Genomic DNA, 114,206 nt, shown 5'->3' on the forward strand with positions numbered 1-114,206 from the left:
CGCCCAGGACCGCGACTTGTGATCGCGGGCTGGAGGTGGATACGGGATTCGAACCCGTGTAGACGGCTTTGCAGGCCGTTGCCTCGCCTCTCGGCCAATCCACCGTGTTCAGTCAAACGTGTACACCCAAAGAAAATCGGCCTCTCGGCCGATTCACTTCGAGCGGATGACGAGATTCGAACTCGCGACCCTCACCTTGGCAAGGTGATGCGCTACCACTGCGCCACATCCGCAACTGCGCGCATTTCTGCGTGCTTGGAAGACTCTACTCGATCCTGGAGACGCCGTGTGCACATGACGCGCCGACGGGCTCCTGTGGCACCGCGAATTACCCGTTGTGCCCCGTAATCCCGGGGCAAAACAAAAAACCCCCGGGTTTACCGGGGGTTTCTAATCCTGCGCTGCTCTTACTTATCTGTGGGCGATACTGGGATCGAACCAGTGACCTCTTCCGTGTCAGGGAAGCGCGCTACCGCTGCGCCAATCGCCCAGATCCTGCAAAGCACATGAAAACTATACTTCTCAGGCTGGAGGTGGATACGGGATTCGAACCCGTGTATACGGCTTTGCAGGCCGCTGCCTCGCCTCTCGGCCAATCCACCGTGCTTGTTTCGCCGTACTTGTACCAAAGAGAATCGGCCTCTCGGCCGATTCAATTCGAGCGGATGACGAGATTCGAACTCGCGACCCTCACCTTGGCAAGGTGATGCGCTACCACTGCGCCACATCCGCAACTGCTCGCATTTCTGCGTGCGTTGAAGACTCTAGCCGATAGTGCGGCGCATATTCAAACCGAGCGAATGCAGCGTGTCGCGGCCTCTCGATGTGCGCTGGACGCCCGGTCTGGTCTAGTATCAAATGTCGCAGTCGAGAGGTTTTCGAGTGTGGTTCGGGCGATTGGCGCAGTTGGTAGCGCGCTTCCTTCACACGGAAGAGGTCGTGGGTTCGAGTCCCGCATCGCCCACCGAGAAAGCCCCCGGTCACCCGGGGGCTTTTGCCGTTTCCGGCCCGGGAATCGGCCGCACCGTTGTCCCCGAGTTCGACGGCGCGGCCCGGTGCTACCGCACGGGCGTCGATGCGAACAACACTCGGTCGCTCGCCACCAGGTCGTCGAGTGTGAGCACCCGGGCCAGATCGTGGCCGGCGGCCAGTGCCAGCCGCACCTGGTCATCGCCCTGAGGTGCGAGCCTGCCCTCCATGAAGCCGTTCAATGCGCGAATCGCGCACGCCGTGAGCACACCCTCGGGAGTACCGCCGATGCCCATGGCCAGGTCGATGTCCCCGCCCGGCGTGGCTGCGGCAATGGCCGTGGAGACGTCACCCTCCCCGGCCAGTTGCACTCGTGCGCCGGCTGCCCGCAATTCGGCCACCAGGCCAGCATGCCGGGGCTTGTCGAGTACGGCTACGGTGATGTCCGCCACCGGCTTGCCCAGCGCGTCCGCCAGCCGTCGCACGTTGTCGGTCGGGGTGGCCAGCAGGTCGAGCACCCCACGGCCCGCGGACGACGAGATCAGCTTGTCCATGTAGAAAACGTCGGTGGGGTCGAACAGGGTGCCGCGCGGGGCGAGAGCGATGACGCAGACCGAGCCAGCCAGGCCCTCTTGCACAAGCCGGGTTCCGTCCAACGGGTCCACGGCGATGTCGCAGGCCGGACCGTGACCAGAGCCGAGCCGTTCACCATTGGCAAGCATGGGCGCTTCATCCTTCTCCCCCTCTCCGATCACGACCACGCCGGCGAACGGGGCCGGCACCAGCACGGCGCGCATGGCGGCCACTGCCGCGGCATCCGCCGCGTTCTTGTCACCGCGGCCGAACCAACCGCCGGCAGCAAGCGCTGCCTCGACCGTCGCCGCACGCACAGCATCGACCAGTTCGGGGGAAAAGTGCTCGGCGCCGATCACCGTGCTGATGCTCGCGCTGGGCGTGAGGGGGCTGGGCGTGAGAGGGCCGGCCGTGGTGTTGCTGCTCATGGGAGTCGATGGTACTCGCCGGGTTCGTCGGACACGGCGGGATAAGGTCGACAGGTGATCAGAGAACACGCCATCCTCCCCGTCGTTCCCGGCCAAGAGGATGCTTTCCTCGTCGCCTTCCAGCACGCTCGCCCCCTCATCGAGGCCATGGCCGGCTTCCGCGGACTCAGCCTGTCCCGGTCCGTCGAGGCACCGTCGTCCTTCCTGCTGCTCGTGGACTGGGACCGTCTCGAAGACCACACCGAGGGGTTCAGGGGCTCCCCCGAATATGCCCGGTGGAAGGCGTTGCTGCACCCGTTCTACGACCCGTTCCCCGATGTACAGCACTTCGTTTCCGTAAGCTGATCCGCGCCGGGCCCTCCTCCACAAGCGGCCAATTCCACGACCTTTCCACACCCCCTATTTCCGGGGTTGGAGTGTCGGTGGTGGGTGCGATTATCAACGCATGAGCAGCCCAGCAGAGCAGTTCCCGCCCGATCCGGATGACCCGGATCACGACGCCCGCGGCCCGGACGCCGGTGCCCACGAACACGCCCACCGACGACGCCGCACCCTGCAGGAACAGGCCCGGACAACCCTGGCCAGGAAGGTCGCGAAGGCCCAGAAAGCCCACCGGGGCATCGCGAAAGCGAACGCGAAACGGGCCCGCGTGCTCGCCGACCTGCAGCAGTGGAGCAGCGACCCGGTGAACGCGAAACTGCTCAACCCCGACTACGCCCTGGAAGGCGTTCGCGGCCCGGTCCTGACCGACGCGCAGGCGAGTCCGCGGACGATCGCCGCGTGGGAAGACCAGGAGATCGCCCGCCGCACCGTGATCAGCGAGGTCGCGTGCGCCCTGCATGTGGCCGATCGCACCGCGGAGAACCTGATCGGCGAATCCGCGTTGTTCGCCGGGCCGATGAAGGCGACCCTGACGGCGATGAGCCAGGGTGAGATCAGCTACCGGCACGGTCAGGTGCTCATGGAGCAACTCAGCTTCATCCCGCTCGAGGAAGCCGCCGAGCTGGAAGCAGAGCTGTTGCCCGCGGCCAAGGACCTCACCGTGGGCAAGCTGAAGGTGAAGGCCCGACGGTTGCGGGAGCACCGGCACCCGGAAACCCTCACCGTCCGCGCCACAGCCGCCGTGGCCGAGCGCGGGGTGTGGTGGGAGGGCCGACCCGATGGCATGGGCACTCTCACCTGGTACGGCACCGCCGAGCAAACTCAGGCCGCGCACGACCGACTCACCCGCATCGCCCAATCCACCCAGGACGCCGAACGCCAGGACGACAACATCCCGGAAGACCAGCGCCGCACCATCAGCCAGATCTGCGCCGACGCGCTGGCGGACCTGACCCTGGACGGCGTCACCCCGACCGGCACCGGCGGCGGCATCCACGGCCAAGTCATGGTCACCGTCCCGGTGCTCACCCTGCTGGGCCGCACCGAGGAGCCCGGTTTCCTCGAAGGATACGGGCCGATCCCCGCCGACGTCGCCCGGGAAATCACCGGCGGAGCGCCCAGTCTCACCCGACTGCTCACCCACCCGGAAACCGGTGCCGTGCTCTCCGTCGGGAAGAAGTGCTACACCGTCCCCGCCGACCTCCGCCGCTGGCTCAGACTACGAGACGGCACCTGCCGGTTCCCCGGCTGCACTAGACCTGCCTCCCGCAGCGAGATCGACCACACCACAGCGTGGGAGCACGGCGGACCCACCGACTACGACAACCTCGCCCACCTCTGCGGCCCCCACCACCGGCTCAAACACCAGACCCTATGGTCGGTCGTGCAGGAACCCGGCGGAATCCTGGTCTGGACCTCCCCGGCCGGGGCCGCCCACCGCACCTACCCCGAAACCACCCTCGGACCACCACCCACACTGCCCCCAAAGCACGCCCCATCCGCGACCCCGACTCCCGAAAGACCGACGCCGCCATCCGGGCCCACGGCAGGCGATCTACCCGGAGAACCACCGTTCTAGACGGCGCCTCCCCGACAACCAGCTTGCTGTTCCGGCAACCATATTTGTCAACACGCGCCACCGCGATCACCATGGTGACATGACCAGCCAGAGCACGCCAGCACCCGTTAGCCAGAGTCCCGACGCCGACTACGACGTCATCATTGTCGGCGGAGGTGCGGCGGGACTCAGCGCCGCAGTTGTCCTCGGGCGCGCCCGCCGCTCCGTGCTCGTGATCGACGGGGGCGAGCCCCGCAACGCGCCGGCCGAGGGAGTGCACGGCTTCCTCACCCGCGACGGCCTCAGCCCGGCCGAGTTGGTGCGCATCGGCCAGGCTGAGGCCCGCTCGTACGGCGCCGTGATCCGGTCCGGCCGGGCAGTCGACACCCGGCGCACACCGGCCGGTTTCGCGGTGACCGTCGATGACGGCACGACGGCCACCGGCCGCAGACTGCTGGTCGCGACCGGTCTCGTCGACGAACTTCCCGCTGTTCCCGGCCTCGCCGAGAGGTGGGGCCGGGACGTGCTGCACTGCCCGTACTGCCACGGCTGGGAAGTACGCGACCAGGCCATCGGCATCCTCGGCACTGGCCCGAAGTCGGTGCATCAGGCCCTGCTCTTCCGGCAGTGGAGCGCGAACGTCACCCTATTCCTGCACCGGGAGATGCTCGACTCCACCGGTGCGGCCTCCGGAGAGCACGGTCCGACCGAGTCGGAGTGGGAGCAACTCGCCGCCCGCGGAATCAGCGTCGTCATCGGCCCGGTCGAGGCGCTCGACGTGCAGGCTGATGCCCTGGCGGGCGTTCGCCTGGCCAGCGGCCACCTGATTCCGCTGCAGGCCCTCGTCGTGGCCCCGAGATTCACAGCGCGCACGGCGTTCCTGGCCGGGCTGGGTATCGCCTCGATGCCGCATCCGTTGGGCGTCGGCACATACCTGGATACCGACGAGATGGGCCGGGTGCTGCACGACGGTGTGGTGGTCGCCGGTGTGTGGGCGGCAGGGAACGCCGCCAACCTGATGGCACAAGTGGTCGTCTCGGCCGCCGCCGGGCTCAGCGTGGCCACGAATATCAATTCCGACTTCATCCTCGACGAGGTCCAGTCCGCCGTGGCGGAGTACCGTCGACCGTTCTCTGCCGCTGCCGAAGCCCGCACTACCCAAGCCGTCCTGGGTGAGCGCCGTCACGGGATTACACCGCTCGCCGCCCCGTGACGGCGGCCGGCCCAGCCCGGCGGAGCTGGCGTCCGTTCCGTGCCAGGGAACCGAGCTGTCTACCCGCGCGTGCCGAACCAGGTGGTCACGCCCGGTGAATACAGCACGGAATCGGGAGCTCTAGTCCCGGCGAGTCCAGGAAAACCCGCAGTGGCGAGGAGGGTGTCGTCGAGCGTGAGCACCTCGGCGCCGAACAACGCCCACGGTTCATGGTGGTTGCGCAGATGGATCGTGCGCCCCCGCACCCGGGTGAACAGCGCCCATCGAGCGGTGAGGAAGTCCGCCAGCATGTCGTTCACGACCGGACGCCCGGTCGGCCGCACCACGATGTCGGTATGCGCCGACGCCGCGAAGTGCCGAGCGGAGCTGTACCGGTACTCCCCCGCCGCCACCTCAAGCCGGGTGCGCGACCACATGTACGGGATCGAGAACAGCGCCCGGGCAGCGAGCACCGCGGCCAGCCTGGACGCCTCGAGCGAGACGAAGACCACACCGCGGCGTCCGCGCGAGTCGACGGCGTAGAGGCGAACGTTCACCTCCACGAAACTGCCGAAGTACGGCACGGGCGGGCTGCCGAACACCGTGGCGCGGTCGAGGACGAACGGGATCAACCCCACCCAACTGGAACCGTCGAAGACGTCCGGCCGCAGGCCATCCGGCAGCAACGGTGCCACCAGGCCCGGATCCACCCGCCAGTGCAGGAACGCCAGGTGCGACCACCGCTGGCTTGCCGTCGCCCGGCCCGCCAGCGGCGGGGCGACGGCCGTGATCGGCCAGACCTCAGACACGGCTACGACTAGACCTGGTCGCTGGGCACGGTGTCGCTGGGCACGGAACTTCCGGGTACCGCGGCCACGTAGCCGTCGGCCGACCGGGCCAGCGCGGCGCCGGCGGCAGTGCCGCCGATGAGACCGCCGAGCAGGTCCTTGATGCCGACACCCATTGTCGAGGTGAGCACGGCGTCGACCTCGGTGAAGCCCGAGGCGACATTCTTGCTCAGCTGGCTCGCCCCGTCGGTGGAGATCACCGTGAGCTGGTCGATGTTGCCCATGGGCGCCGCGAGCTCGTGCGCGATCTTGGGCAGCATCTCCACCAGGCGCAACTGGATGAGCGCCTCGGACTGCTCGGCGACGGCCTGGGCGCTGAGGCGGGTCGCCTCGGCCTCGGCCGAACCGCGGGCGAGGATCGCGTCGGCGTTGGCCTGGCCCTCGGCGCGGATGGCCTCAGCCGATGCCACACGGCTATCACGGTCGGCATTGGCCGCCGCGACGCGTGCTTCGGCGGCGGCGATGGCCGACACCCGCACCCTGTACGCGTCGGCGTCGGCAACAGCATTGACCTCGGAGTCGAGCTCGGCCTTGCGCAGGCTCGCGCGACGCTTGGCGGTCAGCTCCTGCTCCTGCACGATGTTTTGCTGGGCCTTGGCCTCGGCGAGCGGCTTGGCGGCGGCGGCTTCGGCCGCGGCCTTGTCGGTGTCGAGCTGCAGTGCAGCCTTGCGCAGAGCGAGGGTGTTCTGGGCTTCGGCGACGGCCTGCTCGGCGATGATCGACGCCTCCTGGGCCTCCCGGTTGGCCTGGTGCTCGGCCACCTCGGCCTGTCGGCGTACCTTGGCCTGCTCGGCACGGCCGAGGTCGCGGATGTAGTCGTTCTCGTCGGTGATTCCCTTGATTTCGAAGGAGTCGACATCCACACCCTGGTTGGCGAGGGACTCCCGCGCCGTCGCCAGCACGGAGGAACCGAGTTCATCGCGCTTCTGGATGATCGTCATGACGTCGGTGGCGCCGATGGACGACCGCAGCGATCCGCTGAGGACCTCCTGGGCGAAGTTGTCGATGTTCTTGTCCTGGCCGAGGAACCGCTGCGCTGCGGCACGGATCGCGGTGGGGTCGTCGCCGACCTTCACGATGGCCACGGCCTCGACGGTGAGGGTGATGCCGTTGCGGTCCTGCGCGACGGCCGTGATTTCGATGGCCCGGCTGCGCAGGCTGATCTTGAACGCCTTCTGGAAGAACGGGGTGATGAACACGCCCTGGCCGTGTACGACACGCTGGCCGGACTCCTCGAGCGTGGCCCCGTCGACGATGGTCTTCTTCGACTTCTTGCCGGTGATGACGAGGGCCTCGTCCGGTCCCGCGTTCTTGTAGATCGTGCGGGCGTACACGAGCACGACGACCGCCACGACGATGACAAGAATGACTACGCCGACGATGGGGATGCTGAGGAGTTCAAACATGTGTTCCTTCCGGTTCGCGCCAAGCGAACGTGACGTCGCGCAGCCAGAAGGGCCCCGCTCCCTCCACGTAGGCTAGCGGTCCCGCACCCCGGTGTGGGACGTCGGAAAGAATCGATTGTCTCCTCAGGCCAGCAATTTTGTTTTCGCGGCCGTGAACTCCTCATCGCTGAGCACGCCGGCATTATGCAGTTGGGACAGTTGGTTGAGCTGGTCAAGCAGCGGCGACCCCGCGGACGCCGGCGGCGCCGCGGCCTGCTGAGCGGCCTCGTACTGGTTCTGTTGGGCCTGCTGGTCGTATTGGGCCTGCTGGGCCTCGGCGTCTGCCTGCTGCTGGGCATCCTGGGCCTTGGCCTGCTGTCGCCGCTGCACATTCCCGCTCACAGCGGTGGCGGTACCGGCGACGACGGCCGTTCGCGCGGCCATTCCGAGCAATCCGGGGCGTCCCATTCGACGTGGTGACATGAGGTGATCCTTACTGTGGTGGGCGGCTGGGGCGGGCGGCTGGGGCGGGCGGCTGGGGAGGGCGGCTGTGGCCGATGGTCACCGTGCGGCTTCGAGCACGGCGTTGACGACGGGAGCTGGGATGCGCTCCTGGTAGAGCACTGAGCCTCCCGACGCAGCGAGGACCGACGCGAAATGCCTGGCCCAGGTCAGTTCCACAACGAGGATTGCCGCCGAGGCGCCGGGCTCCAGGCGCACGGCCAGCTCCTCGACGTCGTCGAGGCCGGCAAGACCGAGTTCGCGCAGATCGAGGTCCGGCAGCTGGGCCTTGTCGGGCAGGTCGTCCACCTCGATGGTGCGGAGGTCGCCGTCCAGATTCCGGGAGACGAAAATCAGGTCGAGCAGAGTGATGGTCTTCTCCTCGATCAGGTCGCGCAGCGCCCCGCTCAGGGCAGGGCCAGGACGATCCCCGTCGAAGGTGAGAAGCAAGACCTCCACCGGACCGTATGCGAATTCCACCATGATCGTCGTCTCCTTAACGTGCCTGTCTGCAGTGCAGGTCTGGCCGGGTCTCGCCCGACCAGGGTCAGTGTCGCCGCGCCCTCAACTCGTCGATTCACCCGGATCGGGTGATTCTGGTCAGAGCAGTCCTCGATCCTGCGCAATGACAACGGCCTCGGCGCGATTCGTGGCTTCGAGCTTCTGGTAGATGTTCCTGAGATGGGTTTTCACGGTGTTCGGACTCACATTCCGTTTGCGGGCGATGTCGGCGACGGACTGGTGGAACGGCAGTTCGCGCAACAGTTCGCGTTCGCGCTGGGTGAGCACCGATCCACCCTGTGATCGCTCGGGCGCCGGCACGCGTTCGGCAGGTCGGAGCCTGTCCGCCCGGCGGAGCACGTGCCTGGCGAAGTCGTCGAGGTCGCCCAGCCGGCCGAGTCGCGCGCGGATGAGGCTTGCGCCCTGGCCGCCCACGGCGATGAGTGCCCGTTCGGCGCCCAACTGATCGGCGAGCCGCAACGCGCGCAGCAGGCGCGCATCGCACTCCACATGGCGTCCGGAGATGTCGGCGACAGCGGCCAGCGCCACCCAGGCGCTCACGATGGTGGCACCACGCCAGCAGGTGCGTTCTTCGACGGCGGCTGCACGCAGTCGTTCCTCAGCCGGGTGTCCGGCCCTGGTGGGTGGCACGAGGAGGAACCTCAGGAGCAGGGCCTCCAGGGACTCCTCGCCCAGGACCCGCTCGACGAGCCTGACAAACAGTTGCGCCTCCGCCCGGCCGTCGAGCGCGCCGCTCAGGGCGATCAGGGGCACGCAGCACAGACTCAAGGCTCTGGGGTGCTCCGAACCGACTTCCCGCATCAGGAGGGTCAGGTGGTCCAGGCTCTGGCGGGGATGCGATGCCTCATCGAGCTGCACCAGAAGTTGCAGGGCCCTCGCCGGCACGCTCACCCCTGAGTCGAGCCAGGGTCCCGCCGAGACGGCCAGTGCGGCGAGCACACCGGCATCGACGGGTTCGCATCTCTCGTACCGCCGCACCAGGCCGTAGAGCATGGCGCGCCCGCCGACGACATCGACGGGCCAGGCGTTCCCCGGCGCCGCGGCGGTCAACTGGTCTTCCAGCATCGCGACGTGCCGCCAGTTGCCTCCGTGAGCCGCCGCCGTCGCCGCCAGGTCGCTGGCCAGGAGGAAGAGCCAGTCGTAGCCGGCGGCCTTGGCCGATTCCGCGGCGTCGCGGAGGGTCGCCTCTGCGGCGGCGGGGTGCCCGAGTTCGTCGAGACAGCGACCCTCCGCTGTAGCCGCCAACAGGTCGACGGCCAGATCGACCGGGCGCGCGTCTGCCGGATCGGCGCTGTGCAGCCCGTTCAGACGCACCTCGATGTCGGCGCGCTCGGTGGCCGCGAAGGCGTGCAGGGCCGCGACGACGGCCGACCACCGTTCCCGTCGACCTGGCCCGGCAGCTGAGACCGGCCCGGTGGCATCAACCTCGTCTGCGGAAACGGCCCCGGATATGGACGCGTCCGCCGCGAGCAGAAGCTGGTGGGCTCGGCGCCTGGCCGGAAAATAGGGTGCCTCCAGCAGCAAACGCAGGGCCAGGGTCGCGGTGGACGCGACAACACCGTGGATGCGGCGCAAGGCGCGGCCGACCCGTTCGGTGGACCCGGTCAACGCCAGTTCGAGGCCGAAACGTTCGAGCGTCTCACCGATTCGCCCCGGCTCCCGCGCCAGGAGTGATTGCTCGAGAGCCGCCGCGCCGTCGGCACGGTCCGAGTACCACCGGCAGGCCAGGAGATGCCTGGCCGTGGCGTCCGCGGCGTCGCGGCGTCGCCCTTCGGCCTGGAGGTAGGCGAGCAGGATCGGGTGGAACCTGTAGGCGTCACTCCCCGAGGCATCCGTTTCGCGACCGACCAGGGTGTTGTGCCGGGCGATCCTGGCGAGCACGTCGCCGGCATCGGTGCGGTGGGTCAGGGCGACACTGAGTTCGAGCGGAACAAGCTCGCTCACCGCCGAGTGCATCAGGACCTCACGGTCGCCGTCGTCGAGATCGATGACGACCTCAGCGGCAAGGTAGTCCGCCACCGCGCGGTTGTCGCCGTTGAAGCGCCTGAGCCCGGTGGAGTCGCCCTCCGTCGCCCGCAACGTGAGGGCGAGGGCGAGGCCGGTGGCCCACCCCCCGGTGTGTCGCCACAAGACGGCGGCGTCTTCGACAGGCAGGGTGATGCCGTGCTGGAGCGCGAGCAGGGCGATCTCTGCCGGGGTGAAGGCCAGCGTGTCGTCTGGACACTCGATGAGGACACCGGCGGCCTCCAACGGCGCGGTCCCCGAGAACGGCCGATACCGGGCTGCCAGGACGAACCGTGTGCCTCGGGCGCTCTGGCCGAACTGTGCGAGCAGACCGGCCAGTGTGACAGGGTCGAGCAGGTGCACGTCATCGACGAACACGACAAGCTCACCGGGCGGGACGGACGAGGCTGCCGGCGTCACCAGCCGGCTCAGGACATCCGCGGGCCCGACCGTGTCTACGAGGTCCTGTGCGGCGAACCAGGCCACCTCATGACCCATGGTGTGAAGCCGACGCGCCCACGCCGCCATGAGCGTGGTCTTGCCAGATCCCGCGGCGTCCCAGAGCCCGAGGATCTTCGCTTCCTCGCCCTGCAGCCGTTCCAGCAACGCGTCGAGTCGTGGTCTGTGCAGGTACCACGATGGTTCCTGTGCGATCGCCGCCGGCAGGGAGGCGCCCGCACCGGTGACTCCGGCCGGAGCCGTAACGTCGTCTGGTGCCGGAAGGTAAGCGCTGACCATCGGGAGAACGTCCTCGATCCGCAGACTGTCTGGCTCCAGACTGGACCGAATGACTCCAGGCTGGCTGTCCCTGTCAGAGGCTGTCCCTGTCACAGGCTGGCCCCGTCACAGGTCTGGTGCTCCGTCAAGGCCCCGGCTGACCGGGACCTTGACGGAGCTTCTGGCGGCGTTCGGGTCACCGCCAGTGACGTGATCCTGCCGCGACGCCCGCCCGCGGTCAAGGGGGCGAACGGGAAGTGCTGAGGGCAGAACGACGGGCGGTGAGGACGACCCCGGTGTGTGAACTCCAGGACCGCCTCACCGCCCGTCGATGCAGTGCGGATGTCTCAACGCGCCGTCGGCGCGAGGCGACGACTAGACGTTGGCGAGGGCGTAACCCTCTTCGCCGTGCACCGAGGTGTCGATGCCCGCAACTTCGTCTTCGTTCTTGACGCGGAAACCGATCGTCTTCTCGATGGCGAGTCCCAGCAGATAGGCGACGATGAACGAATAGATGAGCACCGAGAAGGCGGCGATCGCCTGCACGGCCAGCTGGCCGAGGTCGCCACCGACGAAGAGGCCGGTGCCGATCGCGAAGAAGCCCAGGTAGAGGGTGCCGATGACACCACCGACGAGGTGGATGCCCACGACGTCGAGTGAGTCATCGAAGCCGAACTTGAACTTCATTTCGATGGCCATGGCGCAGACCGCTCCGGCGACGGCGCCGAGCAGCAGGGCCCAACCGGGTTCGAGGTTCGCGCAGGCGGGGGTGATTGCCACGAGGCCGGCGACGGCACCGGAGGCGGCGCCCACCGAGGTGGCCTTGCCGTCCTTGATCTTCTCCACGATCAGCCAGCCGAGGATGGCGGCCGCGGTCGCGCCGAGGGTGTTGACCATGATCAGGCCGACGTTGGCGAGGCCGTTCAGCCACTCGGCGCCGGCGTTGAAGCCGAACCAGCCGAACCAGAGGATGGAGGCGCCGAGCAGCACCAGGGGCACGTTGTGCGGCTTGGTGATGCCCTTCTGGAAACCGATGCGCTTGCCGAGGACGAGCGCGAGGGCCAGCGCCGCAGCACCGGCGTTGATGTGCACGGCAGTACCACCCGCGTAGTCGATCACACCGGGGAGGCCGAGAGTGTCGCCGAGGCTCATGATCCAGCCACCGCCCCAGACCCAGGCAGCGACCGGGAAGTACACCAGGGTGGCCCAGATACCGGCGAAGATCATCCAGGAACCGAACTTGGCACGGTCAGCGACAGCACCGGAGATCAGGGCGACGGTGATGATCGCGAAGGTGGCTCCGTAGGTGGCGCCGAGGAGGTCGGTGCTGCCGGTTTCGCCCGTGGCGAGGGCGCCGAGGCCGAAGTCGGAGAACGGGTTACCCGCGAACTCCGTGGGTCCGCCGACTGCGCTCATGTTGAATCCGTACAGGATCCACAGCACCGAGATCAGTCCGAGGGCTCCGAAGCTCATCATCATCATGCTGACGACGCTCTTGGCCTTGACCAAACCGCCGTAGAAGAACGCGACTCCCGGAGTCATGAACAGCACCAGTGCGGTTGCCGTCAACCCCCATGCAATGCTTCCCGTGTCCATAGATTGTCCTCACACCTCTCGAGTTAGCTGGGTGTACCTCGAAGCCGCGCGATCAGAGTGCGGGGGCAGTTCCCGGGTACGCCCCTCAGTCTCCGACCAAGACGTTTCAAGAGCCGTTCTTCCGTGTTTCCGGCATGTTACGCAACCGGTATGAAAGTTAAGAACGTGTTTCGCGTTCAACGCTCACTCGGCGTGCGGCGGCAGCTCTCCGGTGCTCAGGGCCACCATTCTGGACTGGGACCTCTGGTACTTCTTGCGGTAGCCGCCGCCCATCATCTCGGCGTCGAAGACGTCATGCAGGGGCATGCCGCTGGCGAGGATGGGGATCTCGGCGTCGTAGACCCTGTCGATGAAGGCGACCAGCCGCAGGGCATCCGTTTGGTCGGTCAGAAGGTAGACGTTCCGGAGGGCGATGACGTCCAGCCCGGCGATCATCTTGATGTACTTGGACGGATGCACCGTGCTCAAGTGCGCCATGAGCGCGCCGAAGTCGTCGAGGGTGACACTCGAACCGCGGGCCACGAGAGCCTCCGTCATGACGGTGAGCTCCTCCGGCGCCACGGTGGCAGCGTGACCCGAGGCGTCCCGGCGGCGGTAGTCCAGGCCGTCGATGCGCACGGTCTCGAAGTTCGCCGACATGGCCTGGATCTCGCGGAGGAAATCGGCCGCCGCGAAACGCCCCTCGCCCAAGGAATTCGGCGGGGTGTTGGATGTGGCGGCGACGCGGGTGCCTGACCCGATGAGTTCGCCGAGAAGGCGGGTCATCAGCATGGTGTCGCCCGGGTCGTCGAGCTCGAACTCGTCGATGCAGATGAGCTGCGCACCCGTGAGCTGCTTCACCGTCTCCGCATAGCCGAGAGCGCCGACCAGGGCGGTGTACTCGATGAAGGTGCCGAAGTATTTGCGCCCGGGAGCGCCGTGCCACAGGGCGGCCAAGAGGTGGGTCTTGCCCACACCAAAACCACCGTCGAGGTAGATACCGGGAAGCTCGGCCTTGGACCGGCGTGCACGGGCGAAGAATCCGCCCGGGCGGGCACGCCAGGCCGCGAATCCGTTCAGGCGTTCGACGGCGCCCTGCTGCGACGGATAGTCGAGGTCAGGTCGGTAGGACTCGAAGGAGGCGTGCTCGAACTGCGGCGGCGGCACGAGCTCTGCCACGATCTCGGCTCCGGTGATCGACGGCGACCTGTCGACGAGTCTGAGGGGAAGCTGGCGGGTCGTCTTGACCGTGTCTGACATCCGGTTCCTGTCTGTGCGCCGGCATCCTGGCGGAATATCGGTGGTGGCTTCATCCTTGCAAACCTTGAGAAGATCTCCACCAGCCTAAATGCACAGATACCGAAAGCCGGGCCATGAGAGTCCGTCGCCCCACCAGGAGGAAACCATGACCGTCGGAACAGATCCGTCCCCCACCTTCGCCGGATACGCGCACCCGGAGCGACTCGTGTCCACCGAGTGGTTGCAGGAGCACCTCGGAACCCCCGGCCTGGTCGTGGTCGAATCCGACGAGGACGTGATCCTCTACGAGACCGGCCACATCCCCACCGCGGTGAAGATCGACTGGCACACCGACCTCAACGACCCCGTCGAGCGCGACTACATCGACGGGACCGCCTTCGCGGCCCTGCTCGGCCGCAAGGGCATCAGCCGCGACAGCACTGTGGTCATCTACGGCGACAAGAGCAACTGGTGGGCGGCGTACGCCCTCTGGGTCTTCACCCTGTTCGGGCACTCCGATGTGCGCCTGCTCGACGGCGGTCGGCAGAAGTGGATCGCCGAGGGTCGGGCCATCACCACGGAGCGCGAATCCGCGGAACCGGCAGAGTACCCGGTGGTGGAACGACACGATGCCCCCATCCGCGCGTACAAGGAGGACGTACTCGCCCACTTCGGCCATCCGCTCATCGACGTGCGTTCGCCAGAGGAGTACAGCGGTGAGCGCACCACGGCTCCCGCCTACCCGGAGGAAGGTGCGTTGCGGGCCGGGCACATCCCGTCGGCCGTATCCGTGCCCTGGGCGAGGGCAGCGGCGGATGACGCCACTTTCCGGTCCCGCGCCGAGCTCGACGCCATCTACCTGGACGAGGTCGGCCTCACCGGAGACGAACCGGTGATCGCCTATTGCCGCATCGGCGAACGCTCCAGCCACACCTGGTTCGTGCTGAGCCACCTGCTGGGCATCGAGAACGTGCGCAACTACGACGGCTCCTGGACCGAATGGGGCAGCGCCGTCCGCGTGCCGATCGTGCAGGGTTCCGCGGCCGGCACAGCACCGGTCCCGACAGAGTCCCTTCCCCGCTGAGTATGGGAGAATTGACCCGATGACCACACCTGACCTGCCTGACCAGCTCGCCGACATTCGCGAGGATTTCCTGGCGCTGGAGCAGCCGGACCGCCTGCAACTGCTGCTCGAATTCTCGAACGAGTTGCCGGCACTGCCGGAGCGCTACCAGGACCATCCCGACCTCTTCGAGCGGGTCGTGGAGTGCCAGTCCCCCGTGTTCATCGTCGTCGAGATCGATCAGGACGGCCTGGTGCACCTCTTCGCCACGGCGCCGGCGGAGTCACCCACCACGCGTGGCTTCGCCTCGATTCTGGCCCAGGGCCTGGACGGGCTGACTGTGGATGCTGTGTTGGCCGTTCCCGATGACTTCCCGCAGACGATCGGGCTCACCCAGGCCGTGTCCCCGCTGCGCCTGCGCGGCATGACCGCCATGCTCGGCCGCGCCAAGCGGCAGCTGCGTGAACGCTCGGCAGCCCTGGCCTGACCGGTCCTGTTCTGGCCTGACCGATCCTGTTCTGGCCTGGCCTTGCCTGACCGGTCCTGTTCTGGCCTGGCCGATTTAGGATTCGGCGGACTCGATGGCGGGCAGCGCTGAATCGATCCTGTTCAGCCAGGCCAGGATCGCCCCGTTCCAGCGCTGCGGGTCGTAGTTCCACAGCTTGGTGTGCCTGGCTACCGAAAACGGCACCAGAGTGACGATGTCCGGGCGACGTTCGGCCAGCCGTCTGGATGGCGCCGACGGCACGAAGCCGTCGTCGTCGCTGTGCAGGATGAGGATCGGCAGGCTCAGGTCATCGGCCCTGGACACGAAATCCAGCCGGGGAAAGTCGATCGGCAGGTGCAGACCTGTCACGAGCCGCCCCCACCGACGGCCCATGACCACTAGGGCCCCGCGGACCACAGCGGTCGGCAGGTGCAGCGTCTCTGCCTGATAGGCCACCACATCCGCCCAATCGATCACGGGGGAATCGAGCACGATGCCGATGAGGCGGCCGTCGTGCACGGCCCGGGTCGCGGCCTGCAGGGAGATAGCGCCACCCATCGACCAGCCCATCAGCACGATCGCGGTGGCGCCGTTTCCTACGGCATAGTCGATGGCGGCCTCCACGTCCCGCCACTCGGTGTCGCCCAGACCGAAGCGGCCATCGGCGCTGGGCGGTGCCTCGCCGTCGTTCCGGTAGGAGATGAGCAGCGACGTGAAGCCGGCGGCGTGGAAGACGGGCACGGCCCGCAGCGTCTCGTGGCGGCGCACCCCCCGGCCGTGTACCTGGATCACCCATCGCCCGCTCGGCTGTTCCGTGGGGAGCTGGGTCTCCGGGATGGGTGTGTCCGGAAGCTGTGTGCTCGGAAGCTGTGCGCCCGGGATGAGCCAGGCCGGGGCTTCGCCGCGGTCGGTGCTCACGGTCACATTGGTGTAGTCGAGGCCCAGGTCCCACGGCCCCAGGAACGAGTAGCCGCCGAGACGGCCCGAGACGACGGTGCTCAGGTCGCCGAAGTCCACGTGCAGGATGCGCCGCGTGACGCTCGTGCTCGTGCTGCGCTCGATCGCACCCAACCTGGCATGGCCGGAGTCCCCCGCGAACCAGAAACTGTAGTCGCCGGGCAGCACGGCATCCGCAGTGGCTTCGAGGGTGATCAGTCCCGCGTCGAGGTCGACGGCGAAGACCCTGATGTCGTCGGCACGCTTCGTCGGGGGTGTGACGATGCGACGCGCCATCACCCCGGCCAGCACTCCGATCGCGACGGATGCGGCTGCCGCAACGGCGGCCACACCACCGAGGACGACCAGTCCCGCGGAGGTCACAGAGGTGACACCTCCAGGTCGTGCCTGAATCCCGGCCATGCCTACCTCCGCACTGTTCGGCGTGCCTCGCACCAGCACACGGAAAAAACTCTAGTCTGCAGACGTGCCCGATACAGAGGATGAGCCCCGCCGCCCCGCGCAGTTTGCCGCGGCGCTCGACGCCATCCGCCATGCCACGCCCCGACCAGAGCTGGTCGTCACCGAGATTTCAGCCCCCGGCAACCTCGCGCCGTACGCCGTAGCCCTCTCCGCCGATGTCACGCCGGTTCGTCACGGCAGCGACTCCGACTTCGGCACCGGACGCTTCATCCTGCTCTACGACCCCGATGAACCCGACAGCTGGGGCGGCCCGTTCCGGGTCGTCTGCTTCGCCCAGGCACCGCTCGAGACCGATATCGGCATCGATCCGTTCCTCGCCGAAGTCGCCTGGGCCTGGCTCGTCGACGCGCTCGACACCCGCGGCGCCGAGTACACCGCGGCATCCGGCACCGCCACCAAGATCCTGTCGTCGGGGTTCGGCGAGCTCGCCCGTCAGGGCGACGGCGCCCAGATCGAACTCCGCGCTTCCTGGAGCCCGCTCAACAACGACCTCGCCGCACACGTCGAAGGCTGGGGCGAACTGCTCTGCATGCTCGCAGGTCTGCCCCCGGCCGGGGAGATGCCCGCGCCGGCCAGGCACACCCACTCCGCTCATCCGTCCAGTCATCCGTCCAGGCCGGACGCGCCCGCTCACCGCCGTCAGGATCCGTCCGACGGAATCAGCCTCGGCCCGCTCGACCCGATCGGCCCCTCGTCCGATGGAATGAGGCGAAGCGGACCCGGACTGCATACGCTGGGAGTGGTCGCCGCCGGCCTCGACTCCGGTGGCATGGAAACGGTCGGTGTCGATGTCACCGGCCTCGATACGCTCGGCGCCGACGGTGCCGGCAGGGAGACCGTGGGAATGAACGCCAGGGCAGCACGCACCGCCGGAGCCGGATCAGCAGGTGCCGGATCAACCGGAGCCGGCACCATCGACAACTCCAGCGCTCTCCCCGTTGGCCTGGGGATGTCGCCGGGTGCTCTCACAGCCCCCGCGGCCTCCGTCATGGCTGTCGCAGACCTCTCGGCGCACCGTGCAGCCCGTGGCTGATCGAGCCGTGGTCGAGCACCAGGTCATCGACACCAGGGCCGGCTTCCTCGCGGCCGTCGCGGAGCTCTCCGACGGTTCAGGTCCGATCGGCATCGATGCTGAACGCGCGTCGGGCTTCACCTACTCCCAGCGTGCCTATCTGATCCAGGTGTACCGTCGCGAATCCGGCACCTTCTTGTTCGACCCTCCCGCCATCGGCGACTTCAGCGAACTCAACACCGCGCTCGCCGACGAGGAATGGATCCTGCACGCCGCCAGCCAGGACCTTGCCTGCCTCAGGGAGGTGGGCCTGGACCCGAGCCGGATTTTCGACACCGAACTGGCCGCCCGCCTGCTCGGCCTGCCCAGGGTCGGGCTCGGCACCGTCGTGGAAGAACTTCTGGGCATCCATCTGGCCAAGGAGCACTCTGCGGCCAACTGGTCGACCCGACCGCTGCCGGAGAGCTGGCTGGTCTACGCCGCCCTCGACGTCGAATTGCTGCCGGACCTGCGCGACAGCATGGTCGCCATGCTCGTCGACTCCGACAAGACCGACATCGCCGACCAGGAGTTCGCCGCCGTTCTTGCCAAGGAGGCCAAGCCCGCCCGCGCGGAGCCCTGGCGCCGCCTGTCCGGCCTGCATGCGGTGCGAGGCCAGCGCAATCTGGCCGTGGCCCGCGAACTCTGGCTGGCCAGGGACGCCCTCGCGCAGGAGCTGGATGTCTCACCGGGCCGGTTGGTGCCCGACGCCTCCCTCGTGGCCGCAGCGCGCCTGCTCCCCACCACCCGGAACGCCCTCGCCGAGTTGCGCGAGTTCAACGGTCGCGCCAGCAGGACAGAACTCGACAGGTGGTGGCGGGCCATCCAGCAGGGCCTGGCCAGCGCCGACCTGCCGTCCGTGAAGGCCAACGGTGACACCCTCCCGCCGCCCCGCGCCTGGGCCGACCGCAATCCCGATGCCGACCTGCGGTTCAAGTCCGCCAGGGCGGCGCTGACGACCGTCTCGGAAGAACGCGCCGTGCCCCTCGAGAATCTGCTCACCCCCGAGCACCTGCGCCGGGTCTCCTGGCAGCCGCCCGAGCCCGCTGACGCCGAGAACGTGGCTGACGCGCTCGCCCTGCTCGGCGCGCGCCCCTGGCAGATTGAGGCGACCGCACAACTAATAGCGGATGCCTTTGTGGAAGTCCACCAAAGCGCCGACGTGCCTCCGGACGCCCTTTCGTAGGAACAGTCAAAGGATTCCCTCCGGTTAATCCGTCACCCTAGGATCGTGCGATACCTGTTTTGAGTGATGGAGGCAAAGTGGCCGAGAGAACTGAAGTCGTCTTCGTGGACGGGGTCCGCACCCCGTTCGGTCGGGCCGGCGAGAAGGGTATGTACTGGAATACCCGCGCCGACGACCTCGTCGTCAAGGCGATCACCGGACTGATGGAACGCAACCCGACCGTGCCGGGCGAACGGATCGACGATGTCGCCATCGCCGCGACCACCCAGGCCGGCGACCAGGGCCTGACCCTGGGCCGCACAGCGGCCCTCCTGGCCGGGCTGCCGGTCTCCGTGCCGGGTTTCGCGATCGACCGTATGTGCGCGGGGGCGATGACCTCCGTGACCACCATGGGTGCGGCGATCGGCTTCGGTGCATACGACCTGGCCATCGCCGGCGGTGTCGAGCACATGGGCAGGCACCCGATGGGCTCCGGGGTCGACCCGAACCCGCGTTTTCTCAGTGAACGGCTGGTCAGCGAGGATGCCTTGAACATGGGATCGACCGCCGAGCGCATCCACGACAGGTTCCCCGCGTACACCAAGGAGCGCTCCGACCGGTACGCGCTGCGCAGCCAGCAGAAGGTGGCCGCCGCGTACGCGGCCGGCAACATCCAGCCGGACCTCGTCTCCGTGGCCACCCGCAGCGAGGCCGGCTGGGGCCTGGCCACCAGGGACGAGGCGCCCAGGCCCGAAACGACCCTCGCGGGCCTCGCCGCCCTGAAGACGCCGTTCCGGCCGCACGGCCGCATCACGGCCGGAAACGCCTCCGGCCTCAACGACGGCGCCACCGCGTGCCTGCTCGCCAGCGGAGCCACGGCCAAGGAACTCGGCCTCAGCGTCAAGATGAAACTCGTGAGCTTCGCCTTCGCCGGGGTGGAGCCGGAGGTGATGGGCCTTGGACCCGTGCCGTCCACAGAGAAGGCGCTGCGGAAAGCGGGTCTCTCGATCACCGACATCGGCCTCTTCGAGCTCAACGAGGCCTTCGCCGTGCAGGTGATCTCGTTCCTCGACCACTTCGGCATCGACGATGAGGACCCCCGGGTGAATGAATACGGCGGAGCGATCGCCATCGGCCATCCGCTCGCGTCCTCCGGCGTGCGCCTGATGAATCAGCTCGCCCACCAGTTCGCCGCGCACCCCGAGGTGCGTTACGGTCTCACCGCCATGTGCATCGGCCTCGGCCAGGGTGGCACCGTCATTTGGGAAAATCCGCACTTCAACAAGAAGGCAGCCAAGCGATGACCGACAACTCCTCCCCCACCAACGGCACCGACTACTCCACGATCGATTTCTCCCCACTCGTCGAGCTCTTCGGCGACGAGGTCGTCACGCATTCGCTGGTCAAGGATGTCCCGCTCTCCGGCGGTCGCACGCTTGCGCTGCTGACGCTCGACAATGGGCGCGACCACACCAGGCCCAACACCCTGGGCCCGGTCACCCTGTTGGAGCTCAGCACCGCTCTCGACACCCTCGCCGGCCGCGCCTCCCGCGGAGAGATCCACGGCGTCGCCGTGACCGGGAAGCCGTTCATCTTGGCCGCCGGCGCCGACCTCAGCAAGGTCAGTGAGATCCCGTCCCGCGACGTGGGCAAACTGCTCGCTCAGCTCGGCCACCACGCCCTCGGCAAGCTGGGCACCCTCGGCGTCCCGTCGTTCGTGTTCATCAACGGCCTGGCCCTGGGCGGTGGCCTCGAGATCGCCCTCAACGCCGACTACCGCACGGTGGACGCGACGGTACCCGCGATCGCGCTGCCGGAAGTCTTCCTCGGCCTGATCCCAGGCTGGGGCGGCTCCTACCTGCTCCCCAACCTGGTGGGCATCGAGAACGCTCTCACGGTGGTCATCGAGAACCCGCTCAAGAACAACCGCACGCTCTCGGGCCCCGCCGCGCTCGAGCTCGGCATCGCCGACGTGATGTTCCAGTCGGTGACTTTCCTCGAGGACTCGATCCGCTGGGCCGACGGCGTTCTCGCCGGAACGACCACCGTGAGCCGGCCGCACGCCCCGGGCAAGATCGAACGCCTGGTCAAGTGGGACGCCGCCGTGGGAATCGCGCGCAAGATGCTGCAGTCCCGCATCGGGTCCGTCGCGGCCTCCCCGTACGCCGCGCTGGACCTGATCAAGGCCGCCAAGAGCGGAACCCGGGCAGAGGCATTCGCCCGGGAGGACGACGCGCTCGCCGACCTCATCTCCGGCGACCAGCTGCCCGCGAGCATCTACGCGTTCAACCTGGTGCAGAAGCGCGCCAAGCGGCCAGCCGGGGCCCCCGACAAGGCGCTGGCCCGGCCCATCGGCAAGGTCGGGGTGATCGGCGCCGGCCTCATGGCCAGCCAGTTCGCTCTCCTGTTCGTGCGACGCCTGAAGGTGCCGGTGGTGATCACCGACCTCGACCAGGCCAGGGTCGACAAGGGCGTCGCGTACATCCACGGCGAGATCAAGACCCTGCAGGACAAGGGCCGGATCAGCTCGGACGAAGCCAACCGGCTGCGCGCCCTGGTGACCGGGACCACCGACAAGGCCGACTTCGCCGACGCCGACTGGGTGATCGAGGCGGTCTTCGAGGAACTCGGGGTGAAACAGGATGTCTTCGCCGAGATCGAGAAGCACATCTCCCCCACCGCCATCCTCGCCACCAACACCTCGTCCCTCTCCGTGGAGCAGATCGGCGCGAAGTTGGCCCACCCCGAGCGGCTGGTCGGCTTCCACTTCTTCAACCCGGTGGCCGTGATGCCGCTGATCGAGGTCGTGAACACCCCGGCGACCGACGAGACCACCCTCTCCACGGCCATGGTGATCGCGGCCAAGCTGCGGAAGAACGCCGTCATCACCCGCGACACCCCGGGCTTCGTGGTCAACCGGGTGCTGGCCAAACTGCTCGGCGAGGCTATGCACGCCGTGGACACCGGCACGCCCTTCGAGGTCGTCAATGGATCCCTGGCACCGTTCGGGTTGCCCATGTCGCCGTTCGAACTGCTCGAGCTGGTCGGCCTCAAGGTGGGCGCGCACGTGTTGGACACCCACCACGCGGCCTTCCCCGACCGGTTCTTCGAGAGCGCGAACCTGCACCGACTCGCGGAGCACGGCACCATCCTCGAACGCAACGCCAAGGGCCGGGTCACCGGGTTCGACAAGGGCGCGCTCAAGATCGTGGAGGGAGGCACCACTCCGATGACCGCTGAGCAGATCCAGCGCCGGGTCGAGGACGGCCTCGCCGACGAGATCAAGCGGATGCTCGACGACGACGTTGTGCACGCGCCGGAGGACATCGACCTGTGCATGATCCTCGGCGCGGGATGGCCGTTCCAGATGGGCGGGGTCACCCCGTACCTCGACAGGGTCGGCGCCAGCGAGCGGGTCTTCGGCGGCAGCTTCCACACCCCGATGATCCGCGGCGTCGGCGCAGCGCTGCCCGCCGGCACCAGCGTCCTCGACTAGCGCCCTCTCCCCCGCGCAATCCGCGCGCCAGCTGTTCCCGTTGCGGACAAATGTGGCCGGCACACCGGCCACATTTGTCCGATTCGGCACCAGTTGCGGCGGTGCCGGTGCGGCTACCGGTTGAGGGGGGTCATGTCGGCGTAGCGGTCGCCGGCGGGAGCGCCGATGGCGTCGAGGGTGGCGAGCTGGGCGGCGCTGAGGACCAATGCATCCGCCGCCACGTTCTCGTCGAGCCGGGCGACCCGCTTGGTCCCGGGGATCGGGGCGATGTCCTCACCCTGCGCGAGCAGCCAGGCCAGTGCCACCTGGGCCGGTGTCGCGTCCAGTTCCGCCGCCACGGTGTCGACCTGCTCGACGATGCGGATGTTCGCGGCGAGGTTGTCACCGGCGAAGCGGGGATTGTCGCGGCGGAAGTCGCCCGCGTCCAGCTGATCGACCGAGCGGATGGTTCCGGTCAGGAATCCACGGCCCAGCGGCGAGTACGGCACGAAGCCGATCCCGAGCTCGCGCACGAGCGGCAGCAGTTCGAGCTCGGGGTCGCGGCTCCACAGCGAGTACTCGGTCTGCAGCGCGGTGACGGGGTGAACCGACTGTGCGCGCCTGATGGTGTCAGGCGCGGCCTCCGACAGGCCGTAGTGGCCGATCAGGCCCTCGGTGATGAGGTCGGCGAGGGCGCCGACCGTGTCTTCGACTGGCACGCCCGGATCCATCCGGTGCTGGTAGTACAGGTCGATGTGATCGGTGCCGAGCCGGGCCAGTGAGCCCTGCACGGAAAACCGCACGTTCTCCGGGCTGCCGTCGAGTCCCCTGGTTCCGTCGGTGCGGTGCAGGATCGTGCCGAACTTCGTCGCGATCACGACGTCGTCCCGGCGACCGGCCAGAGCCCGGCCGAGGAGTTCCTCGTTGAGGTACGGTCCGTAGATCTCGGCCGTGTCGAAAAGGGTCACCCCGAGATCGATGGCGCGGTGGATGGTGCGGATCGACTCGGCGTCGTCCGTGCCGGCGCCGGAGTAGAACGCCGACATTCCCATGCAGCCGAGGCCGAGCCGACCGACCTCGAGTGGACTGGTGGTGCCCAGGGTGATGCGCTTCATGCGGATGGGGTCCTTTCGGAATAGAGGGAGATCTTGTGGTCGATGGCGGCGAGGCTCGCCTGCATCTCGGCGAGCTGGGCCGCGACGGTAATGCGGTGCCGTTGCAGAAGTTCCAGACGGTCGGCCCTGGTGTCGTCGCCGCGCCGCGCGAGGTCGGCGTACTCCTTCACCTTTTTGATCGGCAACGAGGTGCTGCGCAGTTTGGTCAGGAAGATGATCCAGGTCACGTCCTGCGCCCTGTACGCGCGGTGGCTGGACGACGCCCGCTGGATGGGGGCGAGCATGAGCCCCGCCCGTTCGTAGTACCGCAGCGTGTGGACCGTGAGTCCGGTGCGCTCGGCGACCTCCGAGATGGCGAGCTCTTCATCGTGTGGGGTCATGCAGCAACCCTAGAACTTAGAGCGCGCTCGAAGTCAAGTCGTCGCGCAACTGTTCCCGTTCCGGACAAATGTGGCTGGCACACCGGCCACATTTGTCCGTTTCGGGAACAGTTGTGCGCGCGGGTGGGGTGCGGCTAGTCGCGCGGAGCGCGCTGCAGGGGAACCGTGCCGGTGTCGGACCGGTCGGCGTCCGCGGGCAGGGCACGCGCGTGCGGCAGCTTGCTGCCGAGCACCATCGCCACGACGTCGCGAGCGATGTGCTGCGGGGTCAGGCCCACCCGTTCAAGGATCTCGGCACGGGTGCCGTGGTCGAGGAACTCGTCCGGCAGGCCGAGCTCGGTGACGGCGGTGTCGACGCCGGCTTCGCGCAGGTCCTGGCGGATCCGGGTGCCGATGCCGCCGACCCTGATGCCGTCTTCGATGCTCACAACGATGCGATGCTGGGCGGCGAGCTCGATGATGCTCTGCGGCACGGGGACCACCCAACGCGGGTCGACGACGGTGGCGCCGATGCCCTGGGCGGCGAGCCGCTCAGCGACGTCGAGTCCCATGCCCGCCATCGGGCCGACGGTGACGATGAGCACATCCTGCTGCGAGCTGCGCAGCAGCACGTCGACGCCGTCGTCCAGGCGCTCCAGGGCGTCGAACTCGACGCCGGTCGAGCCCTTGGGGAAGCGCAGCACGGTGGGGCCGTCATCGACGAGGACGGCCTCGCCGAGCTCCTCACGCAGGCGGGTGGAGTCACGCGGCGCGGCGAGCCTGATGTGCGGGATCACCTGCAGGATGGCCAGGTCCCACATGCCGTGGTGGCTGGGGCCGTCCGGCCCGGTCACCCCGGCCCGGTCGAGCACGAAGGTGACGCCGGCGCGGTGCAGGGCAACATCCATCAGCACCTGGTCGAAGGCGCGGTTGATGAAAGTGGCGTAGAGGGCCACAACGGGGTGCAGGCCGCCGAAGGCGAGGCCGGCGGCACTGGTCACGGCGTGCTGCTCGGCGATACCCACATCGTGCACGCGCTCCGGAAAACGTTCGGCCATCTTGTGCAGGCCGGTGGGCCGCAGCATGGCGGCCGTGATGGCGACGAGCTTGGGGTTCGCGGTGGCCAGGTTCAACAGCTCGTCGGCGAACACCGAGGTCCAGGACGGAGCTCCGGCCGATTCGGTCGGCTCCCCGGTCTCGGGGTCGATGACACCGACGGCGTGGAACTGATCGGCGACGTCCTGCACGGCCGGGTCGTAGCCCTTGCCCTTCTGGGTGATGGTGTGCACGATCACCGGCGCCCCGTAGGCCTTGGCCTGCGTGAGGGCCTCGAGCATGGCCTCCATGTCGTGTCCGTCGACCGGGCCGATGTACTTGATGTCGAGGTTGGAGTAGAGCGCCTCGTTGTTGGAGAACCGGCTGAGGAAGCCGTGCAGCCCGCCGCGGACCCCGCGGAAGATGGCCCGGGCCGGCGCGCCCATGTGGTCGAACGCCTGACGGCTGGTGATGTACGCGGCCTTGTAGCCGGCGCGCAGCCGCACCGTGTTGAGGAACCGGGCCATCCCGCCGATGGTGGGCGCGTAGGAGCGACCGTTGTCGTTGATGACGATGATCAGGCGGCGGTTGTTGTCGTCGCTGATGTTGTTGAGCGCTTCCCAGGTCATGCCGCCGGTGAGCGACCCGTCGCCGACGACGGCGATGACGTGCCTGTCGCTCTGACCGGTCATCTCGAACGCGCGGGAGATACCGTCTGCCCAGGACAGCGAGCTGGAGGCGTGCGAGCTTTCGACGATGTCATGCTCGGACTCGCGGCGCTGCGGGTAACCGGCCAGGCCGCCGGTCTGCCGCAGCCGACTGAAGTCCTGCCGACCGGTGAGCATCTTGTGCACGTAGGACTGGTGCCCGGTGTCGAACACGATGGCGTCACGCGGGGAGTCGAAGAGCCGGTGGATGGCGATGGTCATCTCGACCACGCCGAGGTTGGGGCCCAGGTGTCCGCCGGTCTTCGAGATTTCCGCCACCAGGAAGGCGCGAACCTCTGCGGCGAGCTCAACGAGCTGCTCCTTCGTGAGACCGTCGAGGTCCCGGGGACCGTGGATCGTCTCCAGAAGGGTCATGGGCACTACCTTTCACGTTTGCTACAACGAACGGCTCGCGCTGACGCAGAACTGGCGCGCAGTTCGGATTCCCCGAGTCTACGCGCCAGCCTGCGGCATTCCTGCGAGTTAGCGGTTAGACCACCAGCGAACGCAGCACGTACTGCAGGATGCCGCCATTGCGGTAGTAGTCGGCCTCACCGGGTGTGTCGATGCGCACGACGGCGTCGAACTCGACGACGGCCTTGCCGGCTGCCGAGTGCTCGGTCGGCGACGCGACGACGCGCACGGTCTTGGGGGTGCGGCCCTCGTTGAGCTCCTCGATGCCCGTGATCGTCACGGTCTCGGTGCCGTCCAGGCCCAGCGACGCCCAGCTCTCGCCGGCGGGGAACTGCAGCGGGACGACGCCCATGCCGATGAGGTTGGAGCGGTGGATGCGCTCGAAGCTCTCGGTGATGACCGCCTTGACGCCCAGCAGGCTGGTTCCCTTGGCCGCCCAGTCACGCGACGAGCCGGAGCCGTACTCCTTGCCGCCGAAGATCACCAGCGGGGTGCCGGCGGCCTGGTAGTTCTGGCTGGCGTCGTAGATGAACGACTGCGGCGCATCCGGCCTGGTGAAGTCGCGGGTGTAACCGCCCTCGACGCCGTCGAGAAGCTGGTTGCGCAGGCGGATGTTGGCGAAGGTGCCCCGGATCATGATCTCGTGGTTGCCGCGGCGGGAGCCGTAGGAGTTGAAGTCGGCACGTTCGACGCCGTGCTCCATCAGGTAGGCGCCGGCCGGGCTGTCGGCCTTGATGTTGCCGGCCGGGCTGATGTGGTCGGTGGTGACGGAGTCGCCGAGCTTGGCGAGCACCCGGGCGCCGACGATGTCGGAGACCGGGCTGGTCTCCAGCGTCATGCCGTCGAAGTACGGGGGCTTCCGCACGTAGGTGGACTTCGGGTCCCATTCGAAGACCTCGCTGTCCGGCGTCGGCAGGGAGCGCCAGCGCTCGTCGCCGGCGAAGACCTCGCCGTATTCCTTGGTGAACATGGCGGTGTCGATGGAGCTGTCGATCGTGGACTGCACCTCGGCGGAGTCCGGCCAAATGTCCTTGAGGAAGACCTCGTTGCCGTCGCTGCCGATGCCGAGGGCGTCGGTGTCGAAGTCGAAGTTCATCGACCCGGCCAGGGCGTACGCGATCACCAGCGGCGGGCTGGCGAGGTAATTCATCTTGACGTCGGGGCTGATGCGGCCCTCGAAGTTGCGGTTTCCGGAGAGCACGGCGGTGACAGCGAGGTCGTTGTCGTTGATCGCCGCGGAGACCTCGTCGATCAGCGGACCTGTGTTGCCGATACAGACAGTGCAGCCGTAACCGACGGTGTAGAAACCGAGGGCCTCGAGGTCGTCGGTGAGGCCGGCCTTGGCGTAGTAGTCGGTGACGACCTTGGAGCCCGGCGCGAGGGTGGTCTTGACCCAGGGCTTGGACTTGAGGCCCTTCCTCACGGCGTTCCGCGCCAGCAGGCCGGCGGCGAGCATCACGGACGGGTTGGACGTGTTGGTGCAGGAGGTGATGGCCGCGACGGCGACGGCGCCGTGATCGAGGGTGTAGCTCGCGCCATCGGCGGTTGTGATGGGAACAGGGCTCGACACCGAGACGGGAGCGTGGCTCACATGCTGGTGCGAGATCTGGTGGGCGGTCTGTTCGTCCTGCGCGGTGAAACCGATCGGGTCCGAGGCCGGGAAGGATGCCTCAACGGCCGCGTCCACCATGGACAGGTCGTGGGTGGCGTAGTTCTGCAGGTCGATTTCGAACTGGGACTTGGCGTTGCTGAGTTCCACGCGGTCCTGCGGGCGCTTCGGGCCGGCGATCGACGGCACGACGGTGCCGAGGTCGAGCTCGAGGTATTCGCTGAAGACGGGCTCCTGCGCTGCGTCGTGCCAGAGGCCCTGCAGCTTGGAGTAGGCCTCGACGAGCGCGACCTGGTCCTCGCTGCGGCCGGTGAGGCGCAGGTAGTCGAGGGTGACGTCGTCGATGGGGAACATGGCCGCGGTCGAGCCGAACTCCGGGCTCATGTTGCCGATGGTGGCACGGTTGGCCAGCGGCACCTGGGCGACGCCCTCGCCGTAGAATTCAACGAACTTGCCCACCACGCCGTGCTTGCGCAGCATCTGGGTGATGGTGAGCACCACATCCGTCGCGGTCACGCCGGTGGGGATCGCACCGTTGAGCTTGAAGCCGACGACCTTGGGGATGAGCATCGAGACGGGCTGGCCGAGCATGGCCGCCTCGGCCTCGATGCCGCCGACGCCCCAGCCGAGCACGCCCAGGCCGTTGACCATGGTGGTGTGCGAGTCGGTGCCGACGCAGGTGTCCGGGTAGGCACGGAGCACGCCGTTCACTTCACGCGTGAAGGTGACGCGGGCCAGGTACTCGATGTTCACCTGGTGCACGATGCCGGTGCCCGGCGGCACGACCTTGAAGTCGTTGAACGCGGTCTGGCCCCAGCGCAGGAACTGGTACCGCTCGCCGTTGCGCTGGTACTCGAGCTCGACGTTGCGCTCGAGGGCGTTGTCGCTTCCGAACAGGTCGGCGATCACGGAGTGGTCGATCACCATCTCGGCCGGGGCGAGCGGGTTGATGGTGTTGGGGTCGCCGCCGAGGGCCGCGACTGCCTCACGCATGGTGGCGAGGTCGACGATGCACGGCACGCCGGTGAAGTCCTGCATGATCACGCGGGCCGGCGTGAACTGGATCTCGGTGTCGGGGTCGGCCGTGGGAACCCACGCGCCGAGGGCGCGGATGTGGTCGGCGGTGATGTTCGCACCGTCTTCGGTGCGGAGGAGGTTCTCCAGCAGCACCTTGAGGCTGAACGGCAGCTTCTCATACCCGGCGACAGCGTCAAGGCGGAAGACCTCATAGTCCGTCGACCCGACGCGCAGGGTATCCCGAGCTCCAAAACTATTAACAGCAGACACGATGCCCTCTCCTTCGTGGAAACCGACGGAATACCGTCCGCAATCCTCAATCCTGACCAAGGGACGCCAGCTTTAGCCAGCAAGGGTAGCCTTACCAAACTATCTTGACGTCAAGATAACTATACCATCGATGCCCGGGTTGGGTCCCTGACGCGGCACGTCCCCGCCGGACGTTCTGGCGGTTACTGGCCGGAGGTCGTCCGTGGTTCCTGGGCGGCCGTGGCGGCGTAGACGGAGCGCACCATCAGCCAGGAGAGCACGAGGAGCGGTGCGTAGAGCGGGATGCCCATGAGCAGCTTGGTCGCGCCCAGCCACTCGACGTTGCCGGCGTAGTAGAGCGGGAGCTGCACGGCCAGACGCAGGATGAACAGTCCGGCCCACATGAAGGTGAGGATCGTCAGAACCCGGCGCTTGGACGGGTCGGACCGCCAGGCGAGTTGCTCCCCCATCAGGAAGCCGACCGCCACACCGATCAGCGGCCAGCCGACGAGGGCCGACACCAGCAGGACAGCCCCGTAGGCGCCGTTGGTCCAGAAACCCGGCAGGTAGAAGTCTTCTGCGCGGCCGGTGAACAGTGCCAGGACCGCGCTGATGCCGATGCCGACGAGTCCCCCAACGGCCTGGGTGACGGTCTGCTTCCTGGCCAGCCGGAGCACGAAGAACACCAGGCCGATGAGGACCGGCGCGATGAGGGACGGGATCAGGTCGCGGGTGAAGGTGTAGGTGACGAGGAACACCAGCCCGGGCAGCACGGCTTCGACCAGCCCGCGCACACCGCCCATGGCCGCGATCAGGGCGTGACCGCTGATCGGCTCACCGTCGGCGGCCGGGCTGAACCCGGCACGGCGCGCCGCGGCCGCCATGCCGTCGGCGAGGGTGCCGGACACCGTGGCCGGTTCGGGCCGATCTGCGGGAGTGTGCGGGTCGGGCTCGGCTGCTGAAGGGGAATCCGTCATCGGAGAACTTTCGGTGAAGCGGTCAGGCGCCGGTCGGCTCGGGGTTTCCGGCGGGGGTGGCCGGCATCCGCAGCGGAATGAGGTCGCGGGGCGGCATCGGCGAGGCGCCGCGCACCACGACGATGCTGCGGAACAGGTCTTCGATCTGGGCGGCGGCCTCGGGGTCGATGGCCCCTTCGCCCGCGATGACGCCGCGCAGGAACCAGCGCGGCCCATCCACGCCGATGAAGCGCGCCAGCCGAGTGGTGCCGGTGGGGCCCTGTCCGGCCGCAACGGGGATCTCCGCGACGAGCTCGGGGCCGAACGGTCCTTCGCGCGGTGTCGTGGAGCCGCCCTGCTTGGCGATCTGGTCGGCGATCTGGGTGCGGATCTCGTGCCACAGGCCGCTGGAGCGCGGGGCAGCGAAGGGCTGCACCTGCAGCGTCGACCCGGCGTAGTCCAGGCCGATGGCGACGACGCGCTTGCTGCCTTCTTCGATCTCCAGGCGCAGGTGCAGGCCTTCCCGAGGGAGGATCTTCACGCCGCCGAGATCGACGTAAGGGCGAACCGGGTTCGCCTCCGATTCGTCGAGGGGGCCGTCGACCTCACGATCCTCCGGTGCGGACTTGGCGTTCGGGTCTTCGGTGGCCCCATCGGTCTCGGCCGGTGACGACTCGGCGAGGTCTGTCCCGGTGACGTCGTCGGCCTCGACGGGCGCGACGGCGTTCTTGCGCGCCTTCTTCTCGGCCTTCTCGGCCTTCCGGGCGGCCCTGATGTCGGCCTTGGTGTCGGCCGTGGTGTCGGCCGTGGTGTCGGTGCTCGAGCGCGTGTCTGGGTTCACGTTGTCACTCACAGGTTTTCTCCGCTCTGGTGGGCATCCGCCTGGTGCGAAGCCGTTTCGGTGTGTGGGGTGCCGTCTGCTGCCGCGACGCGCGGAGCGACGCCCGTCGAACCGAAGCCGCCGTCGCCGCGCTGGCTGCCGGGCAGGCGCTCGACGGGGACGAACAGGGCGCGTACAACGGGCGACACGATCAGCTGGGCGATCCGGTCTCCCACCGCGACGGTGAACGGCGTCGTGCCGTCGGTGTTGAGCAGGCAGACCTTGATCTCGCCCCGGTAGCCGGCGTCGACGGTGCCCGGCGAATTCACGACGGTGACGCCGTGCTTGGCCGCGAGCCCGCTGCGCGGGACCACGAACGCGGCGTAGCCGTCGGGCAGAGCGATCGACACTCCGGTGCCGATGAGGGCCCGCTCTCCGGGGGCCAGGATCAGCGCTTCCGCGGCGTGAAGGTCGGCACCGGCGTCGCCCGCGTGGGCGTATGTCGGGAGAACGGACGCTGTAATCAGGACTTCGACGCTTTCAGACACGTGTCGAGGGTAGTGCAGATATCTGATCGAATAGAGCCATGCCCGAATATCGCGAAAAACTCTGGCCATCCCCATGGCTCTTCCTCATCATCGGCCTCGTCATCCCCGCGAGCCTGCTGGTCTTCCTGCCGATCTCACTGCTTGTGGGCGTGCTGACGGCGGTGGGGCTCTACCTGGGCAGCGCGCTGCTTCTGGTGCTCGCGTCGCCGACAGTGCAGATCTCCGGCGGGGTCCTCACCGCCGGACCAGCCAGCATCGAGACCAGGCTGCTCGGCGAGGCGATCGCGATCGACGGCGACGCCGCAACGCTCGAACGCGGCCAGAAGCTCGATGCCCGGGCTTGGTTGCTGATTCGCGGCTGGATCGCCCCCGTGGTGCGGATCCCGCTGGAGGACCCCACCGATCCGTCGCCGTACTGGCTCGTCTCCAGCCGCCGGCCACAGAAAATGGCCGCCGCGATCAATGGATCGCGACGGCCAGCATCAAGTAACTAAGCGCGCTTCTAGGCGTCGCACTCCAGGCAGACCGGGCCGAGCTTGGTCTCGTGCGACATCTGCGAACGGTGCTTCACGAGGAAGCACTCCACGCAGGTGAACTCGTCGGCCTGCGGGGGCAGGACGACGACGTCGAGGTCGAGGTCGGACAGATCGGCGCCCGGGAGGTCGAAACCACCGGGGTTGTCGGAGTCGTCAACATCAACGACACCTGACATCTTGTCGGGTACACGCTCCTTGAGGGCCTCGATCGACTCTGAGTCGTCTTCGGTCTTTCGCGGTGCGTCGTAATCGGTTGCCATGCCCATCCATTTCATTAACGCCGATAAACGAAATCGGCGGCCATAGTTTGCAACAATCCGTGCGGAATAGCAAACCAATCACCAACCTCTCAGGTTGGCAATGGGAGCAACTTGCGGCACGCCCGCAGTATTCCCCCGTTTTGGTTACTTTGCATGGCAAGGTTGGGCCATCAGTGATCGCGAGAGGGCTTTCGCCATGCAGGATTTGAAAGTTATCGGAGTCGAGAACGGCGCGCTGCTCGCAGCGTCAGAGGAGGGTGATCGTTTTCGGATCCCCATCGATGCGGTTCTCCAGTCCCGGCTTCGCCAAACCCAAACGGATGCGTCCGTTCGGCCCAAGTTGTCGCCCCGGGAGGTGCAGGCGCATATCCGCGCCGGCATGTCTGCGGAGGACGTGGCGGCCGTCACCGGCGCTTCGCTCGACTTCGTGCGCAGGTTCGAGGGACCGGTGGTCGCCGAACGCGAATACATCGTGTCCTCGGCGCTGAGCGTGCCCGTGCACACCGCGATCGACCCTGAGCCCGTTGACGAGCCCGCCAACTTCGGCAGCGTCATCCGCGAACGCCTCGCCTCACTCGGCGCGTCCAACGAACGCTGGGCCAGCTGGAAGGAACCCGGCGCCGGCTGGATCGTGAAGCTCGCCTTCACGGCCGACGACATCGACCACGACGCGCGCTGGGGCTTCGAGCCCAAGAAGAACTCGCTCTCCCCCATCGGCAGCGAGGCCATTGCCCTGTCGCAGCAGGGTGAACTCAAGGGTGCGCTCATTCCGCGACTGCGGGCCGTCGGGGCCGAAACCAGCCTCGCCGACGTGAGCCGGTTCGACAGCGGTGCGTTCACATTCAAGGAATCCCTCGCCGACGACATCCTCAACGACACCGCTCCCCTGCACGACCCGGTGCCGTACGCCAGGCCCGCCGGAACCACGGAGGCCGTATCCAAGGCGGCCATCAAGCGTGCGGACGAACCGCCGCAGAGCCTGAGCGAGACCGCTGACCTTCTGGAATCGCTCCGCCGCCGCCGCGGCGAGCGGGAAGCTGCAGCCGGGGACACCGCGGGCGCCCATGTGACGGATGCCCGCCGCGCCGAGCGGACAGTGGGCGAGCGGACAGTCGCCGAGCGGACAGCCGCCGAACCGGGCATCCGTCTGGTCGACGAGTCTGCACCTGACGCCGAAGCGACTCCCGCCACCCCGGAGGCGCCGCGCAACGCGTGGGCCACCCAGGCAGCGACCGGCCAACCACGCACCGGCAACACCGGCCGCCGCGGCCGTGCGTCGATGCCGAGCTGGGACGAGATCGTCTTCGGTGCTCGCACCGACGACGACCTGGCCTGACCTGACCTGACCTGACCTGAGCTAACCTGACCTCAGCTGACCTGCGGCACGGCCCGGCCACTGGCGCGGTGACCTGCTCGCCTGTCACTCTGGTGGCATGACCCGCGCATCCCGCACCGACATCACCCGGCGTCGCCTGCACAGTCAGGCGCTGACCGGGGCGCTCGGCAGCGATCCGGCGCGCGTGGTCGACAGGATGCTCGCCCTGCAGGCCCAGGACCTGCGCTGGGCGAAGTGGGCAGTGGCCGTCCGCGCCCCCGGCAGCACGTCTGCCGAGGTGGACGACCTCATCGATTCCGGCCGGATCGTGCGGTCCTGGCCGATGCGCGGGACCCTGCACCTGGTGCCGGCGCCGGACCTGCGCTGGATGCTCGACCTCACGACGCCCCGGCTCTGGGCCGGCCAGGCGACGCGGCGCCGAGACCTCGACCTCGACGAGGCCACCATCGAGAGGGCCAGAGACATCGCGATCGCCGCACTGACCGGCGGGCGCGAACTCAGCCGGAACGCCTTCATGGATCTCCTGACCCGCCACGGCATCGACACCGCGGGTCAGCGCGGCTATCACCTGATCTGGCACCTGGCCCAGTCCGGCACCCTGTGCTGGGGACGCCAGCTCGACTCGCAACAGATGCTCGTGCTGCTGGATGAATGGGTGCCGGAGAGCAGACGGCTCGACCACGACGAGGCCCTCGGGGAATTCCTCCTGCGCTACCTGGTCGGCCACGGGCCTGCCGCACTGACCGACTTCGCCTGGTGGTCCCAACTCACCATGGCCGACGCGAAGACGGCGCTGGCCGTCGCCGGGCCGCAGCTGACCGCCCTCGAGGTCGACGGCGTGACCCACCTTTTCCCGCAGACCAGCGACACCGGACCCGTCGGCCGCGTGCCGCGTGGACGCGGTCGGGACGCCGTCCTCGCGCTACCCGGGTTCGACGAGCACCTGCTCGGCTACCGGGACCGCAGTTTCGCCATCGAGCCGGAGAACCTGACCCGCGTCGTCCCGGGAAGGAACGGAATCTTCCTCCCCCTCCTGGTCCGCGGCGGACGCGTTATCGGCACCTGGCGCCGAGACTGGCAGCCCGCCAGGATCACGCTCGAAGCCGGCCCCTTCGCCCGATTGTCCCCGGCCACGGATGCGAGCACCACCCGCGCCCTGCACGAATACGCGGCGTTCCTGGGCCGCCGCGTGCACGTCCTTCCAGCTCGCGACCCTGCCGACCTCGGAGCCGCCGACGGGTGACCCTGGCGACCCCCGGCGGGCTTGTACCCTATGACAGTGCGAATAACGGCCAACCTGCGAGTGTCCAGACGGATACCGCTTCTGCAGACCCTCAAGACGTCTGTCGCCGTTGCGCTGGCCTGGATCATCTCGCAGTGGCTGCTGCCGGGCGAGCTGCCGATCTTCGCGGCCATGGCGGCCATCTTCGTCGTGCAACCGAGTGTCAACCAGTCCCTCGGACGAGCGCTCGAACGCAGCCTCGGCGTGGTCGGAGGCGTGCTCGTGGCGCTCGGCATCGGACTGCTCTTCGGCCAATCGAGCTGGATCGTGCTCTCGGCCATCGTGCTCTGCATCCTGCTCGCCTGGGCGCTCAAGCTCTCCCCTGGCTCGGCCAACCAGATTCCGATCAGCGCGATGCTCGTGCTCACCCTCGGCGCCGCAACCCCCACCTACGCCAGGGACCGCATCATCGAGACGATCCTCGGCGCGGCGATCGCCGTCATCGTCAACGCCCTGATCGTGCCGCCGGTGCTGCTCACGCCGGCCCACGATGCCGTCACGAGGCTCACCCTCGAGGTAGCGGCGACGTTCGACCGCGTGGCGACCGCCCTGCTGAGCCCGCAGAAGTACGCGGACCTCGAGACCCTCATGATCCAGGCCCGGCTGCTGCGCCCCATGCTCGCCAAGGCCGAACGCGCCATCAGCCAGGCTGAGGAAAGTCTCACCCTCAATCCTCGCCAGGCCAGGCACCGGGAGGTGCTCGACGCCGACACCGATCTCTACGCCCGCCTCGTGCCGCTGGTGACCCGTGCCCTCGGCATGACCCGTGCGTTGCGCGACCACTATGACGATTCCCTACACCTCGAGCCCACCGTGCAGGCCTTCGCCATCGAGCTGGAGCGCGCCGCGCACGACCTGCGCCTCCTGACGGTGCCGCCGGAATCCTCCACATCGGCGCAGGCGCCGCCAGCGGCGGAACCGCTCGCGCTCACGGCGCCGCTGATGATCATGACCCCTCACCCGCAGCACTGGATCCTGATCGGCGCCCTCATGGAAGATCTGCGCCGCGTACGCGAGGAGATCACCGGCGAGTAGGCTGCCGGCATGCCGAGCGCGCCGGAGTCAGAACCCGAGATGCCGGTGCCCGGTCCTCCGGCGACTGGCACGCCGGCATCAGGGCCCTCCAGCGGGGCCGTGAGCGACGACGGCGGCACCGGGCGCAGGACGAGTCAGGATCGGCGTACGGTGCTCTCCACCCGGCGACTGGAGGCTTACACCGACGGCGTCTTCGCCATCGCCGCGACCCTGCTCGTGTTGAATCTGTCCGTGGACGGGATCGGCGCCGTCCGGACCAACGCCGAACTCGTGCACCAGGTGTCGGCCCTGGCTCCCAGCATCCTCAATGTCGTGATCAGCTTCCTGCTGCTCGGTCTGCTCTGGCTCATCCACGTGCGCCAGTTCGAGTTCATCCCCCGGGTGGACACCACCATCATCTGGCTGAACAACCTGCGCTTGCTGGCCGTGGTGCTGGTGCCGTTCACCACGAGTCTCAACGACGAATTCAGCCGCTTCCTGATCGGACGCACCCTGCTGCCGGTCAACTTCTTCCTGATCGTGTTCTTCAGCACCTGGCAGTGGTTCCATGCCAGCTCGCCGCGCCGCCGGCTGGTGCAGGGCGCGTCAGCCGAGGCCGTGCACAACGGCCGGGTCAACGCCGCCAGCGCGCTCGCTCAAGCACTCGGAGTGGTGCTGCTCGCGACGGTGTTCGGTTCGTGGGCCTTCCTGCTGTTCGCCGTCGATCCTCTCGTAGCCCTGGTGCTGCGGCGGATCGGGGTCATCAAACCCACCCCCGACGGCGTCGTGGTCGGCTGACGCCGGGCGCAGGCACAGGTCCCGGACACACAAAACGGGGACCCCACCATGTGGGATCCCCGTTTGCGAGAAGGACTGCTTACGCCTGGAGAGCACCCTGCAGGTCGAGGGTGATGGTCACCTTGTCGCCGAGCAGCACGCCGCCGGTCTCGAGGGCGGCGTTGTAGGTCAGACCGAAGTCTTCACGGTTGATCTCGGCCTTCGCCGTGGCACCGAACTTGTAGTTGCCGTAGGGGTCTCCGCCGAAGCCGCCGAAGTCGAAGTCGAAGGTGACGGGCTTGGTGATGCCCTTGATGGTCAGGTTGCCGTCGACGAGGTAGTCGCCCTTGACAACGCGCACGCCGGTCGACACGAAGTCGATGGTCGGGTAGGTCTCGGCGTCGAAGAAGTCGCCGGTGCGCAGGTGGCCGTCGCGGTTGGCCTCGTTGGTGTTGATGGACGCGACGGTGGCGGAGGCCGTGACGCTGGTCTCGAGGGGGTTCTCGGTGGTGACGAAGGTGGCCTCGAAGGTCTCGAAGGTGCCCTTGACCTTGCTGATCATGATGTGGCGGATGCTGAAGCCGACCGCGCTGTGCGTCGGGTCGATGGTCCAGGTACCGGCCTTGTAACCGGGGATGGTGGTGATGTCAGTGTCGCTCATGGTGCTCCTCAAGTCCGTGGGGCAAGTGGATTCGCTGCCCTCAGGTATATGCAAGCGCATACGACTTCAGGATATTCCACGACTCGCAAGAAATAATATGAACAATTCAGGAACGCCTCCGCGGACGCCCCGGAACAGGTCAGGCCAGGTACAGGTCGAGCACGTAGGCTCGGCCACGTGAGAGGAGTCCACGATGAGGCAGACACCGCCCGCACCGGCCGTCACGGACCGGCCGGCCCTGGGCATCCGCGACATCGCCCCGGAGAGCGTGCTGGTCCTCGCCGGCGGGCGCGCGATCCTCTTGCAGCTAGCGAACCCCGCCGTCGGCCACGGCGTGGCCCGGCACAGCGATTTCGCCGCCAGGCCGCTAGGGCGTCTGAGCGGCACCTTGGCCTATGTGTATGCCGTCACCTGCGGGACTCCCCTCGACAGGGCCGTGGCCGTTCGCCGGGTCGCCCTCGCCCACCGGCCCGTGCACAGCGCCGGTGAACAGCCCGCCGGTGCACACAGCGTCGATTCACCCAGCGCCGGCACACCCGCCTACAACGCCTTCGACCCCCAACTGCAACTCTGGGTGGCGGCGACTCTCTACGAGTCCGCTACCCGCATGCACGACCTGGTTTACGGCCCGCTCGGCGACGACGACGCGGAGTCCGTCTATCGCGACTACGGCGTGCTCGGCACGGCCCTGCAGGTGCCGCCCGGCCTCTGGCCGGAAGACCGGCGGGCATTCGCCGCCTATTGGCGCCGGGCGACGGCCGAGCTCAGCACGGATGCGACGACGAGAGGCGTGGCCGACCGGCTGCTGCACCCGCGGGCCGGGCCGGTCTGGCTGCGCCTGGCCATGCCGCTCGCCCGGCTCATGACAACGGGGCTCCTGAAACCAGAGGAGCGTGCGCTGTTCGCGCTGCCCTGGTCAGCGGGCCGCCAACGCCGCTACGACGCTCTGGTCGGCACGGTGAGACTGATCTACCCTCGCCTGCCCAGCCGCCTGCGGCACGCGCCGATGCGGCACTACCTGCGGGCAGGGCGGAAGCTCACCGGCTAGAAGAAGTCGTCGGGGGTCCCCGCGGCCCTGGTGACCGAATCCGTGGCCACACCGGCGCCGTCGAGCTTGGCCATCGCCACCCGCAGTCCCGACTCCATCTGCGAGGCCCAGACCTCGGTCTCCCTGGCGCTCTCCCGCACCGCGTCGAGCTTGACGATGGCCGCGTCCTTGTCGGCGCGTTCGGTGCGCACCTGCTGAATGCTCAGGGTGACCGCGTAGTACGCCGCGACCATCGAGGCGATCGGCGTGGCGATCACGGCCAGGGCGATGACGCTCTCATTGGACACGTTGACGAAGATCATGATCAGGAAGGCGATCGTCAACACCGCGATCCCGACGAGCACAACGAGGGCGGCGCGCTGCGGCGGCCCGGTGCGCAGGTCGGACATGAGGGTGCGATTGCGGGCCTTGGCCGGTGCCGGCTGACCCGATTGCTCCGACCCGGCCTGCGGGCCGGACGGTGCGCCAGGGGCGGTGGCGTCGGTGCCGGGCATCTCGAGCCGTTCGGTCGTCGTGATGGGCTCGAGGGGTCGGGTGCGGTCGAACGGGTCGTAGCTCTGATCGGTCATCATCACTCCAAGGTCTGATCGGATGCGTGCTCTGTCGTGGGCTGCTCTGTCGCGGGCTGCTCTGTGGTTGGCTGCTCTGTCGTGGAGGGTAGCGCGTCGCCGGGCAGGAAGACCCTCTTGTAGCTCCGACCGTCGGCGAGCTCGACGGTGCGGCTGATCAGCCTACCCCGGCTCACCTGCAGGTACACGGCCTGCGGGGTGATCCCGAGCCGGGCGGCAGCCTCGGCCACCGAGTGCCCGGGCAGATCGGTGGGCACGGTGCTCGGCCGGATGCTGCGCTTGCGGCCGGCATCGAGCCGCGCGGCGATCTCGGCGTCGGTGCCCTGCCACCGCCATTTGGCCGCCGTCGGTTTCAGCCCGGCGGCGTCGGCGATCTCCGGCCACCCCGATCCGCCGGCCAGGGCGTCGCGCACGCTGGCGAGTGCGGCCGGGTCGGCGTCGAGGTGGTGGAGCACGGAGCGGATGGCCCGCATCCGCTCGAGGGGCGGTGCCGACTCCGCCGCATCCAGTGCCACGAGCGTGGCCAGCGCCGCCGCCGTCTGTGCGGACAGGAAGTGGCTCACGGGTCCTCCTCTGATCGGTGGGGCTAGGTTCTGATCGGTGGGGCTAGGTCGGTGGGCTAGGCGAGCACCGCGACGGAGTGCGGCGGCAGCAGGACCCGGCCGGGTTCGAGCCGGGGCGCCGCGTCGGCATTGTCGGCGAACGACAGCAGCACGCCCTCGGCCAGCACGGGAACCCACTGTGCGGAGGTGGACAGGTTGATCACGATCTCGGTGTCGCCGCGGGTGAGCCGCAGCCAGCCCTCTGCCTCGTCGAAGGACACGGCAACCCGGCCCAACCGCGGATCGGTCACATCGGAGAGCCCCCGGCGCAGTGCCGCGAGGTCCTGGTAGAAGGCCAGGAGCCGGCCGGAAGCCGGGCGCTGCTGTTCGGTCCAGTCCAGCTTGGACCGCTCGAAGGTGCCCGGGTCCTGCGGGTCGGGCACGACGGCCGGGTCCCACCCCATCCGGGCGAACTCGCCGATGCGGCCTTCGGCCGTGGCCAGGCCGAGATCGGGTTCGGGGTGCGACGTGAAGAACTGCCAGGGAGTGCGCGCGCCCCATTCCTCACCCATGAACAGCATCGGCGTGAAGGGGCTCAGCAGGGTCAGCGCGGCGGCGATCCCGAGCTGCCCGGTGTCCAGATGGGCGCTCAGCCGGTCACCGATGGCGCGGTTGCCTATTTGGTCGTGGTTCTGGTTGGCGACCACCAGGCGCCAGGCCGGCATCCGTTCGACGTCGATCGGGCGGCCGTGGTGGCGTCCGCGGAAGCTGGAGTACGTGCCGTCGTGGAAGAATCCGCGGGTGAGCACCTTGGCCAAGGCCCCGAGTGGGGCGAAGTCGGCGTAGTAACCGACGGTCTCGCGGGTGAGAGCGACGTGCACGGCGTGATGGAAGTCGTCGCTCCACTGGGCGTCGAGGCCGTACCCGTTGGCCTCCCGCGGTGTGATCAGCTGCGGGTCGTTCAGGTCGGATTCGGCGATGAGGGTCAATGGCCGGCCGACCGAGGCGCTGAGCACGGCCACCTCGGTGGCAAGCTGCTCGAGCAGGTGTACGGCGGAGTGATCCTTGAGCGCGTGCACGGCATCCAGCCGGAGCCCGTCGACGTGATAGTCCCGCAGCCACATCAGGGCGCTGTCGATGATGTACCGACGCACCTCGTCCGAGTCCTGCCCGTCGAGGTTGACGGACGCGCCCCAGGTGTTGCCCTCGGCGTCGCTGAGGTAGGGGCCGACGTTGGGCAGGTAGTTGCCGCTGGGTCCGAGGTGGTTGTGCACGACGTCCTGGATGACGCCGATGCCTGCGGCATGGCAGGCGTCGACGAAGGCCTGGTAGGCGGCCGGGCCGCCGTAGCCCTCGTGCACGGCGTACCAGAGCACGCCGTCGTAGCCCCAGTTGTGCGTGCCGTTGAAACCGTTGACGGGAAGCAGTTCGACGAAGTCGACGCCGAGGGCGACGAGGTGGTCGAGCCGGCCCGCTGCGGCGGCCAGGGTGCCCTCCGGCGTGAAGGTGCCGATGTGCAGTTCGTAGATCGTGGAGCCGGCGAGCTGGCGGCCGGTCCACGCGGCATCCTGCCAGTGGTGCGCGGCCGGGTCGAAGCTGCGCGAGAGCTCGTGCACGCCGTGGGGCTGGCGGCGGGAGCGCGGGTCGGGGAACGGACCGTCGCCGTCGACGATGAAGCCGTAGTCGACGCCATCCGGGCTGCCCGCCAGGCTGCCGTGCCACCAGCCGGCGTCGCCGCGGGTCATCGCGGCGGGTGTGCGGGGCTCGGTTCCGGTGACCAGCTGCACGGTCTCGGCGGCCGGCGCCCATACGTCGATGGGCTGGGTCTGATCTGTCGTCACTTAGTTGACCTCCTCGGTGGCAGCGGATGCGGGAATGAGCAGCGCGACCGGGTAGCGCGACAGCAGATCGGCCAGGCGCACCTCGCCGCCGCTGAAGCGGGCCCCGGTGAGGGTGTCCTCCCAATTGTGGCCGGCGAACATGATCGTGGTGTCACCCCAGCCGGTTCGGGCCAGCGCCAGTGGCAGCCGGGTGGCCACGGTCACGGCGCCGCCGCGGTCATAGGCCACCACGTGGGCGGCCGCGGCGCCGAAGGCTTCAACGGGTGCGTGCCGGGAGAACAGCTCCGGCCGGTCGCGCCGGAGCCGCAGGGCGCGCGTGGTGACGAGCAGCTTTGCGGCGCCGGTCTCGTCGATCGGCGGCAGCCAGCCCCCGGTCACCCGGTGCAGGTAGTCCCGCCGCACCGCGTAGTCAACCGGGCGCCGGTTGTCGGGGTCGACGAGCGACATCTCCCAGAGCTCGCTGCCCTGGTAGACGTCCGGCACCCCGGGTGCGGTGAGCTGGATGAGCTTGAGGGCAAGCGAGTTGCTCCAGCCGGCCTGTTTCACCCTGTCGACCACGGAGGTGACGAGGCGGGCCAGCGGGCCGTCCTCGGCCAGGCTCCGCACCAGCGCGCGCATCGAGTTCTCGAATTCCTCGTTGGGGGCGGTCCAGGTGGTGGAGAGGTTGGCCTCGCGGGAGGCCTTCTCGGCGTAGCCGATGAGCCGGTCGGTGGATGCGGGCCAGGACCCGACGATGGCCTGCCAGAGCAGGTTCTCGAAGGGCGCGTCGCCCACCGGCGCCATGGCGCGCAGTTCAGCGAGCAGACCGGCCCACTCGTCGGGGATTTCGGCGAGGACCGAGATACGGGCGCGCACGTCTTCGCCGCGCTTGGTGTCGTGGGTGGAGAGCGTGGTCTGCGATGCGGGCGCAACGGCCAGCCGGGTCTGCTGGCGCCGGTGGAACTCGTCCACGGACAGCGCGAACTCGCTCGGGTCCGCCCCCACCTCGTTGAGCGAGGTGAGCCGGCTGTACCGGTAGTAGGCGGTGTCCTCGACGCCCTTGGCCATGACCATCCCCGAGGTCTGCTGGAATCGCACGGCGGCCGGATGCGCGGGGTCGGTCAGGAACGGCAGCAGGGCGGTGATCGTGCCGTCCAGGTCGGGCCGGCGCAGCCTGGCCAGCCGCACGGCGGTATCGAGCTCGTGCCGGCCGACGGGCAGGTAGGAACGATAGACCGGGAACCAGGCGATGAGCTCGGCGAGAGCGTCGACGGCATCGGGCACCTCGGGGATGAGGCGGTCGAGCCTTCGCACCTCGCTCTGCAGGATGGTGTCTGCGATGGCCCGCTTGCCGCTGTAGACCAGCTCGGGCCAGGAGACCGGCCCGTCCGCTGCCCCGCCGGTACGCTCGGCCTGCAGGTTCGCCTCGAGCGTGTCGAGGCGGTCCTGCCCCGCGGGGTCGACGAGGACCCTGTCGAAGTCGGCGAGGGCGTCATAGCCGGTGGTGCCGTCTGTGGCCCAGTTGCTGGGCAGCTGCTCCCTGCCCTCCAGGATCTTCTCGACCAGGAGGTAGCCTTCAGGCATGGCCGCGCTCAACCGGTCCAGGTAGCCGCCCGGGTCGGCGAGGCCGTCGGGGTGATCCACCCGCAGTCCCTGCACCTGGCCGGAGTGCACCCAGCGCAGGATCTCGCGGTGTGATTCGTCGAACACCCAGGGCACCTCGACGCGAACGCCCGCGAGGGTGTTCACGGCGAAGAAACGACGGTAGTTGAGGAAAGCGTCAGCGCGGCGCCAGTTGACCAGTTGGTAGTGCTGCCGGTCGTGCACGACGGCGGCGGTCGCGCCGTCGTCAGCGCTGCCGGGGGCGATCGGAAACCGGTTGTCGTAGTAGCGCAGTTCGTCGCCCACCACCTCGAGCTGGTCGAGTTCGGTGTCGCCGTCACCGAGCACCGGCAACAGGAGCCGCCCGTTGCCCGCCGGCCAGTCCACGTCGAACGCCTCGGCGTAGCGCGAGGCCTGGCCGCTGCGGAGCAGGTCCCACCACCAGGCGTTGGCGTGCGGCGTGTTGACGCCCATGTGGTTGGGCACGATGTCCACCAGGATGCCGCGACCGGCCGCGATCGCCGACTCGGACAGGCGCAGGAGCGCGTCCGCACCGCCGCGGGACGGATCGACCGAGCCGTGATCGACCACGTCGTAACCGTGGTCGGAGCCTTCCTCCGCGGTAAGCAGCGGGGAGAGGTAGAGCCAGTCGGCGCCGAGCTCGGTGACGTAGTCAAGCACGGCGGCCGCCGCATCCAGAGTGAAGGCCGACGTGATCTGCAGGCGATAGGTGGAGACGGGGAGGCTCATGACGGTTAGACGGGTCCTTCGGTCTCGGCGTACGGGTCAGGCAGCACCGGCAGGACCAGTGTGGCCGTCGGCGGGGAGGGATGGCTGGCCAGTGAGGCTGCGACGGAGTGATCCGGCGCGACCTCGGGCTCGTGGTATTCGCGGAGCACCACGAGGGAGCGGGCCATGACGGTGTGGATCGCGCCGGCCGGGCGGGGCAGCGAGTCGGCGCCCTCTCCCCCGGTGTCGATGACGATCTCCCAGGCGGGCGAATATTCCTCGCTGGGCAGGGTGAATTCGGCGTCCTCGGCATCCGCGTTGAACAGCAGCATGAAGTTGACGTCGGTGACGTCCCGCCCGCGCGCGTCGCGCTCGCGGATGCCCTGGCCATTGAGGAACATGCTCACTGTGCGTGAGCGGCTCTCGTCCCAGTCCTCGGCCTGCATCTCTTCGCCATCGGTGTTCAGCCAGACGATGTCGGCCAGCGGGTCGCCCTCGCCGCGCTTGGCGGGGTGCCCGTCGAAGAACCGGCTGCGGCGGAAGGTGGGGTGTTCCTTGCGCAGGCGCACGACGGCGGCCGTGAACTCGATCAGCGGCTGGTCGGCCTCGTCCCAGTGGATCCAGCTCAGCTCGGAGTCCTGGGCGTAGGTGTTGTTGTTGCCCTGCTGGGTGCGGCCGAGCTCGTCGCCGTGCAGGATCATCGGCACGCCCTGCGACAGCAGCAGGGTGGCGATGAAGTTGCGTTGCTGCCGGCCGCGCAGGGTGCGGATGGTGTCGTCGTCGCTGGGTCCCTCGACGCCAGAGTTCCAGGACCGGTTGTGGCTTTCGCCGTCGTTGTTGTCCTCGCCGTTGGCGTCGTTGTGCTTCTCGTTGAACGAGACCAGGTCGTTGAGGGTGAAGCCGTCGTGTGCGGTGACGAAGTTGATCGACGCGACCGGGCGGCGGCCGGAGTGTTCGTAGAGGTCGGCGGAGCCGGAGATGCGGGAGGCGAATTCGCCCAGCGTCGAGGGCTCACCGCGCCAGAAGTCGCGCACGGTGTCGCGGTACTTGCCGTTCCATTCCGTCCACTGAGGCGGGAAGTTGCCCACCTGGTAGCCGCCGGGGCCGACGTCCCAGGGCTCGGCGATGAGCTTGACCTGCGAAACGATCGGGTCCTGCTGCACGAGCTCGAAGAAGGTGGAGAGCTTGTCGACGTCGTACAGGTCGCGGGCCAGCGCGCTCGCGAGGTCGAACCTGAAGCCGTCGACGTGCATCTCGATGGCCCAGTAGCGCAGCGAGTCCATGATCAGCTGGAGGGCGTGCGGGTGTCGCACGTTGAGGGTGTTGCCGGTGCCGGTGTAGTCCATGTAGTAGCGGCCGTCGTCGTCCATCAGCCGGTAATAGGCGGCGTTGTCGATGCCCTTGAACGAGATGGTCGGACCGAGGTGGTTGCCCTCCGCGGTGTGGTTGTAGACCACGTCGAGGATGACCTCGATGCCGGCGGCGTGCAGGTTCTTGACCATGCCCTTGAACTCCTGCACCTGCTGGCCGAGGTCGCCGCTAGAGGAGTAGGTGTTGTGCGGGGCGAAGAAACCGATGGTGTTGTAGCCCCAGTAGTTGCTCAGGCCCTGGTCCTGCAGTGTGCTGTCGTTGACGAACTGGTGCACGGGCATCAGCTCGATCGCGGTGACGCCGAGCTTCTTCAGATGCTCGATGACCGACGGATGCGCCACGGCAGCGTAGGTGCCGCGCTGGGACTCCGGCACCTCGGTCTGCAGCTGGGTGAGGCCCTTCACGTGGGCCTCGTAGATCACCGATTCGCTGTACGGCGTGCGCGGCGAGCGGTCACCCGTCCAGTCGAAGAACGGGTTGACCACGACGCCGAGCATCATGTGCGGGGCGGAGTCCTCGTCGTTGCGGGAGTCCGGGTCGCCGAAGTTGTAGGAGAACAGGGCCTGGTCCCAGTCCATGACGCCGCAAGTGGCCTTGGCGTACGGGTCGAGCAGCAGCTTGTTCGGGTTGGCACGCTTGCCCTCGGCGGGGTTGTACTCGCCGTGCACGCGGTAGCCGTAACGCTGGCCCGGCTGCACCTCCGGCAGGTAGCAGTGCCAGACGAAAGCGCTGGATTCGCGGACCTCGACGGGGGTCTCCGCGCCGTTCTCGTCGAAGAGGCAGAGCTCCACCCGCTCGGCTGCCTCACTGAACAGGGCGAAGTTGGTGCCGCTACCGTCATAGGTCGCGCCGAGCGGGTAGGCAGATCCGGGCCAGGTTTCCACGGTGTACTCCTCGAGGAATGAAAGCGAAAGGGTGAGCGTGGGCGGTTTGCCTGAGCCAGGCCCACTCGTTCACGCTACCCCGTCCGGGAGTCCTGTTCGCGCGTCAGGCCATGAGCTCGTGCACGAGCGGCGCCACCTCGGTGCCGTAGAGCTCGATGCTGGTCATCAGTTTCTCGTGCGAGAGCGTGCCCAGGCTGTACTTGAGGTCGAAGCGCGAGAGCGAGAGCCCGGTGGCCATCTTGGCGATCTTGGTGGCGACGGTCTGCGGGGAGCCCACGAACAGGGCGCCGTCCGGGCCGGCGTCCTGCTCGAACCTGGCCTTGGTGGCGGGGCCCCAGCCGCGCTCGCGGCCGATCCGGTCCTGCATGGCGCGGTAGTGCGGCCACATCTCTTCACGGGCCTGTTCGTCGGTTGCGGCCACGTAGCCCGGCGAGTGCTCACCGATGGGCAGGGGCTCCCGGCCGAACTGGGCGAGGGCGCGGTGGTACAGATCGGTGAACTGGGCGAACGCCAACGGTTCGCCACCGATGATGGCGAGCATCAGAGGCAGGCCGTAGTGCGCCGCGCGCACCACGGACTGCGGGCTTCCACCCACGCCGATCCAGGTGCGGATGGAGCCGGACTCGGTGGGCGGGAACACCCGCTGGTCGGTCAGGGCGCCGCGGGTCGTGCCGGACCAGGTCACCGGCTCTTCCTTGAGGAGCTCGGTGAACAGTTCGAGCTTCTCCTCGAAGAGCTGTTCGTAGTCGTTGAGTTCGAGGCCGAAGAGCGGGAACGACTCCGTGAATGAGCCGCGGCCGAGGATGACCTCTGCGCGACCGTCGGACACGGCGTCGAGGGTGGCGAAGCGCTGGAACACCCGGACGGGGTCGTCGGAGCTGAGCACGGTGACGGCGGAACCGAGTTTGATGGTGCTGGTGCGGCCCGCGATGGCCGCCAGCACCACTTCGGGCGCGGAGACGGCGAAGTCCTCGCGGTGGTGTTCGCCGATGCCGAAGAAACTCAGGCCAACCTGATCGGCCAGCACGCCCTCCGCCACCACGTTCCGCAGCACCTGGGCGTGGCTGAGCAGCGTCCCGTCCTCGGCGTAGGTGACGTCGCCGAACGTGTCGAGACCCAGTTCCAGTGTCGGTGCCATGTGTGAAGCGCCTTTCCGATCAATTTGCATGCATACGCATACTACGGCCCAACGGCGGCGTGGCCGGTTCTATTCCAGGTCTGCTCAGCCGCGTTGGTTCAATGCGCCCCGGATGCGGCGGCCCTGGTCTCGGTGACCTGCCCGGCGTCCACGGTCCAGTGCCTGTCGATCCGCACGGTGGCCAGCATCCGCCTGTCATGCGTGACGAGGAGCAGCGTGCCCGTGTAGGCCTCAAGGGCCTGCTCGAGTTGTTCGATCGCGGCCAGGTCGAGGTGGTTGGTGGGTTCGTCGAGCACCAGCAGATTGACCCCGGTGGCCTGCAGCAGTGCCAGGCCCGCACGCGTGCGTTCGCCGGGTGACAGGGCGTCGGCGGGCCGGTTGACGTGGTCGGCGGTGAGACCGAATTTGGCCAGCAGGGTACGGATCTCGCCGGCCGCGAGGTCGGGCAGGCGTTCCTCGAAGATGGCCACCAGGGTCGCGTCGCCCGTGACGCTGGCCCTGGCCTGGTCGATCTCGCCGATCGCGACGCTGGCCCCCAGGCTCGCGGTGCCCGAGTCGGGTGCCCGTCGGCCCAGCAGAGCGCGCAACAGGGTGGTCTTGCCGGCGCCGTTGGGTCCGGTGATGCCGATCCGCTCCCCCGCAGAGACCTGCAGGGAGACCGGGCCCAGGACAAAGTCGCCCTGCCGGATCTCGGCCTGATTGAGGATCGACACCACGCTGCTCGAGCGCGGGGCGCTGCCGATGCTGAATTCCAGCTGCCATTCCTTGCGTGGCTCGTCGACCTCGTCGAGGCGGGCGATGCGACTTTCCATCTGGCGCACCTTCTGCGCCTGCTTCTCACTGGATTCCGCCGAGGCCTTGCGGCGGATCTTGTCGTTGTCCGGCGCCTTCTTCATGGCGTTGCGCACACCCTGGCTGGACCATTCCCGCTGCGTGCGGGCGCGGCCGACCAGGTCGGCCTTCTTGTCGGCGAATTCGTCGTAGGCGGCGCGCTTCTGCCGTCGGGCGGTGGCGCGTTCCTCGAGGTAGGAGTCGTAGCCGCCGCCGAAGAGCCGATTGGCGCCTTGGGCGAGGTCGAGTTCCAGGATCCGGGTCACGGAGCGCGCGAGGAATTCGCGGTCGTGGCTGACCAGGACAACACCGCCGCGGAGGCCCCGCACGAATCCCTCCAAGCGCTCCAGGCCGTCGAGGTCGAGGTCGTTCGTGGGCTCGTCGAGCAGCACGATGTCGAACCTCGACAGCAGGAGTGCCGCCAGGCCGACCCGCGCCGCCTGGCCGCCGGAGAGTGACGTCATGAGCGCGTCAGCGGCGACCTCGGCCTCGAGGGTGAAGCCCAGGTCGTACAGCACGGCGGGAAGCCTGTCGTCGAGGTCTGCGGCCCCGCTGGCCAGCCACCGGTCCAGGGCCGCGGAATACACATCGGCGGGGTCGGCCCCGCCCGCCGGCGCCGGCTCGGCCAGGGCGGCAGCCGCGGCGTCCATCTCCCTGGTGGCGTCGGCGCATCCGGTGCGCCGGCTGATGTAACCGGCCACGGTCTCACCGGGCACGCGCTCGTGCTCCTGCGGTAGCCAGCCGACGAACGCGTCTGCCGGTGAGAGCGCCACGGTGCCGCCCTGTGGCTGATCGAGACCGGCAAGGAGACGCAGGAGGGTGGATTTTCCGGCACCGTTCACTCCGACCACCCCGACCACGTCGCCGGGCGCGACGGTGAGGTCGAGGGAGTCGAACAGTGTGCGATGGGCGTAGCCGCCGGCGAGGTCCTTGGCGACGAGTGTTGCGGTCATGGTTCCAGTTTCCCATCCGTTCCGCACCGGCCGTTCCGCCCTGGCCGTTCCGCCCCGGCCGTCGCGAAGCGTCACACCGGCGGCCACCTCGGCACCGCTCAGTACGCTGGGCTCATGACGGTTCGCCCAGACAAATATGCGCCAGAGACCCTGGCCGAGTTCAGCCAGGCCGTGCACGCCGGCAACCAGATCGATCCAGGCACTGGTGCGGTCCGCACCCCGATCGTGATGGCGAACTCCTACGCGTTGCCGGAGGATCCGTCCTCGATCAGCTGGTCCGGCACCGACGTGCCGCTTTACACGCGCAACAGCGGGGTCAACCAGTTGGGCCTGCAAAACAAGCTCGCCCTGGTGGAGCGGGGTGAGGACGCCGTCGCCCTGGCCAGCGGCGTCGCTGCCCTGCACGCCGTGTTCTTCACCTTCCTACGCACGGGTGACCATGTCGTGGTCTCCGATGTTGCCTACGAGGCCACCTTCAAACTCTTCCGCGAGCTCCTGCCGGAGAAGTTCGGCATCCAGGCCACGTTCGTCGACACCGCGGACCCGGCCGCGGTCAGGGCGGCGCTCCGCCCCGAAACCCGGCTGGTGCACGTCGAGGCCATCGCCAATCCCACCACCAGGGTGGCCGATATTGCGGCGATCGCGGCCATCACCCGAGCGGCCGGAGTTCTCCTCTCGGTGGACTCGACCTTCACCCCACCGCCAGTGCTGCGCCCGCTCGAGCTTGGCGCCGACCTCGTGGTGCACTCGCTGACCAAGTACGTCAACGGCCATGGGGATGCGATGGGCGGGGCCGTGATCGGCTCCCGAGCGTTGATCCAACGCATCAAGTCAGAGGCCATGGTGGATGTGGGCGGGGTGATCAGCCCGTTCAACGCCTGGCTGATCATGCGCGGCTCGGTGACCCTGCCGCTCCGGATGCGCCAGCACACGGCATCCGCCCAGCTGGTCGCCGAGTTCCTGGCCGGCGATCCCCGGGTGGCCTACGTGGCATACCCCGGCCTGCCGACCCATCCTCAGCACCAGGTGGCTCTCCGGCAATTCCAGCACGGTTTCGGGGGGATGCTCGCCTTCGCGATTGACGGGGACCCGGCCACGCAGAACCGGTTCGTCGCGGCGCTGCGGGTGATCACCTCCGCGGTCTCCCTGGGCCACGACGAGAGCCTCATCGTGCACGTCTCAGGCACCGGACCGAGGGCGGCCTACTACCCCGACGAGTTCCAGCGCCTCGGTCATCTGCGGCTCTCCGTGGGCCTCGAGGACGCCGATGACCTGATCGGAGACCTATCGGCCGCCCTCGACGAGACCATCGGCTGACCTGCCGCACAACGGCGCCAGGCTCACAGCGGCATCCCACCCGCTACCGGTGCAGCGGAAGCGTCACGACGACGACGGCGCCCGTTCCGTCGGACGGTTCGATGGCGACGGTACCGCCATGCCGGCCGGCGACCTCGGCGACCAGGGCCAGACCGAGGCCGTAGTGCCGAGGGGCGCCCTGGCCCGTCTCGCCGGGCCTCGCGCTGGCGAAGCGCTCGAAGGCGCGCCCGCTCAGGTCAGGGGGGAAGCCGGGACCGTCGTCCCGCACCCGCACGACCGCGTTCGCGCCCGACGTGGTGATCTCGACGCGCACGGCTCCGGTCGCGTGGTCCAGGGCATTCGACACGAGAGCGGTGAAGAGGCGGTGCAGAGCGATCTTGGCACCGTTGACCATGACCGGCTCCGTCGACCCCGTGCGCTCCAGGGTGATTCCGCGCCGTGCGGCCGAGTCGCGCAGCGCGACCACGGCGTCGTCGCCGAGCCCGGCCAGGTCGAGCGGTGTCCGCTCGGCGACCTCACGAGGATCCGCGGCGATCAGCAGGTCTTCGAGGATCTCGGTCAGCAGCCGGGAATCCTGGATGATCTCATCGACCTGTCCGCGGATTGAACTGACGGATTCGGTGGCGGTGGGCACGACGTCTCCAGGCACGGCGTCTGCGGGCACGGCATTTGCAGGGGCGGCGTCGGCGGGCAACCTTCGGCGCAGCATCTGCGCTCTGGTGCTGAGAACCGTCAGCGGCGTGCGCAGCTCGTGGCTCGCGTCCGCCACGAACCGTCGCTGCAGGGCGAGGGCCTGGGCGAGCGGGCGCATGGCGCGCCGCGCCATCCAGGCGGCGAGGAACCAGGCCGCGACAGCGGCCAGGACCACCGACACGCTCAGCGCCAGAAACAGCCGACCCTGCTCCTCTTCACGCTGATGCTGATCAACGGCCACCTGGGTGAGATGCGGGCCGACGACGCTCGTGAGCACGCGATAGCTGTGCCCGTCGATCGTGACCGAGGTCTCGACGCTCTCACCGCTGGCGGCGACCTCGCTGAGCGCGGCCTCGTCCGGGAGTTCGGCAGGCAGTTCTCGGGACGCCCGGAGCCGGCCGTCATCGACGACCATCAGGTAGACCCCTGTCGGTGTCTCCTCTGGCGAGTCGATGGCCGCGCTGTTCTGCAGTTCCTGATCGGACGCCTCCTGTTGGGCTGCGCTCACGATCGCCATGGCCAGAGCGCCCACGAGGACCAGCAACACCACGATGAGGGCGGTGAATTGCACGGCCAGGCGCCGGGCGGCGCGGCGCAGTTCCGAGGTGGAATCCGGGGTGTTCGCTCGTGCAGACGCGCCCGCCGTGCGTGACCGGCGTTCGCGGGTCACAGCGGACGCCCGATCCGGTAGCCGATGCCCCGCACAGTGTGTACGCAGTCCCGGCCCAGCTTCTTGCGGAGGTAGTGCACGTAGGTGTCGACGACCCCGTCGTCATCGGCATCGGGGAAGACCACGTTGAGAAGATCGTCTCGCGGGTAGGTCTGGTCCGGCCGGCGCGCGAGCCGTTCGAGGAGGTCGCACTCACGTTCGGACAGCGTTACGGTGCCGCCGTCGTCGAGGATCACTTCACGGTCGGCGACGCTCAGCCTGCCGCCGGGAACACGCAGAACGGGCACAGTGGACACAGCGCGCCGACGCAGCGCCCTGAGCCGGGCGAGGAGTTCGTCGAGGTCGAAGGGTTTGGCGAGGTAGTCCTCGGCACCACGATCCAGCCCCTCCACCCGGTCCGCGGGGTTTCCCAGAGCGGACAGTACCAGCACGGGCGTGAGCACCCCGGCGGCGCGTAACTTGGTGAGCACGTCGAGGCCGTCGATCACCGGCAGGCCGCGGTCGAGCAGGATCACGTCGAAAGGCTCAGTGAGGCCCATGTGCAGGGCGCGCTGTCCGTCTCGGGCCGATGTGACGGCATAGCCCTCGCTGCTCAGCAGCTCGTGCAGCATGCCGGAGAGGCGGGCCTCGTCTTCGACGACCAGGATGCGCGGATCGTCTTCCATGTCAAAAGTATGCGCCCTCATGTAGCCCGGTCGTTCCACCCGTGTGTCAGCCGACGGCGTCCAGGTACAGCCAGTCTCCGGACACCTTCTCGAACCGGCTCACCTCGTGCTGCTGAGTTCGAATGCCATCCCGAACCGAGTAGGCGGTGAATTCGACGATCCCCTCGGTGTCGAGCGGCCCGCCCCTCGACGTCCGTTCGATATCCAGCCGAAGCCAGCGCACCGACGGGTCCAGTTCGAGTGTCTCCGGCCTGGTGCGCGGGTGCCAGCTGCGCAGGAGGTAGTCGGCGTCACCCACGGCGAAGGCCGCGTAGCGCGACCGCATCAGCATCTGGGCCGTGGCCGCCCGGGCTTCCGCCCGGTGCAGGCGTCCGCAGCAGTCGCCGTAGTCGTTGCCGCTGAGGCAGGGACAGCGTGCGTGGCGGTCGGGCGTCGCGGCGGGGTCCGGTGCGGGCATCCTGCAATTATCGCCCGATCCCACCGGCCTGTTGACCCCGGATGGTTATGCTGACGAAATGTGCACGGTCACCCTGCAGGCGCTGAGACCCGACGCGGCGGATGCCGTCACCCGGGTCCACCTGGCGGCGCGCGGTGCGTATTACGCGGCGGGGCAGCCAGAGGCTGTCCAGCCAGAGGGTGTCGAGCCAGAGTCGGTCCGGCCCGACACTGTCACGCAGTCGGCAGAGTACACCGAGCTGTGGCGTTCCCGCCTGGGGCGCGAGGACTGGCGGCTCACCGGCGCGTTCGGCGGCGGGGAACTCCTGGGGTTCACCGCCGTGCAGGTGCCGGCAGCCCCGACACAGGAGGTCCCACCAGACGACGTCGCACAACACAGCGCCGCAGAGCACGCGCTGCACCTCGTGGCGCTGTACGTTCACCCCGACCACTGGGACCTGGGGATCGGCACGCTGCTGTACGACGCTTTCGAGAAGGACTGGGCCGCGGGCGGGTACCCGCGCGCTGAGCTCGACGTGTGGTCGCTCAACCACCGCGCGCGGCGTTTCTACACCCGGCGCGGCTGGCTGGACGACGGCCGGGTTCGCCCCGCGCACGAGGGAACCGACTACCTGGGAATGGTCCTCCGGCGCCATCCGCCGGCCTGAACCTGGGGCCCCGTCTGGCAGGGATCAGGCAGACGTCACCCGCACCAGCGCCTCGTTGTGGCTGAGGAACCCCGGCTTCCAGAACGGATCAAGACGTGCGAAGTAGACGGGTCCGAGCGGCTCCAGCCTGAAGGCGCGCACGTCGGCCAGGAGCTCCCTGCCCCGCTCCATGAATCGTCTGCTGGCCCATCCGCCGCTGAACCGCAGAGCGGCGGCCTCGTGGGCCGGCACCGACCGGATCTGCACCGAGTCGTCCAACGGTCGAGGGACTGCGGCCAGATCGGTGTCGACGGGGAGCACGAGGCTGAGCAGTTGCTCCGACTCCCCCGCCGGCTCCTGCAGCACCGGCGCCGTCACACCAAAGGCCGTCGCGGCCTGATTGCCGCCGTTGAGATAGCGGTACAGCGACCGGGCACCCGCCGGAGCGGCCCGGGCGAAGTCGGTGTCCACGCGTACCTGCACGAGCACACAGTCCGGATACCGTCGAACGTCGAAACGCGGAAAGGCCCGTACCACCGTGTACGGCAGGTGCTCGTTCATACCGGCGAGTGTAATCCCGTCACCCCGAAACGGGGGGGTGTCGATGTGGGTTGCTCAGGCCTTCTTGACCACGCTGGATTTGAGCTGGGTGGTGACGCCTTCGATCCGCGCCTCGATGTCGTGGTCCCCCACGCCCTGGCGCAGGCGAATGTCGCGCACCTTGGTGCCGACCTTGATCACGTTGGAGCCGCCCTTGACCTTGAGGCCCTTGACGATGGTCACGGAGTCGCCGTCGGCGAGGACGCTGCCGAACGCATCGGTGATGACGGCCTCCGCGGCCGGCTCATCGGCTGCGACGGCCTCAGCGGCCCATTCGTTCCCGCAGAGCGGGCACACCAACAGTGAACCCATCTCGTAGGTCATATCGCTGGAGCATTCCGGGCACGGGGGCAGGGTCTCATTCACGTCCCCATCGTACGGGCCGCCGCCGAGGGCCGCCGCCACACCCGGCTGACCGGTGGTGTCAGAACAGCATCAAGACACTAAGGCAAATCGAGGGTTATGAGCGTACCTTGTGCGCTAGAAACCTGCCTGACGATGCGAACCTGACGAAGGTGGAGCCATGGATCTGAACCAATTCTCGCCACGCACCCCAGCGAAGCGGGGGTGGTCATCATGAGCGTGCTCGCCGAGGTCCTGCTGGCCCTCGGAACCATCATGCTCATCTCCACGGTGACGGTCGTCGTCCTGGTGCGCCTGGTGTACACCAGGATCAGGCGCAGCCGGGCCGTCGGCGACTCGGTACTGCGCGCTCGGGCCCGGCTCAGTGTCGGCCGGCAGCATGAACTCCTGACACTGCGCCTGCGACTGGCCGACACCATCGCCAGCGGGCGGGCTGCCCTCGACCTGGCCGGTCGCAGTGGCGCGCCACAGGGCGACCTGCGCCGGCTGTTCGAACGGATTAGCAGCGAGGGAGCCGCTCTCGATGCGCAGTTGCTGCTGCTGTTGAGCGAGCGGGATGCCGTCGTACTCGCCGAGGCGGTCCCCGCGGCCGGTCGACGGGTGGAGCAGATCCGCGCCCTCGTGCGCCGGCTCCGCTCGGCCGTCGCCGCCGGCATCGGCGACCTCACCGACGACACGTTGGCTGCGCTCTCCGACGATGTCGACCACGAGATCGCTGCTCTGGACGCCGGTGTGCGGGAGTTGCACGAACTCAACGGCCGCACGGGACGTGGTGGAGCAGGTTCCGCCGGATACCGGACCTCGATGAATCCCCTCACCGGACGGAGCGAGTCATGACCTTCGGCTCTCGGCTGCGCGTGGTCTTCCGCAGCAAGGCATCCCGAACCCTCGACAGGCTGGAGGACCCCCGCGACGCCCTCGACGACAGCTATGAACAGCTCGTGGCGATGCTGCAGGATGTGCGGCGTGGCCTGGCCGAGGTCGCGACGGCGAAGAAGCGCCTCGAATTGCAGGGCGAGGAGCTGGGTGCCCGGCATGCTCGCCTGGGCGCGCAGGCCCAGGAGGCGCTCAGCCAGGGACGCGAAGACCTGGCGAGGACGGCCCTGGAACGCCGGTCCCTCCTGGAGCGTCAGATTGGGGCTCTCCGGGAGCAGTACCTGGGGTTGGCCCAGCAGCAGGCCCACCTGCAGGACAACGAACGACGTCTCGCGGACCGGGTCGCCGCCTTCCGCACGGAGAAGGAGACCATCAAGGCCACCTATGCAGCCTCAGAGGCCCAGGTCAGGGCGAATGAGGCCGCTGCGGGGATCGGCTCGCAGATGAGCGATGTCGGCGTCACTCTCGAGCGCGCCACCGACAGGGTGGCGCAGATGAAGGCTCGCGCAGCGGCCACCGATGAGCTGCTCGCCAGTGGCGCCCTGAACGACCTCACGGCCCCGCCTGACGCCGACCTCGAGCGACAGCTCTCCACCGGCGCCATGAGAGCGGATGTCGACCGTCAGCTCCAGGCGATGAAGGACGCCAGGGCTGGGCGCTCTGGCCGCTCGGCTGATGCCTCTGAGCGTCCCGGTGGTCCTGGCGGACCCGGTGACCAGGCGCACGGCTGGCTGAGCATCGGACAGGGGCCGGCAGCACCGTAAGCCTGACTCCGAAATCTCGGAAGAAACTTTTCTAAAAAGTTTTTCGGGGGAACGCAGCACTGCCTTGAAGTCGACGTAATTGGGCGTGAAAAAACCCCCGATGACTACTGTCATCGGGGGTTTTTCTCTAACTATGTGGATCCGAGGGGATTCGAACCCCTGACCCCCTGCATGCCATGCAGGTGCGCTACCAGCTGCGCCACGGACCCAGACTTTGTTTCGAATTCCTCCGAAACAACTTCATTAGGTTACTACATGTTTTGAGTGCTCGCGAACCAAACGCTAGTCCGCGGCATCAATTTCGACCGCAGACGGGACGTCGGAGTCGTCGAGGGCACGTGCGCTCGCGAGGTCGATGGGGATGACCGGGCAGTCCTTCCACAGGCGTTCGAGCGAGTAGTAGACCCGCTCCTCCTCGTGGAACACGTGCACCACGAGGTCGCCGAAGTCCACCAGGACCCAGCGGCCCTCTGCGCGGCCTTCACGGCGCAGCGGCTTGTAGCCGGCCTCGATCAGTTTGTCTTCGATTTCGCCGGCGATCGCGACGACGTTGCGTTCGGAGCGTCCGGTGACGATGAGGAAGATGTCGGCCAACGGCAACGGGTTGGAGACGTCAATGGCAACGAGGTCCTCCCCCGCTTTCGAGTCGGCGGCGGCGGCGGCCACCTTGAGGAGCTCGAGAGCGTGGGCAGAAGCGGTCATCGATTGAATCCCTGAGTTAGTAATGCGAAAAGGATGGACAGAAAGGTCTAGTAGATGTTGAAGGCGTAGCCGACAACGAAGAGTGACAGCACGCCGATCGCGAGCACCGCGGCCGTGATGGCCAGAACGGTCGGCAACGACGCTCCGCGCTTGCGGGGTGGCGTCATCACGCCCCGGGTGGAGGTGTGGGTGCTCACGGCACGGCTCGCGCTCACAGGGGCGACGTCGTTGTGGTGACCGCCCTCGTCGAGCTGGTCGAGCATCCGGTCCATCTCCGACGAGTCGAAGAGGTTGGGGTGCTGGCCGGTGGCGCCGAGGCTGCGCGGCAGGTCGATCGATCCGGTGATCATGATCTCGCCGGTGCTCGTGATGGGGCCGGCGGTGCCCTGCCGCGGGATCGCAGGCAGGATCAGGGCATTGGTCGTGGTGGGAATGCCGCCGGCGCCGATGCCGCGTCCCACCAGGTCGTCGAAGGTCTGGTCGTCACGACGACCGATGGTCTGAATGTGGCTGTCGTCCTCGCGGTCGACCGACCAGTGCCCGATAGGCGGGTGGAGCCCGTTCGAACCGGCCGGGTCGGCCGCGGGAGCGCTGCCTGCCGGAGCTGCACTGCCTGTCGCGGCAACACTGCCTGCCGTGGCAACACTGCCAGCGGGAGTAACGGAGACGGGAACGGCGGCTGCTGCCGGAACGACACGTGCGGGGTCCGAACGTGGGGAATCAATCCGTGGCGGCGCTGCCGGTGCGTCTTCGCTCGACTCGGCGCCGGCGGAGGCGGCCGTCTGCAGGGCGCGCAGTTCGCGGCGGGTCAGCGTGCGGCCGGTCTCACTCGCGATCGCGGCACTGACGACGTCGTCGGCGCCCTGGTCGGGAATCGGCAACGGAGCGGGCGCGGGCCTGGCCTCCGCGCGGCGGTCGACAGGAACAGCGGGAGAGGTGTGACGCGAATGATGTTCTTCGGGCGCGTTGGCAGCGGGCTGCGACGGAACGACCGACTGGCCGTTCTCGGCCGAAGCCGGCTCATTCTCCCGAGCCAACTCGCGCAACTGTCGTCGCGTCAGTGGCTGCGGGCTATTACCCAACGTCATGCCACACTCCGATACAAATGATGCTTTGAGATGTACTGGACAACCCCGTCGGGGACCAAGTACCAGACCGGGAAGCCCCGGTTCACGCGTGCCCGGCAGTCAGTGGACGAGATAGCCAGAGCCGGAACCTCCAACAAGCTTACGTCCTGGTTAGGCAATCCTGAAATGCTCAGGTCATGTCCCGGACGACTCACAGCCACGAAGTGCGCGAGTTTCCAGAGTTCGGCCACGTCTTTCCAGCCCAGGATCTGGGTGATGGCGTCAGCGCCGGTGATGAAGAAGAGCTCGGCATCCGGCCGTTCGGCATGCAGGTCGCGCAGCGTATCGATCGTGAAAGTCGGGCCGGTCCGGTCGATGTCGACGCGGCTCACGGTGAAGCGCGGGTTCGACGCCGTGGCGATGACGGTCATCAGGTAGCGATGTTCGGCCAGCGTCACGTCGGGTTTCTGCCAGGGCTGTCCGGTGGGCACGAAGATGACCTCGTCGAGGTTGAAGCTCTGCGCGACCTCGCTTGCGGCCACGAGGTGGCCGTGGTGGATGGGGTCGAACGTGCCGCCCATCACGCCGATGCGTGGGCGGTCCCGTGTCACGGTCTGCCTATCGGATCAGTGGCCGCCGTGGCCGGCTGTGGCACCGTGCGCGGCTGCGTAGGCAGCGGCCTTGGCGCTGTGGCGGTTGGCGACATCGCGGAAGCTCCAGAGCACGAAGCCCAGGGCGGCGAAGATGATCAGGGCGACGAGGCCGTAGACCCAGGTGGGCACGGGCAGCTGGGCATGCTCGACCTCAGCAAGGACAGCGGTCACGAACAACATGGGATCTCCGATCGACAAGATTTGGTTCAAAAAGACGTGCTTCACCGGCTGACGCGGCGGGCGGCCTGCGGCACCGCGACCAGTCTAGCGGGGGTGCCTGCCGCAGCCCGTTACAGGCGCACCTGACCCGTTCCGCGCACGATCCACTTGGTGCTGGTGAGTTCAGGCAGCCCCATCGGGCCGCGGGCGTGCAGCTTCTGGGTGGAGATGCCGACCTCGGCGCCGAAGCCGAATTCGCCGCCGTCGGTGAACCGGGTGGACGCGTTCACCATCACCGCGGCCGAGTCGACCTCGTTGAGGAAGCGTTCGGCGTTGACGATGTCGTTGGTGATGATCGATTCGGTGTGGCCGGTGGAGTACCGGCGGATGTGCGAGATCGCGGCGTCGAGGTCGGCAACCACGGCCACGGCCAGGTCCAGGCTCATGTACTCCGTGGCCCAGTCGTCATCGGTTGCGGGCACAGCGGCCGGGAACAGGGCTCGCACTGCTGCGTCGCCGTGGATCGTGACGCCGGACTCGGCCAGTTTCTTGAGCACGCCGGGCAGTAGGCGTTCTGCCGCTGCCTCGTGCACGAGCACGGTTTCGACCGCGTTGCACACGCTGGGGCGTTGCACCTTGGCATTGTGCACGATGTCCCTCGCCCAGTCCGCGTTGGCGGAATCATCGAGGAAGATATGCACGACACCGGCGCCGGTCTCGATCACCGGCACCATCGACTGCGTGACAACGGCCTGGATCAGGCCGGCGCTGCCCCGGGGGATCAGCACGTCCACCTGGCCGCGCGCCTGCATCAGACTGGTCGCGCCCGCCCGGCCGAAACCGTCGATGGTCTGCACGGACGCCGCGGGCAGGCCGGCGGTCATCAGGGCCTGCTGGATCAGGTCGACGAGCACCCGATTGGAGTTCGCTGCGGCCGATCCTCCGCGCAGCACGGCGGCGTTGCCGCTCTTGAGGGCGAGGGCGGCGATGTCCACAGTGACATTGGGACGAGCCTCGTAGATGACGCCGACGACGCCGAACGGCACCCGCACCTGGCTGATCTTGACGCCGTTGGGCAGGCTGCTGCCGCGGATCACCTCGCCGACGGGGTCGGTGAGCTGTTCGATGTCGCCCACGGCGTCGGCCAGAGCCGCGATCCGCGCGCCGGTCAGGGTGAGCCTGTCGATCAGTCCCGCGCTGAGTCCGTTCGCCGCGCCCGCAGCGAGGTCGAGCTGGTTGGCGGCGATGATGTCGTCGGTGTTGTCCCTCAGCACCTGGGCGATGCCGCGCAGCGCGCTGTTCTTCACCTGGGTGGGCGCTGCAGCGAGCCTCTGGGAGGCTTCGCGGCCGGCGACGAGCATGGCCGTGAACGCGGAACGATCCGGTGCAGACAGTTCCGGGCCGACCGGCAACACTGCAGCAACTCCGGCGGTGGGTTCGGCGGCGGGCACAGCAGCGGCGGCGAGGGTCTGCGACATGCCCCTAGTTTAGGCCAGACCGACCGGCAGGAGCCGGCTGGGCCGGCTCGAACCAGGTGCCGATCCGGGCGCCGTTGAGGGCTTCGGCCACGAGGGCCGTCGACGTCACCAGCACGGCGGTGCCGGCTTCGGCGGCGATCCGGGCGGCGGAGACCTTGGTCCCCGCGCCTCCGGTGCCCACGCCAGAGCGAGAGGAGCCGAACTCGACTCCGGGCAGGGTGTCCCCCAGCGCCACGTGGTCGATACGTTCGGCGCCGGGCAGGTGGGGCGGCCGCGTGTACAGGGCGTCGACGTCACTGAGCAGCACCAGCAGGTCTGCCTTCACGAGCGTGGCCACGAGGGCGGCCAGACGGTCGTTGTCGCCGAAGCGGATCTCGTGGGTGGCGACGGTGTCGTTCTCGTTCACGATCGGCAGGATGCGCAGACCCAGGAGTCGTTCCATGGCGCGTTGCGCATTGCTGCGCGGTGCGGCGTTGTCCAGGTCGCCCGCCGTGAGAAGGACCTGGCCGGCGATGATGTCGTACCGGTCCAGGCTGTCCTGGTAGCGGAAGATGAGGAGGTTCTGGCCCACGGATGCCGCCGCCTGCTGGGTGGCCAGGTCGGTGGGCCGTTCATCAAGCTGCAGGTAGGGCATCCCGGTGGCGATGGCACCCGAGGACACCAGCACCACTTCCGCACCCCGACCGTGCGCGGCGGCCAGGGCGTCGACGAGCGGCGCGATCTGGCCGACGTTGGCGCCGCTGATCGACGACGACCCCACCTTCACGACAATGCGTGTCGCTGTGGCCACGCCGCCCCGATCCAGTCGGCGCCTTCCCCCCTCGGTCACTCGGAGTCGCCCTCCTTGGCCCGACGACGGGCGGCGTTGTTCTCGGTGACGACGCCCTCGCCGGCGTTGAACTCTTCTTCGCCGGTGGACCACATGCCGGCTTCGCGCTCACGGATGAGCTCCGCACGCGCGGCGGACTTGGCGTCCATGCGCTTGAGGTATTCCTCGCGGCGCTCGTTGCTGGTGCGTCGCTTGGAGTCGTCCATCCGGCTGTCAGTGCCGCGCGGGGCGGTGATCAGCTCGGCGGTGGAGGTGAGGGTGGGCTCCCAGTCGAAGATCATGCCGTCGCCGGGGCCGATGACGACCGTCGAGCCGGCGATCGCGCCGGCCTTGAACAGTTCGTCCTCTGTGCCGAGCTTGGCCAGTCTGTCGGCGAGGAAGCCGACGGCCTCATCGTTCTTGAAGTCGGTCTGCTGAACCCAGCGCTCGGGCTTGGCACCGAGGATCCGGAAGATGTTGCCGAAGGACCCGCCCTCGACCCGCACGATGAATCCGCTGTCGTCGACGGCCTTGGGGCGGATGACGATGCGGGGCTTGAGGGCCGCGGCCTCTGCACTGGAGACACGGCCGGCCTCGACGGTTTCGGCCAGGGCGAAGTTCAGCTGGCGCAGTCCCTCGTGGCTCACCGTGGAGATCTCGAAGACGCGATAGCCGCGTTCCTCGAGTTCGGCCTTCACGAAGGCGGCGAGTTCGCGGCCCTCGGGCACATCGATCTTGTTCAGCGCGATCAGCTGGGGGCGTTCGAGCAGCGGGGTCTGGCCATCCGGGACCGGGTAGGCGGCGAGTTCGCCGAGGATGACGTCAAGGTCGCTGATCGGGTCGCGGCCCGGGTCCAGGGTGGCGCAGTCAAGCACGTGCAGCAGGGCGGTGCAGCGCTCAACGTGGCGGAGGAACTCGAGGCCGAGGCCCTTGCCCTCGCTGGCGCCCTCGATCAGGCCGGGGACGTCGGCGACCGTGTAGCGCACCTCGCCGGCGTCGACGACGCCGAGGTTGGGGTGCAGGGTCGTGAAGGGGTAGTCGGCGATCTTGGGCCTGGCCGCGGAGATGGCGGCGATCAGGCTGGACTTGCCGGCCGACGGGTAGCCGACGAGGGCGACATCCGCGACGGTCTTCAGCTCGAGGAGGACGTCGCCTTCCCAGCCGTAGGTGCCGAGCAGGGCGAAGCCGGGGGCCTTGCGCTTGGTGGAGGCGAGGGCGGCATTGCCGAGCCCGCCCTGACCGCCAGGTGCGACGACGATACGGTCGCCGACCTCGGTCATGTCGGCGAGCTGGTTGCCCTCGACGTCCTTCACAACTGTGCCCAGCGGCACCGACAGCTCGATGATGTCGCTGCCGTAGCCATTGCGGTGGTCCCCCATGCCGGGTCCGCCGTTGGCGGAGCTGCGGTGGGGTGAGCGGTGGAAGGAGAGCAGGGTGGTCACCTGCGGGTCGGCGACGAGGACGATGTCGCCACCGTTGCCGCCGTTTCCGCCATCGGGGCCGGCGAGAGGCTTGAACTTCTCGCGTTTGACCGAGACACAACCGTTTCCTCCGTTGCCCGCTCGCAGATGCAGCGTGACTTGGTCAACGAACGTGGCCATGGGAATGCCCCTTTCAGGTGGCGATAAAAACAAACATGAGGACGAGCCGAAGCCCGCCCTCATGCTGAAAAGCTGTGTGGATGCCTAAGCGGCGGCCACCACGATGTTGACGACCTTGCGGCCACCCTTTGCACCGAACTCGACCGAACCGGCTTCGAGGGCGAAGAGGGTGTCGTCGCCACCACGGCCGACGTTCACGCCGGGGTGGAAGTGGGTGCCACGCTGACGGACGATGATCTCGCCGGCGCCGACAACCTGACCACCGAAGCGCTTCACGCCGAGGCGCTGTGCGTTGGAGTCACGACCGTTGCGAGTGGAACTCGCACCTTTTTTGTGTGCCATTAGTTATTCTCCTCGGGCCTAGGCGATGCCGGTGACCTGAACGCGAGTGAGCTCCTGACGGTGCCCCTGACGTTTCTTGTAACCGGTCTTGTTCTTGAACTTCTGGATGACGATCTTCGGGCCGCGGAGGTCGTTGAGGACCTCGGCGGTGACCTTGACGTTGGCCAGCGACGTCGAGTCAGAGGTGATCTTGTCGCCGTCGACGAGAAGCACGGCGGCCAGCTCGACGTTGCCGTCCTTGTCAGCCTTGATTCGGTCCATCGTTACGATGGTCCCGACCTCTACCTTCTCCTGCCGCCCACCGGCGCGCACAACTGCGTAAACCACTTTACGTACCTATCTCTGGGGAACCCCGGGGGCTCCGATTCCTATGATGGAAAGTTACCGAGTGCCCATGGACCAAGTCGGACCATGTCACGTCAGAAAACCTTGGGCGCTACCTGGACATAGTCCTTCGCACACCAACACTCGACTTTAGCTGATCGGAATGCCCCGGTCAAACCATGTCGGCCCCGCGTGTCGCGGCGAGCCGATCTCTACACTCACAGGATGAGCATACTGATCGACCAGCCGTCCTGGCCGGCCCACGGAACGCTCTGGTCCCATCTGGTCAGCGACTCCTCGATCGAGGAGCTGCACGACTTCGCCGCGGCCCAGGGTATCCCCCGTCGTGGTTTCGACCTCGACCACTACGACGTGCCGCAGGCCAGGTACGACAGCCTCGTGGCCGCAGGGGCGGAGCCCGTGGATTTCCGGGGGCTCGTGACGCGGCTGCGCGCCAGCGGGCTGCGGGTCAGCGCCAAGGCGCGGCGGGCGAACGGCTCCCCCGGGAACTGAGCCGATTCTCACCAAGTGGCGTCGATCCCCACGATGCTGCGGGTGATCGCTCCGGTAGCGATGTCCACGAACACGGTCGTCGTCGTCGTCGCCTGGGCACCGACCGGATACCCGTCCGTCAGCTGGGTGTCGCTGTTCGGCACGGTCTGCACCGCCAGGTACTGGTCGTTGGGCGAGAGGCTGAACCCCACGACGGTTTCGTAGTCGAGGACCGGTTGATAGACCAGACGGCTGGTTTCCTCGCCCGGTGGCCCGCTGACCAGGATGAGGGACTGCAGCACCCGGCCGGTCGCCTGGTCGAACTCGGCCACCCGCTGCACGTAGCCTTCTCCCCCGGTCAGGAATCGCAGCTCCGCTGTGTACGGCGTGGTGCCGGCCACATCCTGCGGAACGATGGCGTCTTCGGTGCCCGTCGACAAGTCGAGCACATACTGACGTTCCTGGTCGGAGACCGCTATGCGCACCCCGTCGGGGGCGAAGGCGTTGAGAGTGGGGAACTGACCGATCGGGATGGGTGCCTCGTCCGAGCGTGGATCGACCAGCAACAGGGTCGTGTCGAAGATCTGGGCCACGATCTCGGCGCGGTGCGGCATGAACCCCCAGCTGATGGCCTGCACCGGGGCGCCGTCCAGGCCGTCGACGGTGGACAGCGTGCCTTGCGTCAGATCCAACAGGAAGAGTGTGTTGTCGTAGACGGCCCCGGCTGCTCCTGCCACACTGCTGAACCTGAATCCAACTGTGGCGGAGACTCCCGATGCCAACAGGTCCTGCACGGTGCCGGTTCCGGGCAGCGTGAGTTCCCTGGCGGTTCCGTCGGCGCCGACGAGGCTGAGCCGGCTGGTCAGGTCGTCCGCGAGCGTCACGACCACCAGCTCGTCGCCACTGGGCACGAAGGACTGGATGTACGGTGCGGTGAAGACCTCGGTCGTCTCGGCCGACCCAACGGCCGTGCGCACGATCCGGTCGGGCGCCTTGGTCGTCGCCCCCGCCGACGCGGGGGTGCGGGTGAGCACGTAGACGGGCGGCTCCTCTGTACGGAACGAGGTAGTCAGGGTGGACACGCGGTCGGCGAACGGCCCGGTGACTCCGGTGACGGCGACCGAGTACGCGGTGTTGTAGGCGAGCGGCTGTGAGAAGACGACGATGATGGTGTCGTTCGTGGTCTGTACCTGCACGGCGCTGGCCGGTGTGACGGTCACCTGGTCCGCGGAGACGTCGGCCAGCTGTTGGTTGGTCTCGAGCACCAGGCGTTGGTTCGCCTGGGTCACCACGGCGGTGGTGTCAATACTGGTGCCGGTCAGGCGCGGCCCGTTGAGCACGTTGACAGCCACGAGGCCCAGGCAGAGCACGAGGAGACCGACCAGCAGCCCGCCGAGCGTCCGGCGGAACAGTCGGTCCACGGGCACTCCGGTCGCCGCCGATGCGGCGGAATCAGTAGACATACGGGTCGCTCGGCTGCTCGACGGATTCGATGGCCGTCGGTTCGACGGCGAGGGTGGCCTGCGCCCGCCCGCTCGGGTTCGGTGCGAACGAGCCGGTGATCTCGACCCACTCGTCGGTGCTGTAGGTGTTCGCCCAGCCGGGCAGGTAGACGGGAACGCCGATCGGTTGCGCGTCGACGGCGCAGCAGGTCACCACGAATCGGGCCACATAGAACACGTTGTCCGGGTCGTCGGCGTCCGGCAGCACGAATCCGGTCAGACGTGCGGTCTTTTCCGCGAAGAGGGCCGGGTCGTCCGACTGGGCCAGCAGGGAGACCCACTCCTTCACGCTGAGCCGCTCGTAGTCGCCTGTTCCCACCAGGGTGGCCGCCTGCGCTGCCGCGTCCGTGGTGTCCAGCCCACCCGAGTTGACCTCGCGCTGGGTTGCGGTGGCGCTCGTGAGGGTGGCCGGCGGCAGCGCGAGCACGGCCACGGCGGCGATGGCGAGCAGGAGGGCGCTTCCGGTCACGGTCGCCAGCAGTCGGCGCGGCGAGGAGCGCTTCCCGGCCTGCGCTGCGGGAACGACGGAAGAGGGAATAAAGAAGGACGCCACCACGAAGACCAGTCCGAGGGCGGCCATCACCAGGGTGAAGACGAAATACCGCGGATGAATGTACAGCCCCAGCTGGCCGGTCAGGCCGAGCCAGACCGTCGCGACGACTACGACGAGGCTGAGGCCGATGCCGCGCCAGCGTTCGGCCAGACGCGCCGGCCAGGCCGGTCCGCTGCCTGGCCCAGCGGGATGGCCGGGTGCGCGCTGAGCCGACATGGTTCTCGCCCACCGCGTTCTAGCCGACATAGTTCACCAGCAATCCGGCGGCGGCGCTCATGAGTGCCACGAGCGCGGTGATCTGCACCAGCGTGCGCGTGCGGAAGGTGGTGCGCATCAGCGCCAGCATCTTGACGTCGATCATGGCTCCGAAGGTGAGGAAGGCGGCGATCCCGCCCGGCATGAAGGTGCTGCCGAACGACAGCACGAAGAACGCGTCGACATTGGAGCAGACGGCGACGATGAAGGCGAGCGCCATCATCGCGAGCACCGACCAGACCGGGTTGCTCCCGAGGGCGAGTAGCACGGATCGCGGCACGAAGACCTGGGTGAGGGCCGCCACCAGCGACCCGATGAACAGCGCGGGCATGATGACGGCGGTCTCCCTGGCGAAGAGGTCGACAGAGGTTTGGAGACGGCTCGGTCGCCGGCCGATCGTCTGGCCGTGGTCGTGGTCGTGCCCGGCCGGTTCCGGCCGGGCACAGCTGGCGGCGAAGGCCGGGGTCAGCAGGCTGTCCGGATTCGGATGCCGGCTGTACAGCCAACCGATGACGTTCGCAATCACGAAGCCGGCCACGATCCGGGTGATCAGGATGCCGTCGCCGAAGCCGAAGGCCTGGTGGGTCGTGATGATCGTGATCGGGTTGAGGATAGGCGCGGCGAGCAGGAAGGTGATCGACTCCGGCACTGTGAACCCGCCCACCATGAACCCGCGGGCCAGCGGCACGTTTCCGCACTCGCAGACCGGAAAGAACATGCCGAGCAAGGAGATGGCCGCCCGGCGCAGGAGCGGGTGCCTGGGCAGAAACCGGAGCAGGAATCCGTGCGGCAACCAGACCTGCACCACGGTGGAGAGCAGGATGCCGAGGAAGACGAAGGGCGCGGACTCGATAATCACGCTCAGGGCGAGGGTGACGGTGTCCTGGGCCCGGTCCGGCAGGCCCCAACCGGGGAAGGACGGGCTCACCGCCCGCACCAGGAATGCCAGCGCCACGAGCGCGATACCGAGGAGAAGACCGGTGGGAACGCGACGCACCCGTGCCCGATCCCCGTGCATGAACTCAGCATAGTGGAGCGGCTCAGGCACTCAGGCGGCAGCCGCAAGCTGCCGACACGAAAGCGGCGTCACCCTCGGGTGACGCCGCCGGCGTGCGTGTGCTGAGGGTGACCCCAGCGGTTGTCCGTGGTCCTAGCGGTTGTCCTGGGTGGGAACCACGATCGGCTGCACGGTGGCGGTGGGGCCGCCGTTCGTGGTGACCCGGCGGCTGCGCGAGCGGCCCTGGCCGGGCTGCTTGGGCTCAGGCAGGGAGTCGAGAACCGAATCGAGCAACTGGTCGGTGACCTGCTTGCTCACCGGGCGGCGACTGCGCGGCGACTTCGTCACCGGGATGTCCAGGATCTCGACGGCGTCGGTCTCCGGCGTTCCCGCCGAGGTCGAGTTGCTCTCCGCTGTCGTCGGTTCGCCGACCGGCACTGCGGCCGGCTCTCCGGCCGACTCGGTGTCGCCGGCTCCGTCGGAGGTCTGGCCGCCACGACCGCCGGACCGGCCGCGGTTGCCGCGGCCGTTCGAGCGCGTCGTCTGACTGCGCTCGGTCGGTTCGGCGCCCGAGTCGTTCGCTGTGTCCGTGTTCGCGCCGTCGGAGGTCGCGGCAGCAGACTCGGTGACGACGGCAGGCTCGGTGACGGGCTGGTCGGCGAACGCGGTGGCGGGCAGTGCGGTCTCGCCGTCCTGGCCGGCGTCTGTCGGTGCGATCACGGGGATCGAACCGGTCAGCGATCGGGAGATGGTGCGGGCGGCGATCAGCGCGAGGGCGTGCTTGGCGTCCTCGGTGATGCCGTGGGTGCCGTGGCCGGCCTTGGCGGCATCCGCCTGAGCCGGCGCGTGCGTGCCGCCGGAGTGCTGGTTGCCGTTGTTGCGCTGCCCGGAGTGTCCGCCGTCGTGGCCGGATGCTCCGTTGCCGCCGTTGCCGGTGGACTTGCTGCGCGGACGGCGTTCCTGGGCGGGCTGCGCGGTCTGGCGGTGCTTGACGACGGGGTCGTGGTGGATGACGATTCCACGTCCGGCGCAAGCCTCGCAGTTTTCGCTGAAGGATTCGAGCAGACCGAGACCGAGCTTCTTGCGGGTCATCTGCACGAGGCCGAGCGAGGTGACCTCGGCCACCTGGTGCTTGGTGCGGTCGCGGCTGAGGCACTCGACCAGGCGGCGAAGCACCAGGTCCCGGTTGGACTCGAGCACCATGTCGATGAAGTCGACGACGATGATGCCGCCGATGTCCCGCAGGCGCAGCTGGCGTACGATCTCGTCGGCCGCCTCGAGGTTGTTCTTGGTGACGGTCTCTTCGAGGTTGCCGCCGGAGCCGACGAACTTGCCGGTGTTGACGTCGACGACGGTCATCGCCTCTGTGCGGTCGATCACGAGCGAACCGCCGGAGGGCAGCCAGACCTTGCGGTCCAAGGCCTTCTCGATCTGTTCGGAGATGCGGTACTCGTCGAAAGCGTCGATCTCGCCCTCGTAGCGCTGGACGCGCTCGACCAGGTCGGGGGCGACCTGGCGCAGGTAGGACTCGATGACTTCCTGGGCGTCATCACCGGAGATGACCATCTTGTGGAAGTCCTCGTTGAAGACGTCGCGCACGATCTTGATCAGCAGGTCGGGTTCGCTGTGCAACAGGGCCGGTCCGGACACGGTCTCCACCTGCTTGGCGATGGAGGCCCACTGGCTCGTCAGGCGGTTCACGTCGAGGGTGAGCTGTTCGTCGGTCGCGCCCTCGGCCGCGGTGCGCACGATGACGCCGACGTTGTCGGGCAGGACCTCCTTGAGGATCTTCTTCAGGCGCGCTCGTTCGGTGTCGGGCAGCTTGCGGCTGATGCCGTTCATTGAACCGTTGGGAACGTAGACGAGGTAGCGGCCGGGCAGCGACACCTGGCTGGTCAGCCGGGCGCCCTTGTGGCCGATCGGGTCCTTGGTGACCTGCACGAGAACCTTGTCGCCGGGCTTGAGGGCCAGTTCGATGCGGCGCGTCTGGCTGCCGCCCGGGGAGTTCACCGCTGCGGCGTCCCAGTCGACTTCGCCGGAGTAGAGCACGGCGTTGCGGCCGCGTCCGATGTCGACGAAGGCAGCTTCCATGCTCGGCAGCACGTTCTGCACGCGGCCGAGGTAGACGTTGCCGATCAGCGAGGCATCCTGGTTCTTGGCCACGTAGTGCTCAACGAGCACGCCGTCTTCGAGAACGCCGATCTGGATCTTGTTGTGCTTGGCGCGCACGACCATGGCGCGGTCGACGGACTCACGGCGGGCGAGGAACTCGGCCTCCGTGATGACCGGGCGGCGGCGGCCGGCGTCGCGGCCGTCGCGGCGGCGCTGCTTCTTGGCTTCGAGGCGGGTCGAGCCCTTGATGCGCTGCGGTTCGGTGATGAGTTCGGGTTCACGCGGGGTGCGCACGCGCACCACGGTGTTGGCGGGGTCGTCGCTGCGGCCCTCTTCGCCGGTGCGTCGGCGTGCGCGGCGGCGCACTGTCGAGGCCTCTTCGGAGTCGTCGTCCTCATCGTCGAGCACGCGTCCACCGGTACGCACAGGGGCCGGCAGGATCGCCGGCGCCTGGAAGATCAGGGATGTGGTCGGGCGGCGAACCACCTCGACGCTCTCGTCGAACGGAGTCGGCAGCGCGGGGAATGCGACCGGCTGGTCGAGCGCGTCCACGTTCAGCGCGTCAACATCAACGACCGACGCTACGACGGATGAGGCTGCGGGGACGGAGGTCCGTTGCGCCTCTGCGGCCGGTGCGTCCTGCTGAGCTGGGGCTGCCTTCCTGGTTGTTTTGCGAGTGCCGAACAGGCCCTTGCGCTTCTTGTTTTCGTTGTCTTCCACCATCACTGGTGCGCTCCTTGACCGGTGTGGGCGACCGCGCCACCCACTCGGCTACTCTCTCGTGCGACGCTTCCGCTTGCGCGAAAACCCCGCGAATCCTATTGCGTTCCGCAACCGGCCCGTGGCTCTGGTTGCTAATACCTTTGGTCTACGACCAATGAATCTGGGCGAGTATCGCCCATTAAGCCTTTTGGCATCGGTTCGAGCGCGGCTCAAACGACTGTTTCGATTATCGCACGCATTCCCAGGGTCGCGTACGCGACACATGACATAATCCGAATGTGCCACTCACCACCTCAAAAAAGCCGCCGGTCGGCCTCGCCGTTTTCCTGATCATTGCCGGTGCGATCGGCTTCGCGGCGGCCTTCGCGCTCACCCTCGACAAGTTCACGATGCTGGAAGACCCGACGGCGCAGCTGTCCTGCAACTTCAGTGTGCTGGTGGGCTGCAGCACCAACCTCGGGTCCTGGCAGGGTGCGCTGTTCGGCTTCCCGAACCCTCTGATCGGGGTGGCCGCCTGGAGCGTGGTGATCACCATCGGCGCCGCGATCCTCTCCGGCGCCCGCTTCGCTCGCTGGTTCTGGCTGGGCCTGAACCTGGGTGTCACCGGAGCGCTGGTGTTCGTGATCTGGCTGATGGGTCAGAGTTTCTTCGTGCTCGACGTGCTCTGCCCCTGGTGCATGGTCACCTGGACGGTGACGATCCCGGTGTTCCTCACCGTGACCCTGTACAACCTCAAGACCGGCCATATTCCAGTTTCGGCACGTATCCGCCGGCTGGCCGCCGGCGCGTATTCGTGGATCTTCGTGATCACGATCGCCTGTTACATCGTGGCGGCCACGGTGGCCCAGCTCCAGATGGACTTCCTCCACCGCCTCTAAGCCCCTGGTCCCGCGAGCCGTGAGAAGGGCCCCGAAAACGTGACGTTTTCGGGGCCCTTCTCACGGCTCGCGTGGGGGATGTCTGGGGTTAGGCGAACCAGAGCGCCAGCTCGCGGGCAGCGGACTCCGGGGAGTCTGAGCCGTGTACGAGGTTCTGCTGCACCTTGAGGCCCCAGTCGCGGCCCAGGTCGCCGCGGATGGTTCCGGGGGCCGCCGTGGTGGGGTCGGTCGTGCCGGCCAGGGCGCGGAAGCCCTCGATCACGCGGTCGCCGGCGATGCGGAGCGCCAGGATCTGGCCGCTTTCCATGAACTCGACGAGCGGCTCGAAGAACGGCTTGCCGGCGTGCTCGGCGTAGTGCTCGGCGAGGAGCGAACGCTCGGCCTGCACGAGCTTGATGTCGACGAGGGAGTAGCCCTTCGCCTCGATCCGGCGGAGGATCTCGCCGGAGAGATTGCGGGCAACGCCGTCGGGCTTGACCAGGACGAGTGTTTCCTGAACGTTAGTCATGAGTTCTCCTTGTGCTGTGGGTGTGTGCTGTCTGTGTGCGCTGATTGTCTGTGTTGGCTGTCTGTGTCTGCTGTGTGCGTCGGCTGTCGGCGCTGTCAGCTGTGCTGTCAGTTTGCGTTGTCAGTCTGTGCCGTCTGGCTGCGCGTTCTGTCTGTCGATGCGTGCGCCGGTGATCATGCAGTATGCCCACATGCCGGCGAACAGGGCCCCGACCACGAACATCGCCGGGTTGAGGAACCCGGTGGCGAGGATGACGACCTGGATGGCCCAACCGACCGCGTAGGCCCAGGTGAACCGTAGCAAGCCGAGGGTGGCCACCATGATCAGGCAGAGCAGCGCTCCCCCGCCCAGGGTGACCCAGGCGGGCAGGTCGCTGAGGCCGAAGATCACCAGGGTGGCCAGGAACACCACGATCAGCTCGAAGCCGAGCACGATCGAGGCGAGCGAACGGCGCACCGATCCGCCTCTCACGGGGTCATCCAGTCCCCCGCGTCGGCCAACGCCACGGCGTCGCCCACGAGGGTGATCGAGCCGGCGACGAGCACGGCGCGCTTGGGCGCGTCCTGCGCCCAGCCGCGGGCGGCGTCGAGGGCCTGGGCGAGGTCGCCGAACCTGAAGGTGTCGGCGTCGCCGACGTGTTCGGCGACCAGGTCGGCGAGGTCGTCGACCGGGATCGCCCGTTCGGAGTGCGACTGGGTCACGTGGAAACGGGTGGCGGCGGGGCGCAGGGCCTCGATGATGCCGGCGGCGTCCTTGTCGGCGAGGATACCGATGACCACGACGATCTCGTCGAAGTCGAAGTAGCTGTCCAGAGCAGCGGTGAGGGCGAGAGCGCCGTGCGGGTTGTGCGCCGCGTCGACGAGCACCGTCGGTTCGATCCCCACCAGCTGCAGCCGGCCCGGCGAGGTCGCCGTGGCGAGCCCCTCTACCAGGATGTCTTCGACCAGGGCCTGGCTGCCCGCGCCGAGGAACGATTCGACGGCCGCGATCGCGACCGCGGCGTTCTGGGCCTGGTGGGTGCCGTAGAGCGGCAGGAACAGCTCAGAGTACGTTCCGGCGATGCCGCGCACCGAGATGAGCTGGCCGCCGACAGCCACGTGGCTGGCGAGGAGGGCGAAATCGGTGCCCTCGCCGACCAAGGTGGACTCGGTGAGCCCGGCCGCACGGCTCAACTCGGCGAGGGCCTCTGGCACCTGCGCGGCAGTCACGACGGCCGCTGCGGGCTTGATGATCCCGGACTTGGTGCGGGCGATCTCGGCGATGGTGTTGCCGAGCCGCTTGGTGTGGTCGAGCGCGATGGGCGTGAAGACGGCGACCTGGCCGTCGGCGACGTTGGTGGAGTCCCACTCGCCGCCCATGCCGACCTCGAGCACGACGACGTCGACGGGAGCGTCGGCGAAGCAGGCGAAGGCGAGCACGGTGAGGGCCTCGAAGAAGGTGAGCGGTTCGTCGCCGGCCGTGGCCAGCTCGGTGTCGACCATGAGCAGGTAGGGCTGGATGTCGGCCCAGTTCGCGGCCAGTGCCTCGTCGGTGATGGGCTGCCCGTCGATCACGATGCGCTCGTTGAGCCGCACCAGGTGCGGGCTCACGAGCAGGCCGGTGCGCAGCCCGTATGCGCGCAGGATGCTCTCGATGATGTGGCTGGTACTGGTCTTACCGTTGGTGCCGGTCACGTGGATGATCGGGTAGGAGTTCTGCGGGTCGCCGAGCAACTCGACCGCGCGGCGGGTGGCCTGCAGGCGAGGCTGGGGTGTGCTCTCGCCCACCCGCTCCAGCAAGGCCGCCAGCACGGCGTCGCCGGCGTCGCGGAATTCGTCGGGGAAGTAGGGATCAGACATTGATGAGTCCTTTTTCGCGGGCGACGGCGACGATGACCGGGCCGAGGTTCGCGTAGTGGGTGGCCTCGAAGCGCACGTAGTGCTCGACGGTTGAGCCGGTGAGGCCCTGCAGCCATTCGGAGGGTGTGCCTGCGGCGAGGTCGTCGGCCGCCACGGCCGAAGCCGAGTGCGTCGCGAACCGGGTGGCGAGGGTTTCGCCGGCCACGTCGACGCCGGTGGCCAGCGCGAAGGTCGCGGCATCGGCCTCGTCGAAGAAGACCAGGTCGAGACGGATGCGGTCGCTCACCTCGAAGCCGGCGGACTTGCGGGTGTCCTGCACGGCTCTGATCAGGTCGCGGGCCAGGCCCTCCGCCTCCAGTTCCGGCGTGGTGGTGGTCTCGAGCAGCACGAAACCGCCGCCGGCCAGCAGCGCGAGTGCGGAGCTGTTGAGGACCGATTCGGCGTCGGCGGAGGTGGAGGCGGCCTGCAGCTCCAGGTCGTACTCCCCCAGCTCCAGGGCAATGCCGCCGGCGGTGACGACACCATCCGTCTCTGACCAGTCACCGGTACGGGCGGCCTTGATTACCTGCTGCACCTGCTTGCCCAGGCGCGGGCCGGCGGCACGCGCATTGACGGTGAGCTTGGAGGTGATGCCGTAGCTCTCGGCACTGTCGGCCTGCTGCTCGACGAGGGTGACCGCCTTGACGTTGAGTTCGTCGCGGAGGATGCCCTCGAAGCCGGCCAGGGCGGCCGTGTCGGTGGTGACGACGGTGAGGTTCGCCAGCGGCAGGCGCACCCGGAGGCCCGCCTTCTTGCGCAGCGACAGCACCGTGGAGCTGATCAGGCGCACCTGGTCCATGGCCGTGACCAGGCCGGGGTCGGCGGGGAAGTCGGCCGCGTTCGGCCAGTCGGTGAGGTGCACGCTGCGGCCACCGGTGAGGCCCTGCCAGATGCGTTCGGTGACCAGCGGCAGCAGCGGGGCGGCGACCCTGGTGACGGTTTCGAGCACCGTGTACAGGGTGTCGAAGGCGTCCGCGCCGGTGCCGTCCGCGGTGACTCCGGCCCAGAACCTGTCGCGGGAGCGACGGACGTACCAATTGGTGAGCACGTCGGCGAAGTCGCGCAGGCGCGCGGCGGCCAGGGTGCTGTCGAGACGTTCGAGGTCGCCGGTGACGTCCTCGACCAGGTCGCGGGTCTTGGCCAGCAGGTACCGGTCGAGCACGTCGGTGGAGTCGGTGCGCCAGGTGGCGGTGTAGCCGGAGGCGTTGGCGTAGAGAGAGAAGAAATACCAGGTGCTCCACAGCGGAAGCAGCATCTGGCGGGTGCCCTCGCGGATGCCCTCCTCGGTGACGATGAGGTTGCCGCCGCGGAGCACAGGGGAGCTCATCAGGAACCAGCGCATGGCGTCGGAGCCGTCGCGGTCGAAGACCTCGTTCACGTTCGGGTAGTTGCGCAGCGACTTGCTCATCTTCTGGCCGTCGTTGCCGAGCACGATGCCGTGGCTGACCACGTTCTTGAACGCCGGCCGGTCGAACAGGGCGGTCGAGAGCACGTGCAGCAGGTAGAACCAGCCGCGGGTCTGGCCGATGTACTCCACGATGAAGTCCGCCGGGTTGTGCGAGTCGAACCATTCCCGGTTCTCGAACGGGTAGTGCACCTGGGCGAAGGGCATCGAGCCGGAGTCGAACCAGACGTCGAGCACATCCTCGATGCGCCGCATGGTGGACTGCCCGGTGGGGTCGTCGGGGTTGGGCCGGGTGAGCGCGTCGATGTACGGGCGGTGCAGGTCGGTGGGGCGCACGCCGAAGTCGGCCTCGAGCTCGTCGAGCGAACCGTAGACGTCGATACGCGGGTAGGCGGGGTTGTCGCTCTTCCAGACCGGGATCGGGGAGCCCCAGTACCGGTTGCGGCTGATCGACCAGTCGCGGGCGTTGCCGATCCACTTGCCGAACTGGCCGTCCTTGACGTTCTCCGGCACCCAGTTCACCTCCTGGTTGAGGTCGACCATGCGGCCCCGGAAGTCGGTGACGCGCACGAACCAGCTCGACACGGCCTTGTAGATCAGCGGGTTGCGGCAGCGCCAGCAGTGCGGGTAGGAGTGCTCGTAGCTGGCCTGGCGGAGCAGTCGGCCCTGCGCCTTGATCAGCTGGGTGAGGGGCTTGTTCGCGTCGCTCCAGAGCTGGCCGGCCACCTCGGTGACCTCGGGCAGGAACTTGCCGCCGTCGTCGAGGGAGAGGATCACGGGGATGCCGTAGGCCTGGCAGACCGTCTGGTCCTCCTCGCCATAGGCGGGGGCCTGGTGCACGATGCCGGTGCCGTCGCTGGTGGTGACGTAGTCGGCGACCACGAAGCGCCAGGCGTTCTGGGTGCCCCACTCGCTCTCGTCGGCGTAGTAGTCGAACAAGCGGTCGTAGGAGACGCCCTCGAGGTCGCGGCCGGTGACGGTGCGGCTGATGGCGGCCGTCGCGTCGGCGGCGCTCTCGTAGCCGAGGTCCTTGGCGTAGCTGCCGACGAGGTCGATGGCCAGCAGATACTCGGCGCCGAGCACCTCGGTGGACGCATCCGGCGCGGTGGCCTGCTCGCGCAGCACTTCGGCATCCGGGGTGCCGTTCGGCCCGGCGGGGACGACGGCGTAGACGATCTCCGGGCCGACGGCCAGGGCGAGGTTGGTGGGCAGGGTCCAGGGCGTGGTGGTCCAGGCGAGGGCCCGCACGGCGGTGAGGCCGAGGGTCTCGGCCTTGGCTCCCACCAGCGGGAAGGTGACCGTGACGGTCTGGTCCTGGCGCATCTTGTAGACGTCGTCGTCCATGCGCAGTTCGTGGTTGGACAGCGGGGTCTGGTCGCGCCAGCAATACGGCAGCACCCGGTAGCCCTCGTAGGCGAGGCCCTTGGTGTGCAGTTCCTTGAACGCCCAGATCACCGATTCCATGAAGGTGATGTCGAGGGTCTTGTAGTCGTTCTCGAAGTCCACCCAGCGGGCCTGGCGGGTGACGTACTTCTCCCAGTCCTTGGTGTACTCGAGCACGGATTCCCGGGCGACGGCGTTGAACGCGGCCAGGCCCATTTCTTCGATCTGGCTCTTGTCGGTGATGCCCAGCTTGCGCTCGGCCTCCAGCTCGGCCGGCAGGCCGTGGGTGTCCCAGCCGAACCGGCGGTGCACCTGCTTGCCGCGCATGGTCTGGAAGCGCGGGAAGAGGTCCTTGGCGTAGCCGGTGAGCAGGTGGCCGTAGTGCGGCAGCCCGTTGGCGAACGGGGGGCCGTCGTAGAACACCCACTCCGGGGCACCTTCGCGGTTGTCGATGGACGCCTGGAATGTGCCGTCCTTCTCCCAGAAGGCGAGAACCTCGGACTCGATGGCCGGGAAGTTCGGCGACGGGACGACGGCCGCGTCGCGGGCGGGGTCCCCGGCCGGCAGGCCGAACGCGTTGTCTGTGGGCTGCTGCGGGTACGTCATGCTTCTCCTGGACGAGGCGGTGTTGAGTCGCTGGCCTATTCCACGAGGACGCCCGCCCCGACAGGGCAATGCGCGGTACCACCTCGCTTGCCGTTCCCATGCTGGCGAACGACCGCTCAAACTAAGGCTGTGACGGGCCCGACCCGTTCGGCTCTACTGGCCGGCAACGTGCCGGGGCACGATACCAACGTTCTTCCGAAGACTCCCCGGTGATAGCCGGATCAATGTCGTTTAATACTAGCTTGCCAGACGACTGCCGGGCGGGGGAACTCCTCTGCCGGCGGGAATGCCCGGGCAGGCTGGCTCAGGCCCGGTCGAGAACGGCCCGGAACCCCGCGCACACCGGCGAGACGGCCGCGTCCACATACGGCGACAGCGGTCCGCGGCCCACACCGGCGGCCGCCCATTCGCGTGCCGCGGCCGCTGCGGCGGCCACCACGGCGCTGGCGAAGGCTCGCCCGACCAGGTCCGCTTCCCCGACCTGGCCCGGCCTGGCGGCGACGAATTCGTGCACCAGGCCCACCTGCACCAGAAAGCGGGCCAGGGCGGATGCCTCCAGCTCGTCGCCCGTCGCCATCAGCTCGTACTGGGTGACGGACCACGGCACCCGGCCCGGCCCGAATCCGGCGGCGACGCTCAACAGTGCCTCGCGCACGGACCCGGTCACCGGTGCGGCCCGGTCGCACACGGCCAGGGCGGCGGGAAGGGCGGCCAGGCCGGCGTCGACATCCACCCAGAGCAGGTCGCTCTTGGCGGAGAAGTAGTTGAAGAAGGTGTTACGACTCACGCCGGCACGGCGGGCGATCTCGCTGATCGTGGTGGTGGCATACGTCTGCTCGAGGAACAGCTCCGCGGCGGCCTCCTCGAGCATGGCTCTGGACGACCCGCGAGGCCGGCCCACGGGACGGGAATCGGACATAGCTCTCCTGTGTTCTACGATGGGACTCGACGCCTCACGTTATTGTACTCAGTCCAATAATCGCACAGCACCTGGTCACCCGTGAAACCAAGCACCCCGTGAAACCAAGCACCCCCTGAAACCAAGCACCCCGTGAAAAGAGACAGCCGCATGCCCCGTCCGGGAATCGTTCCTTCCAGCCCGCGTTCACTGACGCTGGCCGTCTTGGCCGGCACGGCCGCACTCGGGCTCGCCCTGACGGGCTGCACCGCCGCCTCCCCCAGCAGCGACAGCAGCGCTCCGGCCACCGGCGGCACGCTCACCTACGCCTCCGGCGACGCCGAGCCCACCTGCCTGGACCCGCACGTTGGGGGCAACTACCCCCAGGCGCTGGTCAGTTCGCAGTTCCTCGAGTCGCTGGTGTCGCTGGACACCGACGGCACCGTCATCCCGTGGCTGGCCGACAGTTGGAGCGTCAGCGACGACGGGCTCGCCTGGGAATTCACCCTCAAGGACGGCGTCACGTTCACCGACGGCACCCCGCTGGATGCTGCCGCCGTGCAGGCCAACATCGCGCACCTGCAGGACCCGGAGACCGGCTCCTCGACCGGCTACCTGGCGCTGGCCAAGGTGACCGGCACCGAGGCCGTCTCCGACTCCGTCGTTCGGCTCACCTTGTCCCAGCCCGACAGCGCGCTGCTCGAGTCCCTCTCCCAGCCGTGGCTGGCCATCGAATCCCCCACCGCGCTGGAGCGCAGCCAGGACGAGAACTGCGCGGCCCCTGTGGGCACCGGCCCGTTCGTGGTCGACTCCTGGGTGAAGCAGAACGCGATCACCCTGGTGCGGAACGACGACTACACCTCGCCGCCGGCCGATGCCGCGCACGACGGGCCCGCCTACCTCGACACGATCGTCTGGCGCTTCATCCCTGACTCCGCCTCCCGCTACGCGGCGCTGCAGGCCGGTGAGGTCGACGTGATCGACAACGCCCAGCCGGACACCATCGCCCAGGCAGAGGCCAGCGACACCATCGTGCACCTCGACGCCCCGCGGCCCGGCGCGTCCAACCGCATCGAGCTGAACTCCGGCAAGGCGCCCTTCAACGACGCCGCTGTGCGCGAGGCCTTCATCCGATCGGCCAACGTGGACGACGCCGTCGCGTCGCTGTTCCAGGGCAGCGCGGAGCGGTCGTACTCTGCGCTGTCCAGCGTCGAGCCGCTCGGCATCTCGCGCCCCGACCTGTTCGACTATGACCCGGATGCCGCCGCGGCCCTGCTCGATGGCGCCGGCTGGTCCGAGAAGGACTCAGAAGGCTACCGGGTCAAGGATGGTGTGCGCCTCACCGTTGTCTTCCCGGTGAGCACCAACCAGTCCATCCCCGCCGAGCAGTCCCTCTTCGAGCAGATCCAGGCGACAGCGAAGGAGACCGGGTTCGACGTGCAGCTCACCAAGCTGGACCTGTCCAGCTGGTACACGGCCCTGGGCAGCAACGCCTATGACGCCGTCAGCGCGCCGTACACCAAGGTGGGTCCCGACGTTCTGCGGATCCTTTTCCACTCCGACGGCATCACGCCGGCGCCGAGCGGCTACTTCGCCAACCACGCCCAGCTGAACGACCCCGAACTGGACTCGCTGCTCACCGAGGCCGACCAGGTCTCGGCGACCACCGCAGATGGCGCCGATGAGCGCGCGGCCCTCTACGAAGACGCGCAGGACCTGATCCTGGAGGGCTTCTACATCCTCCCGCTCTACGACCAGCAGAACCACTTCCTGCTCGGTTCGGCCGTCGAGGGTGCCAGGGCACTGCCGACGGTGTCGACCCCCGCGTTCTACGACGCGTGGCTGAACCGCTGAGTCGCGACGGGCGGCGCGCCCGGCCAGGCATCCGCCGGCCGGGCAGCGGTTGGCCAGGCAGCGGTTGGCCGGGCATCCTCCGGCGGCTCGCCGGGGCCGTGTTCGTGCTGTGGGCCGTGGCCACCGTCACCTTCTTCTCGGTGCGGCTGATCCCCGGCGACCCCGCCGAGGCCATTCTGGGCGGCCCCGGCTCCCAGACCTCGCCGGAGGCCCTCGCCGCCGTGCGCGCCGAATACGGGCTCGACCAACCGGTGCTGGTGCAGTACCTGCATCAGCTGGGCCGGCTGGCCACCGGCGACCTCGGCCGGTCGTACGCGCTCAACATGGATGTCGGCCCGCTGGTGCTCAGCCAGCTCGGCGGCACCCTGCTGCTGGCCGTGCTGGCACTGGCGGTCGCCTGGGTTCTCGCGCTCCTGCTGGCCACCTGGTCGACCGGGCGAGGTCGACTGGCCCGCCAGATCGGCTCCGGTCTGGAGATCGTGGGGGCCGCCCTGCCGCATTTCTGGCTGGCCACCACCCTCATCGTGCTGTTCAGCGTTTGGTGGGGGGTGCTGCCGCCGATCAGCACACCGGATGCCCGCGGCCTGGTGCTGCCCGTCGTGACCCTGGCCATCCCGTTGGCGGGATTCCTCGGCCAGGTGATGCGGGAGAGCCTGACCACGGCCCTCGAGTCGCCCTTCGTGCTCTCGGCCAGGGCACGGGGCGAGAGCGAACGCGGCGTGCTCTGGCGGCACGCCCTCCGGCACGCCGCCCTGCCGGCGATCGGGCTGTCCGGCTGGGCGTTCGGGTCGCTGATCAGCGGCGCCGTCGTGGTGGAGACCATCTTCGCCAGGCCCGGCCTCGGCCGCACCTTGTTGAACGCCGTCACCGTGCGCGACGTGCCCGTGGTGATCGGCGTCGTGATGCTCGTGGCACTGGCCTACATCCTGATGACCATCCTCACCGACCTCGCGTCCAGGCTGGCCGACCCCCGGCCCACGGAAGCACACACCGGAGGGGCCTCGTGAGCGAACTCGAAATCCAGGTTTCCGCCGGCGGCGCACCACGGGACCGAACCCGCGCGCTCCGCCGCGGCCGTTTCACCGCGGTCGAACTGGCGGCAGCGCTGCTCGCCGTGCTCCTGCTCATCGCCGCGATCGCTCCGCGCCTGCTGGCCCCCGGCGACCCTCTGGCCATCGACCCCCTGGCTGCCTTCGGCGCGCCGTCCTGGGCGCACTGGTTCGGCACCGATGAGTCCGGCCGGGACATCTTCACCCGGGTGGTGGACGGCGCCAGGGAGTCCCTGCTCATCGGCCTCACCGCCACCCTGATCGGGCTCGGCCTCGGCGCGCTCCTCGGCACCGTCGCCGGCACGCTGGGCGCCGCCGTGGACTTCACGGTCAACCGTTTCCTCGAGGTGCTCTTCGCGTTTCCCGGCCTGCTGCTCGCACTGCTGTTCATCCTGGTCTTCGGCCCCGGCCCCGGCAGCGCCATCGTCGCGGTGGGTCTCTCCACGGCACCCGGCTACGCCCGCATCATCCGCGCCCAGCTGCTGCGGGTTCGTTCGTCGGCGTTCGTGGAAGCCGCCACGGTGCAGGGCCTGTCGCGCAGCCGCATCCTGGCCAGGCACATCATGCCCAACACGCTGGCACCCCTGCTCGTGCTCGGCACACTCGGGGTGGGCCAGGCCATCGTCTGGGCGGCGGCGCTGAGCTATCTGGGCCTCGGCGCCCAACCACCGGCCGCCGAATGGGGCGCCATGCTCTCGGCCGGCCGCACCTACATCACCTCGGCGTGGTGGATGAGCTTCTTCCCCGGCCTGTTCATCGTGCTCACTGCCGTGTGCGCCACGACCCTCGGCCGCTCGATCGAACGACGGCTGAGGCACGCATGAGCACGGCAGACCACACCCCGGCCGCACAGCCCATCGCGGCACCGGCCCTCCGGGTGCAGAACCTCAGCGTGCGCTTCGGTTCCGGCACTGACGTCGTGCGCGGAGTGTCCTTCACGGTGGGCGCCGGGGAGTGCCTGGCCATCGTGGGCGAATCCGGCTCGGGCAAGAGCGTTACCGCCCGCAGCCTGCTCGGACTGGCCGGCGCCGGCGCCCAGGTCAGCGCCGACGAGCTCAGCCTCGCCGGCGACTCGGTGCTCGGTCTCTCCGAGGCCGCCTGGCGTCGCCGGCGCGGCCGTGACGTGGGCTTGGTGCTGCAGGACGCCCTCGCCTCGCTGGATCCGCTGCGCCCGATCGTGCGGGAGATCGGCGACTCGCTGCGCCTGCACACCCGCCTCGGTACTGCCGACCGCACCCGCCGGGTGCTCGAGATCCTCGACGCCGTCGGCCTGCCGGAGCCGCACCTCTACGCCGGGCGGCGCTCGGGCGAACTCTCCGGCGGTCAGCGGCAGCGTGCATTGATCGCGGCGGCCCTCGCCCTCGATCCCCCGCTGCTGGTGGCCGACGAGCCCACGACGGCCCTCGACGTGACGGTGCAGGCCCAGGTGCTCGACCTGCTCGACCAGGTGCGCGCCAGGGGCACCGCCATCGTGCTGATCAGCCACGACCTCGCCGTGGTGAGCCGCATCGCCGACCGCATCGCGGTGATGCACGACGGCCGCATCGTGGAGACCGGCACGACGGCCGAGGTGCTGCAGAGCCCCCGGCACGCCGAGACCCGGCGGATGCTGGCCGCGGTTCCCGTGGACCGGCCGCGCGGATCCAGGCTCGCGCCGTACACGGCCGTGCGGGAGCCGGCACCTCTGCCCCTGCCCCTGCGTCTGACGCTGCCGGACGCTCCGACGAGCCGTGTGCCGGTCGGCGTCAGCACTCGCTCTCCTACGCCGGAGCCCACAGCCGACCCCGTGCTCGCGCTGGAGGCCATCGGCCTGTCGAAGTCGTTCCGCGGGCCGCACGGAACCGTGCACCTGGCCGTCGACGAGGTGTCCTTCCGGCTGCCGCGGGGAAGCACCCTGGGCATCGTCGGCGAGTCCGGCTCGGGCAAGACCACCACAGCCAGGCTCGCCCTCGCACTCACGGCCGCCGATGCCGGCGAGGTGCGCCTGCTCGGCGAGCCCTGGAGCACGCTGCCGGAACGCGACCGCCGGGCCAGGCGAGCACTGGTCGGCGCGGTCTACCAGGACGTGCTCGGCTCGTTCGACCCCCGGTTGAGCGTGCGCGAGATCCTGCGGCACGCCGTCATGGTCGCCGGGACCGACCGGATGGCCGGCCGCGTCCTCGAGCTGCTCGACGACGTCGGCCTGGCCGCCACAGTGCTCGACCGCCGGCCCACCGACCTGTCCGGTGGGCAACGCCAGCGGGTGGGCATCGCGCGGGCCTTGGCCTCCAGCCCAGAGGTGCTCATCTGCGACGAGCCCGTCTCCGCTCTGGACGTGAGCGTGCAGGCCCAGGTGCTCGACCTCCTCGACGAACTGCAGCGCGAGCTGTCGTTGAGCCTGCTGTTCATCTCGCACGACCTCGGTGTCATCCAGCACGTCAGCGACCAGGTCGCCGTTATGCACGACGGCCGGATCGTCGAATCCGGCAGCGCCGAACAGGTCTTCACCGCACCCGCGCATCCGTACACCCGTGCGCTTCTCGCGGCGGTGCCCCGGGTGGCCTGACCCGAGCCGCCCGGTCGGACCTCGCGTACCCTACGCTGAGCCTGTGTTCTCCATCGTGACGTCGACGCTCCGACTGGCCGCCTCGCGCTGGCCGGTCCTGCTGGCGTTGTACCTGGCCGGCTGGCTGGCACGCTACCTGGTCATCGAGGTGGCCGCCGTCGCCGGCACCACAGACGCCCTGGCGGCCTTCCTGATCATGCCCGTCGCCATCCTCACCAGGCTGGCGAGTTTCATCGGCATGTTCCTGGTGCTCCGAGCGGGCATGCCGGCCTTCGGCGAGCTCGCGGCGAACGGCGACGACGCCATCGATCGCACCGGCGACTCCGCCGGGCCGTCCCGACGGAACATCCAGGACCTCTTCCTGGCCAGCATCCTGCCGTTCTTCGCGTTCTACGCCGCCTGGCAGTTCCTGCAGGAGGACACCCTGCAGTACGCGGCGTCGGCGCTGGCGAAGATCAACCCGTTCGCGGATGTCGACACCTCCGCCGGCGTGCTCAACCTCCAACTCAGCTGGGCGTCCGCCGCGGCCATCGCCGTGGCGTTCACCGGCCGCTACCTGCTCAAGCGGTACAGCGCCAGGCTCCCCCGCTGGACGCCGATCTTGACCGTGTACCTCGAGGCCGTATGGGTCTACCTCACCCTCTTCCTGATCAGCAACTATCGTGCGGACCTGGCGTCGTGGGTGGCCAGCAGGGCCGCGACCCACTGGGTGGCCGACCTGCGCGGCACTCTGGGAGAGTTCTTCGCACCGCTCGGACTCGCCTGGGACGCCGTGGCCTGGGCGATCGGCGAGGCCGGGGCGCTGGTACTCCTGCCGGTCGCGTGGCTCGCGCTCGCCGGCATCGTCTACGGCCGCGCCCTCTCGAGCACGCCGCTCGTGCTCCGCGTTCCCCAGAGCCGCTACGCCGACAGGGTGCGCACCGGGTACGCGCGGGTGCCGGCGGCGGTGTCCAGGCGGGTGGCGGATGTCGGCAGCGATTTCGTGAGCCGCTGGAAGCCTCTCGCCAACGCCCTCACCCTGATTTGGCGAGCCGGCGTCGTTCCGATGGGGATCTTCGTTCTCGCCTACACGGTGCTCGAGGCATCGGGAGCGTGGCTGTCCTTCGGAGCGACACGGTTGATCGGCGCCCACGATCTGGAGACGTGGTGGATGAACGTCGACGGGGTGCTGAACTTCGGCATCGAGGTGCTGCTGGAGCCTTTGCGCATCTGCCTGATCGCCGCCGGTTACGACTACTGCCTGCGGCGGCTGGGCGAGAGGCGCCTGGCGGCGGCCGCGCCGGCGGTCCCGGCGACGGCCTGAGCCATCCGCCCGGTCTCAGTCGAGAGCGAACCTGGCATACTCCGGCAGTTCGGAGACCACGGAGATACCCAGAGCCAGCGTCGCCTGCTCGCCGGCGTCGTGCGGCACCACGAACTCGGCGTCGAAGGTATAGGGCTCGCTCAGCTCGGAGCTGCAGGAGGAGAGGGCAGGGCCGGCGCCGGCCAGCGACACCGCACCGTTCGCCGCGTTGGTCCAGCTGCGTGCCGCGTGCGGCCCGCCCCTTTCCTCCAGCCGTGCCGTGCACAGGCGCCAGGTATCGACCAGGGCACTGGCGTCCGCAGCCACTGTGGGGCGCGTGGCGCCCGTCGGGTCGACCCGAACCGTGACGACCACCAGATCGGTGCCGGCGGGCAGATCGCGCTCCCGCCCTTCCGCGCTGTCCGCCCCGACCCGGTCGGTCGACTCGATACGCCATCCGAACTGCCCGTACCGCACTGACTCACCCGCCGTGACGTCCACAGGCTTGCTGGGCCAGCCGGCGAAATAACCGAGCCACTGGTGCACGGCCATGATGCCCAGGGTCGCCGGGAGCAACACCACAATGGCCAGAAGCGCCAGCCGGTTGCGCTGGAACCAACCGCCGCGTCTCACCGGCTGCCCCGTTCGGGGAAGGCCACGTCGAGACTGGGCTGCACCTCGAGCACACTCAGGTCGATGGGCACCACGATGAGGGAGTCGACCCGGGGGTCCGAATTGGCCGCCAGTTCAAGCCTGGCCGATCCGGCAGCCGCTCCGGCCACGACATCCGCCGGCAGTTCGAACATGAGTGGGCCGTTCAACGCGATTCCGGTTGCCAGACGCGCTGCGGCGACTGTGGCGTCGCCCGGTCGGATCGAGGCGCTGAAGCCGGAATCACCGACTCGGAGCACGGCGGTACCAAGCGGCGCACCCTGGTCGTCCACCAGCGCCTGGACGCTGAGATCAACGACGACCCAGACGCCGGGCGTGCTTCCCGCCCAGCCGTTGCCCGCTGTCACCGTCTCGGTCACGGCCACCGAATGCACCGTCGCGGCAATGTTGCGGCCACTGGCCTGCTCCCCGACGGCGCCGGGAACGACGATGGCCGATTGCTGCAGCTCCCGGTCGGGCGCGGTGTGCAGCACGACAGCCGCAAGGGCGAGGATCCCGACCAGTGCCGCGCCGTTCGCGGCGTGCCGCCAGCCAGAGGCAGCCGACCGCGCGGAATCAGATGGTGCAGCCGCGGGCGCGGTCGACGGCGCAGCCAGCGGCCCGGCGCCGGTCATTCGGACGCCCCCGCACCCACATCGTCGAGCACAACGTTGACGGTCGCCGTCACGACGGGGTCGTCGTACAGACCGCCGTAGGTGAGCCGGCCTTCGCTGATGAACACCCGGTCGAACAGCTCGACCCGCACCGGATCACCAGCCGTCAGGGCGTCGCCGGCGACCTCCCAGACGAAAGCCAGCTCGACGGGCACACCGGGTTGCACCACCACCAGGCCGCTGCCGTCATCGATCACCAGAATGCTGAGCGGCCGCTGGTTCTGCCCCACCCCCGGGACGCCGCTGAGACCAATGGTGTCGGTTTTCTTGCCGCCCGCTGTGGTGCTGCTCGCTGTCGCGCTGACCGACCCCGCCGTGCCCAACCGCCGCGGTTCCGTGGTGGTGTTCTCCACGACCGCCCGCACGACGAGCAACCGGTTTCCCTCCTCCGGCATGAGCAACTGCTCGGGGAAGGCATCGATGAGCAACGCCTGGGAGACCGTGACGGTGAGTTCCGAGCCCACGTGGCTGTCGCCCACCGCGACGACCGGGGCTGCCTCCACCGGTGCCGCGTCCAGACCGCCGAACAGGGCGGACAGCCCGAGCAGACCGGCGGCGCTCCCGGTGACCAGCCAGCGGGTCGGCAGCCTGGTGAGGAGGCCGCGGGCACGCCCGGACCAGGAGACAGGCCCGGTCGACGGGGCCCGGGTCAGGCCTTCAGGAACCGGGTCGGTCATGGGGCCATCGTAGCGAGCGAACCGGCAGTCCGTACCGCCGAGGGCGCCAGCCCCCGCGGCAGGCTCCAGGTGATCGGCACATTCCGCATGACCAGAACGCTGTCGAGGATGGCGCTGCCGGCCGGCAGACCGTCGAAGAAACTCGACCGCACCGAACGGGCCCGTCCAGGCGTCACCTGCCACTGGCTGGTCTGCAGGCGCAGGCCCTCGAGCCGGCGTCCGTCGCGACTGGGCGACCAACCCACAGCGCCGTTCTGGAAGAAGGCAGACGCATCGACGAGCGTGCCGAACAGCTCGCTGGCCCAGTCGTCCGTGAGGTCGACGTCAGCGGCCACGGTGGCGCCGGCCGCCGTCATGGCCACGGCGATGTGCTCATCCGTCTCGTGGCCGGTGAAGCGGGCGTGCTGGTGCACACCGGGAAAGACCCGCCCGCCCGCGATGACGGGCAGCCAGGACGCGGTGTGCCGCTCCGGGATGTAAACACCCGTGTGGGTACCGGCGTCGTCGTCCCACTCGACGGCGATCCGGTGAGCGGCGTTTTCGGCGCCCCACCCTATGGCGGGGGCGAACCAGGCAGGACGCAGCGCGCCCAGACGCAGCAGGCATACCCCGGCGACGCCCGCGCCGCGCACCAACTGGGGTCGCAGTCCATCGGGAAGCAGTGCTGCCGCAACCACCGGGTCCACCCGGTAATTGATCAGCAGACGACGCTCGATCGTGGCCGCGAGGCGGGGCACGGGAAACATCATCGATCGGCCTTCTTGGCGCTCTTCCTGGCCGCCTTTTTCGCGCTCTTCTTGGTGCTGCCGGCAGACTCGCCGCCTGCCGCCTGCACCGCGGGGCGTGCCGCCGGGCGGATGCTGCGGAGCACCATTTGCTCTGGGCACACCGTCGAGAGGAAGTCGCCGACGGAGAGCGCAAGACGGTCTCCGGCCAGTGAGTACAGGATGCGGTTGGCGTCGCGCCGTTCGGTCACGAGGCCGGCGACCCGCAGCACCGAGAGGTGCCTGGAGATGGTGGGTCCGGTGGCGGAGAAGCGTGCGGCGATCTCCCCCGCGGCGAGTTCCCCGTCTTTCAGGTCCTGCAGGATCTGGCGGCGGGTGGGATGCGCCAATGCGGTGAACACATCGCCGGCGGCGTCGATCGTGCTGGTTGCTTGCATATTCGCAATGTAGCACTCAAGCTAAATAGCGCACAAGGCCGATTGTCCACGATACTCACGTCCCGCCCGCAGAACCGCCGGGTCAGGACTCGGCAACCTCCGGCGCGGCCGGCATCCCGGCGAGCAGGGCGCCGGCGCGCTCGGTGATCCGTCGACCGGACTCACCGTCGTGGCCGAGCACCCGGAGGCTGCTGTACAGAATCGTGGAGACCAGGGCCTGGGCGTCCTCGTCCGGGCGATCGGCACGAATCGCGATCACGCTCTCCACGAGACCGAAGATCACATCGACCAGGTAATCGAGGGCGGAACCGGTGTCGCCCTCAGACGGGCCGAGGTCGGCGCGCACCGACGCCTCGACGCTCTGCATGATGAGTGCGGCATAGGTGTCGCGCAGCCGCGCGCGTTCGAGCCGGAACGGCTCCAGGAGCTCGTTGCGGATCTCGGGCAGGAAGTACAGGCTGCCGATGTTGTACGAGGAGCGGGCGAGCTGGCCGGTATCGAAGCCGATCAGCGCGGCCAGGCGCACCACGGCCGGATCGGTCGCCGCATCCAGGTAGGCGGCCACGCGCACGGAGGGTTCCACAGTGCGCATCAGCAGCACCTTGAGGATCTGTTCCTTGCTCGGGAAGTGATAGTAGAGCGAGGCCTGCCGGATGCCCACCCCGTCGGCGATCGCGCGGGTGGAGGTGGCGGCGAAGCCCCGCTCCACGAAGAGCTGGGCGGCCGCGTCGAGGATCTGCTCGGTGGCGGAGAGGTCGGGGCGCCGGGCCGTTCCGGACCGAGGTCGGCCTCGTTCCGGCCTGTGCTGCACGAGGGCGTCTGTCACAGAGCCATCGTGTCACAGAATCCGGCCTGCCTCGCGGCGAGCGGCGGGGGCGGGCATCTCGGGCGACTCCCCCAGATACGCGACAAAACACAACATGGGCGTTACCTGCCGGAAACACGCGTGCGCTTCTATCAATTTCAAGCACCTGTCACCCGATAGAAAGTCGGTCGGAACGGCTGCCAGGGCCGCCCCCACGGCCCGCCGGTTTCCCGACCGCGTTCGTTCCCCGTCTCACCGTGGGCCCACCCCCGGCCTGCTCGACCACTTCCACTTGAGGACAGAATGAAAAAGAAAGCACTTGCCGGTTTCGTCGCATCAGCGGCCGCCGTCGCGCTGTTGGCCACGGGCTGCAGCTCGGCCGCGACGACGGCGTCATCCGCAGGCAGCACCACACTGCGGATGGCGTTCTCCAGCGACATGACCACACTGGACCCGACCACCATTTACCAGTACGAGGGCAACCAGGTTCTCACGGCCGTCTACGAGGGCCTGCTCGAGTATAAGGGTGACTCTACCTCCGAGATCCAGCCGCTCCTGGCCGAGGCGTACACGGTCTCTGAGGACGGCCTGACCTACACCTTCACGCTGCGCGAGGGTGTCACGTTCGCCGACGGAACCGTGATGGACTCGGCCGCCGTGCAGCAGAGCTTCGAGCGGCTCGCCGACCCCGACGTCGCCTCGCAGATGTCCTACATCGTCGCGGGCGTCGCCTCTTATGCCACCCCGGACGCCAATACCTTCGTCGTCACGCTGAGCGCACCGAACTCCTCGTTCCTCTCGTTGATCGCCAGCCCGTTCGGCCCCAAGGTGATCAACCCCACGGTGCTCGACGCCCACAGCGACGACGACGCCCTCGAGTACCTGCAGAGGGCCACCGCCGGCACCGGCCCCTACGAAGTCACCGAGTTCAGCACCGGCCAGCAGTACACGCTCACCCGCAACGACTCCTACTGGGGCGATGAGCCGTACTACGAGGCCGTCACCTTCAAGATCATCCCCGATGCCGCCACGCAGGTGCTGCAGCTCCAGGGCGGCGACCTCGACATCATCTCCGGTCAGCCCATCGCCACCGTGCAGAGCTTCGCTGCCAACGACGAGTTCGAGGTGTCGTCCCTGCCGACGCTGCAGAAGGCCCAGTTGCACTTCAAGACCAGTGGTCCGCTCGCCGACCTCGCACTGCGTGAAGCGCTGCGCTCCTCGATCGACCGCACGGCACTGGTCGAGCAGGTCTGGGGCGACTTCGCCGCGGAGTCCACCCAGATGTACCCCGTGGACAATGTGGCTGACGGCCTCGCGACCGACGACTGGGAGGTCGACACGTCGACCCTCGCCGGTCTGGTCTCCGGAGCGTCCCTCACCCTGGGCTACCTCGCCGACCAGGCCCAGGACAAGCAGGTCGCCGAGGCCCTTCAGGCCCAGTGGCAGGAAGCCGGCGTCGACATCACGCTCGTTCCCATCCAGGGCGGTGGCGAGATCTACGGCTACAGCAGCGACGTCGCCAGCGCACCGGACATGATCTACGAGGCGTCCTACCCCGACTCCGCCCACCCGGATGCCTGGGCCCGCCTGTTCTGGTACAGCGACACCGCGGCCGGCAACGGAGTGCTCAACTACCTGCTCGGCGGCGTTCCCGCGGCCGACGCCCTGATGGACAGTGGACTGACCACCCTCGACGCCGAAGCCAGCGCCGCGGACTACGCCGAGGTGGGCGACCTGCTGCACGACAGTGTGAGCTACGTCACGATCGCCGACCTGCAGGACACCTTCATCGTGCGCGCCGGCATCACGGGCCTCGACCACTGGCTGCCCGCACCGGGCACGCTGCAGCTGAAGACCCTCACGGTCTCGAAGTAACCAATGAATTTTCCGCACATCGCACCCCTCTCCGCCGGGCTCACCCCGGCGGAGAGGGGTGCGCCCCCGCGCCGGCGGTTCAGCCTGCTGAACGCCTTCCGGCGCAAGAATGTCGGCTACCCGGAGCGGGTGGCCCTGGTCCTCATCATCGTGCTCACCCTGGTGCTCGTGGTCGCCCAGTGGATCACGCCGCACGGCGCGAAAGACATCGTCGGTACCCCGCTCACCGCTCCTGACGGCGACTTCCTCCTCGGCACCGACAGCCAGGGACGTGACGTCTTCTCGCGCGTCCTGCTCGGGCTCCAGGCCAGCTGGTTCGGCGCGCTCGGGGTCATCGTCTTCGGCGTCCTCGTGGGCGGCACCATCGGCCTCATCGCCGGCATGCTCGGCGGGATCATCGACACGGTCCTCATGAGGCTCACCGACGCGGCCCTCGCCCTGCCCGGCACCCTCGTCGCCCTCATGGTCGTCGCTGCCCTCGGCCCGAGCCTGCAGAACACCCTGATCGCCGTGGCCGTCACCTGGTGGCCCTGGTACGCCCGGATCGTGCGCGGCCAGACGCGCACGGTCATGTCGCTCCCCCACGCCGACGCCGCACGTCTCGGCGGGTTCTCCCGCACGCGGATGGCCCTGGTGCACGTGCTGCCCGGCAGCATCGGCCCCATCCTGGTGGCCGCGTCCCTCGACGTGGGATCGGTTCTGCTGGTGCTCGCCGGTCTGTCGTTCATCGGGCTCGGGTCTGCCTCGCCGGCCGCCGAGATCGGCAGCATGTCGGCCGACGGCCTCACCTTCATCTTCAACGCCCCGTGGATTGCGTTGGCACCGGCGGTGGCCCTGTTCATCGTCGCCCTGCTGGCCAACTTCGCGGGCGACGCACTCCGAGAATTGGCGGACTGAGACATGCAGAAACTCATCCTCACCCGCATCGCCTCGCTCGCCGGGGTCATGCTGGTGCTCTCACTGGCCGTCTTCTTCATCCAACGGCTGATCCCCGCCGACCCGGTGCGCGCCCTCGTCGGCCGCACCGCCAGCCCCGAGGTCGTCGCGGCCGCCCGGGTGCAGCTGGGCCTGGACGACCCGTTCTTCGTGCAGTACGCACGGTTCCTCGGCAACCTCGTCCTGCACGGCGACCTCGGCAACTCCCTGCGCACGCGCAACCCTGTCGCCACCGATATCGGCGCCTTCCTGCCGGCGACACTCGAGCTGGTTCTCGTGGCCACCGTGCTGGCGCTGGTCGGCGGCCTGGTACTGGGAATCCTCAGCTCCAGGTCCGGTTGGCTGTCCTCTGTGATCAGGTTCGTCACCGTGGCCGGGTCGAGCTCGGCGACGTTCCTGGTCGGCATCCTCGCCATCCTCGTGCTCTACCGAAACCTGGGCTGGTTCCCGGCGGGCGGGCGCAGTGAAACCGTCCTGGCGCCGGGGCCCACCGGCTTCCTGCTCGTCGACACTCTCCTGGCGGGCAATCCGGCCGGCTGGCTCGACGCCCTCCGCCACCTGCTGCTGCCGGCCGCCGTGCTGGCGCTTGGCCCCACCGTAGCCATCGGACGCACCCTGCGCGGCTCGCTGCGCACGGTGATGCAGGCGGACTTCATCCGCTCCGCCCACGCCAAGGGCTTCACCTGGTCGGCCGTCACCGCCAGGCACGCCCTGCGCAACTCGGTCAACCCGGCGCTGTCCATGGCCGGGCTGCAGATCGGCTTGCTCTTCTCCGGCTCGGTGATCGTGGAGACGATCTTCTCCTGGCCCGGCGTCGGCGGCTATATGAGCAAGGCCATCGGGGCCTCGGACTTCCCCGCCATCGTCGGCGTCGTGCTGGTGCTCGGCGGCGCCTACGTTTTGATCAACTTCGTCGTCGACATGCTTCAACTCGTGATCGACCCCCGACTGAGGAGCACCTCGTGACCGACACAGACACCGACACAGGCTCGGGCAGCGACACCGGCACCGCTCCCGTCGCCCGGGTGCGCGACCTCAGGGTGGAATTCGACACCAACGACGGCACCGTCCTGGCCCTCCGCGGCGTCGACCTCGACATCCTCCCTGGCGAGATCATCGCCCTGGTCGGCGAGTCCGGATCGGGAAAGAGCGTGTTCAGCAGCTGCCTGATGGGCCTGCCGCCGGCCAGCCGCAAGACCACGGTCACCGGCTCGGTCTGGGTTGCCGGCGTCGACATGATCAACGGCGACCCGTCGCACCGCCGCGATGTGCGCCGACACCTGATGGGTGCCGTGTTCCAGGACCCGCTGACGTCGCTGGACCCCACCATGAAGATCGGTCGCCAGGTGCGCGAACGCGGGGCCGACACGGCCCGCGGCATCGCGGCCCTCGTGGACGCCGGCGTGCCACTGCCAGAGCAGCGCATGGAGCAGTGGCCGCACAGCCTCTCCGGCGGACTCCGTCAGCGCGTGAGCATCGCCGCGGCGCTCACCAGTGACGTGCGGGGCCCGACGGGCAGCGACGTGGACTCCCTGCGCATCCGTGCTCTCACCGATGAACACGACGGCACGCCGCGGTTGCTCATCGCCGACGAGCCCACCACGGCCCTGGACGTGCGCGTCCAGGCGCAGATCATCCAGCTCTTCGCTCGGCTGCGCGCCGAGCACGGCTGCTCCATCGTGCTGATCACGCACGATCTGGGCGTCGCGGCACAGATCGCCGACCGTATCGCCGTGATGTACCAGGGTGAGATCGTCGAGATCGGCGAAGCCGCGGCGGTGCTCGGTGACCCGCAGCACGACTACACCCGCCGGCTGCTGGGGGCACGCCTGGACATCAACAAGGTCTCGGCGGCAGTGACTGTCGGCAAGCCCACGGTGCCCGGGCAGGCGCGTGCCGCCGAGCCGGAACCCGTGCTCTCGCTGCAGGGCATCATCAAGAGCTTTCCCCGCGCGGACGGCAGACGCGGCGATCGCCTGACCGTGGTGCGCGGGGTGTCCCTCGACGTGCCGGCGGGTGGCTCTGTCACCCTGGTCGGCGAGAGCGGCTGCGGCAAGTCGACCCTGCTCAGGATCGCCACCGGGCTGGACTCCCCCGACTCCGGCACTGTCCGGGTCTCGGCCGCAGGCGGTAAGCCACAACTGGTGTTCCAGGATGCCGGCTCATCGCTCACGCCCTGGCTGAACGTGAACACCCAGATCGTGGAGCGCCTGCGCACCCGGGGGCTGTCCCGCCGGGACAGCCGCGAGGAGGCCGGCGCCATCCTCGAACGGGTCGGGCTCGACCAGCGTGCCGGCCGGTCCCGGCCACGCGAACTCTCCGGCGGACAGCGTCAACGGGTGGCCATCGCCCGCGCGCTGGCCTCGTCACCGCGCATCCTCGTCTGCGACGAACCCGTGAGCGCCCTGGATGCGTCGTTGGCCTCGCGCGTGCTCGACCTGCTCGAGGAGCTGCGCGAGACGATGGGGATCGCGATCCTCATGGTCACCCACGACCTCGCGGTGGCCAAACGGATCGGTATCGACCTGGCCGTGATGTACGCGGGCGAGATCGTGGAGCGGGGCACCGTCGCCGAGGTCTTCGCCGCCCCGCAGCACGAGTACACCCGGGAGCTCCTGGCGGCCTCGCCCAGCATCTACACGGCCTGAGCGCCCAGCACACCACCGCACTGCGCCCACCGCACTGCGCCCTCTGCACTACCCACTGTCCTCCCCACCAGCCCCCGAAGGAATCCCATGACCTCTCACCCCTTACCGGTTCCGGCCGCCCGCGACTGGGCCGACGGAACGTCACTGGCGGTCGAGGGACTGCCCCAGCGACTCGTCAGGTTCGTGCTCGGCTACGAACCGATCCGGGAGGACGTGTCGATAGCCGGTGGCGACCCTTACCGCATCCTGCTCGAACCGGTGACCGCGGCGGCTGTCGTCTACGAACGCGGCTGGGTGCTGCTCGACAGCGGATTCAACGTCGACACCATCCGCGACCCCGAGGCCAGGGCCGCCCACTACAACTGGGACAGTTACACCGCCATCATCACGCCGGGCGACGCGCTGCGCGACCAGGTCGCCGCGGCCGGGCTCGACTGGGCGGAGCTGGCCGGATGCGCCATCTCGCACGTGCACATCGACCACACCGGCGGGCTCCGCCTGCTCGCGGACGGCCCTCCCGTGCTCTTCCAGCGCGCCGAATGGACCTTCGCCTCGACCGTGGCCGGGCTCGAGCACTTCGCCGCCACCGACGACTTCCTCCGCGACGGCCTCGACATCGTGCTGCTCGACGGCGACACCGTGCTGGCCCCCGGGCTGACGGCGCTCGACACCCGCGGTCACACCCCCGGTCACCAGTCCTTCAGGGTGGACCTCGCTGAGGGCAGCATCGTGCTCGCCTGCGACGCCGCCGACCTGCGGGCGAACATCACCGAGTCCACGCCCTGCGGCTCCACCGCGCTGCCGGAGGGCGCGGCGGACGCCCAAGCCTCGATCGACCGGTTGCACGCCCTCGACGCCGAGCCGGGGGTCGAGGTCTGGCCTGGGCACGACCCGGACTGGTGGGCGTGGCAGAACTTCCGCGACCAGTGGGCGTAGGCACCTGACCGACCGCTGCTCATACACCGCCCCACGCCCGACCTCGCCTCACCCTGAACCCGTTTGAACTTGCCTGAAGGAACCACCATGCATATCGTCCTCGTCCACGGAGCCGGCGGTACCCCGTCCACCTGGAGCGCCGTCACACCGGTCCTCGAAGCCCGCGGTCTCCCCCACACTCTCGTCAGCAACCCGCTGAAGTCCCTGCGAACAGATGTGGCGAACACCCTCGCCGTGATCGACTCCGTTCAGGGCCCGGTTCTCCTGGTCGGCCACTCCTATGGCGGCGCCGTGATCACCAATGCCGGCCGTCACGATGCCGTGCAGGGTCTCGTCTACATCGCCGCGTTCGCGCCCGATCACAACGAATCGGTCACCGACGTCGTGCGGCGGTACGAGCCGGCCGAAGTGTCGAAGTACATGGAGCGCGGCGAGAACGGCGAGTGGTCGACCGGGCGAGGCGGCGACTTCTGGGCCGAGATCGGCTGGGACGTTCCCGCGGAGCACCGCGAGTCCCTGATCAGCGAGACCCGCCGCTCCGAGAACGCCATTTTCGACGAGGAGTCCCACGATCCAGCCTGGCAGGTGCTGCCCAGCTGGTACCTCGTTGCCAGCCGGGATCGCACGCTGCGCCCGGATGCCCAGCGTGACATGGCGGCCAGGGCCGGTGCCGTGACCACCTCGATCGACACCAGCCATTTCACGCCGCGGGTCGCTCCCGAGACCGTCGTCGACGTGATCGAACGCGCTTTCAGAGCGCTCGCTTCCGGGAATCCAGCCGGGAAGTCCGCCGGGCACTCGGCCGCTGAGGCCCTGGTCGAGCACCAGGCCGACGCGGTCGCCACTCACCCAGCCGGGTGATGGGCCGCACCGGAACCACCGGCACGCTGGGCGCCCGCTTCTGGCTGATCTTCGCCGCATCCACTCTCACCGGCATCGCCAATTCGGCCAGCGCACCCGTGCTGTCGCGGTTCGCCACGGATGTGCTCGGCGGCACATCCGCGCTGGCTGGCCTCATCGTCTCGGTCTCGTCCTTCGTGTCGATCATCGTGCAGCCGGCGGCCGGCGCCGCCACCGATCGCTTCGGGCACAAGCGGGTCGCCATCATCGGCTCGATTCTGGGTGCGTTTGGCTTCGCGATCATCCTGGGCGCCACCGGGGCCGTGGACGCTGCCACCAGCAGGGTGGTCTTCGGCATCGGCTACGCGGCGCTCGGAACCGCCGTCATGGCGTGGGTGATCTCCGCGGTCGAACCCGGTAACAGGGGGCGCGCCCTCAGCCTCTATGGCATCAGCATCTGGCTCGGACTGGCGTTGGGCCCGCAGATCGGGGAAACGGTCTACCAGGCGTGGGGATACCAGAGCGTCTGGGTTCTGTGCGGCATCATCCAGGTGGCCGCGCTCGTCTGTGTCCTGCCGGCCGCCGACCCGTTCCGGCGCATCGCCGCCGTGGTGCCGGCAACCAGATCGTCTCGAGCCCGGGACTGGCGCAGCGCGTTCACCGCCGTGGCCCGGCCCGGCACCGTCGCCGCGCTCGCCTGGTCAGGTGAGGGATTCCTGCTCGCGTTCCTGATCGTGCACCTCGAGCACAACGGGCTCTCCAGCGACGGCCTCCTTGGTGCGGCCAGCGTGTTCACAGTCTTCGCCGCGAGCGTCATCGGCACCCGCCTGCTGCTGGGCGGGTTGCCCGATCGGGTGGGTCCGGTGCGCACGGCCACCGGCTCGTTGGTGGTGTTGGCCGCCGGCATGGCGATCCTCGGCTATTCCTACTCCTTCCCCGTTGCTGCGGTCGGTGCTGTGCTGATGGGCACCGGCTTCGCGCCGCTGTACCCGGCGCTCACCATGCTCGCCACCGCGACCCTGGATCCGGCCCGCCGCGGCGCCGGGCTGGGGGTCTTCTCCGCCTTCACCAGCATCGGCTACGCCGCCGGGGCCGTGCTCGGCGGCGTGGTCGCCGACCTGCTCGGCGAGAACAACGCATTCCTCGTCGTCGCCGCGATGCAACTGCTGGCCATCCCGATTCTGCGCTCCTCCTGGCGGGGTCGCCCGCGCTCCCGATAGGCCGCCGCTCCTCCACAGACGGCATGACGAACGACCTTTCCACACCCCCTTCGAGAGGGGTTGGAGTGTCGGTGGTGGGTGCGATTATCAACGCATGAGCAGCCCAGCAGAGCAGTTCCCGCCCGATCCGGATGGTCCGGATCACGACGCCCGCGGCCCGGATGCCGGCGCCCACGAACACGCCCACCGACGACGCCACACCCTGCAAGAGCAGGCCCGGACAACCCTGGCCAGGAAGGTCGCGAAGGCCCAGAAAGCCCACCGGAGCATCGCGAAAGCGAACGCGAAACGGGCCCGCGTGCTCGCCGACCTGCAGCAGTGGAGCAGCGACCCGATGAACGCGAAACTGCTCAACCCCGACTACGCCCTCGAGCGGGCGCGCGGCCCGGTCCTCACCGACGCGCAGGCAAGTCCGCGGACGATCGCCGCCTGGGAAGACCAGGAGATCGCCCGCCGCACCGTGATCAGCGAGGTCGCCTGCGCCCTGCATGTGGCCGATCGCACCGCGGAGAACCTGATCGGCGAATCCGCGTTGTTCGCCGGGCCGATGACGTTGACCCTCACGGCGATGAGCCAGGGTGAGATCAGTTACCGGCACGGGCAGGTGTTGATGGAGCAGCTCAGCTTCATCTCCCTCGAGGAAGCCGCCGAGCTGGAAGCAGAGCTGTTGCCCGCGGCCAAAGACCTCACCGTGGGCAAACTCAAGGTCAAGGCCCGACGGTTGCGGGAACACCGGCACCCGGAAACCCTCACCACCCGCGCCACCGCCGCAATCGCTGACCGGGGAGTGTGGTGGGAGGGCCGACCAGACGGCATGGGCACTCTCACCTGGTACGGCACCGCCGCGCAAACCCAAGCCGCGCACGACCGACTCACCCGCATCGCCCAGGCCACGCAGGACGCCGAACGCCAGGACGACAACATCCCGGAGGACCAGCGCCGCACCATCGGCCAGATCTGCGCCGACGCGCTGGCGGACCTGACCCTGGACGGCGTCACCCCGACCGGCACCGGCGGCGGCATCCACGGGCAGGTGATGATCACCGTCCCGGTGCTCACCCTGCTGGGTCGCACCGAGGAGCCCGGTTTTCTCGAAGGATACGGGCCGATCCCCGCCGACGTCGCCCGGGAGATCACCGGCGGAGCGCCCAGCCTCACCCGGCTGCTGACCCACCCGGAAACCGGTGCCGTGCTCTCCGTCGGGAAAGAGCATTACACCGTCCCCGCCGACCTCCGCCGCTGGCTCAGACTACGAGACGGCACCTGCCGGTTCCCCGGCTGCACCCGGCCGGCATCCCGCAGCGAGATCGACCACACCACAGCGTGGGAGCACGGCGGACCCACCGACTACGACAACCTCGCCCACCTCTGCGGCCCCCACCACCGGCTCAAGCACCAGACCCTGTGGTCGGTCGTGCAGGAACCCGGCGGGGTGCTGGTCTGGACCTCCCCGGCCGGCGCCACCCACCGCACCTACCCCGAAACCACCCTCGGACCACCACCCACACCGACCCCCAGAAGCGACCGGCCTACGCCCGAGCCCCGGCCGGATGCCCCGGACACCCCTCCACCCTTCTAACGCCCCGAGAAGACGTGCCGATATGAGACGTCGGCCGAATCAGCTTCAGGCCAAGACCACCTCCACCGATCGGGCAGACCCGCGTTACTGGCCGATGGTGAAACTGGAACTGACCCCCGCGGTGAGGGTCCCGGAGGCGGCCGTGAGAGTGTATGTCGCCGAACGATTCGTGCGGCACCCCGCGAACGTCGCCACTCCGGCAGACGCCGCACGAGGATTGCTGGTGCACGTGAGCGTAGCTCCGCCCGGTGTGGTCAGCCTCAGGGTGATTCCTGCGGAACTGGACACAGTATTGCCGTGGGCATCCTGAATACCAACGCTCGGCTGCGTACCCCAGACCTGGTTGACGGTGCCACCTGACGGAGACGCGATGAAGACCAGCTTGGCGGCCGTACCTGCCGTGATGGTGAACGACGAACTCACGGCGCTGGCCAGGGCACCCGAGGTGGCGGTGAGAGTGTAGGTCCCGGCCTTGTCGATGCTGCAGCCTGTGAAGCTGAAGCGCACACCCGAGGAGGCCGATACGGGATTCGCCGCGCACACCAAGGTCGCACCGGCGGCCGAGGTGAGGGCGAGACTGGCCTGTCCTGAGGCGGCGACGGCGTTTCCGCCAGCGTCCTGCACTGTCACTGAGGGGGTGGTCGCAAATGTTGTCCCCGACGTCGTTGTCCCTGGTGCGGCCGAGAAGACCAGACGTGCCGCCGGCCCCGTCGCGACCGTGAAGGTCGCGCTCGTGGCCGCGGCGAGGCTACCCGATACTGCACGGAGGGTGTAGCTGCCGGCACGGTTGACGGCACATCCGGAGAAGGTGGCCACACCGGATTGCGCGGAGACCGGATTGGCCGTGCAGATGAGCGTCGCCCCGTTGGGAGTCGTGAGGCTCAGAGTCACCGCCACCGCGATGCTTGCGGTGTTGCCGCCCGCATCCTGGACCAGGACTGTGGGTTGGGCAGAGAAGGCAGCCCCGCCGGAGGCGCCGCTGGGGTTGACGCTGAAGGCGAGCTGAGTTGCCGGACCGGGGGTGACGGAGTACGTGCCGCTGACCGCCGCTGCCAGCGTGCCGGAGGTCGCGGTCAAAGTGTAATTGCCGGCCTTGTCGATGCGGCATCCCGAGAACGACGCGACCCCGGAGACAGCAGACCTCGGGTTCGTTGTGCAGTACAGCGTTGCTCCACCCGCGGTCGTGAGTCGCAGAGTTACGGCTCCGGTACTGACAACAGTGTTGCCGCCGGCATCCTGAATGGCGACCTGCGGCTGCGTGTCGAAGGTGGTGTTGTACCGGGTGGTGGATGTCGCGGAGGTGAAGCCCAACTTCGTGGCCGGTCCCACCGTCACGGTGAAGCTCGCACTCACCGCGGTGGTCAGTGTTCCTGAGCTCGCGGTGACGGTGTAGGTGCCCGCCCGGTCGACGAGGCAACCCGAGAACGAGACGATGCCGGTCGCGTTTGATGCCGGATTCGCGGCGCAGGTCAGTGTCGCTCCGGCGGGGGTCGTAAGGGCCAGGGTTATCGGTGTGGCACCGGCGACGGCATTGCCGCCGGCATCGCGAACGGCCACCACGGGTTGGGTGCCGAACGTGGTACCGCCCGTGGCGCCTGACGGGCTGGTCGTGAATACCAGGCGGGAGGCCGGGCCGGAGCTGATCGAGACGGTTCCACTGACCGCGGAGGTCAAGCCGGCGGACGTGGCGGTGAGGGTGTAGCTGCCCGGCCTGCTGATCTTGCAGCCGGCGAACGTGGCCGTTCCGGCCACGGCGGATTTGGGATTCGTCGTGCAGGCCAGGGTCGCCCCCGCCGCGCTGGTGAGCGCAAGGGTGACCGCCGCCGTGCTGGCGACGGTGTTGCCGCCGGCATCCTGGACCGCCAGGACTGGCTGCGCGGCGAAGGCGGCGTTCACTGTGGCTGACCCCGGTTGGGTCGTATAGACGATTCTGGCGGCCGGGCCCGTCTGAATGGTGAAAGCAGTGCTGACCGCCGCGGGCAGGGCCCCGGAACTAGCTGTCAGCGTGTATGTTCCCGCACGGTCCACGCGACAACCGGCAAAGGCTGCGCGTCCGGCGACGGCAGAAACCGGATTGGTCGTGCAGGCGAGGGTGGCCCCGGCGGCGTTCGTCAGCGTCAGGGTCACGCTCGCCGTGCTCGAAGTCGTTTCTCCCGCGGCGTTCCGGATAGTGACGACGGGTTGCCCGGGGAGAGCAGACCCGCCCGTCGACCCTGAGGGCGCGGTTGTGAAGACCAACTGGGTCGCCGGACCGGCGGTCTCCCAGGAGTTTCCAGCCATTATCGTAGTCGCGCTGAAGGCCGCGGTCACCGCGGTCGGCGGGACCGCAACCACGGTGGCCGCGATCAGGGTGCTGATGACGCCCAGGGCGACCAACTCCGCCGCGTGCAGCCGCTGAAGTCTTTTTCGGCCGGGTGAGCGTGGCGGACGTCGTTGACTGCGTGGGCTGCGCGGTGGTCGGGGGTTGGCGGGGCCGTCCAGGACAACGATGACCACTGCCGCCGCGCTCACCAGAATCCATAGGACCAGGGGTGCTGTTGCTGCCGTGGTCAGCCAGAATGCCGGCAGCCCGATCCAGGGGATCAGCAGGCGTGCTTGGCTGATGATGTCGGTCCGGTCAAGTGCAGAACTGTCCACGCTCTGATTCGCGTCCCCCGCCGTGATCAGCGACCCGTCTTCGTTGGCGCCCACCACTCGGTGAAGCACGGTACCTTCTGTCGCCGACCCAGCCGGAGCCGGAAAACTCACGACGAGACCGAGGGGCGGCGGAGTATCCTCCTCCATCGGTTCGGAGAGGACAATGTCTCCGGCGCTGATCAGAGGTTCCATGGAGCCGCTCTGCACGATGGAGCCGGTGAGACCGGTGACCATCGGCAGGGTGGCGCAGGCTCCCAGCGCGAGCACTAGTACCAGGTACGCCCGCGACAGTGTGGCGATGGTAAGAAAGCCCCAGCCCGCGCGAGCTGCGCGAGGCTGGGGTCCGACCATGCTGTCGGTGGAACCGCTGTCGAGGGACACTGCCACCTGATCTGTCGGGCACTACGAGGGGTCTACGAGTTGACCTAGTTGCTGTTCTGCAGCTCCCAAACCAGGTCGATGCTTGTCGATGCGCCCTGGAGAGCATCGATTTCGAGCTGCGACAGGCCAGTTGCGTCGAATTCCCAGGTGCCTCTGTACGTCCGGGATTCCCCTGCCGTGTTCCCGGTGGTGGCCCACGCGCTGCCGCCGGTGGCGTAATTCTGGTTGACAGTCGACAGTGTTGTCAGTGACTCAGCAGGCAAGACCGTGACAGTCGGGTCGACGGTGAAGCCGGTGCAGTCAGCGAAGCTTCCGCCTGTGCCCTGTTCGATGATCAAGGTGATGTAATCCTCAAGCCCCTGGGCAGACGGCGAAAGGTTTTGCACGTATGCCTTCACAATGCCAGGAACTGACGACGACGCCGTCACGACGATGCACTTCTGTCCAGTGTCACCAGGGGTTGCATTGGTCACCTGAAAACCGGCGGTGCCGTTGTCATCGTCGGTGAGGGTCACGCTGCCGGTGCTCCAACTGTTGCCCGGGTTGCGAGTCGACGATGAGAACGCCGCGTTTGAGGCCTGGAATACCATCAGGCCGGCGACCAGGATGGCTGCCGGGCCAACCGCCACGGTTACGATCCGTCGGGTGAGAATACTGGGTTTGCTCATGGCAGGTCCTTTGGATCGAGTGCAAATCGGGGTCCACAATGGAAGCCGCGATGGACGACCCAATCGAAAAACTGAGCTGTCCCATCCAAGGAAAAAACCCGGTAGACCCAAAAATTCGTTTGCCCTTGTGGTCAAGATATCGGTGAGACATCCTCAAGCGCAAGCTGAATTTGAAACATCGTCAGATGCCTTACTCGGCAACCTGCAGGGGCGTGAACGAATTCTCGCCCTGAGCAGCCCTGTGCTCGACCGTCTCACCGCTGCCTGAGCCCCGAACAAGGCCCGGATCAGCCCGTTCGGAGGGTCATCGTGCTGCCGCGGGCACCAGATCGGCTAGATTGGTTCAGCAGTACTGAAGGCACCTCACCATCGACACGGTGCCGCTGAATCGAATCGGAGTGTCATGACCAACGCTGACCGCGTTCCCGAAAAGCCCGCCCTCGAAGGGCTGGAAGCCAAATGGGAAACCAGTTGGGAAGCGCGGGGCACCTATCGTTTCGACCGTGCCGGCGCCACCAAGGCCTCGATCTTCTCGATCGACACCCCGCCGCCCACAGCCTCCGGCTCCCTGCACATCGGCCATGTGTTCAGCTACACCCACACCGACGTCGTCGCCCGATTCCAGCGGATGCGCGGTAAGAGCGTCTTCTACCCGATGGGCTGGGACGACAACGGCCTGCCCACCGAGCGCCGCGTGCAGAACTTCTACGGCGTGCGCTGCGACCCGTCGCTGCCGTACACTCCCGACTTCGTGCCGCCGTTCGAGGGCGGCGACGGCAAGAGCACCAAGGCCGCAGACCAGCTGCCGGTGAGCCGCCGCAACTTCATCGAACTCTGTGAACGCCTCACCGTCGAGGACGAGAAGCAGTTCGAAGAACTCTGGCGCACCCTGGGCCTGTCCGTGGACTGGACCCAGAGCTACCGCACCATCGCGCCGGAGTCGATCACCGCCTCCCAGCTCGCGTTCATCGGCAACGTCAACCGCGGCGAGGCCTACCAGGCCATGGCGCCCACCCTGTGGGACGTCACCTTCCGCACCGCCGTCGCCCAGGCCGAGCTCGAAGACAAGGAGATGCCCGCCGCGTACCACCGGGTCTCCTTCCACAAGCCGGATGGCTCCACCATCGAGATCGAGACCACCCGCCCAGAACTCCTTGCCGCGTGTGTCGCCCTCGTGGCGCATCCGGACGACGACCGCTACAAGCCGTTCTTCGGCACCACGGTGCGCACCCCGATCTTCGACGTCGAGATCCCGATTCTCGCCCACCACCTCGCCCAGAAGGACAAAGGCTCGGGCATCGCCATGATCTGCACCTTCGGTGACGTCACCGACGTGGTCTGGTGGCGTGAACTCGACCTGCCCAACCGCGCCATCATGGGCTTCGACGGCCGCATCATCGCCGAGGCGCCCGACGTCATCGTCAGCCCGGACGCACAGGCCGCCTACGCTCAGCTGGCCGGCAAGACGGTCTTCTCGGCCAAGCAGGCCATGGTCGACCTGCTCCGCGCATCCGGCGACCTGATCGGCGAGCCGAAGCCTATCGTGCACCCCGTGAAGTTCTTCGAGAAGGGCGACAAGCCCCTCGAGATCGTCTCCACCCGCCAGTGGTACATCCGCAACGGCGCCCGCGACGAGAAGCTCCGCGCCCGCCTGATCGAACACGGAACGGCCCTGCAGTGGCATCCTGAGTTCATGCGCGTGCGCTACGAGAACTGGGTCAACGGCCTCACCGGTGACTGGCTGGTCTCCCGCCAGCGCTTCTTCGGGGTTCCGCTGCCCGTCTGGTACCCGCTCGACGCCGACGCCAACCCCGTCTTCGACCAGCCGATCATCGCCACCGGCGACCTGCTGCCCGTCGACCCGTCGTCGGATGTCGCCCCCGGCTACACCGCGGACCAGCGCGGAGCGGCCAACGGTTTCGTCGGCGAGGTGGACGTGATGGACACCTGGGCGACCTCGTCGCTCACCCCGCAGCTGGCCGGCGGCTGGGAGCGCGACCCCGAGCTGTTCGACCTCGTCTACCCGTACTCGCTGCGTCCGCAGGGCCAGGACATCATTCGCACCTGGTTGTTCTCCACCCTGTTGCGCGCCGAGCTCGAGCACGGCGAGTCGCCGTGGAAGCACGCCGCCCTCTCCGGCTTCATCGTCGACCCCGACCGCAAGAAGATGTCGAAGTCCAAGGGCAACGTGGTCACCCCCGCCGACGTCCTCGTGCAGCACGGCTCTGACGCTGTGCGCTACTGGGCGGCATCGTCGCGCCTGGGCACCGACGCGGCCTTCGACCCCAAGAACCCCACTCAGATCAAGATCGGCCGCCGACTGGCGATCAAGATCCTCAACGCCAGCAAGTTCATCCTCGGCTTCGCCGGCGATGACGCGGCGCCGGTCACCGAGCCCATCGACACGAGCATGCTCGCCCGCCTGGACGTCGTGGTCGGCCAGGCCACAACGGCCTTCGACGGTTTCGACCACGCCCGCGCGCTGGAGCTGACCGAGAGCTTCTTCTGGACGTTCTGCGACGACTACCTCGAACTGGTGAAGGAACGCGCCTACGGCGAGGCCGGCCCGGAGCAGGCATCGGCCGTCGCCGCCCTGCGCCAGGCGCTGTCGACCCTGCTGCGCCTGTTCGCACCCTTCGTGCCATTCGCCACCGAGGAAGCCTGGTCCTGGTCGAACGACGACTCGGTGCACCGCGCGCCGTGGCCCGTCGCGTGTGCGACAACCGCCGACGCCGACACCCTCGCGCTGCTCGACCTCGCCAGCCGGGCGCTCACCGGCATCCGCCGCGCCAAGACCGACGCCAAGGCCTCACAGAAGTCGGCCGTCATCTCGGCCACCATCGGAGGCACGGCGGCTGATGTGGTCTTGCTCAGGCAGGTCGCCGCCGACTTGAAAGCAGTAGGCCGGATCGAGGACTTGACCTTTGTCGAGGCCGACGAGCTGGTCGTCACTGATATCGTGCTCGCCACGGTGTCGGAAATCTAAAGGAGAACCGCATGTCTGTACAGGTCCGCCCGCTGGGCGACAAGGATTTCTTCCCCTGGCTGGGTCTCTTCGAGGGCTATAGCGAGTTCTACAAGAGCGATCTCACCGACGAGAAGGCGCTGCGGGTGTGGAGCTGGATCATCGACAAGAACCACGACCTCGACGGTGCGGTCGCCGTGGCCGACAACGGTGACTTCGTCGGGTTCACGCTCTACCGCCCGTTCCCGCGTACCCTGAGCGGCGATGTCGGGCTCTTCATCGACGACCTGTTTGTGGCACCGGATGCCCGCGACGCCGGCGTCGGCCGGGCCCTGCTGGACTTCGCCAAGGACTATGCCAAGGCGCACAACTACCGTCAGCTGCAGTGGATCACCGCCGCCGACAACGAGACCGCTCAGAAGCTCTACGACGAGGTCGGCGCCCGCACCAGCTGGGTCACCTACGAGGCAGAGGTCTAACCATGCAGCTCGGAACCCGCTGGTCCCTCGGCGCCACGCCGCCGACCAGCTTGCCCGAAGTTGTCGTCATCGCCCTGCAGGCCGTGGAGGGTGACCTCGCCGCTCTGCCCGACGACACCAGCGGCTGGCGCTGGACCCTCACCTGGTTGGAGGGCAACCCGGTCATCGAACTCGACGACGGCACCGTCATCCGGTTCGATCCGAAGGAAGACAGCGCCACCATCACGCAGCCCGCCGTGGTCATGGACGACGAGGACGACTGGATCTGACCTGGCACGCGGTCAGCGCTTCGGCGTTTCCCACCGCCAGAGCGCGGCCAGGCCGAGACCACCCGCGATGCTGAGAGCGCTCAGGCAGAGCTCCCCCGGTGACGAGCCGGTGCGCGCCTGCTGCAGGAGCCGCAGCACCAGCATCGCCCCGGAGGCGCCGTAAGGGTGCCCGAGGGCCAGCGCCCCGCCCTGCTGGTTGGCCAGGTCCGCCGGCAGGCCCATCAGGTCAAGCGAGGCCAACACCTGGGCGGCGAACGCCTCCGTGAACTCCACCCGGTCCACGTCGCCGGCCGACAGCCCGGTGCGGGCGAAGAGCGCCTGCCCGGCCGCTGCCCCGCCCACGCCCAGTAGCGTGGGGTCGACGCCCGCCGGCACCGCATCGACGAAGCTCAGGTATCCGGATGCCCCCCAGGCGTCAGCCTGGGCCCGGCTCGTCACCACAACCACCACCGCACCATCGGCGTCAGCGCAGGAGTTGCCGGCGGTGACGGATCCAGCCGGAGTGAACGCGGCCTGGAAGCGAGCCAGCAAGCTCTCCTCCAGCCCCGGGCGCGGACCGGAGTCCACGGCGAACGGCCCGGCCGGCGTCTGCACGGCCACGATCTCCTCCTCGAAGGCACCTGCCGCTCTCGCGGCCACGGCGAGTTGATGACTGCGCAGGGCGAAGGCATCCTGGCGTGCCCGGGTGATGCCGTAGACAGCCGCGACGGTGTCGGCGGCGACGCCCATGTCCGGGTCTCCCAGGTCGTCCGGGGCGAAGCGCACCCGGTCGTAGAAGTCCGGCGCGTCGGCCGTGGAGCTGAGGCGATGGGCGCGGAGCGGTGCCGTGCTGGTGCTGTCGACCCCACCGGCGAGGTAGAGGCTGCCGGCACCGGCCTGAACGAGCCGGCAGGCCAGCACGATGGCCTCGAGCCCCGACCCACACTGGCGGTCGATGGTCTGCCCGGGCACCGTGACCGGCAGGCCCGCAGTCAGCAGGGCCAGGCGGGCCACATTGCCGCCGCCACCGACAGCGTTGCCGATGATCACGTCATCCACCCTCACCGCCGGGAGCCCGGTGTCGGACAACACTGCGGCCACCACGGCGGCGAGCACCGGCGCCAACAGGTTGTCCTGGGTGACGGTGCGCAGGGCGCCGTGACGGCGGGCGAAGGCGGTGCGTCGGCCGAGCAGGATCACCGGCTCCCGGTCAGCGGATTCGAACGACACGTGGGTCTCCCTGTTTGATCCAGCGGCCGAGGACGCTGCGGCTGACTTTGCCGGCCGCCGTGAGGGGCAGTTCGCTCAACCTGTAGTAGTCGTGTGGCCGTTTCGGAGCCGCCAGCGCCGCGCTGCACACGGCGCGCAGGCCCGCGGCGTCCAGGTCGGTCCCGGCGAGCAGGTCGGCGTCAGCGAGCACAGCGGCGACCACCCGGGAGCCGCGGCTCCCGTCGGGCAGACCAGTCACCACGGCGGCTCGCACTCCCGGCGCCGACTGCAGGGCCGCCTCCACTTCCTGCGGGTAGACGTTGCTGCCCGCGCTCACGATCATGTCGTGGCTGCGACCCAGGTGGTGCAGCACACCCGCCCCGTCGAGGAAGCCGTGGTCGCCCACGGTGCACCAGGCGCCGCGGCGGTGGAAGGCCGTCCCGTCGTCGTCCCAGAGGTAGCCGTCGCAGACCAGGCCGCTTGCGACCTGGATGATTCCGGCCGCCCCGGGTGCGACAGGTTCGTCATCCTGGTCGACGATCCGGATTCGCACCCCGGGAAAGGGCAGCCCAACGGCCGTTTCGGTGGGCTCCGGCACCTGGCCGGGGGCCAGCGCCGTGACGGACACGAATCCGAGCTCTGCAGCGCCGTAGTAGGTGAACAGGGTCGCGGCGGGTGCCCACCGCTGCAGCAGCCGGGTGGTGTCACGGTCGAGCTTGGCGCCCCCGCTGACGATGCCGGTGACCCCCTGGCACAGCCGGTTCGCCGCCAACCCGCGCTGGGCCAGCATCCGCAGCACGGCCGGCACGGCCACCAGCCGGGTGATGCCGTGGTTCTCGATGCAGTCGAGCGCCGACGCCACGTCAAAACTCGGCAGCGCGTGAAAGGTCGCCCCGACGTGGAGGGATTCGGCCAGGGCATAGAGATTCAGGCTGGCGCTGAGCGGTCCGGGCGCGAGGGTGCTGTCGTGCCGGGTGAGGCCGAGCACCTCGGCGCTTCGCGAGAACGACTGCTGCCAGGAGCGCCGGGTGCGCCGGAACGCCTTGGGCAGCGCTGTCGTGCCCGACGTGAAGCCGTAGAGGAAAGTGGACTCCGGCGGCCCGTCGGTCAGGACGGTCTCCGGGACCGTGGAAGCGGGCGCGGTGCCGAGCCTGCTGAGCCGGGCCGTCACCTCGGCCTGCTGCTCCGCTGGCCACCCCGGATCGAGTACGGCGACGCTGCCGCCGCCGGCGACACCGGCGAGGAACTGCACAACGAACTCGAGGCCATTGGGCTGGCTGACGACAGCGGGGCCGGCCGGGCGGGATCTGCCCAGCGGTGTGCCGCTGAGCCGCTTCAGCACCGCATTACGCAGCTGGGCATAGCTGAGCTGATCGTCGCCGATCTGCACGGCGAGCTGCAGTGGGTGGGTCTCGGCCCTGTGCTGAACCGCGGAGAGAATGGGCATCGCTACCCTTTCTACCGCACGGTGCTACCGCACGGCGATGATCTCGCCGTGTGCCAGAACGAACCAGCCGTCGGGATCCAGCGCCCACTGCCGCCAGGCGGCACTGATCTCGTGCAGGTCCGCCAACCGTGCCACTCCGGCCTCGATGGCCCTGGCCGCGAAGTCCGCCTCGGTGGCGCGTTGCGCCCAGGACTCTCCCCACCATTCCCGTTCCGCCGCCGAAGCGAAACACCAGATCGAGGCGCTGCTGGTCACCTCGGCGAATCCAGCCTGCCTCGCCCAGGCCTTGAGCGCGCGACCGGCGTCTGGGTCGCCGCCGCTTGCGCTGTGCAGCGCGCGGTACACCGCCATCCATGCCGCCAAGGCCGGCAGCTTCGGGTACCAGGCGGCTGCCCCATAGTCTGCATCGCGAGCAGCGAGGATGCCGCCTGGCTTCAGAACCCGACGCATCTCCCGCACCGCCGCCACGGGATCATCGACGAGTTGCAGCACCTGGTGAGCGTGCACGATGTCGACGGATGCGTCGGCCACCGGCAGGGCGTACACATCGCCCACCACGAAGCTCGCGTTGCCCACACCCTCGTCGAAGGCGAGACCGGCCGCTTGCTCCACCGCGGTGGCCGACGCGTCCAGCCCGTACACCCGGCCGGGCGCGAGCCTGCGGGCAAGGTCCACCGTCACGGTGCCCGGACCGCACATCACATCGAGCAGGGTGAGTCCCGGCTTCAGGTATGGCACCAGGTACGCCGCCGAATTCGCCACGGTGCGCCAGGTGAGCACTCGCTGCAGGTGCTCGTGCTGCGGGTGCTCGTGCCCGAGCGGGGGCAGGTCACGCGGCGCGGTCTCCTGCCGGTCGGGGGTGTCGTTCATGGCCAGATCCTACGACGGTGTGCCGCGCACCGCACCGGCACACGCACCGGGCCCGACACTAGGCTGGGTCGATGGCCGACTCCTCGAATCCGTTCCTCGCTCCCAGCACCCTGCCGTACCAGCTGCCGCCGTTCGCCGAGATTCGCGACGAGCACTACCGCCCGGCGTTCGACGCCGGCATGGCCGAGCAACTCGCCGAAATCGCCGCCATCACCGCGGATCCGGCCGAACCGACCATCGAGAATACCCTCGTGGCCCTCGAGCGGAGCGGCCAGGTGCTCACACGCGTGGCGACGGTGTTCTTCTCGCTGAGCTCGTCCGATTCCTCGGAGTTCGGCACCGCCCTCGAAGAGGAGCTCGCGCCCCTGCTCGCGGCCCACACCGACGCCATCCGTCTCGACCAGGCCCTGTACGCGCGCATCGCCGCCCTCTATGACCGCAGAGACGCTCTCGGTCTCGACCCCGAGACCGCCTACCTGCTCGAGCGGTACTACACCGAGTACACCCTCGCCGGAGCAGCACTGTCCGACGCCGACAAGGACACCCTGCGCGACCTGAACATGCGCCTGTCCACCCTCACCACGCGGTTCGAGAAGAACCTGCTCGCCGACACCAACGACCTCGCTGTCGTGATCGACGACGTCGCCGATCTCGACGGTCTCGGCGACGGCGAGATCTCGGCCGCGGCCGAGGCCGCCAGGGAGCGCGGGCTCACCGACAAGTACGTCATCACCCTGGTGCTGCCCACCAGCCACCCGTACCTCGCGTCGCTGAGCAATCGGGCGGTGCGGGAACGCCTGCTCACGGCGTCGCGGTCCCGCGGCATCCGTGGCGGCGAGCACGACAACCGCGACCTGGTGCTCGAGATCACCCGGCTGCGCGCCCAGAGGGCCCGCCTGCTCGGCTTTGATAGCCACGCCGCCTACGTCACGGCGGACGAGACCGCGAAGTCCCCCGAGGCCGTCGCCGACATGCTCGGCCGGCTCGCCCCCGCGGCGGCGCGGAACGCAGAGGCCGAACAGCAGGCGCTGCAGGCGGCGGTGCGCGACTCCGGCGGCGACTTCGACCTCGCTGCCTGGGACTGGGCGTTCTACACCGAGAAGGTGCGTCAGGCGACGTTCGACGTGGACACAAGCGGCATGCGTCCGTACTTCGAACTGGAGCGGGTTCTGCACGACGGCGTCTTCTTCGCCGCCACCCGGCTCTACGGTGTCACGTTCACCGAGCGGCCGGACCTGACGGCCTGGAATCCGGAGGCGCGGGTGTTCGAGGTCGCGGACGAGGACGGCAGCCCCGTCGGCCTGTACATCGCGGACTTCTACACCCGCGACTCCAAGCGCGGCGGCGCCTGGATGAACTCCCTCGTCTCGCAGTCCAGCCTGCTGGGCACCCCGACCATCGTCACCAACAACCTCAACGTGTCCAAGCCGGCCGCCGGCTCTCCCACCCTGCTCAGCTTCGACGAGGTGAACACCCTCTTCCACGAATTCGGCCACGCCCTGCACGGCCTGTTCGCCCAGGTCACCTATCCGCGGTTCGCCGGCACCAATGTCTACCGCGACTTCGTCGAGTTCCCCAGTCAGGTCAACGAGATGTGGATGCTCTGGCCGGAGGTGCTGGAGAACTATGCCAGGCACTACCGCACCGGCGAGGCGATGCCCCAGGAACTCGTCGACCGCATCCGCGAATCTGCCACCTTCAACGAGGGCTTCGCCACCAGCGAGTACCTCGCCGCCGCGCTGCTGGACCAGGCCTGGCACCGCATCGGCGCCGACGACACCGTCACGGATGTGGCCGGGTTCGAGGCCGACGCGCTGGCCGCCGTGGGCCTGGACAACCCGGCGGTGCCCACCCGGTATGCCAGCACCTACTTCGCGCACACCTTCTCCGGCGGCTACGACGCCGGCTACTACTCGTATATCTGGAGCGAGGTGCTCGACGCGGACACCGTGGCCTGGTTCACCGAGAACGGCGGCCTCACCCGGGCCAACGGCGACAGGTTCCGCGCCCGGCTCCTGGGCGTGGGCGGCAGCGGCGACCCCCTGGCCGCCTACCGCGACTTCCGCGGTCGCGACGCGCACATCCAGCCCCTCCTCGACCGCCGCGGCCTCAACTAGCCGCCCGCCGCCCGCGTCGCCCGCCGCCCGCCGCCCGCCCCACTCGCTCCCAGCAACTGTTCCCCGTGCGGACAAATGCGCCCGGCACACCGGGCGCACTTGTCCGGAACGGTAACAGTTGGCCGGTGGGAGCGTGGCTGCGGAGCGTCGCAGCTGCGGCGCGGCGGCTCAGTGGTAGAGCGCGCTGTAGGCGTTGATGGCCGGCTGGCCGCCCAGGTGGGCGTAGAGCACGTTGCTGTCGGGGCCAATGTCGCCGCTCGTGACCAGGTCGATCAGTCCGGCCATCGACTTGCCCTCGTAGACGGGGTCGATGATCACGCCCTCCAGGCTCGCGGTGAGCCGGATGGCATCGTTCGTCGACTCGACGGGGATGCCGTAGAAGTCGCCGGCCCAGCCCTCCAGCACCGTGATCTCCTCGTCGGCGATGGCACGGCCCACACCGATCAGTTCCGCGGTGTTGCGGGCGATACGGGCGACCTGGTCGCGGGTCGCCTCGATCTTGGCCGATGCGTCGATGCCGATCACCCGGCGCTTGGCGCCCCCGAAGTTCGTCTCCAGGTCGGCGAACCCGGCGATCATGCCGGCGTGCGTGGAGCCCGTGACGCTGCACACGACGATGGTGTCGAAGAACACACCGAGCTCGGCCTCCTGCGCGGCGACCTCGTGCGCCCAGTTGGCGAAACCCAGCCCCCCGAGGCGGTGGTCAGAGGCGCCGGCCGGGATCGGGTACGGCGTGCCGCCGGCGGCCTCGACGTCGGCGATGGCCTGCGTCCAGGAGTCCTTGAACCCGATACCGAAGCCGTCGGAGGAGATGCGCACATCCGCTCCCGTGAGGCGGGACAGCAGGATGTTGCCGACCCTGTCGTTCACGCTGTCGGGCCAGTCCACCCACTGTTCCTGCACGAGCACGGCCTTGAGGCCCAGGTGCGCGGCGACCGCGGCGACCTGCCGGGTGTGGTTGGACTGGATGCCGCCGATCGACACCAGGGTGTCGGCGCCCTGGGCGAGGGCCTCCGGAATGAGGTACTCGAGCTTGCGGGTCTTGTTGCCGCCGAAGGCGAGACCGCTGTTGACGTCTTCGCGCTTGGCCCAGATGCGGGCGCCGCCGAGGTGGGCGCTCAGCCGGTCCAGCGGGTGGATCGGGCTCGGGCCGAAGGTGAGCGGGTGACGGGGGAAATCGCGCAGTGCCATGGGGTCCTTTGTTGTGGGGTGAGCGGTGTGGGGTGAGCGGTGTGGGTGGGCGGTGCAGTGGGAAGGTCAGTCGGCGTGGTGCTCGGCGGCCGTGGCGAGCATCCGGCCCAGGGTGAGCCAGTTCTCCCGAACGGCGGCTCCGGCCTCGATGGCCAGCCCGTCCGCGCACAGGCGGATGATGCGCTCATGGTCGGCCACGGATGCCCGACCCGCCAGGGAGGAGAACCGGGCCCGCTCGAGGCGCCTCAACGTGGGGGTGACCTGCTCGAGCAGCGCGGGCAGCAGCTCGTTGGCACTGGCCCGCACGGCGACACCGTGGAAGTCGTCATCCGCGGTGATGGCGGCGTCGACGTCGTTCGCCGCCAGGGCCAGCCGGAACCGTTCGTTGGCGGCCGTCATGAGAGCGAGGTCGGCGGCCGTGAGCTGGGCGACGGCCTCGCGCGCGGCCAGCTCGTGCAGCGACGCCGCAATGGCCTGGGCGTTCATCGCCGCACGCTCATCCAGGGGCGCCACGATGGTCTGGCGGGCTCGTTCGGTGCGCACCAACCCCGCCGCCTCCAGCCGCGTTATGGCCTCACGGATCGGCGTGCGGCTCACGCCGAGCCAGGACTCCAGCTCGGCGTCCCGCAGCTTCTCCCCCGGCGCCAGGGTGCCGTCGACGATGGCCGTGCGGAGGGCGTCGTAGGCGTAGTCGCGCAGCGAGGCGGGGCGATGGGTGGCATCAGGAACGGGAACCGGCATGCAATATATTACATATCCCCGAGGAGCCTTCTGTCAACCCGAACGCGCCCGGACCCCCGCCCGCTGCAACTGTTCCCGGTGCGGACAAGTGGTGCCGGCGCACCGGGCGCATGTGTCCGGAATGGGAACAGTCGGCGCCAGACCGACGCCGGGTGGGGCGCGAGACGGCAGGGGTGGAACGCAGAAACGCCCCCGCCGAGGAGGCGGGGGCGGTCTGACGGGACAGGGAGGGGTCGGCTTAGGCCGACTTCTCCTCGCGGCGCGACGAGTGCAGCACGATGGTGGGGGCCGCGTTCTCGAGAACGGACTCCCGAGTGACCACGACGCGGGCGACATCCGTGGCGGACGGCACCTCGAACATGATCGGCCCGAGCACCTCCTCCATGATGGCGCGCAGCCCGCGGGCGCCGGTCTTGCGCAACACGGCGAGGTCGGCGATGGCCTCCAGCGCCGGCTGCTCGAAGTCGAGCTCCACACCGTCGAGTTCGAACATGCGCTGGTACTGGCGCACCAGGGCGTTCTTGGGCACGGTGAGAATCTGCATGAGCGCCACCTGGTCGAGCTGGGTGACCGTGGTCACCACGGGCAACCGGCCGATGAACTCCGGGATCAACCCGAACTTGTGCAGGTCCTCCGGCAGCACCTCGCTGAAGAGGTTGATGTCGTCACCCTTGGTGTGCAGCGGGGCGCCGAAACCGATGCCCTTCTTGCCCGCACGCTGGGAAATGATGTCGTCGAGACCGGCGAACGCGCCCGCCACGATGAACAGCACGTTGGTGGTGTCGATCTGGATGAATTCCTGGTGCGGATGCTTGCGCCCACCCTGCGGTGGCACGGAGGCGACGGTGCCCTCGAGGATCTTCAGGAGTGCCTGCTGCACACCCTCCCCCGAGACGTCGCGGGTGATCGACGGGTTCTCGGCCTTGCGGGCGATCTTGTCGATCTCGTCGATGTAGATGATGCCGGTCTCGGCGCGCTTGACGTCATAGTCCGCGGCCTGGATGAGCTTGAGGAGGATGTTCTCCACGTCTTCACCGACGTAGCCGGCCTCGGTGAGAGCCGTCGCATCCGCCACAGCGAACGGCACGTTGAGCCGCTTCGCCAGGGTTTGCGCGAGGTAGGTCTTGCCACAGCCGGTGGGGCCGATCAGCAGGATGTTGGACTTGGCGATCTCGACATCGTCGTGGATCGCGTCCGCGGCGGTGAGGGTGGCGCGGGACCGCACGCGCTTGTAGTGGTTGTAGACGGCAACGGCGAGGGAGCGCTTGGCGGCTTCCTGTCCGATGACGTATTCCTCGAGGAATCCGAAGATCTCCCGGGGCTTGGGCAGCTCGAACTCGCTGCCGGCTTCTTCGGCGCCGGCCTCGGCCAGGCGTTCTTCGATGATCTCGTTGCAGAGCTCGACGCATTCATCACAGATGTACACGCCGGGT

Annotated in this window: 99 protein-coding genes, 8 tRNA genes and 1 pseudogene (2 of these 108 cut by a window edge); 39 read left to right on the plus strand and 69 right to left on the minus strand. The window is 68.5% G+C overall.

What is annotated here, in order from left to right; translation table 11 throughout:
- From BJQ94_RS09980 to BJQ94_RS10005, 6 genes are all read right to left on the minus strand, one after another.
- Positions 1-5 (minus strand) — tRNA-Val (locus tag BJQ94_RS09980) (it extends 70 nt beyond the left edge of the window).
- Between the two features lie 25 nt (positions 6-30).
- Positions 31-104, minus strand: a tRNA-Cys gene (locus BJQ94_RS09985).
- A 57-nt stretch (positions 105-161) separates the two neighbouring features.
- Positions 162-233, minus strand: a tRNA-Gly gene (locus BJQ94_RS09990).
- 185 nt (positions 234-418) lie between these two features.
- Positions 419-490 (minus strand) — tRNA-Val (locus BJQ94_RS09995).
- A 38-nt stretch (positions 491-528) separates the two neighbouring features.
- Positions 529-602, minus strand: a tRNA-Cys gene (locus tag BJQ94_RS10000).
- A gap of 58 nt (positions 603-660) precedes the next feature.
- Positions 661-732, minus strand: a tRNA-Gly gene (locus BJQ94_RS10005).
- Positions 733-891: 159 nt separating this feature from the next.
- On the opposite strand from BJQ94_RS10005, the gene BJQ94_RS10010 reads away from it, so the two are divergent.
- Positions 892-964: transfer RNA gene (locus tag BJQ94_RS10010), tRNA-Val, on the plus strand.
- A 94-nt stretch (positions 965-1,058) separates the two neighbouring features.
- On the opposite strand, the gene glpX is transcribed toward BJQ94_RS10010, so the two are convergent.
- Positions 1,059-1,970, minus strand: coding sequence for a class II fructose-bisphosphatase (gene glpX, locus BJQ94_RS10015; RefSeq protein ID WP_265397842.1), 912 nt, complete (start codon positions 1,968-1,970; stop codon positions 1,059-1,061).
- A 54-nt stretch (positions 1,971-2,024) separates the two neighbouring features.
- Here glpX and BJQ94_RS10020 point away from each other — a divergent pair, with 54 nt between their 5' ends.
- From BJQ94_RS10020 to BJQ94_RS10030, 3 genes are all read left to right on the plus strand, one after another.
- Positions 2,025-2,315 carry an antibiotic biosynthesis monooxygenase gene (locus BJQ94_RS10020; RefSeq protein ID WP_265397843.1) on the plus strand — a complete coding sequence of 97 codons (291 nt, stop codon included), beginning with the start codon at positions 2,025-2,027 and terminating at the stop codon, positions 2,313-2,315.
- 100 nt (positions 2,316-2,415) lie between these two features.
- Positions 2,416-3,930 carry an HNH endonuclease signature motif containing protein gene (locus BJQ94_RS10025; protein WP_265397844.1) on the plus strand — a complete coding sequence of 505 codons (1,515 nt, stop codon included), beginning with the start codon at positions 2,416-2,418 and terminating at the stop codon, positions 3,928-3,930.
- Positions 3,931-4,009: 79 nt separating this feature from the next.
- Complete coding sequence (locus tag BJQ94_RS10030; RefSeq protein ID WP_265397845.1) at positions 4,010-5,122, plus strand: NAD(P)/FAD-dependent oxidoreductase; 1,113 nt, start codon at positions 4,010-4,012, stop codon at positions 5,120-5,122.
- A gap of 59 nt (positions 5,123-5,181) precedes the next feature.
- On the opposite strand, the gene BJQ94_RS10035 is transcribed toward BJQ94_RS10030, so the two are convergent.
- The 7 genes from BJQ94_RS10035 to zapE form a co-directional block, all read right to left on the minus strand.
- On the minus strand, positions 5,182-5,910 hold the full coding sequence (locus BJQ94_RS10035) for a DUF2071 domain-containing protein (RefSeq protein ID WP_265397846.1): 729 nt from the start codon (positions 5,908-5,910) through the stop codon (positions 5,182-5,184).
- An 8-nt stretch (positions 5,911-5,918) separates the two neighbouring features.
- Positions 5,919-7,355 carry an SPFH domain-containing protein gene (locus BJQ94_RS10040; protein WP_265397847.1) on the minus strand — a complete coding sequence of 479 codons (1,437 nt, stop codon included), beginning with the start codon at positions 7,353-7,355 and terminating at the stop codon, positions 5,919-5,921.
- A gap of 123 nt (positions 7,356-7,478) precedes the next feature.
- Complete coding sequence (locus BJQ94_RS10045) at positions 7,479-7,817, minus strand: SHOCT domain-containing protein (RefSeq protein ID WP_265397848.1); 339 nt, start codon at positions 7,815-7,817, stop codon at positions 7,479-7,481.
- Between the two features lie 78 nt (positions 7,818-7,895).
- Positions 7,896-8,318, minus strand: coding sequence for a DUF6325 family protein (locus BJQ94_RS10050; protein ID WP_265398688.1), 423 nt, complete (start codon positions 8,316-8,318; stop codon positions 7,896-7,898).
- Between the two features lie 117 nt (positions 8,319-8,435).
- Positions 8,436-11,099: a LuxR C-terminal-related transcriptional regulator gene (locus BJQ94_RS10055; RefSeq protein WP_265398687.1), complete on the minus strand. Its 2,664-nt coding sequence runs from the start codon at positions 11,097-11,099 to the stop codon at positions 8,436-8,438.
- Between the two features lie 354 nt (positions 11,100-11,453).
- Positions 11,454-12,674 carry an ammonium transporter gene (locus BJQ94_RS10060; RefSeq protein WP_265398686.1) on the minus strand — a complete coding sequence of 407 codons (1,221 nt, stop codon included), beginning with the start codon at positions 12,672-12,674 and terminating at the stop codon, positions 11,454-11,456.
- A 183-nt stretch (positions 12,675-12,857) separates the two neighbouring features.
- Positions 12,858-13,913 carry a cell division protein ZapE gene (gene zapE / locus BJQ94_RS10065; RefSeq protein ID WP_265398685.1) on the minus strand — a complete coding sequence of 352 codons (1,056 nt, stop codon included), beginning with the start codon at positions 13,911-13,913 and terminating at the stop codon, positions 12,858-12,860.
- A 145-nt stretch (positions 13,914-14,058) separates the two neighbouring features.
- Between zapE and BJQ94_RS10070 the strand changes: the two genes are divergently transcribed.
- Both BJQ94_RS10070 and BJQ94_RS10075 read left to right on the plus strand, forming a co-directional pair.
- Positions 14,059-14,976, plus strand: coding sequence for a sulfurtransferase (locus tag BJQ94_RS10070; protein WP_265398684.1), 918 nt, complete (start codon positions 14,059-14,061; stop codon positions 14,974-14,976).
- Between the two features lie 19 nt (positions 14,977-14,995).
- Positions 14,996-15,442, plus strand: a complete 447-nt coding sequence (locus tag BJQ94_RS10075) for a SufE family protein (RefSeq protein ID WP_265398683.1) — start codon at positions 14,996-14,998, stop codon at positions 15,440-15,442.
- A 75-nt stretch (positions 15,443-15,517) separates the two neighbouring features.
- Here BJQ94_RS10075 and BJQ94_RS10080 read toward each other — a convergent pair whose 3' ends face one another.
- The gene (locus BJQ94_RS10080) at positions 15,518-16,762 is read right to left on the minus strand and encodes an alpha/beta fold hydrolase (protein ID WP_265398682.1); all 1,245 of its coding nucleotides are present in this window, start codon (positions 16,760-16,762) and stop codon (positions 15,518-15,520) included.
- Between the two features lie 103 nt (positions 16,763-16,865).
- Between BJQ94_RS10080 and BJQ94_RS10085 the strand changes: the two are divergent.
- From BJQ94_RS10085 to BJQ94_RS10100, 4 genes and pseudogenes are all read left to right on the plus strand, one after another.
- Positions 16,866-17,420 (plus strand): annotated as a pseudogene (locus BJQ94_RS10085) (DUF3000 domain-containing protein); the annotation flags it as partial.
- Between the two features lie 481 nt (positions 17,421-17,901).
- Positions 17,902-19,098, plus strand: coding sequence for an HRDC domain-containing protein (locus BJQ94_RS10090; RefSeq protein WP_265398694.1), 1,197 nt, complete (start codon positions 17,902-17,904; stop codon positions 19,096-19,098).
- Positions 19,099-19,175: 77 nt separating this feature from the next.
- On the plus strand, positions 19,176-20,381 hold the full coding sequence (locus tag BJQ94_RS10095; protein WP_265398681.1) for a thiolase family protein: 1,206 nt from the start codon (positions 19,176-19,178) through the stop codon (positions 20,379-20,381).
- Entirely contained in the window at positions 20,378-22,573 is a 2,196-nt protein-coding gene (locus BJQ94_RS10100) for a 3-hydroxyacyl-CoA dehydrogenase NAD-binding domain-containing protein (RefSeq protein WP_265398680.1), read from the plus strand. The genes BJQ94_RS10095 and BJQ94_RS10100 overlap by 4 nt, the downstream gene beginning before the upstream one ends.
- Before the next feature lie 113 nt (positions 22,574-22,686).
- Here BJQ94_RS10100 and BJQ94_RS10105 read toward each other — a convergent pair whose 3' ends face one another.
- From BJQ94_RS10105 to dut, 7 genes are all read right to left on the minus strand, one after another.
- Positions 22,687-23,667 (minus strand): aldo/keto reductase, encoded by a 981-nt coding sequence (locus BJQ94_RS10105; protein WP_265398679.1) that lies wholly within the window; start codon positions 23,665-23,667, stop codon positions 22,687-22,689.
- Positions 23,664-24,047: a MerR family transcriptional regulator gene (locus BJQ94_RS10110; protein WP_265398678.1), complete on the minus strand. Its 384-nt coding sequence runs from the start codon at positions 24,045-24,047 to the stop codon at positions 23,664-23,666. The genes BJQ94_RS10105 and BJQ94_RS10110 overlap by 4 nt, the downstream gene beginning before the upstream one ends.
- Before the next feature lie 134 nt (positions 24,048-24,181).
- The gene (gene dxs / locus BJQ94_RS10115) at positions 24,182-26,143 is read right to left on the minus strand and encodes a 1-deoxy-D-xylulose-5-phosphate synthase (RefSeq protein WP_265398677.1); all 1,962 of its coding nucleotides are present in this window, start codon (positions 26,141-26,143) and stop codon (positions 24,182-24,184) included.
- 115 nt (positions 26,144-26,258) lie between these two features.
- Positions 26,259-29,078, minus strand: coding sequence for an aconitate hydratase AcnA (gene acnA / locus BJQ94_RS10120; RefSeq protein ID WP_275875465.1), 2,820 nt, complete (start codon positions 29,076-29,078; stop codon positions 26,259-26,261).
- A 182-nt stretch (positions 29,079-29,260) separates the two neighbouring features.
- Positions 29,261-30,034, minus strand: coding sequence for a DUF3159 domain-containing protein (locus BJQ94_RS10125; protein WP_265398676.1), 774 nt, complete (start codon positions 30,032-30,034; stop codon positions 29,261-29,263).
- Between the two features lie 22 nt (positions 30,035-30,056).
- The gene (locus tag BJQ94_RS10130; protein ID WP_275875466.1) at positions 30,057-30,854 is read right to left on the minus strand and encodes a DUF3710 domain-containing protein; all 798 of its coding nucleotides are present in this window, start codon (positions 30,852-30,854) and stop codon (positions 30,057-30,059) included.
- 8 nt (positions 30,855-30,862) lie between these two features.
- Positions 30,863-31,381 (minus strand): dUTP diphosphatase, encoded by a 519-nt coding sequence (gene dut, locus BJQ94_RS10135; RefSeq protein ID WP_265398674.1) that lies wholly within the window; start codon positions 31,379-31,381, stop codon positions 30,863-30,865.
- A 38-nt stretch (positions 31,382-31,419) separates the two neighbouring features.
- Between dut and BJQ94_RS10140 the strand changes: the two genes are divergently transcribed.
- Positions 31,420-31,875: a DUF3093 domain-containing protein gene (locus BJQ94_RS10140; protein ID WP_265398673.1), complete on the plus strand. Its 456-nt coding sequence runs from the start codon at positions 31,420-31,422 to the stop codon at positions 31,873-31,875.
- A gap of 8 nt (positions 31,876-31,883) precedes the next feature.
- On the opposite strand, the gene BJQ94_RS10145 is transcribed toward BJQ94_RS10140, so the two are convergent.
- On the minus strand, positions 31,884-32,177 hold the full coding sequence (locus BJQ94_RS10145; protein WP_066599570.1) for a DUF4193 domain-containing protein: 294 nt from the start codon (positions 32,175-32,177) through the stop codon (positions 31,884-31,886).
- Positions 32,178-32,373: 196 nt separating this feature from the next.
- Between BJQ94_RS10145 and sepH the strand changes: the two genes are divergently transcribed.
- The 4 genes from sepH to BJQ94_RS10165 all read left to right on the plus strand — a co-directional run bounded on the left by sepH (position 32,374) and on the right by BJQ94_RS10165 (position 36,607).
- On the plus strand, positions 32,374-33,513 hold the full coding sequence (sepH, locus tag BJQ94_RS10150) for a septation protein SepH (RefSeq protein ID WP_265398672.1): 1,140 nt from the start codon (positions 32,374-32,376) through the stop codon (positions 33,511-33,513).
- Between the two features lie 97 nt (positions 33,514-33,610).
- Positions 33,611-34,756: a winged helix DNA-binding domain-containing protein gene (locus BJQ94_RS10155; RefSeq protein ID WP_265398671.1), complete on the plus strand. Its 1,146-nt coding sequence runs from the start codon at positions 33,611-33,613 to the stop codon at positions 34,754-34,756.
- 30 nt (positions 34,757-34,786) lie between these two features.
- Positions 34,787-35,830: an FUSC family protein gene (locus tag BJQ94_RS10160; protein WP_345893436.1), complete on the plus strand. Its 1,044-nt coding sequence runs from the start codon at positions 34,787-34,789 to the stop codon at positions 35,828-35,830.
- A 99-nt stretch (positions 35,831-35,929) separates the two neighbouring features.
- Positions 35,930-36,607: a TMEM175 family protein gene (locus BJQ94_RS10165; RefSeq protein WP_265398669.1), complete on the plus strand. Its 678-nt coding sequence runs from the start codon at positions 35,930-35,932 to the stop codon at positions 36,605-36,607.
- A gap of 79 nt (positions 36,608-36,686) precedes the next feature.
- Here BJQ94_RS10165 and BJQ94_RS10170 read toward each other — a convergent pair whose 3' ends face one another.
- The gene (locus BJQ94_RS10170) at positions 36,687-37,247 is read right to left on the minus strand and encodes a YceI family protein (RefSeq protein ID WP_265398668.1); all 561 of its coding nucleotides are present in this window, start codon (positions 37,245-37,247) and stop codon (positions 36,687-36,689) included.
- A 193-nt stretch (positions 37,248-37,440) separates the two neighbouring features.
- Here BJQ94_RS10170 and BJQ94_RS10175 point away from each other — a divergent pair, with 193 nt between their 5' ends.
- The gene (locus BJQ94_RS10175; RefSeq protein WP_265398667.1) at positions 37,441-38,295 is read left to right on the plus strand and encodes an oxygenase MpaB family protein; all 855 of its coding nucleotides are present in this window, start codon (positions 37,441-37,443) and stop codon (positions 38,293-38,295) included.
- On the opposite strand, the gene BJQ94_RS10180 is transcribed toward BJQ94_RS10175, so the two are convergent.
- The 7 genes from BJQ94_RS10180 to BJQ94_RS10210 all read right to left on the minus strand — a co-directional run bounded on the left by BJQ94_RS10180 (position 38,292) and on the right by BJQ94_RS10210 (position 48,734).
- Positions 38,292-38,867: a hypothetical protein gene (locus BJQ94_RS10180; protein ID WP_265398666.1), complete on the minus strand. Its 576-nt coding sequence runs from the start codon at positions 38,865-38,867 to the stop codon at positions 38,292-38,294. The genes BJQ94_RS10175 and BJQ94_RS10180 overlap by 4 nt on opposite strands.
- Complete coding sequence (locus BJQ94_RS10185; protein ID WP_265398665.1) at positions 38,867-39,427, minus strand: hypothetical protein; 561 nt, start codon at positions 39,425-39,427, stop codon at positions 38,867-38,869. The genes BJQ94_RS10180 and BJQ94_RS10185 overlap by 1 nt, the downstream gene beginning before the upstream one ends.
- Positions 39,428-39,483: 56 nt before the next feature.
- Positions 39,484-41,247, minus strand: coding sequence for a malto-oligosyltrehalose trehalohydrolase (gene treZ / locus BJQ94_RS10190; RefSeq protein ID WP_265398664.1), 1,764 nt, complete (start codon positions 41,245-41,247; stop codon positions 39,484-39,486).
- Positions 41,248-43,578: a malto-oligosyltrehalose synthase gene (gene treY / locus BJQ94_RS10195; protein WP_265398663.1), complete on the minus strand. Its 2,331-nt coding sequence runs from the start codon at positions 43,576-43,578 to the stop codon at positions 41,248-41,250.
- 5 nt (positions 43,579-43,583) lie between these two features.
- The gene (gene glgX / locus BJQ94_RS10200) at positions 43,584-45,812 is read right to left on the minus strand and encodes a glycogen debranching protein GlgX (protein WP_265398662.1); all 2,229 of its coding nucleotides are present in this window, start codon (positions 45,810-45,812) and stop codon (positions 43,584-43,586) included.
- Between the two features lie 103 nt (positions 45,813-45,915).
- Positions 45,916-46,950 (minus strand): LLM class flavin-dependent oxidoreductase, encoded by a 1,035-nt coding sequence (locus BJQ94_RS10205; protein WP_265398661.1) that lies wholly within the window; start codon positions 46,948-46,950, stop codon positions 45,916-45,918.
- A gap of 98 nt (positions 46,951-47,048) precedes the next feature.
- A complete protein-coding gene (locus BJQ94_RS10210; protein ID WP_265398660.1) occupies positions 47,049-48,734 on the minus strand; it encodes an ABC-F family ATP-binding cassette domain-containing protein in 1,686 nt (561 codons plus the stop codon).
- A gap of 114 nt (positions 48,735-48,848) precedes the next feature.
- On the opposite strand from BJQ94_RS10210, the gene BJQ94_RS10215 reads away from it, so the two are divergent.
- Positions 48,849-50,051: an aminotransferase class V-fold PLP-dependent enzyme gene (locus tag BJQ94_RS10215; protein ID WP_265398659.1), complete on the plus strand. Its 1,203-nt coding sequence runs from the start codon at positions 48,849-48,851 to the stop codon at positions 50,049-50,051.
- 43 nt (positions 50,052-50,094) lie between these two features.
- Here BJQ94_RS10215 and BJQ94_RS10220 read toward each other — a convergent pair whose 3' ends face one another.
- Genes BJQ94_RS10220 through BJQ94_RS10230 form a run of 3 tightly spaced genes read right to left on the minus strand, consistent with a single transcriptional unit; the run spans position 50,095 to position 52,536 of the window.
- A complete protein-coding gene (locus BJQ94_RS10220) occupies positions 50,095-51,414 on the minus strand; it encodes a HAMP domain-containing sensor histidine kinase (protein WP_265398658.1) in 1,320 nt (439 codons plus the stop codon).
- Positions 51,411-52,079 (minus strand): response regulator transcription factor, encoded by a 669-nt coding sequence (locus BJQ94_RS10225; RefSeq protein WP_265398657.1) that lies wholly within the window; start codon positions 52,077-52,079, stop codon positions 51,411-51,413. Before BJQ94_RS10225 ends, BJQ94_RS10220 begins: the two co-directional genes overlap by 4 nt.
- A gap of 46 nt (positions 52,080-52,125) precedes the next feature.
- Positions 52,126-52,536 carry a YchJ family metal-binding protein gene (locus tag BJQ94_RS10230; protein WP_265398656.1) on the minus strand — a complete coding sequence of 137 codons (411 nt, stop codon included), beginning with the start codon at positions 52,534-52,536 and terminating at the stop codon, positions 52,126-52,128.
- A gap of 58 nt (positions 52,537-52,594) precedes the next feature.
- On the opposite strand from BJQ94_RS10230, the gene BJQ94_RS10235 reads away from it, so the two are divergent.
- On the plus strand, positions 52,595-53,182 hold the full coding sequence (locus BJQ94_RS10235) for a GNAT family N-acetyltransferase (protein WP_265398655.1): 588 nt from the start codon (positions 52,595-52,597) through the stop codon (positions 53,180-53,182).
- 24 nt (positions 53,183-53,206) lie between these two features.
- Here BJQ94_RS10235 and BJQ94_RS10240 read toward each other — a convergent pair whose 3' ends face one another.
- Together BJQ94_RS10240 and BJQ94_RS10245 are read right to left on the minus strand one after the other, a co-directional pair.
- Positions 53,207-53,722, minus strand: coding sequence for a heme-binding protein (locus BJQ94_RS10240; protein ID WP_265398654.1), 516 nt, complete (start codon positions 53,720-53,722; stop codon positions 53,207-53,209).
- 54 nt (positions 53,723-53,776) lie between these two features.
- A complete protein-coding gene (locus tag BJQ94_RS10245) occupies positions 53,777-54,127 on the minus strand; it encodes a zinc ribbon domain-containing protein YjdM (RefSeq protein WP_265398653.1) in 351 nt (116 codons plus the stop codon).
- A 210-nt stretch (positions 54,128-54,337) separates the two neighbouring features.
- On the opposite strand from BJQ94_RS10245, the gene BJQ94_RS10250 reads away from it, so the two are divergent.
- The gene (locus BJQ94_RS10250; RefSeq protein WP_265398652.1) at positions 54,338-54,961 is read left to right on the plus strand and encodes a hypothetical protein; all 624 of its coding nucleotides are present in this window, start codon (positions 54,338-54,340) and stop codon (positions 54,959-54,961) included.
- On the plus strand, positions 54,958-55,764 hold the full coding sequence (locus BJQ94_RS10255; RefSeq protein ID WP_265398651.1) for a PspA/IM30 family protein: 807 nt from the start codon (positions 54,958-54,960) through the stop codon (positions 55,762-55,764). Before BJQ94_RS10250 ends, BJQ94_RS10255 begins: the two co-directional genes overlap by 4 nt.
- Before the next feature lie 136 nt (positions 55,765-55,900).
- Here the strand turns inward: BJQ94_RS10255 and BJQ94_RS10260 are convergent.
- From BJQ94_RS10260 to rplU, 10 genes are all read right to left on the minus strand, one after another.
- A tRNA-Ala gene (locus BJQ94_RS10260) sits at positions 55,901-55,973 on the minus strand.
- 73 nt (positions 55,974-56,046) lie between these two features.
- The gene (gene rsfS / locus BJQ94_RS10265) at positions 56,047-56,466 is read right to left on the minus strand and encodes a ribosome silencing factor (protein WP_265398650.1); all 420 of its coding nucleotides are present in this window, start codon (positions 56,464-56,466) and stop codon (positions 56,047-56,049) included.
- Between the two features lie 47 nt (positions 56,467-56,513).
- Complete coding sequence (locus tag BJQ94_RS10270) at positions 56,514-57,554, minus strand: hypothetical protein (RefSeq protein WP_265398649.1); 1,041 nt, start codon at positions 57,552-57,554, stop codon at positions 56,514-56,516.
- Entirely contained in the window at positions 57,551-58,144 is a 594-nt protein-coding gene (gene nadD / locus BJQ94_RS10275; RefSeq protein ID WP_265398648.1) for a nicotinate-nucleotide adenylyltransferase, read from the minus strand. Before nadD ends, BJQ94_RS10270 begins: the two co-directional genes overlap by 4 nt.
- A gap of 15 nt (positions 58,145-58,159) precedes the next feature.
- A complete protein-coding gene (locus BJQ94_RS10280; RefSeq protein ID WP_265398647.1) occupies positions 58,160-58,366 on the minus strand; it encodes a hypothetical protein in 207 nt (68 codons plus the stop codon).
- A gap of 110 nt (positions 58,367-58,476) precedes the next feature.
- Positions 58,477-59,823, minus strand: coding sequence for a glutamate-5-semialdehyde dehydrogenase (locus BJQ94_RS10285; RefSeq protein ID WP_265398646.1), 1,347 nt, complete (start codon positions 59,821-59,823; stop codon positions 58,477-58,479).
- Positions 59,824-59,827: 4 nt separating this feature from the next.
- Entirely contained in the window at positions 59,828-60,628 is an 801-nt protein-coding gene (proB, locus tag BJQ94_RS10290; protein WP_265398692.1) for a glutamate 5-kinase, read from the minus strand.
- A 20-nt stretch (positions 60,629-60,648) separates the two neighbouring features.
- Positions 60,649-62,232, minus strand: a complete 1,584-nt coding sequence (obgE, locus tag BJQ94_RS10295) for a GTPase ObgE (RefSeq protein WP_265398645.1) — start codon at positions 62,230-62,232, stop codon at positions 60,649-60,651.
- Between the two features lie 84 nt (positions 62,233-62,316).
- Positions 62,317-62,574, minus strand: a complete 258-nt coding sequence (gene rpmA, locus BJQ94_RS10300) for a 50S ribosomal protein L27 (RefSeq protein WP_066595878.1) — start codon at positions 62,572-62,574, stop codon at positions 62,317-62,319.
- Between the two features lie 18 nt (positions 62,575-62,592).
- Positions 62,593-62,901, minus strand: coding sequence for a 50S ribosomal protein L21 (gene rplU / locus BJQ94_RS10305; RefSeq protein WP_066595881.1), 309 nt, complete (start codon positions 62,899-62,901; stop codon positions 62,593-62,595).
- 222 nt (positions 62,902-63,123) lie between these two features.
- On the opposite strand from rplU, the gene BJQ94_RS10310 reads away from it, so the two are divergent.
- A complete protein-coding gene (locus BJQ94_RS10310) occupies positions 63,124-63,411 on the plus strand; it encodes a DUF4031 domain-containing protein (protein ID WP_265398644.1) in 288 nt (95 codons plus the stop codon).
- Between the two features lie 8 nt (positions 63,412-63,419).
- On the opposite strand, the gene BJQ94_RS10315 is transcribed toward BJQ94_RS10310, so the two are convergent.
- From BJQ94_RS10315 to BJQ94_RS10330, 4 genes are all read right to left on the minus strand, one after another.
- Positions 63,420-64,853 carry a hypothetical protein gene (locus tag BJQ94_RS10315; protein WP_265398643.1) on the minus strand — a complete coding sequence of 478 codons (1,434 nt, stop codon included), beginning with the start codon at positions 64,851-64,853 and terminating at the stop codon, positions 63,420-63,422.
- The gene (locus tag BJQ94_RS10320; protein ID WP_265398642.1) at positions 64,843-65,661 is read right to left on the minus strand and encodes a TIGR03943 family protein; all 819 of its coding nucleotides are present in this window, start codon (positions 65,659-65,661) and stop codon (positions 64,843-64,845) included. Before BJQ94_RS10320 ends, BJQ94_RS10315 begins: the two co-directional genes overlap by 11 nt.
- A 19-nt stretch (positions 65,662-65,680) precedes the next feature.
- Complete coding sequence (locus BJQ94_RS10325; protein ID WP_265398641.1) at positions 65,681-66,718, minus strand: permease; 1,038 nt, start codon at positions 66,716-66,718, stop codon at positions 65,681-65,683.
- Positions 66,719-66,850: 132 nt separating this feature from the next.
- Positions 66,851-69,532 (minus strand): Rne/Rng family ribonuclease, encoded by a 2,682-nt coding sequence (locus tag BJQ94_RS10330; protein ID WP_265398691.1) that lies wholly within the window; start codon positions 69,530-69,532, stop codon positions 66,851-66,853.
- A 278-nt stretch (positions 69,533-69,810) separates the two neighbouring features.
- On the opposite strand from BJQ94_RS10330, the gene BJQ94_RS10335 reads away from it, so the two are divergent.
- Positions 69,811-70,410: a vitamin K epoxide reductase family protein gene (locus BJQ94_RS10335; protein WP_265398640.1), complete on the plus strand. Its 600-nt coding sequence runs from the start codon at positions 69,811-69,813 to the stop codon at positions 70,408-70,410.
- A gap of 88 nt (positions 70,411-70,498) precedes the next feature.
- Here BJQ94_RS10335 and ndk read toward each other — a convergent pair whose 3' ends face one another.
- The 5 genes from ndk to BJQ94_RS10360 form a co-directional block, all read right to left on the minus strand.
- Positions 70,499-70,918, minus strand: coding sequence for a nucleoside-diphosphate kinase (gene ndk, locus BJQ94_RS10340; protein WP_265398639.1), 420 nt, complete (start codon positions 70,916-70,918; stop codon positions 70,499-70,501).
- A 120-nt stretch (positions 70,919-71,038) separates the two neighbouring features.
- Entirely contained in the window at positions 71,039-71,389 is a 351-nt protein-coding gene (locus tag BJQ94_RS10345) for a DUF4233 domain-containing protein (protein ID WP_265398638.1), read from the minus strand.
- Entirely contained in the window at positions 71,386-72,756 is a 1,371-nt protein-coding gene (locus BJQ94_RS10350) for a folylpolyglutamate synthase/dihydrofolate synthase family protein (RefSeq protein ID WP_265398637.1), read from the minus strand. The genes BJQ94_RS10345 and BJQ94_RS10350 overlap by 4 nt, the downstream gene beginning before the upstream one ends.
- Positions 72,749-76,189: an isoleucine--tRNA ligase gene (gene ileS / locus BJQ94_RS10355; protein WP_265398636.1), complete on the minus strand. Its 3,441-nt coding sequence runs from the start codon at positions 76,187-76,189 to the stop codon at positions 72,749-72,751. Before ileS ends, BJQ94_RS10350 begins: the two co-directional genes overlap by 8 nt.
- Before the next feature lie 304 nt (positions 76,190-76,493).
- Positions 76,494-77,108 carry a TetR/AcrR family transcriptional regulator gene (locus BJQ94_RS10360; RefSeq protein ID WP_265398635.1) on the minus strand — a complete coding sequence of 205 codons (615 nt, stop codon included), beginning with the start codon at positions 77,106-77,108 and terminating at the stop codon, positions 76,494-76,496.
- A gap of 150 nt (positions 77,109-77,258) precedes the next feature.
- On the opposite strand from BJQ94_RS10360, the gene BJQ94_RS10365 reads away from it, so the two are divergent.
- The 5 genes from BJQ94_RS10365 to BJQ94_RS10385 all read left to right on the plus strand — a co-directional run bounded on the left by BJQ94_RS10365 (position 77,259) and on the right by BJQ94_RS10385 (position 83,838).
- Positions 77,259-78,941, plus strand: a complete 1,683-nt coding sequence (locus BJQ94_RS10365; protein WP_265398634.1) for an ABC transporter substrate-binding protein — start codon at positions 77,259-77,261, stop codon at positions 78,939-78,941.
- Positions 78,942-79,015: 74 nt separating this feature from the next.
- The gene (locus tag BJQ94_RS10370) at positions 79,016-79,948 is read left to right on the plus strand and encodes an ABC transporter permease (protein ID WP_265398690.1); all 933 of its coding nucleotides are present in this window, start codon (positions 79,016-79,018) and stop codon (positions 79,946-79,948) included.
- 86 nt (positions 79,949-80,034) lie between these two features.
- Positions 80,035-80,814 carry an ABC transporter permease gene (locus tag BJQ94_RS10375; protein WP_265398689.1) on the plus strand — a complete coding sequence of 260 codons (780 nt, stop codon included), beginning with the start codon at positions 80,035-80,037 and terminating at the stop codon, positions 80,812-80,814.
- The gene (locus BJQ94_RS10380) at positions 80,811-82,535 is read left to right on the plus strand and encodes an ABC transporter ATP-binding protein (protein ID WP_265398633.1); all 1,725 of its coding nucleotides are present in this window, start codon (positions 80,811-80,813) and stop codon (positions 82,533-82,535) included. Before BJQ94_RS10375 ends, BJQ94_RS10380 begins: the two co-directional genes overlap by 4 nt.
- Before the next feature lie 43 nt (positions 82,536-82,578).
- Positions 82,579-83,838 (plus strand): hypothetical protein, encoded by a 1,260-nt coding sequence (locus BJQ94_RS10385; protein ID WP_265398632.1) that lies wholly within the window; start codon positions 82,579-82,581, stop codon positions 83,836-83,838.
- A 15-nt stretch (positions 83,839-83,853) separates the two neighbouring features.
- On the opposite strand, the gene BJQ94_RS10390 is transcribed toward BJQ94_RS10385, so the two are convergent.
- The 6 genes from BJQ94_RS10390 to BJQ94_RS10415 all read right to left on the minus strand — a co-directional run bounded on the left by BJQ94_RS10390 (position 83,854) and on the right by BJQ94_RS10415 (position 87,807).
- Entirely contained in the window at positions 83,854-84,450 is a 597-nt protein-coding gene (locus BJQ94_RS10390; protein WP_265398631.1) for a hypothetical protein, read from the minus strand.
- On the minus strand, positions 84,447-85,103 hold the full coding sequence (locus tag BJQ94_RS10395) for a hypothetical protein (RefSeq protein ID WP_265398630.1): 657 nt from the start codon (positions 85,101-85,103) through the stop codon (positions 84,447-84,449). The genes BJQ94_RS10390 and BJQ94_RS10395 overlap by 4 nt, the downstream gene beginning before the upstream one ends.
- A complete protein-coding gene (locus BJQ94_RS10400; RefSeq protein ID WP_265398629.1) occupies positions 85,100-85,819 on the minus strand; it encodes a hypothetical protein in 720 nt (239 codons plus the stop codon). Before BJQ94_RS10400 ends, BJQ94_RS10395 begins: the two co-directional genes overlap by 4 nt.
- On the minus strand, positions 85,816-86,568 hold the full coding sequence (locus BJQ94_RS10405; protein WP_265398628.1) for a DUF2071 domain-containing protein: 753 nt from the start codon (positions 86,566-86,568) through the stop codon (positions 85,816-85,818). Before BJQ94_RS10405 ends, BJQ94_RS10400 begins: the two co-directional genes overlap by 4 nt.
- A complete protein-coding gene (locus BJQ94_RS10410; RefSeq protein WP_265398627.1) occupies positions 86,565-86,981 on the minus strand; it encodes a metalloregulator ArsR/SmtB family transcription factor in 417 nt (138 codons plus the stop codon). Before BJQ94_RS10410 ends, BJQ94_RS10405 begins: the two co-directional genes overlap by 4 nt.
- 82 nt (positions 86,982-87,063) lie before the next feature.
- Complete coding sequence (locus BJQ94_RS10415; RefSeq protein WP_265398626.1) at positions 87,064-87,807, minus strand: TetR/AcrR family transcriptional regulator; 744 nt, start codon at positions 87,805-87,807, stop codon at positions 87,064-87,066.
- Between the two features lie 282 nt (positions 87,808-88,089).
- Here BJQ94_RS10415 and BJQ94_RS10420 point away from each other — a divergent pair, with 282 nt between their 5' ends.
- From BJQ94_RS10420 to BJQ94_RS10455, 8 genes are all read left to right on the plus strand, one after another.
- The gene (locus BJQ94_RS10420) at positions 88,090-89,661 is read left to right on the plus strand and encodes an ABC transporter substrate-binding protein (protein WP_265398625.1); all 1,572 of its coding nucleotides are present in this window, start codon (positions 88,090-88,092) and stop codon (positions 89,659-89,661) included.
- A gap of 3 nt (positions 89,662-89,664) precedes the next feature.
- Positions 89,665-90,558 carry an ABC transporter permease gene (locus BJQ94_RS10425; protein ID WP_265398624.1) on the plus strand — a complete coding sequence of 298 codons (894 nt, stop codon included), beginning with the start codon at positions 89,665-89,667 and terminating at the stop codon, positions 90,556-90,558.
- 3 nt (positions 90,559-90,561) lie between these two features.
- A complete protein-coding gene (locus BJQ94_RS10430) occupies positions 90,562-91,563 on the plus strand; it encodes an ABC transporter permease (RefSeq protein ID WP_265398623.1) in 1,002 nt (333 codons plus the stop codon).
- Complete coding sequence (locus tag BJQ94_RS10435) at positions 91,560-93,245, plus strand: ABC transporter ATP-binding protein (RefSeq protein ID WP_265398622.1); 1,686 nt, start codon at positions 91,560-91,562, stop codon at positions 93,243-93,245. Before BJQ94_RS10430 ends, BJQ94_RS10435 begins: the two co-directional genes overlap by 4 nt.
- Before the next feature lie 87 nt (positions 93,246-93,332).
- Positions 93,333-94,181 carry an N-acyl homoserine lactonase family protein gene (locus tag BJQ94_RS10440; RefSeq protein WP_265398621.1) on the plus strand — a complete coding sequence of 283 codons (849 nt, stop codon included), beginning with the start codon at positions 93,333-93,335 and terminating at the stop codon, positions 94,179-94,181.
- 87 nt (positions 94,182-94,268) lie between these two features.
- Positions 94,269-95,042 (plus strand): alpha/beta hydrolase, encoded by a 774-nt coding sequence (locus BJQ94_RS10445; RefSeq protein WP_265398620.1) that lies wholly within the window; start codon positions 94,269-94,271, stop codon positions 95,040-95,042.
- Positions 95,042-96,241, plus strand: a complete 1,200-nt coding sequence (locus BJQ94_RS10450; RefSeq protein WP_265398619.1) for an MFS transporter — start codon at positions 95,042-95,044, stop codon at positions 96,239-96,241. Before BJQ94_RS10445 ends, BJQ94_RS10450 begins: the two co-directional genes overlap by 1 nt.
- Before the next feature lie 94 nt (positions 96,242-96,335).
- Positions 96,336-97,820: an HNH endonuclease signature motif containing protein gene (locus BJQ94_RS10455; RefSeq protein ID WP_275875467.1), complete on the plus strand. Its 1,485-nt coding sequence runs from the start codon at positions 96,336-96,338 to the stop codon at positions 97,818-97,820.
- A gap of 84 nt (positions 97,821-97,904) precedes the next feature.
- Here BJQ94_RS10455 and BJQ94_RS10460 read toward each other — a convergent pair whose 3' ends face one another.
- Positions 97,905-100,838: a hypothetical protein gene (locus BJQ94_RS10460; protein ID WP_265398740.1), complete on the minus strand. Its 2,934-nt coding sequence runs from the start codon at positions 100,836-100,838 to the stop codon at positions 97,905-97,907.
- A gap of 44 nt (positions 100,839-100,882) precedes the next feature.
- Positions 100,883-101,506 (minus strand): hypothetical protein, encoded by a 624-nt coding sequence (locus BJQ94_RS10465; RefSeq protein WP_265398739.1) that lies wholly within the window; start codon positions 101,504-101,506, stop codon positions 100,883-100,885.
- 403 nt (positions 101,507-101,909) lie between these two features.
- Here BJQ94_RS10465 and valS point away from each other — a divergent pair, with 403 nt between their 5' ends.
- From valS to BJQ94_RS10480, 3 genes are read left to right on the plus strand one after another with little or no spacing between them, the layout of a single operon-like run.
- On the plus strand, positions 101,910-104,492 hold the full coding sequence (gene valS / locus BJQ94_RS10470) for a valine--tRNA ligase (RefSeq protein WP_265398738.1): 2,583 nt from the start codon (positions 101,910-101,912) through the stop codon (positions 104,490-104,492).
- 11 nt (positions 104,493-104,503) lie between these two features.
- A complete protein-coding gene (locus tag BJQ94_RS10475; protein WP_265398737.1) occupies positions 104,504-104,950 on the plus strand; it encodes a GNAT family N-acetyltransferase in 447 nt (148 codons plus the stop codon).
- Positions 104,951-104,952: 2 nt separating this feature from the next.
- Positions 104,953-105,219, plus strand: a complete 267-nt coding sequence (locus BJQ94_RS10480; protein ID WP_265398736.1) for a hypothetical protein — start codon at positions 104,953-104,955, stop codon at positions 105,217-105,219.
- Positions 105,220-105,231: 12 nt separating this feature from the next.
- On the opposite strand, the gene BJQ94_RS10485 is transcribed toward BJQ94_RS10480, so the two are convergent.
- From BJQ94_RS10485 to BJQ94_RS10495, 3 genes are read right to left on the minus strand one after another with little or no spacing between them, the layout of a single operon-like run.
- Entirely contained in the window at positions 105,232-106,428 is a 1,197-nt protein-coding gene (locus BJQ94_RS10485) for a thiolase family protein (protein ID WP_265398735.1), read from the minus strand.
- The gene (locus tag BJQ94_RS10490) at positions 106,409-107,854 is read right to left on the minus strand and encodes an AMP-binding protein (protein WP_265398734.1); all 1,446 of its coding nucleotides are present in this window, start codon (positions 107,852-107,854) and stop codon (positions 106,409-106,411) included. Before BJQ94_RS10490 ends, BJQ94_RS10485 begins: the two co-directional genes overlap by 20 nt.
- Positions 107,855-107,878: 24 nt before the next feature.
- Entirely contained in the window at positions 107,879-108,724 is an 846-nt protein-coding gene (locus tag BJQ94_RS10495) for a methyltransferase domain-containing protein (protein WP_265398733.1), read from the minus strand.
- 71 nt (positions 108,725-108,795) lie between these two features.
- Here BJQ94_RS10495 and BJQ94_RS10500 point away from each other — a divergent pair, with 71 nt between their 5' ends.
- Positions 108,796-110,841, plus strand: a complete 2,046-nt coding sequence (locus BJQ94_RS10500; protein WP_265398732.1) for a M3 family metallopeptidase — start codon at positions 108,796-108,798, stop codon at positions 110,839-110,841.
- A gap of 168 nt (positions 110,842-111,009) precedes the next feature.
- On the opposite strand, the gene BJQ94_RS10505 is transcribed toward BJQ94_RS10500, so the two are convergent.
- The 3 genes from BJQ94_RS10505 to clpX form a co-directional block, all read right to left on the minus strand.
- A complete protein-coding gene (locus BJQ94_RS10505) occupies positions 111,010-112,032 on the minus strand; it encodes a 1-aminocyclopropane-1-carboxylate deaminase (protein WP_265400328.1) in 1,023 nt (340 codons plus the stop codon).
- A gap of 66 nt (positions 112,033-112,098) precedes the next feature.
- A complete protein-coding gene (locus BJQ94_RS10510) occupies positions 112,099-112,773 on the minus strand; it encodes a GntR family transcriptional regulator (protein ID WP_265400327.1) in 675 nt (224 codons plus the stop codon).
- Between the two features lie 238 nt (positions 112,774-113,011).
- Positions 113,012-114,206: the 3' portion of an ATP-dependent Clp protease ATP-binding subunit ClpX gene (clpX, locus tag BJQ94_RS10515; protein ID WP_265400326.1), read on the minus strand. Its footprint extends 86 nt past the window's final position; 1,195 of the gene's 1,281 nt are visible here — the last part of the coding sequence; its start codon lies off the right edge, out of view; its stop codon occupies positions 113,012-113,014.

It is taken from the genome of Cryobacterium sp. SO2, assembly GCF_026151165.2.
Lineage (GTDB): Bacteria > Actinomycetota > Actinomycetes > Actinomycetales > Microbacteriaceae > Cryobacterium.

Bases quoted from the DNA above. Each gene is read 5' to 3' on its own strand.
- BJQ94_RS10310 (WP_265398644.1), top strand. From the start codon at position 63,124: ATGAGCATACTGATCGACCAGCCGTCCTGGCCGGCCCACGGAACGCTC.
- BJQ94_RS10255 (WP_265398651.1), top strand. From the start codon at position 54,958: ATGACCTTCGGCTCTCGGCTGCGCGTGGTCTTCCGCAGCAAGGCATCC.
- BJQ94_RS10105 (WP_265398679.1), bottom strand. From the start codon at position 23,667: ATGAAGCGCATCACCCTGGGCACCACCAGTCCACTCGAGGTCGGTCGG.
- obgE (WP_265398645.1), bottom strand. From the start codon at position 62,232: ATGGCCACGTTCGTTGACCAAGTCACGCTGCATCTGCGAGCGGGCAAC.
- BJQ94_RS10225 (WP_265398657.1), bottom strand. From the start codon at position 52,079: ATGGAAGACGATCCGCGCATCCTGGTCGTCGAAGACGAGGCCCGCCTC.
- treY (WP_265398663.1), bottom strand. From the start codon at position 43,578: ATGAGCCTCCCCGTCTCCACCTATCGCCTGCAGATCACGTCGGCCTTC.
- BJQ94_RS10455 (WP_275875467.1), top strand. From the start codon at position 96,336: ATGAGCAGCCCAGCAGAGCAGTTCCCGCCCGATCCGGATGGTCCGGAT.
- BJQ94_RS10330 (WP_265398691.1), bottom strand. From the start codon at position 69,532: ATGGTGGAAGACAACGAAAACAAGAAGCGCAAGGGCCTGTTCGGCACT.
- BJQ94_RS10380 (WP_265398633.1), top strand. From the start codon at position 80,811: ATGAGCACGGCAGACCACACCCCGGCCGCACAGCCCATCGCGGCACCG.
- BJQ94_RS10045 (WP_265397848.1), bottom strand. From the start codon at position 7,817: ATGTCACCACGTCGAATGGGACGCCCCGGATTGCTCGGAATGGCCGCG.
- BJQ94_RS10495 (WP_265398733.1), bottom strand. From the start codon at position 108,724: ATGAACGACACCCCCGACCGGCAGGAGACCGCGCCGCGTGACCTGCCC.
- BJQ94_RS10175 (WP_265398667.1), top strand. From the start codon at position 37,441: ATGAGGCAGACACCGCCCGCACCGGCCGTCACGGACCGGCCGGCCCTG.
- BJQ94_RS10425 (WP_265398624.1), top strand. From the start codon at position 89,665: ATGAATTTTCCGCACATCGCACCCCTCTCCGCCGGGCTCACCCCGGCG.
- BJQ94_RS10395 (WP_265398630.1), bottom strand. From the start codon at position 85,103: ATGACCGGCGCCGGGCCGCTGGCTGCGCCGTCGACCGCGCCCGCGGCT.
- glpX (WP_265397842.1), bottom strand. From the start codon at position 1,970: ATGAGCAGCAACACCACGGCCGGCCCTCTCACGCCCAGCCCCCTCACG.
- sepH (WP_265398672.1), top strand. From the start codon at position 32,374: ATGCAGGATTTGAAAGTTATCGGAGTCGAGAACGGCGCGCTGCTCGCA.
- BJQ94_RS10450 (WP_265398619.1), top strand. From the start codon at position 95,042: ATGGGCCGCACCGGAACCACCGGCACGCTGGGCGCCCGCTTCTGGCTG.
- BJQ94_RS10235 (WP_265398655.1), top strand. From the start codon at position 52,595: ATGTGCACGGTCACCCTGCAGGCGCTGAGACCCGACGCGGCGGATGCC.
- BJQ94_RS10170 (WP_265398668.1), bottom strand. From the start codon at position 37,247: ATGAGCGACACTGACATCACCACCATCCCCGGTTACAAGGCCGGTACC.
- BJQ94_RS10270 (WP_265398649.1), bottom strand. From the start codon at position 57,554: ATGACGTTGGGTAATAGCCCGCAGCCACTGACGCGACGACAGTTGCGC.
- valS (WP_265398738.1), top strand. From the start codon at position 101,910: ATGACCAACGCTGACCGCGTTCCCGAAAAGCCCGCCCTCGAAGGGCTG.
- zapE (WP_265398685.1), bottom strand. From the start codon at position 13,913: ATGTCAGACACGGTCAAGACGACCCGCCAGCTTCCCCTCAGACTCGTC.
- BJQ94_RS10230 (WP_265398656.1), bottom strand. From the start codon at position 52,536: ATGCCCGCACCGGACCCCGCCGCGACGCCCGACCGCCACGCACGCTGT.
- BJQ94_RS10445 (WP_265398620.1), top strand. From the start codon at position 94,269: ATGCATATCGTCCTCGTCCACGGAGCCGGCGGTACCCCGTCCACCTGG.
- BJQ94_RS10210 (WP_265398660.1), bottom strand. From the start codon at position 48,734: ATGACCGCAACACTCGTCGCCAAGGACCTCGCCGGCGGCTACGCCCAT.
- rsfS (WP_265398650.1), bottom strand. From the start codon at position 56,466: ATGACCGCTTCTGCCCACGCTCTCGAGCTCCTCAAGGTGGCCGCCGCC.
- BJQ94_RS10125 (WP_265398676.1), bottom strand. From the start codon at position 30,034: ATGACGGATTCCCCTTCAGCAGCCGAGCCCGACCCGCACACTCCCGCA.
- rpmA (WP_066595878.1), bottom strand. From the start codon at position 62,574: ATGGCACACAAAAAAGGTGCGAGTTCCACTCGCAACGGTCGTGACTCC.
- BJQ94_RS10480 (WP_265398736.1), top strand. From the start codon at position 104,953: ATGCAGCTCGGAACCCGCTGGTCCCTCGGCGCCACGCCGCCGACCAGC.
- dxs (WP_265398677.1), bottom strand. From the start codon at position 26,143: ATGACCCTTCTGGAGACGATCCACGGTCCCCGGGACCTCGACGGTCTC.
- BJQ94_RS10285 (WP_265398646.1), bottom strand. From the start codon at position 59,823: ATGTCGCAGACCCTCGCCGCCGCTGCTGTGCCCGCCGCCGAACCCACC.
- BJQ94_RS10250 (WP_265398652.1), top strand. From the start codon at position 54,338: ATGAGCGTGCTCGCCGAGGTCCTGCTGGCCCTCGGAACCATCATGCTC.
- BJQ94_RS10440 (WP_265398621.1), top strand. From the start codon at position 93,333: ATGACCTCTCACCCCTTACCGGTTCCGGCCGCCCGCGACTGGGCCGAC.
- BJQ94_RS10500 (WP_265398732.1), top strand. From the start codon at position 108,796: ATGGCCGACTCCTCGAATCCGTTCCTCGCTCCCAGCACCCTGCCGTAC.
- BJQ94_RS10075 (WP_265398683.1), top strand. From the start codon at position 14,996: ATGACCACACCTGACCTGCCTGACCAGCTCGCCGACATTCGCGAGGAT.
- BJQ94_RS10070 (WP_265398684.1), top strand. From the start codon at position 14,059: ATGACCGTCGGAACAGATCCGTCCCCCACCTTCGCCGGATACGCGCAC.
- BJQ94_RS10315 (WP_265398643.1), bottom strand. From the start codon at position 64,853: ATGTCTACTGATTCCGCCGCATCGGCGGCGACCGGAGTGCCCGTGGAC.
- BJQ94_RS10030 (WP_265397845.1), top strand. From the start codon at position 4,010: ATGACCAGCCAGAGCACGCCAGCACCCGTTAGCCAGAGTCCCGACGCC.
- BJQ94_RS10100 (WP_265398680.1), top strand. From the start codon at position 20,378: ATGACCGACAACTCCTCCCCCACCAACGGCACCGACTACTCCACGATC.
- BJQ94_RS10360 (WP_265398635.1), bottom strand. From the start codon at position 77,108: ATGTCCGATTCCCGTCCCGTGGGCCGGCCTCGCGGGTCGTCCAGAGCC.
- BJQ94_RS10160 (WP_345893436.1), top strand. From the start codon at position 34,787: ATGACAGTGCGAATAACGGCCAACCTGCGAGTGTCCAGACGGATACCG.
- BJQ94_RS10050 (WP_265398688.1), bottom strand. From the start codon at position 8,318: ATGGTGGAATTCGCATACGGTCCGGTGGAGGTCTTGCTTCTCACCTTC.
- BJQ94_RS10025 (WP_265397844.1), top strand. From the start codon at position 2,416: ATGAGCAGCCCAGCAGAGCAGTTCCCGCCCGATCCGGATGACCCGGAT.
- BJQ94_RS10055 (WP_265398687.1), bottom strand. From the start codon at position 11,099: ATGGTCAGCGCTTACCTTCCGGCACCAGACGACGTTACGGCTCCGGCC.
- BJQ94_RS10505 (WP_265400328.1), bottom strand. From the start codon at position 112,032: ATGGCACTGCGCGATTTCCCCCGTCACCCGCTCACCTTCGGCCCGAGC.
- BJQ94_RS10365 (WP_265398634.1), top strand. From the start codon at position 77,259: ATGCCCCGTCCGGGAATCGTTCCTTCCAGCCCGCGTTCACTGACGCTG.
- BJQ94_RS10410 (WP_265398627.1), bottom strand. From the start codon at position 86,981: ATGCAAGCAACCAGCACGATCGACGCCGCCGGCGATGTGTTCACCGCA.
- ileS (WP_265398636.1), bottom strand. From the start codon at position 76,189: ATGACGTACCCGCAGCAGCCCACAGACAACGCGTTCGGCCTGCCGGCC.
- BJQ94_RS10215 (WP_265398659.1), top strand. From the start codon at position 48,849: ATGACGGTTCGCCCAGACAAATATGCGCCAGAGACCCTGGCCGAGTTC.
- BJQ94_RS10420 (WP_265398625.1), top strand. From the start codon at position 88,090: ATGAAAAAGAAAGCACTTGCCGGTTTCGTCGCATCAGCGGCCGCCGTC.
- BJQ94_RS10140 (WP_265398673.1), top strand. From the start codon at position 31,420: ATGCCCGAATATCGCGAAAAACTCTGGCCATCCCCATGGCTCTTCCTC.
- BJQ94_RS10400 (WP_265398629.1), bottom strand. From the start codon at position 85,819: ATGACCGACCCGGTTCCTGAAGGCCTGACCCGGGCCCCGTCGACCGGG.
- BJQ94_RS10325 (WP_265398641.1), bottom strand. From the start codon at position 66,718: ATGCACGGGGATCGGGCACGGGTGCGTCGCGTTCCCACCGGTCTTCTC.
- BJQ94_RS10350 (WP_265398637.1), bottom strand. From the start codon at position 72,756: ATGTCTGATCCCTACTTCCCCGACGAATTCCGCGACGCCGGCGACGCC.
- BJQ94_RS10490 (WP_265398734.1), bottom strand. From the start codon at position 107,854: ATGCCCATTCTCTCCGCGGTTCAGCACAGGGCCGAGACCCACCCACTG.
- BJQ94_RS10205 (WP_265398661.1), bottom strand. From the start codon at position 46,950: ATGGCACCGACACTGGAACTGGGTCTCGACACGTTCGGCGACGTCACC.
- BJQ94_RS10240 (WP_265398654.1), bottom strand. From the start codon at position 53,722: ATGAACGAGCACCTGCCGTACACGGTGGTACGGGCCTTTCCGCGTTTC.
- BJQ94_RS10180 (WP_265398666.1), bottom strand. From the start codon at position 38,867: ATGATGACCGATCAGAGCTACGACCCGTTCGACCGCACCCGACCCCTC.
- BJQ94_RS10510 (WP_265400327.1), bottom strand. From the start codon at position 112,773: ATGCCGGTTCCCGTTCCTGATGCCACCCATCGCCCCGCCTCGCTGCGC.
- BJQ94_RS10145 (WP_066599570.1), bottom strand. From the start codon at position 32,177: ATGGCAACCGATTACGACGCACCGCGAAAGACCGAAGACGACTCAGAG.
- BJQ94_RS10110 (WP_265398678.1), bottom strand. From the start codon at position 24,047: ATGACCCCACACGATGAAGAGCTCGCCATCTCGGAGGTCGCCGAGCGC.
- ndk (WP_265398639.1), bottom strand. From the start codon at position 70,918: ATGACTAACGTTCAGGAAACACTCGTCCTGGTCAAGCCCGACGGCGTT.
- BJQ94_RS10060 (WP_265398686.1), bottom strand. From the start codon at position 12,674: ATGGACACGGGAAGCATTGCATGGGGGTTGACGGCAACCGCACTGGTG.
- BJQ94_RS10280 (WP_265398647.1), bottom strand. From the start codon at position 58,366: ATGTTGTTCGTGACCGCTGTCCTTGCTGAGGTCGAGCATGCCCAGCTG.
- BJQ94_RS10405 (WP_265398628.1), bottom strand. From the start codon at position 86,568: ATGATGTTTCCCGTGCCCCGCCTCGCGGCCACGATCGAGCGTCGTCTG.
- BJQ94_RS10155 (WP_265398671.1), top strand. From the start codon at position 33,611: ATGACCCGCGCATCCCGCACCGACATCACCCGGCGTCGCCTGCACAGT.
- BJQ94_RS10475 (WP_265398737.1), top strand. From the start codon at position 104,504: ATGTCTGTACAGGTCCGCCCGCTGGGCGACAAGGATTTCTTCCCCTGG.
- BJQ94_RS10430 (WP_265398623.1), top strand. From the start codon at position 90,562: ATGCAGAAACTCATCCTCACCCGCATCGCCTCGCTCGCCGGGGTCATG.
- BJQ94_RS10040 (WP_265397847.1), bottom strand. From the start codon at position 7,355: ATGTTTGAACTCCTCAGCATCCCCATCGTCGGCGTAGTCATTCTTGTC.
- BJQ94_RS10465 (WP_265398739.1), bottom strand. From the start codon at position 101,506: ATGAGCAAACCCAGTATTCTCACCCGACGGATCGTAACCGTGGCGGTT.
- BJQ94_RS10320 (WP_265398642.1), bottom strand. From the start codon at position 65,661: ATGTCGGCTCAGCGCGCACCCGGCCATCCCGCTGGGCCAGGCAGCGGA.